Here is a 115,343-nt window from a genome sequence, read left to right as displayed (position 1 = left end):
CACTCCCGCGCACCACGCGAGCACCTCCGCGGCGGGCATCCACAGCGGGGCGGCCGCGAGCGCGGCGAAGCCGAGGACCGTAGCCGGACCTGCGGCCAGCTCGGCCAGCAGGTTGCACGGCACCGCCACGAGGCTGACCCGGGCGGCGAGGACGGCGACCACGGGCGCGCACACGGCCTGGGCGGCCGCCGCGGCCGCCAGCGCCTCGGCGAGCCCGGGCCTCATCCCGCGCCGCTGCAAGGCTTCGCTCCACCGGGGAGCGAGGGTGAGCAGCGCCCCGGTGGCCAGGACGGAGAGCAGGAAGCCGTAACTGCGGGCCAGCCACGGTTCGTAGAGCACGAGCAGCAGCACGGCGGCGCCCAGGGCCGGGATCAGGGACCTGCGCCGCCCGGTGGCGAGGGCCAGCAGGGTGACCGCCCCGCAGGCCGCCGCCCGCAGCACGCTCGGCTCCGGCCGGCACACCACCACGAACGCCAGCGTCAGGGCCGCTCCGCACAGGGCGGTCATCCGCAGTGAGAGCCCGAGCCGCGGCGCCAGCCCGCGGCGCTCGGCCTGCTGGGCGCGGGCCGGAGGACCAATGAGCAGGAACAGCACCACGGTCAGGTTCGACCCGGAGACGGCCAGCAGGTGCAGCAGGTCGGTGGCCCTGAAGGCCTCGTGCAGATCGGGCGGAACCCGGGAGGTGTCCCCGACGACCAGCCCCGGCAGCAGGGCCCGGGCATCCGGCGGCAGCCCCTCCGTGGCCTCGCGCAGCCCGGCCCGCAGCCGCCCCGCGAGCCGCTGCGCGGTGTCCGGGCCGGCGGTCACCCCGGGCGGGGTGTCACCGGCCGGCCGGAGCAGCGCCACGGCATGCTCCCCGCCCCGTGCCGGGGCCAGCCGGGCGACCACGACCACCCGGGTGGAGGGCTGGAGCCGGGTCCAGCCCGCATGTCCGGCCAGCACCCGGACCGGCGTCTTCACGCGGGTGCTCCTCCCGTCGGGCCCGGTCACCCGGGTCACCACCGCGTCCAGCATCACGACCGGCGGCCCGCTCCCGCTGCCGGCGGTCCTCGGGTCGGAGCCGACGGTGAGCTCCGCGAGGACACGGGCGTGCTCCCGCGCCAGCCCCGCGACCGGACCGGCCCGCGCCTCGGCCCGCTGGAGCCCCGCCACGCCGGCTCCGGCGGCCGCGCACAGCAGGGCTGCCGCGACGGCTGGGGCGACCCTCCACAGCGGCCCAGGGCGCCGCCCCCCGGCCAGCATCAGCGCCCCCGCGCAGGCCACCCCCAGCCCCACCCCGACCGCGGTCCGGCGGGCGGGCGCGTCCAGGGCGAGCGCGGCGGCCGCCCAGGCGGCCACGGCCGGTACCGCGAGGCGCAGATCCACCGGGCCCGGGCCCTCGGGGCGGTTCACGGCCGCACCAGCGTCCGCAGGTCGGCGAAGCGCCGCTCCCCGATGCCGTTGACCTGGCGGAGCTCGTCCACGGAACGAAACCCGCCGCGGGCGGTGCGGAAGTCGACGATGTGCTGCGCCAGCACGGGCCCGACCCCGGGAAGGCCGTCCAACTGCGCGACCGTGGCCGAGCCCAGACTGAGCGGGCCCGGACTCGGGCCTCCGGCGGCCCCGCCCGGTGGTGGCTGCGCCGGGGCGCCGACCAGCACCTGTTCTCCGTCCACCAGCACACGCGCCCGGTTGAGCCCGCTGGTGTCCGTGCCCGGGCGCACTCCCCCGGCGGCGGCCAGCGCGTCCTCCACCCGCGAGCCGGCGGGCAGCCGCCGCACGCCGGGATCCCGGACCTTGCCGCTGATGTCGACGACGATCCGCGGGGCGCCACCGGCGCCCCCTCCCGCGGCCGGCGCCGTGGCCGCGGCCGGCACGGCCCCCGGGGCGACCACTGCGGGGACGCTCACCGCCCGCGGCCGGGCCGACCAGTACTGCTGCCCGGCGAAGCCGACGGCGACGACCAGCACCACCCCGACGGCGACCACCGTCCGCGGCTCCACCCCACAGCGCGCCTGCAACCACACCGGCAGCCGCTCCCGCACGGCCAGCCTCCGCACGGCCCCGGAAGACAGCCCGGCGACCTCATCGCGCGGCGTCCGGACATCCGCCCCGGACAGACCCCGAGCCTCCGCCCCCTGGGGGATGCGGACATCCGCCTCGGGATCCCGCTCGGGCCGGGACCGGACCTCCCCGTCAGGCGGGGTCCGGGGATCCGCCTCAGCCGAGGGCCGAGGGTCCGGCTCAGCCAGGGTCCAGGGGTCCGGCTCCGGGCTCGGATCATCCTCCGGCCGAGCAGGATCCGGCCCTGCAGGATCCGGCCCTGCAGGATCCGATGGCGGGCTGCTGCCGCCCAGCAGGGCTTCGGCGCGGCGGCGGACCGCGCCCGGATCCGGATGGGCCGGTACGGCGGCCCGGCGGGCACGTCGGTGGCGGAGACGGCTGTCGGAAAGACGGCTGTCGGAGAGACGGGGGCGGCCCGGGCCGCTGGTGGCGCCCGACGGATGCGAAGTACGCGTGCGAAGAGTCATGTCACGACCGTAGGGGCCGATCCCGAACGCCGTTCGGAGCCTTCAATTCCGGTGGACAACAACCCCGTTGTGGATAACCGCGCCACTCGTTCCGGTGATCACCGGGGCGAGACGACCGCCGCCAGCAGTCCCGGCCCGGTGTGTGCGCCGATCACCGCGCCGACCTCGCTGACGTGCAGTTCGACCAGGCCGGGGATGCGCTCGCGAAGCCGCTGGGCGAGCTTCTCGGCCCGCTCCGGGGCCGCCAGGTGATGCACCGCCACGTCGACCGGCGCGGAACCGGCGCGCTCGACGGCCAGCTCCTCCAGGCGGGCGATGGCCTTGGAGGCCGTACGCACCTTCTCCAGCATCTCGATCCGCCCGCCGTCCAGCGTCAGGAGGGGCTTCACCGCCAGGGCCGAGCCGAGGAGGGCCTGCGCCGCCCCGATCCGGCCGCCGCGGCGGAGGTAGTCGAGGGTGTCGACGTAGAAGTACGCGGACATGTCCGCCGCCCGCTTCTCCGCGGCCGCCACCGCCTCGTCCACGGAACCGCCCGCCTCCGCCACCTCGGCGGCGGCGAGCGCGCAGAAGCCGAGGGCCATCGCCACCATTCCGGTGTCCACGACGCGGACGGGCACGGGCGCGGTCCTGGCGGCCACCACGGCGGCGTCGTAGGTGCCGGAGAACTCGGCGGACAGGTGCAGGCTCACGATGCCGGTCGCCCCGGCGTCCGCGGCCGCGCGGTAGGCCTGGACGAACTCCTCCGGGCTGGGGCGCGAGGTGGTGACCGAGCGACGCTTCTGCAGGGCCAGGGCCAGGCTGCGCGCCGAGATCTCGGTGCCTTCTTCGAGCGCCTCGCCTCCGAGCACCACGGTGAGCGGGACGGAGGTGATTCCGTGCCGCGCCATGGCCGGTTGGGGCAGGTAGGCCGTGGAATCGGTGACGATGGCGACATGGCGGGACATGAGCCGGAGGTTACCGCCAGTGGGGGCAGGACGGCAGCCTGGGCCCCGTCCTGCCGGTCGGCACGGCCCCGGACAGCGGCCAGAGCCTACGGCACGGGCGTGTCGGCCGCCCGCGCCGAAGCACCCGCCGACGGCCCCTCGCCTGCCCGAACCGCCTCGCCGCGCCGCGCAAGAAGCACCCAGGAGGCACACAGGCGGCTCTCAGGAGGCACGCAGAGGTACGCCCTGCCCGCGGGCCTCACTCGCCGTACCGCGCGCCCTCCCGCGCCCCGCTCTGCCTCGCCCGCCGCGCCGCACCTCGGGTCGCCCCGCCGCACCTCAGGTCGCCCCGCCGCACCTCAGGTCGTGCTCTCCGGCCGGCGCGTCTTCTGCCACGGGTACTGGGGCGCCGGGGCGGCCGGGTTCAGGGCCGGCTGCTGCTGTTCCGCGCCCCACCCGCCCGCGGCCGAAGACTGTCCGGAGGACTGCCCCTGAGCATTCCCCTCGGCATTCCCCTGAGCGTCCCCGGAGGCCTGTGCCCGAGCCTGCACCGCGTCCCATTCCGCGGCCGCCGCCGCCAGGTGGTCCACCGACTCCCGCGACCAGTCCCGCAGCGCGTCCGACTCAACCTCGATCTGGGCCGACAGGGTGGACAGGTCGTCCTCCGCGAAGCGCCGCGCGCGGTCGCGCGCGGCCCACCGCAGCGACTCGGAGGCCTGCGTGATCTTGGCCGTCCGCTCGCGCAGGTCGGGCAGGCTGTCCGCGATCCGCTGGCGGTCCGGATCCTGCTCCAGCCGCTTCAGCTCGTCGTCCAGCTCGTGTCCGTGCGCGCTCAGCCGCTCGAACAGTGCGATCGACTCCCTCAGCGAGGCGTCCACCCGGACGCCGTCGTGCAGCGCCTGCTGCGTGGACCGCATGGACGTCCGCAGGTCCAGCCGCAGCTGCGCCAGCGCGCCCGCGACCCCGACCTGCCCGAAGCTCTTGGCGCGCAGGGTGGTGTCCTCCACGGTCCGCCGAGCCTGCGTGATCGTGCGGTCCACCCCGCGCTTGGTCGCCTGCACCACCTTGACGGTCGCGTACGCGCCCAAGCCGAGGAAGGCGAAAAGAACCATCAGCGCGAAGATGATCAGCGCGGCCTCCATGAGTGTCCCTTCCCCAGTCCCCGCCAGCCGTTTTCCGTCCCCTCCACCGTAAACGCCCCGGGCAGGCCAGGGGTTCCATTCGAACCCCCAACCTGCCCGTACGGGATCTCCCCCATACGGGGGCGGGATCATCAGATGACGATGTTCACCAGCTTCGGCGCGCGCACGATCACCTTGCGGATCTCCGCGCCGCCCAGCGCCGCCACGACACCCTCGTCGGTCACGGCCAGCTGCTCCAGCTCCGCCTCCGTGATCGTCGGCGACACCTCCAGCCGCGCCTTGACCTTGCCCTTGACCTGCACCACGCACGTCACGCTCTCGTCCACGACGTACGCCGGGTCGGCGACCGGGAAGTCCTGGTGGACCACCGAGTCGCTGTGGCCCAGGCGGTGCCACAGCTCCTCCGCGATGTGCGGGGCCAGCGGGGCGACCAGCAGCACCAGGCGCTCGGCGACCGAGCGCTCCAGCGGCCGGCCCGCCTTCGTCAGGGCGTTGTTCAGCTCGGTGATCTTGGCGATGGCGGTGTTGAACCGCAGCCCCGCCAGGTCCGCGCCGGCCCCGTCGATCGCCTTGTGCAGCGCGCGCAGCGTGTCCTCGGCGGGCTCCCCGTCGACGACGGTGACGGCGCCCGTCTCCTCGTCGACGATGTTGCGCCACAGCCGCTGCAGCAGGCGGTACTGGCCCACCACGGCCCGCGTGTCCCACGGACGGGAGACGTCCAGCGGACCCATCGCCATCTCGTACAGGCGCAGCGTGTCCGCGCCGTACTCCTCGCAGATCTCGTCCGGCGTGACGGCGTTCTTCAGGGACTTGCCCATCTTGCCCAGCTCGCGCTTGACCGGCTCGCCCTCGAAGAAGAACTTGCCGTCCCGCTCCTCGACCTCCGTGGCCGAGACCGGGAAGCCGCGCTCGTCGCGGTAGACGTACGCCTGGATCATGCCCTGGTTGAACAGCTTGTGGAACGGCTCGACGGACGAGACGTGACCCAGGTCGAACAGCACCTTCGACCAGAAGCGCGCGTACAGCAGGTGCAGCACCGCGTGCTCCGCGCCGCCCACGTACAGGTCGACACCGCCGTGCGGCTGACCCTCGCGCGGGCCCATCCAGTACTGCTCGATCGCCGGGTCGACCAGCGCCTCGGAGTTGGTCGGGTCCAGGTAGCGCAGCTCGTACCAGCAGGAACCGGCCCAGTTCGGCATCGTGTTGGTCTCGCGCCGGTAGCGCTTGACGCCCTCGCCGCGGCCCAGGTCCAGCTCGACCTCGACCCAGTCCGCCTTGCGCGACAGCGGGGTCTCCGGCTTGGAGTTCGCGTCGTCCGGCTCGAAGGTGCGCGGCGAGTAGTCCTCGACCTCCGGCAGCTCCAGCGGCAGCATCGACGCGGGCAGCGAGTGTGCGACGCCGTCCTCGTCGTAGACGATCGGGAAGGGCTCGCCCCAGTAGCGCTGGCGGCTGAACAGCCAGTCGCGCAGCCGGAAGTTGACGGTCCCCTCGCCGATGCCGCGCTCGGCCAGCCAGTCGGTGATCGCGGCCTTCGCCTCGACGACGCCCAGGCCGTCCAGCGAGATGCCCTCACCGGTCGAGTTGACCAGCTTCGCGTCGTACGAGACGAAGGCGTCGTCCCACGTCGACGGGTCGGTGCCGCGCTCGTCCGACGGCTGCACGACGCAGCGCATCGGCAGCTCGAAGGCGCGCGCGAACTCGAAGTCGCGGCCGTCGTGCGCCGGAACGGCCATGATCGCGCCGGTGCCGTAGCCCATCAGCACGTAGTCGGCGATGAAGACCGGGACCTTGTCGCCGCTGACCGGGTTGACCGCGTACTCGCCGGTGAAGACACCGGTCTTGTCCTTGGCCTCGGCCTGGCGCTCGACGTCGGACTTCGAGGCGGCCTGCTTGCGGTAGGCGGTGACGGCCTCCGCCGGCGTGGCGTGCCCGCCGGTCCACACGTCGTGGGTGCCCTCGGGCCAGGCGGCCGGGATGAACTTCTCGACCAGCGGGTGCTCGGGCGCCAGCACCATGTAGGTGGCGCCGAACAGGGTGTCCGGACGGGTGGTGAAGACGGTGATCGCCTCGTCGCCCAGCGCGAAGTCGACGCGCGCGCCCTCGCTGCGGCCGATCCAGTTGCGCTGCTGCAGCTTGATGGCCTCGGGCCAGTCCAGCGCGTCCAGGTCGTCCAGCAGCCGGTCGGCGTACGCGGTGATCCGCATGTTCCACTGGCTCAGCTTGGACTTGAAGACGGGGAAGTTGCCGCGCTCGGACCGGCCGTCCGCGGTGACCTCCTCGTTGGCCAGTACGGTGCCCAGCCCGGGGCACCAGTTGACGGGCGCGTCCGAGGAGTACGCCAGCCGGTACTCGTTCAGGACGTCGGCCCGCTCGCCCGCGGTCAGCGCGGCCCAGTCACGGCCGCCGGGAACCTCACGGGAGCCGTCCTCGAAGGCGGCGACCAGCTCGGCGATCGGCCGGGCCTTCTGCGCGTCGGCGTCATACCAGGAGTTGTAGATCTGCAGGAAGATCCACTGGGTCCACTTGTAGTAGTCCGGGTCGATCGTGGCGAACGACCGCCGCTTGTCGTGGCCCAGACCCAGCCGGCGCAGCTGGACCTTCATGTTCTCGATGTTGGCCTCGGTCGACACGCGCGGGTGCGTGCCGGTCTGCACGGCGTACTGCTCGGCCGGCAGGCCGAAGGCGTCGAAGCCCAGGGTGTGCAGGACGTTGTGGCCGGTCATCCGCTGGTGGCGGGCGTAGACGTCGGTGGCGATGTACCCGAGCGGGTGGCCGACGTGCAGCCCCGCACCGGACGGGTACGGGAACATGTCCATGATGAACTTCTTGGGCCGTGCGACCACCGCGGCCGCTTGAACCGGATCGGTCCCGGCCAGGTCACCGGACGGGTTCGGGGCCTCGTACGTGCCCTGCGCGTCCCATACGTCCTGCCAGCGTGCCTCGATGTCGGCGGCCATGGCAGCCGTGTAACGGTGCGCCTCGGCCGCCTCGGGGGCCGGGGTGTTCGTCTCGCTCATGATTTCTGAAGCTCCATCGATCGTCTCTGCCGTCTCTGCCTGCCCAAACGAAAAAACCCCTCGCACAGGAGGGGGCGCCGCGCCGAGGCCGACCGTCTCGAAGGGGTCGGTACTGATCAGCGCGGCTCGGTAAGCAGAAGGCGTACGGCACGCATGGCGCCAGGGTACCGCAGCGGCCCCCGCCGACGCTCGGCCGTTCCACGCGCGCGGCCTCGGAAACCGGGCATAACGAGAAGCGGGCCACCCGATCCGGGTGGCCCGCTTCTTCACTGTGGAGCTAAGGAGAATTGAACTCCTGACCTCCTGCATGCCATGCAGGCGCTCTACCAACTGAGCTATAGCCCCTTGTTCTGCCTGTCGCTTCGGTTTCCCTTGCCGGTTCCCCTTGGCGACGTCCCAAACATTACACGGTCATGGCCCTGGTCCAAAAATCGGTTTCCACCGACCGCGGGCCATGTCCGATTTGGTCCAACTTGTCAGGCTCTAGCGAACTGATAGAACCGCTTGAGCGTGCAGTGCTCGTCGAGCAGCCGACCGTAGATCGGCTCCCCTTCCAGCTCCCGGTACGTCTCGATCGGGTCGCCTTTTATGATCAACGCCCGCGCGCATTCCTCACACCAGTACTGGTAGTCGGAGTTGACCGGGTCCATGTCCCGCACGATCGGCGTGCCGTTGTTGCACCAGTCGCACCGGCGCCGGTGTGCACCCATCCGTCAGCGACTCCCTCCCGCGTCGGGCCGTCGTGACCCCCTCCGGCGGTCCGATTCTGCCATGCCGGTGCGCGCCAGGTCAGCAAACGCAAAGGGTACAAAAACAAGGATCCCGCCCCCTGTTGGGGACGGGATCCTGATTGTGGAGCTAAGGAGAATTGAACTCCTGACCTCCTGCATGCCATGCAGGCGCTCTACCAACTGAGCTATAGCCCCGCTCTCCGCTGCGCTCCCCCCGTCTCCGGTGTTCCGCGCTGCGAACAAGAAGAACTCTAGCCTGTGACCAGCCGGAAAGTGAAATCCGGGTGGCAGCCCCGGCAAGGAGCGGCAGGGAGCTGCTCAGTCGTCGTCGCCGAGCACCGGTTCGGGCAGTGTGCCGGCGTTGTGCTCCATCAGACGCCAGCCGCGCGCGCCCTCACCGAGGACGGACCAGCAGCAGTTGGAGAGCCCGCCCAGGGCCTCCCAGGAGTACGCCTCCAGGCCCAGCAGGCGCCCGATCGTCGTACGGATGGTGCCGCCGTGGCTGACCACGACGAGGGTGCCGTTCTGCGGCAGTCGGCCGGTGTGTTCCAGCACCACCGGCGCGGCGCGGTCGGCGACCTCGGTCTCCAGCTCACCGCCGCCGCGGCGGACCGGTTCGCCGCGCTTCCACGCCGCGTACTGCTCGCCGTACTTCGCGAGGATCTCGTCGTGCGTGAGGCCCTGCCACTCGCCGGCGTACGTCTCGCGCAGCGCCGCGTCGTGCTCCACGGGCAGCCCGGTGACGGCGGCCAGCTCGGACGCCGTGTCGGCGGCGCGTCGGAGGTCGGAGGCCACGATGGCATCCGGCTTGAGCGAGGCGAGCAACCGCGCGGAGCGGCGCGCCTGCGCCACACCCGCCTCGGTCAGCTCGATGTCCGTGGAGCCCTGGAAGCGCCGCTCCAGGTTCCACGAGGTCTGGCCGTGCCGCCAGAGGACGATCTTCCTGCTGGACTTGCCCGGATTGCTCGCGCTCAGAACAGATCACCGTCCAACTCGTCGTCGCCCGCCGCCTCGCGCAGCTTGGCGTGCTCCTCGGCCTTGCCGATGGTGAGCTTGGCGTCCTCGGGAAGCTCGATCTCGGGGCAGTCCTTCCACAGGCGCTCCAGCGCGTAGAAGACCCGCTCCTCGCTGTGCTGGACGTGGACGACGATGTCGACGTAGTCGAGCAGGATCCAGCGGGCGTCGCGGTCGCCCTCGCGGCGCACCGGCTTGGCGCCGAGCTCCTTCAGCAGGCGCTCCTCGATCTCGTCGACGATCGACTTGACCTGGCGGTCGTTGGGCGCCGAGGCGAGCAGGAAGGCGTCGGTGATCGACAGCACGTCGCTGACGTCGTACGCGATGATGTCGTGCGCGAGCCGGTCGGCCGCGGCCTGGGCGGCGGCGGTGATGAGCTCGATGGAGCGGTCCGTGGCGGTCACTGGCCATGCTTTCGGGTTGGCGGGCAGATCCTTACAAGGGTCTCATGTACCGCCGACACCGCCCGCGCGGAACGTTCCGCGCGGGCGACGGCACGTCCCGGGGCCGTCCCGGGGCCGGGCCGCGACCGGGACGCGACCGGGACGAGGGCCCGGTCAGGACCCGGTCAGGACGCCTTGTAGTCCTTGCCCAGGATCACCACGACCTCCGCGTTCACGGCGTTCTCGCCCTTCTTCACGACCGTCTCGGGCAGCCCCAGCGTCTTCGCGACCTCGATCGCACGGTCCCGCTGGGCGTCGTCCTGGTAGGTGATCTGTGTGGCGGGCGCGGTCTTGTCGGCCTTGCCGCCGTCCACGAAGGTGTAGCCGCCGTTCATCAGCGCCGCCTTCGCCGCGATCTGCGACTTCTCGTCGCCGGTGGCGTTCTTGAGGCCGACGCGCGGAGCGGCGCCGGGCTGCGCCTCGGCGACGGAGCCGCCCAGCACCTCCTTGACGACCTTCTTGTTCGCGTCGTCCGTCAGCGTGCCGTCCGGCTTCACCGCGAGGACGTCGGTGCGGTACGCGCCCCCCTTGGCGTGCTGGCCGAGCCGGGACAGCAGGGCTCCGAGGGTCTGCGCGTTCAGGGCCGGGTCGAGGATCTGGCCGATGCTCTCGACGGTCACGGCCGCCGCCTTCGGGTCGCTCGGAACCTTGCGCAGGACCGCGTGGAGCACCTTGCCCATCCGCTCCAGCTGCTTGGCCTCCGGCTCGCCCTCGCCGCGGTGCGTGGCGAAGGCGACGGCCATCGGGCCGCTGAGGCTCTGCTTCTGGCCCTGGGCCACGGCCGGGGCCTTGGCCGCGTCGTCGGCGGGGACCGCGGTGTCGGTGTCGACCTCGATGCCGCCGACCAGCTCGACCAGGTTCTCCAGGAAGGGGGTGTCCAGGCGCCAGGTGCCGCCGATGTGGGTGCCGAGCACGGAGTCGAGGGCCTCGCGGGTGCCGAGGCTGCCCTCCTCGACCGCCTTGCCGAGCCCGGTCGCCGTGCCGTCCTGGTGGGTGACGCCGAGGGCGTTGGGCAGCAGGACGGTGGCGCCCTGCTTGGTGGTGACGTTGTCGACGAGCAGCGCCGAGGAGCTGCCGCCCTTCTTGGTGTTGTGCACGTGGACGACGATCATGTCCCGCTTCTGCGCCCCGGCGTCGACGGCCGCGGCGGCGTCCTTCTGCCCGGGGCCGTCCAGGAACGGCAGCTTGCCCGCGTACCAGAGGTAGCCGAGGCCGCCGACGGCGAACAGGGCGAGGACGACGATCAGCGCCACCACCCGGTTGCGGCCGCGGCGGCGGGCCTCCTCGCGGCGTTCGGTCCGGCTCTCGGTGAACTTGAGCCAGTCGATGACGTCCTCGGAGTCCTCGTCCGGCTGGTCGATGAAGGCGAACATCTCGGTGCGGTAGTCCCGCCCGGCCTCGGACTCGCCATCGGGCCGGCGCGGCTCGGGGACCTGCGCGGGCGGCCGCTCGGCGGGGGCCGGGGGCTCCGGAGCGGTCTGCTGCGGGATCCACTGCTGCTGGGTCTGCTGGACCTGCTGGGTCTGCTGCGTCTCGTACCCGTGGGCGGGCGCCTGCGGGTACTGCTGCTGCCCGTAGTCCTGGGCGGCCGGCTGCTGCGGGTAGTACTGCTGCTGCGGCTGCGGCTGCCGGGGCTGCTGGTCGTATCCCTGGTAGTCGTAGCCGTACTGCTGCTGCTCGTACTGCGGGGCGGGCGGAGCCGGCTGGGCGGGCTGCGCGGGCACTTGGCCGTACACCGGCCGCCCGTACGGGTCGTAGCCGATGAGCTGCTGCTCGTGGGCGGCATACGGGTCGTACGGATCCTGTCGGTCGTTCACCGCGGGGCCCCTCTCTCCGGAAGCTCAGGCTCCCCGGTACAGCTCACGCTTGTCGATGTAGCGCACCACGCCGTCCGGCACCAAGTACCAGACAGGATCGCCCTTGGCGACCCGCGCGCGGCAGTCCGTGGACGAGATCGCCAGCGCGGGTACCTCGACCAGGGAGACGCCCCCCTCGGGCAGCCCGTCGTCGGTGAGGACGTGGCCCGGCCGGGTGACTCCGATGAAATGCGCGAGCGAGAACAGCTCGTCGGCGTTTCGCCAGGTCAGGATCTGTGCGAGCGCATCGGCACCCGTGATGAAGAACAGGTCGGCGTCGTCGTTCAGCGCCTTCAGGTCACGCAGGGTGTCGATGGTGTACGTCGGCCCGCCGCGGTCGATGTCGATGCGGCTCACCGAGAACTGGGGGTTCGAGGCCGTGGCGATGACCGTCATCAGGTAGCGGTCCTCGGCGGGCGAGACGGCCCGCTGGGACTTCTGCCACGGCTCGCCCGTCGGCACGAACATCACCTCGTCGAGGTGGAAAAGGGCGGCCACCTCACTGGCGGCCACCAGGTGTCCGTGGTGGATCGGGTCGAATGTCCCGCCCATCACTCCGAGCCGGCGCTTGACCGGACCGGTAGGCATCTCCTGCTCTCCCATGAGCGCAGAGCCTACTGGCCCGGCGGACGCAGCGGTCTCGGCGGTCTGCGCGGACTCAGCGGTCGCGGTTCAGGCGGGTGGTGACCCAGAGCATCAGCATCAGGATGACGAACGCGGCGCCGCCGGTCAGGTAGGGGTTCAGGCTGTCGTGGTTGCCGCCGTGCTGCTCGGCCCCCTCCGAGGCGAGGACGACCAGGTTGTGGGCGGTGGAGGAGAGGCTCATCAGGCAGGTACCTATCGAGTCGGGGAGCGGGCGGAGACTTCGCTCACATCGTATGCGGGGGCCTGGGGCACGCTCACGCCGACTCAGGCGTTGGAGAGGATAGACGCACGGTCAAGAGGTCGATCCAGGGGAGGGCGCACATGACGGAAACAGGATTCGAGAAGGTACCGGCGCGGGACCGCAGGAGGTTCCCCGGTATCTCTTCGCGCGCGTACGAGCATCCGGCGGACCGCTCCGCCCTCGTGGCGCTGCGCAAGCTGAGCGGCTTCGACACGGTGTTCAAGGCCCTGAGCGGGCTGCTTCCGGAGCGGAGCCTTCGGCTGCTGTTCCTGTCGGACTCGGTGCGGGTGGGCGAGACCCAGTTCCCGCACCTGCACGCGATGCTCCGCGACGCCTGTTACATCCTGGACCTGGAGAAGGTCCCGCAGATGTACGTGCAGCAGGACCCGAGGCCCAATGCCATGTGCATCGGGCTGGACGAGCCGATCATCGTGGTGACCACGAGCCTCGTCGAGCTGCTCGACGAGGAGGAGATGCGGGCGGTGGTGGGCCACGAGGTGGGCCACGCGCTGTCGGGGCACTCCGTCTACCGCACGATCCTGCTCTTCCTGACAACCTTGGCGCTGAAGGTCGCGTGGATCCCGCTGGGCAATGTGGCGATCATGACGATCGTCGCCGCGTTGCGCGAGTGGTTCCGCAAGTCGGAGCTCTCGGCCGACCGGGCCGGACTGCTCGTGGGGCAGGACCTTCAGGCCTCGATGCGCGGTCTGATGAAGCTCGCCGGCGGCAACCACATCCACGAGATGAACGTGGACGCCTTCCTGGCCCAGGCCGAGGAGTACGAGTCGAGCGGCGACCTGCGCGACTCCGTCCTGAAGATCATGAACATGCTGCCCCGCACGCACCCCTTCACCACGGTCCGGGCGGCCGAGCTGAAGAAGTGGTCGGAGAGCCGGGACTACCAGCGGATCATGGACGGCCACTATCCGCGCCGCGAGGAGGACAAGGACACCTCGGTCACGGACTCCTTCCGGGAGTCGGCCGCGCACTACGCCGACTCGGTGCGCAGCAGCAAGGACCCGCTGTTCAAGCTGGTGGGCGACATCGCGGGCGGCGCGAGCGACCTGGGCGGCAAGCTCCGGGACAAGTTCACGGGCGCCGGCGCCGGCAGCGGATCCGCCGCGGGCTCCGCGGCGACCGACAAGGGCGGGGCTACGGAGCAGGGCTGACGGGAGCGGCCCGCGGGGTCGCGGGCGGCGCCATCACGCCGCACAGCCCGGCCGCGCGCCGCGGCTGGCCGCTGGCGTACGGGTCGCTCGCGGCCGGGCCCACCGTGGTGGGCCCGGCTCCGGCCGGCACCGGCCGGAAGCCTGCGGCCGGGTCGCTGGAGCAGTCCTGGGGCCCGGCCAGCACATAGGCCGCGGCCACCTCCAGCCGCCGCGCGCCCAGGTCGTCGCGGTCGAAGCGCAGCCGCAGCTCGCGCCGGACGGTGAAGAGCGAGGCGCCGTCGACCGCGGCCGGGGCTCCGGTGGCCGGCCGCACGGCGTACACGAAGGTGTGGTCGGTGAGCACCTCCAGCACGTCCGGGGCCACCTCCGCGAAGGCCAGGGTTCCGTTCACCCGGACGCGGGAGTCGGCCACGACCGCGGTGGCCGGGTCGAAGCGGACCAGCCAGCCGGTGGCCGCGTGCCGGCCGTCGCCGGAGGGCGAGGTCATGCTGCGGTCGAACTGCTCCAGCTGGTCGGGGTCGAGCAGGACCCGCACCGGCCGGGTGGCCGTTCCGGCCAGGACGTCGGGGTCCAGCGAGGACTGCACCAGGTAGTCCTTGGCGATGGACAGCGCGGTGACGACCTGGACGTCGGTGAAGTGGTGGGTGCGGCGCACCGCGGGCAGGGTGATCCCGGACGCGCCGACCCGGTAGTCGGCGGCGGGGCTCTGCGCGTACAGATCGGTGGGCCGCCCGCCGGGCACGGTGGTGGTCGGCGCGAGCGGGACGACGGTGGCGCTGAGCGCCTGGGCGGGGCCCCCGGGCGGGGGGACGTAGGGGTTGCGCAGCCCCATGTAGACGGCGACGGCGAAGGCCGTGGCGATGAGCAGCACCAGCAGCATGCCCTGCCGGGCGCCGCGCCCGGGGGTGCTGGTCCGGGACGTGGAGGCGCCGCTCGACCAGATGGAGCGGCTGCGCACGGCGGGGGCGTGCTCGCCCATGCGCTCCTGCGCGGAGAACTCCTGGAGCCGGGCAGCCCGGACGAAGTCCTCGTCGAACACCACCGATCGGTACTCGTCCGACCGGAACTCGTCGTCGCCCCCGCCGATGCCCTCGGGGGTGCCGTTGGGTGGGTCTCCAGGCACGGCCATCGCTTCTCCCCGCTGTCCCCGCTTCAGAGAAGCCCCCGACTCCAAGGTAGGCGAGTGGGGTCGTACCTTCAGGGTTGGCGAACGGAGGGGTACGTAAACGCGCCGACGCCGGTGACTTCACCCCTGGGGGTGCTGGCGGGCGCCGGGGCGGGGTCCGCCTCGCCCGCGGCGCTGCGGTAGACGGCGCTGAAGGCGAGCGCGACCATGCCGAGGCCCATCACGAAGGCGAGCACCCAGGCGACCGGGCGCAGCCAGGGTGCGCGGCCGCGGTAGGGGCGCAGGCTGCCGCCGTAGGCCCCGTACGGGCCGTCGGGGTGGTCGTGGCGGTCGTGGTCCCAGTCGTGTTCGTCGCCGTCGTACCCGTCGGAGCGGCCGTAGCCGTATCCGTCGTAGTCGTCGTCGCCCGTCCAGCCGCCGGCGACGGCGCGGGCGGCTTCCGCCTCCGCGCGCGCCCGGTCGGCCGCCCGCTGGCGCTCCGCGGCGCTCGGTTCATGGATCTCGGCGTTCCGGACGAAGTCCTCGTCGAACACCACGGAGGCGAAGTCCTGATCCGCGCCTCCGCGGTCGTCGTCGGGCTCCCCGTCGTCCGGGAACGGCTTGCCCCCCACGTCGTCCGGCACAGGGCCAGCCTAGACCTGGGGGACGCCTTTGGGCAGGGTGTCCGCCGAAATCCGGCCACACCGTGTTCAGAGGCCGATTACCGAACGTGACCGTCGCCGGTGACGATGTACTTGGTCGAGGTGAGCTCGGGAAGGCCCATGGGGCCCCTGGCGTGCAGCTTCTGGGTAGAGATGCCGATCTCGGCGCCGAAGCCGAACTGACCACCGTCCGTGAACCGTGTGGACGCATTCACGGCGACCGTGGTCGAGTCGACCAGCTGGGTGAAACGGCGCGCGGCGGCCTGCGAGGTGGTGACGATCGCCTCGGTGTGGCCGGAGGTCCAGCGGCGGATGTGGGCGACGGCGTCGTCGAGGGAGTCCACGACTCCGGCGGCGATGTCGTACGAGAGGTACTCGGCGGCCCAGTCCTCGTCGGTGGCGGGCAGGGCGGTGACCTTGGTGCCGTCGGCGGCGGCGGCGAGGACCCGGGCGTCGCCGTGCACGGTGACGCCGGCGTCGGCGAGCGCGTCGAGAGCGCGCGGCAGGAAGGCGTCGGCGATGTCCCGGTGGACGAGGAGGGTCTCGGCGGAGTTGCAGACGGAGGGCCGCTGCGCCTTGGAGTTGATCAGGATCTCCACGGCCATGTCCAGGTCGGCCTGGGCGTCGACGTAGACGTGGCAGTTGCCGGTACCGGTCTCGATGACCGGGACGATGGACTCCTCGACCACGGTCTTGATGAGGGAGGCGCCGCCGCGCGGGATGAGCACGTCGACGAGGCCGCGGGCGCGCATCAGCTCGCGGACGGAGTCGCGGGACTCGCCGGGGACGAGCTGGATCGCGTCGGCGGGCAGCCCGGCGCCCTCGACGGCGTCGCGCAGGATGGCGACGAGCGCGGAGTTGGAGGAGTAGGCGGAGGAGCTGCCGCGCAGCAGGACCGCGTTGCCGGACTTCAGGCAGAGGGCGGCGGCGTCGACGGTGACGTTGGGGCGGGCCTCGTAGATGATGCCGACGACGCCGAGCGGGACGCGGATCTGCCGGAGGTCGATGCCGTTGGGCAGGGTGCTGCCGCGGACGACCTCGCCGACGGGATCGGGCAGGGCGGCGACGTCGCGCACGTCGGAGGCGATGGCGGCGACCCGCTCCGGGGTCAGGGTGAGGCGGTCGATGACGGTCTCGCTGGTACCGGCGGCGCGGGCCTTGTCGGTGTCCACGGCGTTGGCCGCGATGATCTCGGCCGTACGGGCCTCCAGCGCGTCCGCGATCGCCAGCAGGGCCGTGTCCTTGGCGGACCGCGGGAGTGGGGCGAGGGTGGCGGCGGCGGTGCGGGCCGCTTGCGCGGTGGCGATGACGGGCGAGGTGGCGGTGGCGGCATCGAGCGAGGTCATGCCGCCAGGGTAATCCCCCGCCGGTGGCCCGCCGGTGGGGTTTCACCCCGCGAGACGGGGCCACGGCGTGGGGCGGGCGCTGCGGGAGGGCCGGGCGCTGCCCTGGCCCGGTCTTCAGGCGCCGGACGGGCTGGGGTGGCCCGCGGCTCAAAGACCTGGGGCTCCGCCCCAGACCCCGCGCCTCAAACGCCGGCGGGGCTGGACTAGTCCGGCGGGGCTGGACTAGTAGGGGTGCACGCCTACGGGATGGGCCGGGGGTGGGCCGTAGCCTTCTGCCACTCGTTGGTGGTAGGTGGCGCGGTCGATGACCTCCAGGCCGACGATCTCCCAGGGCGGGAGCTGGGCCGAGGAGCGGTGTTCGCCCCACAGGCGCAGGGCGACGGCCGCCGCGTCGTGGAGGTCGCGGGCCTCTTCCCAGTAGCGGATCTCCGCGTGGTCGTCGGCGTACCGGCTGGTCAGCAGGAAGGGGTGGTCGTGGGCCAGCTGCTCCAGCCCGCGCCGGACCTCGGACAACGGGGCCGGCTTGCCGGAGACGCTCAGGGTCACGTGCCAGAGGCGCGAGGCGTGATCCTGCTCGTCCCCGCCACCACCGCCGTCACCGTCCCCCGTACCGACGCTGGTCAGCGCTCGTCTCACCAGCCGCCTCCTGTCTCCGCTCCGCGTGTCCGCCCCTCACAGTTGACCAGTCCACGGGCCGCCGCGCTGCGGTTTTGCCGAACCTCAGCCCTGCAGCAGGACCAGATCGTCACGGTGGACGACCTCCCGCTCGTACGCGGGTCCGAGTTCCCGCGCGAGCTCGCGAGTGGAGCGGCCGAGGAGCTGCGGGAGCTCCTTGGCGTCGAAGTTGACGAGGCCCCGGGCGACGGCGCGGCCGTCCGCGGAACGCAGCTCCACCGGGTCACCCGCGACGAAGTCGCCCTCGACCGCCGCGATCCCGGCGGGCAGCAGCGAGCTGCCCCGCTCGGTGACCGCCCGGACGGCGCCGTCGTCGAGGACCAGGTGGCCCTGCGGGGTCGACGCGTGCTGGAGCCAGAGCAGCCGGTCCGCCGAGCGGCGCCCGGTGGCGTGGAACAGCGTGCCGGTCCCCCGTCCGGCCAGGGCGTCGGCGGCCTGGCTCGCGGAGGTCAGTACCACCGGGATGCCGGCGGCGGCCGCGATCCGGGCCGCCTCGACCTTGGTGACCATGCCGCCGGTGCCCACGCCCGCCTTGCCGGCGCTGCCGATGGAGACGTGCGCGATGTCCTCCGGCCCGTGGACCTCGTCGATGCGGGTGGTGCCGGGCTGGGAGGGGTCGCCGTCGTAGAGGCCGTCGACGTCCGACAGGAGGACGAGGAGGTCCGCGCGGACGAGGTGGGCGACCAGGGCCGCCAGCCGGTCGTTGTCGCCGAAGCGGATCTCGTCCGTGGCGACGGTGTCGTTCTCGTTGACGACCGGGAGGGCGCCCATGGCGAGCAGCTGGTCGAGGGTGCGGTAGGCGTTGCGGTAGTGCGCGCGGCGGCTGGTGTCGTCGGTGGTGAGCAGCACCTGGCCGACGCGGACGCCGTAGCGGGCGAAGGAGGCGGTGTAGCGGGCGACGAGCAGGCCCTGCCCGACGCTGGCGGCGGCCTGCTGCCGGGCCAGGTCCTTGGGGCGGCGGCGCAGTCCGAGCGGGGACAGGCCGGCGGCGATGGCTCCGCTGGAGACGAGGACGATCTCCTTCTCGCCTCCGCTGCGGGCCTTGGCCAGGACGTCGACCAGCGCGTCCACCCGGTCGGCGTCAAGTCCGCCGGCCGCGGTGGTCAGGGAGGAGGAACCGACCTTGACCACGATCCTGCGGGCGTCCACGACACCTTGCCTAGCCGCTGACACGTATGTCCCCTTGCCCCTTGCCGAAATGCCTGCCACCTCAATCTACGGGGTGGCCCGGAGGGGCCGCTCAGGGGTTTCAGACCGTGGACGAGGTCGTGGTCTGTCCCTGCTCCGCTTCCGCGGCGGCGGTCCGGGAGCCCGGAACGAGGATCTTGCGGGAGAGCAGGAAGGTGAACGGGATGGCCATGACCGCGGCGACCAGCGGAGCGATCCGGGTGTCCATGCCGGCCCAGGCCACCAGGGCGTACAGGCCGGCCGACTGGATGACGTAGTTGGTGACGTTCGTCAGCGGGAAGAGGAGGAACTTCTTCCAGGTCGGCCGGGTCCGGTAGGTGAAGTAGGTGTTCATGAAGAACGAGCCGACCATCGCCAGCGCGAAGGCGAGCGAGTAGGCGGCGAAGTACGGCATCCACGGGTGCAGGAGGAGGTAGAGGCCGAAGAACGTGGCGGTGTTGACACCTCCCACGAGGGCGAAGCGGAAGATCTGGCCGATCTGGTCCTTACGGGTCATCGTGCGCTGCGCTCCGCGATCGTGGGCTCCGCCGCCGGGGTGATCCGCCCCGTCCCCGGGAGCGGCTCGGCGCCGTGCGCCTCTTTGACCAGGAAATGCGGCCGGCGCTTGGTCTCATAGTAGATGCGGCCGATGTACTCGCCGATGAGACCCAGCATGATCATCTGAACACCGCCCAGGCCGGTGATGATCGCCACCAGGGTGACGTATCCCGGGGCGTCGATGCCGTTGGTGATCGCCATGATCGTGATCCACAGCGCGTACAGGCCGGTCAGGGCGACCAGCGACACACCGAACCAGATCCCGATGCGCAGCGGCCGGTTGTTGAAGGAGATCAGGCCGTCCATGCCGTAGTTCAGCAGGGAGCCGAACTTCCACTTCGTCTCGCCGGCCTCGCGCTGCGCGTTGCGGTAGTCGAAGTGGACGGTGTCGAAGCCGATCCAGGAGAACAGGCCCTTGGAGAAGCGGTTGTACTCCGGCAGCGACAGCAGGGCGTCCACGGCCGGGCGCGAGAGCATGCGGAAGTCGCCGACGCCGTCGGTGAGTTCCACGTCGACCCAGCGGTTGATGCCCCGGTAGTACAGGCGGCTGAGGACGGAGCGGACCTTCTTGTCGCCCTCGCGCGTACGGCGGGCGATGATCTGGTCGTGGCCCTGCCGGTAGTGCTCCAGCATGGTCGCGATGAGCTCCGGCGGGTGCTGGAGGTCCGCGTCCATGATCACGACGGCGTCTCCGGTGGCCTCGCGCAGGCCCGCGAGCATGCCGGCCTCCTTGCCGAAGTTGCGGCTGAAGGAGACGTAGCGGGTCTGCTCGTCGTGCTCGGCGGCGATCTTCCGGAGTTTGCCGAGCGTGCCGTCGCGACTGCCGTCGTCGACGTAGCAGACCTCATACTCGATGGGGAGGGCGTCCAGAACCTTGCGGATCTCGACGTCGAACCTGTCGATGACGGCTTCTTCGTTGTAGCAGGGGACAACTACGGACAGCTTCGTCATGAGCACTTCCTGCGGGTCCGAACGGGTGATTGTCGACGACCGGACCCCCGCTCACCCCTTCCTTAGAAGGAGGCACGGCGAGAGTGGGCCCGGACTCGAGCTGCCGGAGCCGGTGGCGGCACACGGTAGCTTTGACGAGATAAGCGGAATCAGCTGAACGAAACGCAACGAAACGAAGGGATCGAGGTGCACGTGCCCGACGTCTCCGTGGTCGTCATCGTCTACAACGACGCAGAGCGTCTGTCGACAGCAGTCCAGTCGGTTCTGGACCAGACCCTGCACGGTGTCGAAGTCGTGATCGTCGACGACTGCAGCAAGGACCGTTCCTACGCGGTCGCCCAGGAACTGGAGTCCGCGCATCCCGGGAGAGTGCGCGCCTTCCAGCTGCCGGAGAACAGTGGCGGCTGCGGCGCGCCGCGCAACCACGGCATCCGGCAGGCCACCGGTACGTACGTGATGTTCCTCGACAGCGACGACGTGCTGGAGCGCAACGCCTGCCGGAACATGCTGGAGGCCGCCGAGCGGACCGACTCCGACCTGGTCTCGGGCATGTGCGTACGCGTGCACCTCGACAACCGGTGGGGCAAGACCACCGAGTGGTACCCCTGGATCTACTCGCGCACGCGCACGCTGGAGTCGATCACCGAGTACCCCGACCTGCTGGTCTACGACACCCTCTCCACGAACAAGTGCTACCGGCGCGCGTTCCTGCTGGAGCAGGGCCTGGAGTTCCCGGTCGGCATCCACTACGAGGACCTGCTGTTCTCCGCGCAGGCGTACGTGGCGGCCCGCCGCATCACGCTGATCCCGAACCACGTCTACTTCTGGAACGTGGTCGAGAAGGCCGCGGCCAAGTCGATCAGCAACCGGCGCCACGAGATCGCGAACTTCGTCCACCGGATGGAGATCCACCGCCGCGTCGACGAGCTGCTGGCGGCCAAGGGCCACACGGACATCAAGTCGGCGAAGGACGCCAAGTTCGTCAAGCACGACCTGGTGCTGCACCTGCGCGACCTGCCGCTGCTGAGCGACGAGTACCGCCAGGAGTTCGCCCGCCTCGCCAACGGCTACCTCGCGGGGATCGACCCGGCCGCGTACGAGAACGTCACCTACCTCCAGGCGATCTGCGCGTACCTGCTGAGCAAGGAGGACTGGGACAACCTGCTCCCGGCCGCCGACGCCATGACCAACAAGGGCCGGCTCTCCTCCCCGCTCGCCGAGCGCGACGGCCGGGTCTACTGGTGTGCACGGCACATCGACAGCCCCGACCCCGTCGAGGCCGCCGAGGCCCGCCGGATACTGGACGTCACCGAGCAGGGCTTCCACACCACCCCGCTCTCCTCCCTCACGGTGGGCAACCGCCTCACCTCCTACGAGGACGACGGGCGCGGCACCGTCACGCTGTCCGGCACCGTCGTGAACCCGCTGGGCCGGATCCCGGCCGACGGGGACCTGAAGGCCACGCTCGAATTCCGGGCCCGCCGGCAGATCGGCGTGCGCTCGTTCAGCTTCCCGGTGGCCACCGTGCGCCACACGGGTGACACGATCGAGTGGACCGGCACCGCCGACATCGCGAGCACCGTGCGCCCCCTCGGCATCATCGACGCCGTCTGGGACGTCCGCCTGAAGCTGACGTCCGGCGGCGAGCGGGTCACCACCCGCGTCTCGGTCGGCGGGGTCGACCTGGAGTCGGCGGCCCGGCTGCGCGTGCGGCCGCGGCTGACGCGGCTGGTCTCCGACCGCTTCGGTCCCGAGATGACCAAGAAGGGCAACCTCAGCTACGTCCTGAGCGCCGAGGGCGCCGCCGCCGTCCGCACCCAGTCGCTGATCAACAACGCCATACAGGGCAAGGCGGCCGGCGTGGTCAAGCGGGGCCTGCGCAAGGCGCTGCGGGCCCGCCGCAACATGGGCTCCGGCGAGCAGAAGGTGAAGGTCTACCACGAGGTCTTCTCGAAGCTGCCGGTCAAGAAGGGCACGGTCGTCTTCGAGAGCCACATGGGCAAGCAGTACAGCGACAGCCCGAAGGCGATCTACGAGGAGATGGTGCGCCAGGGCGTGCCGTTCGAGGCGATCTGGTCGTACGCGGGCGCCAAGCCCCACGGCTTCCCCAAGGAGGCCACCCTGGTGCGGCGCTGGAGCTGGGCCTACCTGCGGGCACTGGCCCAGGCCGAGTTCTGGGTCGACAACCAGGGCTTCCCGCTGGCCCTGGCCAAGCGCCCGGGGACGACGTACATCCAGACCTGGCACGGCTCCGCGCTCAAGCGGATGGGCTTCCACGAGCCCCGCACCAAGGCGCAGGGCCGGGCCGGCCAGAAGCGCTTCCAGGAGGCCGTCGACCGCTTCGACCACTTCCTGATCCGCTCCGAGCACGACACCCGCACCCTCGCCAAGGGCTTCCGGCTGCGCGACGAGGTGCTGCTGCGCACGGGCTACCCGCGCAACGACGCCCTCGTCGAGGCGTACCGGACCGAGGCGGACAGCGGTGAGCGGGTCCGCGGGACCCTGGCGACCGAGCTCGGCATCGACCCGGACAAGAAGGTGCTGCTGTACGCGCCGACCTTCCGGGCGGGCGCGGACGGCGCGGTGGAGGGCTTCACCTTCCCCTTCGACGTGGAGGAGTTCGCGGACAAGCTCGGCGACCGCTTCACGCTGCTGGTGCGGACCCACTACCTGAACAGCGTCTCGCTGCCGCCGTCGGTCGCGGGCCGGGTCATCGACGTGTCCCGCCACCACGACATCACCCCGCTGCTGGCCCTCGCCGACGGACTGATCACCGACTACTCGTCCGTGATGTTCGACTACGCGGTCCTGGACCGGCCGATGCTGTTCTTCGCGTACGACTACGAGAAGTACGCCACGGACATCCGCGGCACGTACTTCGACCTGAAGGACAAGGCCCCGGGCCCGGTGGTGGCGACGGCGGACGAACTCCTGCAGGCGCTCGCCGCCTTCGAGGAGGCGGACGCCAAGTACGCCCAGGCGCGCCAGCGTTTCCTCACCGAGTTCGGCGAGTACGACCGCGGGGACGCGGCCCGCCAGATCGTCGAGAAGTTCTTCACCAGGAGCGGCAAGTGAGCCAGCAGACCGCCACCCCGGGCGGCCGTGACATCTTCCTCGTCTCCAACAACGTCGACGAGCTCGGCGGCGTGACCACCTGGTCGCACCAGATGGCCCGGCAGTTCACCGACCGCGGCCACCGAGTGCACATCGTCGGCATCGCCCCGGTCCCCGAGGAGATCCGGCAGAAGCTGCCGCAGGACCTGCCGTACGCGATGACCACGCTGTACGACGCGCACCCGGCGTCGCCGCGCCGGCTGCGCGGGATCAAGGGCCGGCTGAACGCGCCCGAGCGGCGCCGTCAGGCGGCCCGGCGGGCGAAGATGCGGGACAAGGCGGAGCAGCTGAGCGAGCTGCTGCGCGCGGCCCGCCCGGGCGGTGTCGTCATCGTCACCCAGGTCTGGGCGATGGAGTGGGTGGCGCTCGCCGACACCAAGGGGCACACCGTCATCGGGATGAGCCACGAGTCGTTCGAGGCCAGTCAGAAGTCCACCCGCGGCGAGCGGGTCCGCCGCTTCTACCCGGAGGTCGACCGGCTGCTGGTGCTGACCGCCGAGGACGCGGACCTCTGGATCCGGTCGGGCATGGAGAACGTCGGCAGCATGCCGAACCCGCTGCCCTTCATGCCGGACACGCCCGCTCCGCGCACGGAGAAGGTCGTGGCGTGCGTCGGCCGCCTCGCCTTCGAGAAGGGCGTCGACCTGCTGCTCGACGCCTGGGCGGACGCCGCGCCGCAGCACCCCGACTGGGTCCTGCGGGTCTACGGGGCGGGTGTGGAGGAGCAGGCGCTGAAGGCGCACTGCACCTCGCTGGGGCTGGACGATTCCGTGGAGTGGATGGGCAGCACCGACGACGTGCTGGGCGCGCTGCGCGGGGCCTCGGTCTTCGCGCAGGCCTCCCGGGCGGAGGGGTTCCCGATCACGCTGCTGGAGGCGATGGCGGCGGGCGTGCCCGCGGCCGCCTTCGACTGCGCGCCGGGCGTACGGGAGATCGTCGAGCACGGCGAGGACGGGCTGCTGGCCCGGCTCGGCAACACGATGGAGCTGGCCGGGCACCTGCGCGCGCTGATGTCCGACCGTGAGCTGCGCGACCGGCTCGGGGACACCGCCTTCCACTCGGTGAAGCGTTACTCCGGCGCCGAGATCACCGACCGGTGGGAGGAGCTGTTCTCCTTCCTGGAGCGCTGACCGCGCCCCCCGCGGGACACGACGAAGCCGCCCGCCCCGGACACGTTCCGGGGCGGGCGGCTTCGTACGTACCGACGGCTTCGGCCCTACCGACGGCTTCGTCCCTACCGGCCGGCGTCTTGCGTAGCGGCCGGGTTCGGCGGGTCAGGCCTTGTGGACGTCCCGGTGCGCGTCCTTGCGTGCCACCTTGTTGGCCTCCCAGCCCGCCCAGGCGGAGGTGACCATCTCGCGGACGTCGTGCCGCGCCTTCCAGCCCAGCTCGCTGGTGATCTTGTCGGCCGAGGCCACGACCTTCGCCGGGTCGCCGGCGCGGCGCGGGCTGATCTCCGGGGCGAAGTCGTGCCCGGTGTTCTTGTTCAGGAGCTCGACCATCTCGGCGACCGAGACGCCCTCGCCACGCCCGATGTTGACGGTGAGGTCCTTGTAGTCCCCGGCCGCGGCCCACTCGGCGAGCTTGCGGGCCGCCGCCACGTGGGCCTCCGCGAGGTCCTCGACGTGGATGTAGTCGCGGATGCAGGTGCCGTCCGGGGTCGGGTAGTCGTCACCGAAGATCCTGGCGCCCTGGCCGGCGTCGTAGCGCTCGAAGACCATCGGGACCAGGTTGAAGACGCCGGTGTCGGCGAGCTCGGGGGTCGCGGCGCCCGCCACGTTGAAGTAGCGCAGGCAGGCCGTGGAGATGCCGTGCGCCTTGCCGGCCGCGCGGACCAGCCACTCGCCGGCCAGCTTGGTCTCGCCGTAGGGGCTCAGCGGCGCGCACGGGGTGTCCTCGGTGACCAGGTCCACGTCGGGCATGCCGTAGACGGAGGCGGAGGAGGAGAAGAGGAAGTTGCGGACGCCCGCGTCGGCCACGGCCTGGAGCAGGACCGTCAGGCCCTGCACGTTCTCGTGGTAGTAGTGCAGCGGCTTCTCGACGGACTCGCCGACCTGCTTCTTGCCCGCGAGGTGCACCACACCGGTGATCTTGTGCGCGCGGATGGTCTTCTCCAGCACCAGCCGGTCCAGGACGGAGCCGACCACCAGCGGGACGCCCTCCGGGATGCGGTCCTCGTTGCCCGTCGAGAGGTCGTCGAGGACGACGACCTTCTCCCCCGCGAGCAGCATCGCGCGGACGACGTGCGACCCGATGTATCCGGCGCCACCGGTGATCAGAAACGTCATGTGTAACTCCTTGGTCCTGTCCGACTTCGGTATCGAAAGCGCAGCGGTGTGAGCGGTGGGCCGGGTGCCCTCAGCCCGCCCCGAGGCCTGCCCGGGCCCGCTGGAGGCGGTTGCGTACGAGGGTCAGCGCGCCCTCGGCGCCCGGCGCGAGGCGCAGCGCGAGGGCGCCCGCCCCCGTCCGGTAGGGCTGCGCCAGCAGAACACCGTACCGGCTGCTGGGCAGCGCCCGGCGGCGGAGCAGTCCGCCCCCGGGGCGCAGGGAGGTGAACACCGGGCTCCCGTCGGCGCACTGCACGCCCGCCGCGATGTTCCAGGCCTGCATCCTGCGCAGTCCCTGCCGGCGGCCCGTGACGGCCAGATCGGCCAGGCGGAACGGCAGCACGGCGGTCCAGCCGCCGCGGGGGTCGGGGCACAGGTCGACCGGCCGGGTGAGGACCGGCTCGCCTCCGGCGCGCGGTGTGAAACGCAGCTGGACCGTCCGGGGCCCGGCCTCGGCGAGGCGCCCGTACAGGTCGTGCACGCGGATCCGGACGGCGTCGCGGCCGGCCGGTTCGGCGTCGACGGTGAGGGGCAGCTCGGCGACCGGAAGCCCGGACAGGCCGTCCAGCTCGGCCGGGAGCTCCTCGCTCCACACCGGGGCGCCGGCCGGGCCGAGCGCGTACGGGGGCAGCAGCCGGGGCGGTTCGGCGGCGAGCCGGGTGAGCCGCTCGACGTCGGCGGGCGGGGTCGCGGTGGCGCGCAGCACCCGTACGATCCAGCGGGCGTGGGCCGAGGCGGCCTCGATGTCGGCCTCGGCGAAGGTGTCCAGGTACGCCCGGGTCAGGGTCCACCAGGCGGCCTGGTACTCGGGATCCTTGCCGAGCTCGCGCAGGTACATGCGCAGGTCGTACTCCAGGAACTTCACCTGGCAGGCACTGCCCAGCTCGGGGGAGGCGTCGGCGAGGATCCGGGCGGCCGCGCGGTGGGCCTCGACGCGGGCGCGCCAGTTGCCGACGTCCTTGCGGTCCAGGGAGATCGACTTCCGGGCGGCGCTGCGGCGCACGTGCCAGACGTAGACGAGGTCGCCGGTGACGGCGATGCGGGGGGCCGCGGCGAGCACGCGCGCGGTGAAGACGAAGTCCTCGTAGACGAACCGGCCGTCGGGAAAGCGCAGGCCGTGCTCCTCCAGGAAGGCACGGTCGTAGAGCTTGTTGACGCACAGGGTGTCGCGGACGAGCTCGGGCCGGTCCGCCGGCCGCTCGATCACCTCGCCGGGGGTGTGCAGACCCGGCATCCACGGCACGTCGTGGTGCTGGGGCAGCTCGCGCCGGACGGCCGCGCCGACGGTGACGGGGGCGCGGTGCTCCTCGGCGGTGCGCACCAGGGCGTCGGCCGCGCCCGGCGGCAGGACGTCGTCGCTGTCGAGGAAGAGGACGTAGCGGCCGGACGCGAGCGCGATGCCGTCGTTGCGCGGGGTGCCGCACCCCCCGCTGTTCTCCGTCCGGTGGACGGCCTTGAGGCGGGGGTGAACGGCGGCCAGCTCGTCCAGCACCCGCGCGGTGCCGTCGGACGAGGCGTCGTTCACCGCGATGACCTCGCAGACCACCGGGCCCTGGGCGAGGGCCGAGGATACGGCCTCGCCCACGAGCCCGGCGTCGTTGTACGCGATCACCACGACGGAAACGGTGGGGAGGTTGCTGCTGTTCACCCGGAGGATCCTAGGCGACCGACGTAAAGGCGCCTTCAAACCCTCCGGGGCGGATTCCCTCGGGAGGGGACTAGAACGGCCGGAACTCGTCGTATTCCTTCTGCACCGAGTCCCCGCGCTCGGCCTCCTTCTCCTTGCGGCGGGTGGTGGCCGGACGCGGGGCGTCCAGACGGTGGTCCTCGCCGCGGCGGCCCAGCATCTCGGCGCCGGCCATCACGGTCGGCTCCCAGTCGAAGACGACCGCGTTCTCGTCGGAGCCGATGGCCACGCCGTCACCGGCGCGGGCGCCGGCCTTCTTGAGCGCTTCCTCGACACCGAGGCGGTTGAGGCGGTCGGCGAGGTAGCCGACGGCCTCGTCGTTGTTGAAGTCGGTCTGGCGGACCCAGCGCTCCGGCTTCTCGCCGCGCACGTTGTAGACGTCCTCGACCTCGTCGTAGGTGACGGTGAAGCCGGCGTCGTCCACGGCCTTCGGGCGGATGACGATGCGGGTCGCCTCCTCCTTCGGCTTGCGGGCGCGGGCCTTGGCGATGACCTCGGCGAGGAAGAAGGAGAGCTCCTTCAGACCCGTGCGGGCCACCGCGGAGACCTCGAACACCTTGTAGCCGCGCGCCTCCAGGTCGGGGCGGACCATGTCGGCGAGCTCCTGGCCGTCCGGGATGTCGACCTTGTTCAGGACGACGAGGCGGGGGCGCTTCTCCAGGCCGCCGCCGTAGAGCCTGAGCTCCTCCTCGATGACGTCGAGGTCGGCGATCGGGTCGCGGTCGGACTCCAGCGTGGCGGTGTCCAGGACGTGCACGAGCACCGAGCAGCGCTCGACGTGGCGCAGGAACTCCAGGCCGAGGCCGCGGCCCTGGCTGGCGCCGGGGATCAGGCCCGGGACGTCGGCGATCGTGTAGACGGTCGAGCCGGCGGTGACGACGCCCAGGTTCGGGACGAGGGTGGTGAAGGGGTAGTCCGCGATCTTCGGCTTGGCCGAGGACAGCACCGAGATCAGCGAGGACTTGCCGGCGCTCGGGAAGCCGACCAGCGCCACGTCGGCGACGGTCTTGAGCTCCAGGACGACGTCGCCGGTGGTGCCGGGGACGCCGAGGAGCGCGAAGCCGGGCGCCTTGCGGCGGGCGGAGGAGAGCGCGGCGTTGCCGAGACCGCCGCGGCCGCCCTCGGCGGCCACGTAGGTGGTGCCCTGGCCGACGAGGTCGGCGATGACGTTGCCCTCCTTGTCGAGGACGACGGTGCCGTCCGGCACGGGCAGGATCAGGTCCTGGCCGTCCTTGCCGGAGCGGTTGCCGCCCTCGCCGGGCTTGCCGTTGGTGGCCTTGCGGTGGGGGCTGTGGTGGTAGTCCAGCAGGGTCGTGATCGCCTGCTCCACCACCAGGATGACGTCGCCGCCACGGCCGCCGTTGCCGCCGTCGGGGCCGCCGAGCGGCTTGAACTTCTCCCGGTGAACGGAGGCGCAGCCGTGGCCCCCGTTACCCGCGGCGACGTGCAGCTCGACGCGGTCCACGAAGGTGGTCATGGGTGTTCCTCCAGATACAGCGGGAATAGTCCGGAAAATCCGGTGGCAGGCCTTGCTGCCCATTAAACGTGTCTATGTGACAACGCGCCGAGGGCGGACCTCTCTTCCCGGCTCGCGCCGGGAAGAGCTGAGATCCGCCCTCGGGAAGTTACGAACGCTTGATCAGCCGGAGCTGGATCAGGCGGCCGGAACGATGTTGACGACCTTGCGGCCACGGTGCGTGCCGAACTCGACGGCACCCGCCTGCAGCGCGAACAGCGTGTCATCGCCACCACGACCGACACCCGAACCCGGGTGGAAGTGGGTGCCGCGCTGGCGGACGAGGATCTCACCAGCGGAAACGACCTGACCGCCGAAGCGCTTCACGCCGAGCCGCTGAGCATTGGAGTCGCGCCCGTTCCGGGTGGACGATGCGCCCTTCTTGTGTGCCATGTCTCAGTCCCTCTTACTTCGCAGCCGCGGGGATACCGGTGACCTTGATCGCCGTGTACTGCTGGCGGTGACCCTGGCGACGGCGGTAGCCGGTCTTGTTCTTGTAGCGCAGGATGTCGATCTTGGCGCCCTTGTGGTGGTCCACAATCTCGGCCGTGACCTTGATACCGGCCAGGACCCACGGGTCGCTGGTCACGGCGTCGCCATCGACAACGAGCAGGGTCGAGAGCTCGACCGTGTCGCCAACCTTGGCAGTGGAAATCTTGTCAACCTCAACGATGTCACCAACAGCAACCTTGTGCTGGCGACCACCGCTGCGCACGATGGCGTACACGCGGATCTCTCTCTCGCTCGATTCGGGAACCCCTGAAGCCAGCCGGCCCCGCGGGAACCGCAGGCCGGCCTCCCCCGCGCCGCGAGGCGGTACGGGAGGTGAGGTGCTCAGTGGATGGCGTGCACATAGACACGCCAGCGACCCAGGTTACGGGCCCCGGTCTGAGGGGTCAAACCGGGGGCTGGGAACGCAGCCGCGGGCCCCGCGATGAACTACTGCGACGCGGAGGCGAAAGTCACGATGGGGCCGTCTTCAGAATCATCGACTCCGACAACGAAATCCCGACCGGGGAATTCTACATACAGAGCGGCTCGCCACGCTCGCGCAATACGCTCAGCCGCAAATTTCAACGCCTGTGAATCCTCTTCCACATCACGCGACTCGACGAGTTGCCAAACTCGCAGACGATTGAGTGTCATCTCAATTTTTCGAGTATCACCAGAGCAGTTCTCGTACCAGTCAGCGAAATTCGACTTCTCGTACACTCGATCCCACAGCACACAGCCCTGCACTTCAACAAACCGGGGCCAGAAAACGAGAGAGAATGCCGCCAACAATGCCAGGTCGCCATTGCCCTTCACATAATCGACGTAGTCGAGATCCCCTCCCCACTCATCTACCCAGGTTTTAATTTTAGAGTACTCCGTAGGGTCGTCCATCGAAAACTCCTCAGGGAACACCTAAGTGCCCGCCACAGACTGGCGGGCACATAGGATCAACGTCGAATACTGCTAGATCTTTGACTCTCTGGAGTGACGGTCGTCAACTCCGGCTACTAGGGCCTGACCTACCTGCAGCCGCACAACTCTTCTTCCGGGCGAAGAGAACGCGGCATCTTCTCCCACTTGATGAACTTCTGTCCAGTCTTCGGGTTTCTATGCGTCACCGTTGAGAGGATATGCGGGGCCGGCACAGCATTGGGACCCTTGCCGTGTGTAGCCGACTCTTCCAACAAATCTGCGCGCTGGTACAGCTCCCCGTCGTCATCGTAACGCCCATATGCGGTCACCGTGCCGTCTTCCTTCTGACGGAAGAGCGTTTCACCGGGATTTCCCTGGTCGGGGAATCGTCCACTTATCTGCCGTGCACCCACGAGACTCAACCCGCCGGTGTCACAGTTATGCACGAGTACCGGCACGGCCGCGGCCAGAACGTAATAGGCGTGGATGCCCTCGATGGTCAGGTCGTGCGTTTGGCGCAGCTCATTGAAGAATCGCATCCCCGACAACTCGACCGTGCTGCCGTTCGGCGTCCGCAGTCGCATTCCCGGGCGCAAGTCACCAGCATCAATGAATCGGTGTTCGCTCTCGACCCAGAAGGGGTGGGTTACGGTCGAGACGAGCGACGCCACCCCGGACTCGGTGTCCATCGTCAGGTCGACGAAGTGCTTGTCGTCGCGCGTGACGATCGTGCCGACGACCTCCCGCGTCACCGTCTCACCGGTCGACGGATCGGTCGTGGTGATCCGGTCACCGACCTCGACATCCTCGATCTTCTTCGTCGATCCGTCGTCTAGAAGGACCTCCGTGCCGGGCAGGAAGCTGTGCGGGATGGGGCAGCTGCCCCCGGATCCCTTGATCCGCGCCTTGACTGCCGCCAGCGCACCCTTGGCCTTTTCGACCTTCTCCGAGGTCTTGAACCAGGCCTTGACCCCGGACACCAGGTCGAGCGCGAGCCCGCCCAGTTTCTTGATGAGGGCCCCGGCCTTCTCCCACTCGGTCGGCCACCCGTACTTCTTGAGGACCTTGCCTGCGATGCCGCCGGCGAAGCTGCTCGCGATGTTGAGCGCCGTTTCACCACACGCACCGAGGTCGCCGCTGGAGAAGCAGTCCAGGGCCGCCGTCACACCGAGCTCGTCCATGAGGATCTTGGTGATCTGCTTGACGGCGTTCTTGATCTTCGTCTTGGTGCGGTTGTGCTCGCCCTCCGCATTGCGCAGGTTGGTTTCCGCCTCCGTGGTCGGCGGGTCCTCCTTCTTGCGCTCCGGGGTCCACTTGCCGCCCGTGCAGTCGTCCCTGCCCCGGCAGAACTCCCGCTCGTCCGGGTCGTACAGACCGCTCGGGTCGCTCGCGGAGACCGGGCGGTTGTGCGCGTAGGCGTACGCGTTCAGCTGCTGGGCGTCGTTCGTGTCGACGACCGGGTCCGGGGTGATGAACTTGCCCAGGAACGGGTCGTACTCGCGGGCCCCGATGGTCGTGAGGCCCGTGGACGCGTCGATCGTGCCGCCGACGAAGCCCTTCTCGCCCTTCCAGGTGCCCTGGGGGGTGCCGCGGCTGTTGCCGTACGGGTCCATCCGCCGCTGGGTGACCGCACCCGTCGTGGCGTCGATCGACATCTCGGCCGTGCCGTGGTGGTCGGAGGCCAGGAACGACAGCTTCTTGTCCGGCGTGCGGATCGCGACGCTCTGTCCCGCGAAGGCGTAGTAGCGCGTCGCCTTGGCAGTGGTCGTCCCCGCGTCCAGGCGCAGTTCCATGCCCGGCAGGTACACGGTGGTACCGGTGGCGTCCTTGCGCTGGACCCGGCCGCCGTCGGGGCCGTAGAGGAACGTCGTCTCCGACGCCTCGTTCGTGCCCGGCGTGGTGACGTCGTCCGGCCGGCTGTTCTTCACCGGGTCGCCGAGGGCGTCGTACTCCAGGGTCTGGGTGTTGCCTCCGATCGTGCGGGTGGTCGTGTTGCCGGCCGTGTCGTAGCCGTACGTGTACTGACGGTCACCGGTCGGGGTGTTCTCCACGACCTTCTGGACCTGGTGGCTGCCCGCCTTGTAGGTGAAGGTGCGCTTGACGTCCTTCGTGGCGTTCAGGCCGGTGTCGTGCGCCGTCTCGGTGAGGCGGTTGCCGACCGAGTCGAACGTGTACGAGTTCCAGTACGGGGCCGGGCCGCCCAGTGCGGAGGCGCCGGGGGCCGTGTTGCAGGCCGCCGGACCCGAGCCCGAGACCGGAACCTGGCTGCCGACCGTGCCGGACGCACCGGCCGCGGCCTTGGTGGTCGCCGGGGTCCAGGACTCCGTCATGCGGGCCTGGTAGTCGTACGCGAAGCACTGCAGGTCGGGCGTACCGCTGCCGGCGACGTCGGCGATGGACCGGACGTTGCCGATCTGGTCGTAGGAGTAGTTCGACTCCTTCGCCGGACCCGTGGTGGAGCCGTAGACGTCCACCTTCGAGTTCAGGAGCCGGTCGGTACCGGTCTCGTACTGGAAGGTCTGCCAGACCTTCTTGCCGCCGTTGTTCAGCTCCAGCTGCTGCAGGAGGGTGCGGCCGGACCAGATGGCGTTGGTGACGTACGACGTCGTGCCCGTCATGCTCTTCAGGCGCTGGATGTCGTCGTAGCCGTAGGCGAGGGTCTCGGCATCGAGACCGCCCGCCGCCGGGAGTGAGTCGCTCTGCTTGGTGCCGTCACGGTTGTAGGCACTGCCGAAGACATAGGTTCCGGCCAGGCCCGTGCCAGAGGAGGCGGGGACCGTGTAGGCCGTCTTCATCGGCTGGTAGAACTCGTCCATCGCCTGCGTGACCGAGGCGAAGTACTCCGTCGCGTTGATGTAACGCAGCGACGCCCACTCTTTGCCCAGCCACCCCGCCTTGTCGTACCGCTGCTCGGTGAGCTTGGTGCCGGTGTTCGCGGGGCCGTCCCACGTCGTCAGGACGCGGTCGAGCTTGTCGTAGACCGTCGAGACCGTCTTGCCGCGGGCGTCCGTGGTGGACGTCGGCCGGTCGGCGTCATCGTAAGTGGTCGTGCGCTTGCCCGAGTCCGGGTCCACCGCCTCGATCTGCCGGTCGAGCTGGTCGAACTTGTACGACCACACGTTGTTCGCCGGGTCGGTGAGCTGCTTGAGCTTGCCCGTCGGCGTGTACGTGTACTTGGTGGTGTCGTAGCCGGAGGTCGGACCGTTCGGCACCGGGGAGGCGCTCTTGTAGTGGCGTACCTCGGTGGTCCGGCCCTGGCCGTCGGTCAGCGTCGTCTTGGGCGTACCGCCGACCGGCGGGTCGACGTGCGTGCGGTCGCCGCCGTGGACGATCGTGGTCCGCCACTGCTCGCCGCCGGCCACGGCGGAGATCTGCGCGGTGGTGCGGCCCAGGCCGTCGTACTCGTAGAGGGTCTGCGCGCCGACATCGCCGTTGCGGACGATCAGCAGCTCGTCGGAGGCCGCGCCCGCCGCGTTGTACGTGGCGTTGACCTTGGCGATCTTGCCGGTCGGAGTGTAGAAGGTATCCGCCACCATGCGGGTGCCGGAAGGGCCTTCCGTCTGCTTCTGGCGCGGACGCAGCAGGCTGTCGTAGAGCTCGTACTCGGCTCCGTAGGAGCCGTCGATCTCGATCTTCTCGGTCTTCACGGAGACCGGCTTGTCGAGACGGTAGTTGTAGCTGTACTTGACGCTCGGCGTCTGGCCCGCGCTCTTCGAGCGGTCCGGGAGCCAGACGGAGACCAGGCGGCCGAGCGGGTCGAACGCCAGGTCGCCGCGCTTGCCGTTCGGGTCGGTCTGCCCGGTGGACAGGCCGAAAGCGGGGTCGAAGTCCCTCGTGTTGATGTGGCCGAGGGCGTTGGTGACCTTGGTCTGGGAAATGAGGCCATTGACGTCGGTGTACGCCGTCTTGGTCTCCGCGCCCAGGGCATCGGTCTGTGAGGCCGGCCGGCCGAAGGCGTCGTACGTGGTCGTACCGGTGACCTTGTAGGTGGCCGCGGTCCCGTTGTGGGACGTCATGCGCTCGGTCTGCGTCGCGTTGCCCACGGTGGGCGCGGCGCCGAAGGCCAGGCCGTCGTACGCGGTGCGCTCGTCCGAGATCACCTGCGTCTTGCGGTCGGGGGTGGTGGCGCACTTGACCGAGACGGACTCGACCCGGGAGGCCGCGCCGAGGATGTTGGCCGCCGCGTTGTCCGCGTAAGACGTACGGGTGCAGGTGTCGTCGGCCGTGGTCGACAGGTCGCCCAGGTCCTCCGCCTCCAGGATCCGGCCGGTGCCGTTCGTGAGGTCGTACGTCGCGTTCGACTCGGACTCGCGGCGGCCGTCGCCGCCCTCGGTCACCGTGTAGCCGCGCGTCTTGACGGTCCTGGTGAACGAGGCGTGGCTGGTGCCCCAGGTGTTGGCGTCCGTCGCGGTGTAGTGCCGCATCGGGGTCTTGATGACCTTGGAGACGAGCTTGTCGCCGTCGTAGGTGGCGGACTCCAGCTCGTGGCCGCTGAACTCCTTGTGGTCCGTGTACGTACCGCCCTCGGAGTCGGCGACCGTCACCGAGCGGGCGGTGCCGTCCGGCTTCTTGTCGCCGTCCATGCCCTGGAGGTACGTGTAGTCGATGCGGGTCTTGGTGGCAGCGGTGCCGCCGGTGGTCACCTTGACCTTGCCGTAGCCCTGCCAGCCGCCCCAGGTGAGGTACTTGTCCTCGGTCATGCCGTCCGGCTCGGCCTTACGCCAGCCTGCGGGGCCCTGGTAGTCGTACTCGGTGACCTGTTCCGGGGCGCCGCCGGTCCGGTCGGTCTCGATGACCTGCGCGACGACGTACTTGTGGAACCAGTCGGTGATCGGGTCGAGGAACCCCGGCGGGGACCAGACGACCGGGTAGCAGCGCTTGGTGGACTCGCCCGGCTTGGGCAGGGCGTCCTTCGTGCACTCCGCCGGGGCGTAGTTGACGTCCAGCTGGGCACCGGTCTCGCTCAGGACCGTGGACAGGCGGAAGCGGTAGAAGGGATCGATGCTCTCGCTCAGGCCGTCGACCCGGTTCTTGAGCTGGGTGCCCATCAGTTCGACCGAGGGGACCTTGGCGGTGCCGCCCCTGCGCCCCTCGTGGTCGATCTTGGACAGCCACAGGGTCTTGGACTGGTCGCCGTTGTCGGTGAACTGGTGCGTGAACGTCCAGGCTTCGACGTCGTCGTAGGTCGTGGCGTCCTTGCGGATCTGCGTGGTGACGCCGGTCAGCCGCTGACGGGTCCAGTAGGAGGCCGCGACCTGGGTGGCGTTGCACTTGGTGCTCGGCGCGCAGTAGCGGTCCATCGGGACGTCCGGCCAGTGGGCGGCGTTCGCCGTCTTGAAGTCGGCCGGGAGGCACTTGAAGGTGTCAGTCTCCAGGCAGCGCTCCTTCGTGGTGAACACGACGCGGGCCGGGGCCTTGGCGGAGTAGACGGTGGCCTCGCGCTGGCCGTAGTCGATGCGCTTGAGGTAGCCGCCCGCCGTGTACGGGGTGCCGTTGACGTCGGTCTTGCCGTTCAGGGCGTAGTGGTTCGTCTCCTTGTTGAAGAAGTACGAGATGACGTTGCCCTGGCGGTCCTTGACGTAGTCCAGGTTCCAGCGCCAGGCCTGCTGGCAGGAGGCGTTCGCGAAGGTGGCGTTGTAGCAGGGCTCACCCGTGTTGTTGCCGAAGACCGGGGCGGTCCAGACCGAGTCGGTCTGCTCGTTGCCCGTGGCCCAGCCCGGCAGGCGGTTCTTGCCGAAGTAGTACTCGGTGCCGTCGGTCGTGGTGATCTTCCAGTGCTCGCCGTCGTTGTCGCCGTTCACGGCGCCGGTGAGCTGCTCGACCTTGGAACCGTCGTCGGAGGCGAGGCGCCACTTGCCGTCGGCGTCGCCCTTGATGATCTCGGTGGACGAGCCGTTGAGCATCACCGTGGCGTTGTCGAAGGCCCAGCACTGCTCGGCGGAGGACGACTGGCCGTCCTTCGCGCAGGACTTGTAGCGGCGCTCGACGTAGCCGGGCTCGTAGGAGAAGCCCTCACCGACCCAGGAGCCCTGGTTGTTGGTATCGGACGTACGGCCGTCCGCGGACTGCGAGGAGTAGCCGAGGCCGAGCGACGGCACCTGGCCACCGGGGACCGGCGGCGTGCGCAGCGGGTACGACCAGGAGAAGCCGCCCGAGGAGTTCGACACGCTCCACTTCGCCGACGGGGCGAGCGGAGTGGCCGCGTAGTTGCCCTGAGAGGAAGAACCGCCCGCGGCGAGGGCCACCATCGAGCCGCCACCGGCCAAGCCGGCCGCCATGGCGGACATGCCCGCCATGCGCGCCGGGGCGCTCACGTCGGCAGAGACCGTCTTCGTCTTCGGGTCGTTGACCGTCTTCAGCGGCTTGGGCAGGTCGGGACAGGCGGCGGTGCCCGGGTCGGCGACCGCGGCGCAGGCCGGGAGCTCGACGAGCTGCAGACGGGAGCCGTAGGCGCCGCCGAAGCCGTCGGCGAAGGCCGAGTAGTCGACCTTCAGGCGGACGTCGCCGCCCGCCGGTGCCGTGTCGGCCCGCTGGACGCGCAGCAGGGCCCCGGCGCCGAGCTGGGTGGCGCGCTTCGGGTCGACGACGTCGACCCGGACCTTGCCGGGGGCCTTTCCGCCGGAGACGGCGGCGGCCTTGAAGGACACCGCCGGGGCGGCGGCCTCCTTCGCGGGGGCGACGGCGACCGGCAGGCCGCCGACCTTCACTGGCGCCGGGGCGGTGCCCGCGGCTGCCGGTACGGCGACCTCGGCGCTGCCGCTGCCGGGCCAGACCGGCTTGTCCAGCTTCTTGACGGCCGCCTTGGCGGTGGCGTTCGCCGGGCGGCCCTTGGACTTGGCCTTGGTTCCCTTGACGGGGTCGCCGAAGTTCTGGACTCCGGGCCGCTTGGTGCCGCCGGGGGCCAGTTCCAGCGCCTGGACGGACGAGGCGGACAGGGCGAGGCTCAGGCCGATGACGACTGAGCCCAGCGTTCGCCGGTGTATGCGCCGATTGAGCAATCGGCCGCGTAGAGACATCAGTGCACTCCACAAAAAAAAGGGGCAGGAAGGTACTGCGGAAGCGGACAGGTGTGCCCGCCCTGCGAGGGGCGGGCACACCTGTCCGGGGAAAGGTCTAGCTCTGGGCCAGCTCGATCGTGCTGGCGAGCTGGACGACGGAGATCGGGTCGAGGGCGCCGTTGTAGGCGCGGACCTCGTCGATGGCTCCGGCGAAGTACTCGGCGTTGCCGCGGGCCGAACGGCCTACCTGGAGCCCGCCGGTGGCGGCCCAGGTCGTGTTGTCCACGCCCTGCGCCGCGGCCAGCTGGCCGTTGACGTACAGGCGGATCTGACCGGCGAACGCGTCGTAGACGACGGCCAGGTGCTGGCCGGCGGGGTTGGTGTCCGGCAGGACCTGGTTCTCGGAGAAGGCCGTCACCGAGGCTCCGGCCGTGTCGGTCGTGGCCACGGCCAGCTCCCAGCGCTTGGTGGCGCCCTGGTAGCGGACCTGGACCCGGTTGGCGTTCGTACCGGGCAGCGAGAACACCGTCTGCGAGGCCGTGGCGTCCTGCGAGGAGATCTGGACGCGCGCCGAGAGCGTGAAGCTCGTGGCTCCGGTGACCGGGGCGGCCGCCGTCGAGGCGTAGTCCCCGTTGCCGTCGAGGAGCATGTGGCCGGTTCCGACCATGGCGTCGACCGGCGGCGGATCGGCCAGCGGGTCGGGGTTCGGGACGTAGATGGCCGCGTTGCCGGCCATCGTCAGGCCCTGGCCGTTGCCCGCCTCGGGGGAGGTTCCGGACTGGGCCGTGTTGAGCTGCCAGTAGCCCTTGCGCTCCGGCCTGACCGTCTTGATGTCGGTGATCTGGGCGGGCAGGAGCGGCCGGCTGAAGACCCGGACCTCGGCGAGGTCGCCGACGAAGGCGTCCTCGTAGCCCGCCTTGTCGATGTGGCGGCCGATCTGCAGTGCGCCGTAGGACTTCCAGGTGGAACGGCGGACCGTCTCGCCCTTGAGGTCCTTGTCGACGTACAGCTGGATCTTGCCCGCGGTGCCGTCGTAGATACCGGTCAGCAGCACCCACTGGTCCTTGACCGGGGTGACGCCGGTGGACACGGCCTTCCATTCACCGAGGGTGTCGACGTCGTCGACCGGGACGGAGAACTTCCAGGTCTTGGCCATGGCGTCGTAGCCGAGGACGAAGCCCGGCTCGCCGGTGCCGTCCTGGCTGATGACCGTCATGTCGCGGCTCAGGTCCGTGGGCCGGACCCAGGCGCTGACGCTGAAGCCCTTGAGGGTGTCCAGCACCGTGCTGCCCGCGTCGACCCAGCTGCCGGCGGTGCCGTCGAAGCGGGCCGCGCGGTCGATGGTGCCGCCCGGGCCGGGGACACCGAAGGTGACACCCGGGCCGAAGCCGGCCGGGTACTTGCCCTGCTCCTCGTCGGCGGCGTTGCCGCCCGCCTCGTCGGCGAGGTTCCACTGCGCGGCCGCGGCTGCGCCTGCGGCGACGTAGAAGGAGTGACGGGCGATGGCACTCGGGTGCCCCGCCTTGTCGACCGCGACGACTTCGACCCAGTGCGGACCGGAGCGGGTGGGCGTCCAGGTCACCGAGGCCGGGCCGCCCGCCGTGGTGTTGGCGACCTCCTTGGCGGTCTCACCGGCGAAGGTGTAGCGGTACTTGACGATGTCCGTGTCGGGCACGGTGTCGTTCGGGTTGGGCGAGAAGGTGAACGTGCCGGGAGCCCCGACACCGTCGTGGTAGACGTTGGTGGCCGGGTACTGGGTGCTGAAGACGTTCGGCTTGCCCGGGAACGTCTTGTCGTACATGAACTCGCACTTGCCGCTCCACGGCCCCCATCCGTCGCCGTCATGGGCGGCGACGCTCCAGGAGATGGCCGTGTTCTCGGGAATCGTCGTGCGGGCGGTGTGCTCGAAGGGGGTGGAGCTGGTCGGCGCCTTGTAGTTCGTGTCCTCCTCGTAGGACTTGGCGGCGCCCGCCGCGTCCTTCCACTCCAGCTTGAAGCGGACCTTGACCTGCTCGCCCGCGTCGGCGTCGTTCGCTATGGCGCGCAGCGTCGGCGGCACGTCGCTGTAGGGCCGGCCGGTACCCGTGACGCAGGCGCCACCGGGGTTGGACGACATGGAGGTGGTGTTGATCAGGCCCGGCAGCGTGTTGTAGCTGATGCTCAGGTAAGCGTTGCCGCAGACCCGCTTCCAGCCGCCGAAGCTGCCCTCGTTCTGGGCCTTGAGGTTGAAGAGCATCGAGGGCCAGCCCTCGTTGGCCGCGGTGCGCACGCTGTTGGTCAGGCCGCCGGAGGCACCGGACTTGAAGTGCATGTTGGCCTGGGACGTGCAGCTCGTCGGCTGGATCTTCTCGTTGAGCGTCTCCAGCGTCGTCAGCGTCACGTTCTGGGTGTTGTTCCAGTTGCTGCCGCTGTCGATGTGGGCGCTGCTGCCGCCGATCCGCTGGAGCTGGATGGGTTCGGCCCGGGCGTCGGCCCAGTACACGTGCTGGACGCGCGCGCTGAAAGTGGCGCCGAGGATCTGCTTGCCGCTGTAGAAGGACAGCGGGATCTGGAAGGCCACACGGCGCGTGCCGACACCGGCGCAGGAGGCGGCGCTGTAGTCCGTCGGGCACTTGCCCACGCCCGCGCTGCCGGAGTACTGCCACTCGCCCACCGTGGGCTTGCCCGACATGACGCCGGTCCAGCCCGAGCGGTCGGCCGTCTTCTGGATCGGGTCGATGACCACGGGGAAGACCGTCGCGCCGTCACGCAGCAGCTTCTGGTCGGGGACCAGGGTCAGCTTGTCCTTGGACACCTCGATGCCGAGGGCCGCGGCCTTGCCGCCGCCGCCCGGGCCTTCGAGGGCCGGAGCCAGCTCCGCGGCGGCGGCCGGCCCGGTGGGGGCGTCGGCGCGGGCCGCGGACAGCGACTGGGCTACGGCCTTGGGGCCCTTGGTGCGGGCGGCGGCCTCCTGGGAGGCGGCCGAGTCCCACATGGACGGGGCACCGGACTGGAAGACCGTGCCGCCGACCGTGCTGTCCTCGGCGGTGACGGCGCCGTTCGCGTCCTTCTTGTACGTCAGGCCCTTGGCCTTGAGGCCGAGGTCCAGGCGCGTCAGGCGCGGGTCGGCGGCAGCCTGCGGGGTCTTGACGACCAGCAGGTGGCCGAAGCCGTTGGCCTCGGCGCGCACCTTGAGGTCGACGCCCGGCAGCGCGTCCGGGTACGTGGCGGTGTCGCCGTCGAGCACGGGCGCGGGGAGCTTGCCGTAGGGCCAGGTCAGCGCCATCTCATGGGTGTTGCGGGTCATCGTGACGAACGGCTTGCCGGCCGCGCCGTCGGAGAAGGCCAGACCGACGGTGGTCGCCTTCGGGACGACACTGCCGTCCGCGCGCTTGACCAGCGTCTTGTCGATGCCGACCCACTTGCCGTTCTTCACGGCGTGCACCGGTTCGGTGTACTCGCGGGCCGTGTACGAGCCGTCCGGTGCGGCGAAGATCTCCCGCTGCTCGGTGCGCAGGCCGAGGACCTCGACCTGCTTGCCGCTCTTGCGGGCGGCGACCCGCGCCTCGACCTCCGTCTGCACCGGGGTGCCGACGGCGACGGGCTCCGGGCCGGTGGCCGGCTTGTCGGCGCCGGTCCACAGGTCCAGGCCGAGGGTGGTGGCGACGAGGGCTCCGGCGGTGACGGCCGCGAGCGAGGCACGGCGCAGCACGGTACGGCGCAGTCCCCTGGGCTGGGTCGTCATCATCGGACCACCGTTCCGAAGGTGTTGGCGTCGGCGGGCAGACCGCCCTGGCCGGGCTTGAACGTCTCGATGGGCGCGCCGTCCGAGCCGCTGATCGTCCACGGGAACAGGTAGACCGCGCGCCCCTCGGCCGGGCCGTACGGCATGCCGACGTACAGACCGGCGGAACCGCCGCCGATGCTCATCCCCGCGTACAGGCGCTCGGCCGACGGGGTCTTGATCTCGGAGCCGGGCTCCAGGAGCTTGTCCGAGTCACCGGGCGGCCCGAGCATCCCGAACATGTGCACCATGCCCCGGTCGGCGAGACCGCTGACCGAGTCCTCGCCCGGAACGCCCACGGCAAGGCGGACGTTGGCCGCCGTGCTCGTGGCGTTCGGCTCGGTGTTGAAAGCCGCGACGCGCTGGCCGAAGCGGTCGCCCGACTCGGACTCACCGCCGACATTGGCCACGTTCTGGTGGATCCAGTTGAGCTCGGTGTAGGCACCGGCCGCGTCGAGCTTGAACACCTGGACGGCGCCCGCGTCGACGGTGGTGTCCAGGTCCTCGCCCGGGACACCCACGGCGAGGAGCGACTCGGTGGTGCTGGTGGCCCCGGCCGCGCGGTAGGGGACCGCCGCGATCGACGTGCCGAAGACGTCGCCGTTCTCGCAGCCCCCGTACACGTTCGGACTGTCCTGGTTGATCACGCCCAGCGGCTTGGGCGAGCCCGAGGTCAGGACGTGGCTGAAGATCGTCACCGAACCCGCGTCGGGGATGGTGCCCTGTGCCTCTCCCGGGGAGCCGACCACGAGGTGGTTCTCCGTGGCCGTGAGGGACGCGCCGAAGCGGTCGTACTCCTCCTTGGCGTCGGGCACCGCTCCCGCGGTGGCCGTGTCCTGGCTGACGAAGGCGGCCGTCATCGTGGTCGAGCCGGAGATGTAGAGGAAGGCGCCCGCGTCCACCGTGGTGCCGACGTCCTCGCCAGGCACGCCGGCGACGAGGAACGGCACACCGGCCGAGGTCTTGCCCGCGGCGAGGGAGTAGCCCGTCCAGTCGTACGACTCGGAGCCGATGGCGGAGATCAGGCCTGCGCCCTGGACGTACTCGACGCTCGCCTTGCCGGCGGCCAGGCCGGTGGGCGAGCCGTGGACGACGACGATCCGGCCGGCGTCGATGCCCGCGCCGGTGCCGACGTCCTCGTAGGGCGTTCCGATGGCGAGGTCGCTGCAGCCGTCGAGGTCGGCGTCGTACACGGCCATCGAGTAGCCGAAGAGGTCACCCGCCTCGGACCCCCCGGACTTGGCGGTTTCCTGGGTCAGTTCCAGGACTCCCTTGCCGCCGCCGTACACGATGTGCACGACCCCGGCCTTGGAGACGCCATTGGCGGTGGCCTCGGGGTCCGCGATCGCGGTGTCCCGGATGCCGTCCCCGTTGAAGTCCGATTCGGCCCCGGAGCAGCCCGCGGCCGCGGTGGCCGTGCTCACGAGGGGGGTCGGTCCTGCCGTCAGGGTCAGGGTGAGGGCCGTGGCCGCCAGGGCCCACGCTCCTCTGGCGGCACGCCGCCTGGCCGCGCCGTGTGGCGCGGTTGTCGCTCTGCTCACGTAGTGGTTCCGTTTTCGTCGATTTCGAAGCTGCTGAGCGGCAGCCGGAAACCAGGAAGGAGCAACGGAACGTGAAAGATGTGCATCAAAGAGCGACGCGGGCGCGGGTCAGTGCGCGTGCGTCGGCCCATCCCCCCGCTCGCCAGGGATCCCCCCCGTGACAAGCCGCTTGACAGCAAGCGTTGAGCCACTGTGGCGTGAACTTGCCTGCTGAACAAGAGTCAATGTCCGACATTAGGTGATCCAGACTCCTAACGGATTGATCACATCCGGAAAAGAAACGGCCCTGCCCGGCACCAACTGGTGCCGGGCAGGGCCGTTTTGAACCGTACGCCGCGAAATCAGCCCTCGGTCGGAGCCGAGACGGACGGCGGCGTCTGCTGCTCCGCCGCCGCGGTCTTCTTCGTCGTCCGCTTCGCCGCGGTCTTCTTGGTCGTGGCCGCCTTCTTGGCCACGGTCTTCTTGGCGGCCGCCGCCTTCTTGGCCGGGGCCTTCTTCGCCGTGGTCGCCTTCTTGGCCGGGGCCTTCCGGGCGGCCTTCTTGGCCGGTGCGGCCTCGACGGTCTCCTCGGCCGGTGCGGCTTCCTCCGCCGGCGTCGCCGGCTCGGTCACCGGGGCCTCGACGACCACCACGGCGGCCTCGGCCGCGCCTGCCGGGGAACCGGCGGGTGCGGTGGCCTTACGGGTGGCACGCCGGCGCGGACGGGCCGGTGCGGCCTCCGCCACGGGGGCCTCCTCGACCACGGCGACCGGCTCGGGCTCGACGACGGGCTCGGGCTCCACGACCGGCTCCGGCTCCGGCACGACGACCGGCTCCGGGGCCACCTCGGCCGCGGGGGCCGGGGCGCCCGCCGGGGCGGTGGCCTTACGGGTCGCGCGGCGACGGGTACGGCCCTTCGGCGCGGCCTCCTCGACGGGAGCGGCCGGGGCCGTCTCCACGACCTCCACCGCCTCCACGACCTCGGCGACGACCTCGGCGGCCGGCTCCAGGACGGTGTCGGCCGGCTCGGTCACCGGCTCGGCGACGACCTCGGCCACGGGGGCCGGAGCCTGCTCCGGGGTCACCGCACCGCGCGGGGCGCCCGCCGGAGCGGTCGCCTTGCGGGTGGCACGGCGCCGGTTGCGACGGCCGCTGATGCCCGCGGCGGCCTCGGCCTCGGCCGGGCTGCTGTAGAGCTCCTCGTCCGCGACGAACTCCGGCTCGGGCAGCGCCCGCGGCGCGGCGGCCTCGGCGGCCACCTCCGCCTCGGATTCAAAGCCCTCGGTCTCGACCGTCTCGACCTCGTGGTCGTGCTGGTCGAACTCACCGCGGCCACCGCGGCGCTTCGAGCGCTTGCCGTTGCCACCGCCGCCGATCGCGGTCGGCGTCTCCATGTGCACGATGACACCGCGGCCGTTGCAGTGGACGCAGGTCTCGGAGAAGGACTCCAGCAGACCCTGGCCCACCCGCTTGCGGGTCATCTGGACCAGGCCCAGCGAGGTGACCTCGGCCACCTGGTGCTTCGTACGGTCGCGGCCCAGGCACTCCAGCATGCGCCGCAGGACCAGGTCGCGGTTGGACTCCAGGACCATGTCGATGAAGTCGATGACGACGATGCCGCCCAGGTCGCGCAGCCGCAGCTGGCGCACGATCTCCTCGGCCGCCTCCAGGTTGTTCCTGGTGACGGTCTCCTCGAGGTTGCCGCCCTGACCGGTGAACTTGCCGGTGTTGACGTCGATGACGATCATCGCCTCGGTCTTGTCGATCACAAGCGAGCCGCCCGAGGGCAGCCACACCTTGCGGTCGAGCGCCTTGGCGAGCTGCTCGTCGATCCGGTACGTCGCGAAGACGTCGACCTCGGAGGTCCAGCGGGACAACCGGTCGGACAGGTCCGGGGCCACGTGGTTCACGTAGCCGTGGATGGTCTCCCAGGCGCCGTCACCGCTGACGATGACCTTCGAGAAGTCCTCGTTGAAGATGTCGCGCACGACGCGGACGGTCATGTCCGGCTCGCCGTACAGGAGGCTCGGCGAAGAGGTCGAGATCTGCTTCGACTTCTTCTGGATGTCCTCCCACTGGGCCTGCAGACGCTCGACGTCGCGGCGCAGCTCGTCCTCGCTCGCGCCCTCGGCGGCGGTGCGCACGATGACGCCCGCGTCCTCGGGGACGATCTTCTTGAGGATGGTCTTCAGGCGCGCGCGCTCGGTGTCGGGCAGCTTGCGGCTGATGCCGGTCATCGAGCCCTCGGGCACGTAGACCAGGTAGCGGCCCGGCAGCGAGACCTGGCTGGTCAGGCGGGCGCCCTTGTGGCCGATCGGGTCCTTGGTGACCTGCACCAGGACCGACTGGCCGGACTTGAGGGCGGACTCGATGCGGCGCGGCCCGTTGGCCATGCCGAGCGCCTCGAAGTTGACCTCACCGGCGTACAGGACCGCGTTGCGGCCCTTGCCGATGTCGATGAACGCGGCCTCCATCGACGGCAGCACGTTCTGGACCTTGCCCAGGTAGACGTTGCCGACGTACGAGGTGGCCTCTTCCTTGTTGACGTAGTGCTCGACGAGCACGTTGTCCTCGAGGACGCCGATCTGGGTGCGCTCGCCGGCCTGGCGGACGACCATCACGCGCTCGACGGCCTCACGGCGGGCCAGGAACTCGGCCTCCGTGATGATCGGGACGCGGCGGCGGCCCTGCTCGCGGCCCTCGCGGCGGCGCTGCTTCTTCGCCTCCAGGCGGGTCGAGCCCTTGATGGACTGGACCTCGTCGGACGGCTCGGCCTTCTCACGGGCCGGGCGCGGCTCGCGGACCTTGACGACGGTGCGCACGCCGTCCTCGTCAGCGGCCTCGGCGGCCTCGGCGGCGGTTTCGCCACTGCGGCGACGGCGACGGCGGCGACGGCGGCTGGAGCTGGAACCGAGGGCCTCCTCGGAGTCCTCGTCCTCTTCCTCGTCCGCCTCCTCGGCGGACTCGGCCTCGGCCTCGGCCTCGGCCTCCGTCTCGTCCTCGGCGGACTCGTCGAGGTCGGCGGCCTCACCACGGCGGCGGCGACGGCCACCGCGGCGGCGACGGCGCGACGGGCGCTCGCCCGACTCGTCGCCCTCCTCGAACTCCGCGGACTCGTCCTCGAACTCGGCGGCCTCGGCCTCTGCCTCCGGCTCCTCCTCCGCGAGCACCTCGGGGAGGGAGACCGGCGCGGACTCGGCTGCGCCGCGCCCACGGCGACGGCGGCGGCCCGCGGGCTGCGGGGCGGGCGTCTGAACTGCCTCGACCTCTGCCTCCGTCTCCTCCTCCTCGACCTCTTCGGCCGGGGCGGCGGCGCGTGCGGCCGCGGCGGCCATGGCCGCGGTCTCGGGGGTCTGGAACATCGGCTCGGCGAACACCGGGGCCTGGAAGACGGCCACGGCGGGACGCGCGGCGCGGCGGGCGCGGGCCGGGGCGACGGGCGCCTCGGTCTCCGCGGCGGGCTGCGCGGCCGGCTGCGGGGCGGCGGCGGCCGAACCGGTGGAGCGGGTGGCGCGGCGGCGGCCGCCGCGCTTCGGCGAGTCCAGGGCGTCGGCCACGGTGAAGGAACGGGCGGCCTTGGGAGCCTCCTCGGCCACGGCTTCGGCCTCGGCGGCCGGGGCCTCTACGACTGCGGCAGCCTCGGCGCCCGGAGCGGCGACGGCGCGAGTGGCACGGCGACGGGCACGCGGAGCGGGAGCGGCCGGAGCCTCCTCCTCGACCACGGGCGCGGCCTCGGCGACGGGCTCGGCGGCCGGAGCGGCCGGGGCCTCGACGACAGCGGCAGCCTCGGCGCCCGGAGCGGCGACGGCGCGAGTGGCACGGCGACGGGCACGCGGAGCCGGGGCGGCCGGAGCCTCCTCCTCGACCACGGGCGCGGCCTCGGCGGCCGGAGCCTCGACGACAGCGGCGGCCTCGGCAGCCGGGGCGGCGACGGCACGGGTGGCACGACGACGGGCACGCGGCGCGGGAGCGGCCGGAGCCTCCTCCTCGACCACGGGCGCGGCCTCGACCACGGGCGCGGCCTCGGCGACAGGGGCCTCCGGGGCGGCGACGGCGCGAGTGGCCCGGCGACGGGTACGCGGCGCGGGAGCGGCGGGCTCCTCGGCGACCGGGGCGGCGGCCGGAGCCTCGGCCACGGCCGGAGCGGCAACGGCCTCGGCGGCCGGAGTCTCGGGAGCGGCCACGGCGCGGGTCGCGCGGCGGCGGGTACGAGCGGGGGCGGCGGCCGGAGCGGCCTCCTCGGCGGGTGCGGCGGCGGCCTCGGCCACCGGGGCCGTCTCCGCGACGCCGCCGGGCGGGCCGGCGGGCCGGGAAGCGGCGCGGCGACGCCTGCGCGGGGGCAGGTTGTCGCTGGGGCTGCCGTTGTCGGCGCTACCTGCGGTGGTGGTGTCGTTTTCGTTGTTGGGCATTGCGGGCGGTTCTCCCGTCACGCTCCCGGGCGCCGCGGCTGACTTCCGGTCCGGCGCGGCTCCGCGTAATGAGCGCGGAACCGGCCTCCGGGGCGCGTTCGCCACACGGGAGCTGTAGTCCATGGCCGCCGGTTCCGTACGTGTTGTCCGTACGGCCTGGCGGAAGTCTTCAGGTCAGTGCGCTGCCCGACCCAGGTGGCTCCCGAGTACCAGGGCTGCGCGACGACGGCGTTCCTTACGCGGCGGGACCTTCCGGCGCCTTCGCGTCGGCTGCTACGGCGGCCGTGGGTGGGGCGGCCGTGTCAGCCTCGCGGTCGGGCGCGAGCGGGTCGGTCACCGTGCCGGACTCCTCGTCGAAGAGCCCCTGCGCCAGCCTGGTCACCGCTGAGGGGACCGGCGGCGCCAGGTCGGCCACAGCTCGGAGACCGGACAGGACGTCGTCGGGTCGCACGGCAGGTGTCAGATGCCGAACAACCAGCCGCAGTATCGCACAGGCATTGTCCAGGGGCCTATCAGCCGGGGCAGGAAGGGCTTCCAGACTGACGACCGCGCCGCGCGTGTCGAAGGTCCGCATGCCGTTCTTGGTCCGGCGCTGCACCTCCACGGTCTCTGCTGCGAGGAACGCCGTCACGGCCCGCTGCGCCTCGGCGGGCTCCACGCCGTCGAGGCGCAGCTCCCACACGGAGGCGGTCAGGCGGTCGGCGAGGCCCGAGGTGCGGGCCTCGACGGCGTCGATGATGTCGAGCCCGGTCGGCATCGACTCGTCGAGCAGCTCACGGAGCTTCTCGGGGTCGCGGGGCTCGGCGAGGGCGATCTCCAGGTACTCGGCCTCGCTGCCGGTCCCGGTCGGGGCGGCGTTCGCGTACGAGACGCGCGGGTGCGGGGTGAAGCCGGCCGAGTACGCCATCGGCACCTCGGCGCGGCGCAGGGCCCGCTCGAAGGCTCGCTGGAAGTCGCGGTGGCTGGTGAACCGGAGGCGGCCGCGCTTGGTGTAGCGCAGTCTGATGCGCTGCACCACCGGTGCGGGTGGCGGGCCTTCGGGCTGTCGCTTGCCCAGTGGTTCTTCTCCTTGTGCGGGGCTCCGCGGCTCGCGCGTCGCCCTGAGCGTCTGTGGGACCGGCCGGCCAGCCACGCCCCGCTCCGGTTCACCCCTGCCGTTCGCGGAGGGAGATCTCGGGAGCGGGCGTGTTGCCTGCGGCTGTCGTACTACCCAGAGTACGCGCCCGTGACCTCGCCGGTTCCACGGGAGGAGTACCGAACAGCGCCCGCCGCACCTCGGCGCGGACCTCGCGCACGGTGTCCCGGACCGGCCGCCACACCGCGCGCACGAGATGCCCGGCGGGGGTCAGGACGTACCGGTACACCAGCGCCGCGGGCCACCCGACGAGCACCCGGCCGACCCACTTGCACCCCCACCACAGCCCTCCGGTGATCAGCCCGGCCACGTACCAGGCCCATGCGAGGGCGCGGCCGAGGGGAACCAGCACGTACCGGTGGAGCGGCAGGAGCAGGTACCGGTGCACCGCGAGGGCCAGCCACACGAGGCCCCGCCCGACCGGAACCAGCAGGTAGCACCAGGTCAGCCTCACGAGCCGGGCGAAGGCGAGGCCCAGCGGCCGCAGCAGGTACGCGTAGAGCACACGCCCGGCCGGCCCGAGCAGGTACCGGTACAGCCAGGAGCCCAGCGGCCGCAGGACGTACCGCCACAGCGCGACCCAGGGCCGGACGAAGAGCCACTCGAACAGCGTGGCCACCAGCCGCCAGAGGGCGCGCAGCACGGGCTCGACGACGTGCACCACGAGCGGCCCGAGCACGTACCGGTACAGACCCCGCCCGAAGGCGACGACCAGGTCCCAGACCACCCGTACGGGCAGCACGACCAGCAGCGCCACGATCTTCACGGCACCCCGCACGACCCCGCCCAGACACCCGTCACCGCCATACGCAGCCTGCGGCTTCTTATTCTCCATGCCACCAAGGACACACGAACACCCCCCACCCGTTGCACCGGGGGGCCACCCACCTGCGGCTCAGTCGATGGAACCCGGCTCGGCCAGCCAGCGGGTGCGCAGGTCGATGTGCTTGGCGAGCGTCTCGAAGTCCCGGTCGTAGTGCAGCAGCGTCAGGCGGTGGCGCGCGGCGGTGACCGCCAGGACCAGGTCGACGACGCCCGCGGAGCGCACGCACCCGGCTTCGGCCAGGGTGCTCTGCGCGGCCCGGACCCTGAGCCACACGTCGTCCGGGATCTCATGCCACACGTACAGATCGGCGAACGCCTGCCGCATCTGCGCGTACTGGGCGGGCGACCGCGCGGAGTACAGGGCTTCGACCTCGGTCGCCGCACACATGCCGACGCGCCCGGCGGCCAGCGCGGGCCGCCAGGTGGAGAACGGACCGGGGAGGGTGATCCGGTTCGCGGCGGAGGTGTCGATCAGGAAGGCGCCCTCGGTCAGCTCCCCCACGGCCCCCGCACCTCCTCCTTGAACCCGGGCTCCCGACCCTTGTCGAAGGCGCCCTCCTCATCGAGCCTGATGAGGGCCTCCAGGGCTCGCTGCCTTCGGACTCGCGCTCCTATTTCCTCGAGCGCTGCGTTGACCGTGTCCTTCTTCGTGGTGGTCCCGAGGGCTTCCGCGGCGAGCGCGAGCGCTTCCTCGTTGATGTCGATGACGGTCTTGGCCATGCCGGCCACCTCCTGGCAGCGACGGCGGAGTATTCCTCCGCACACTCAATCAGGATATCCACTCGCACCAGATGCAGAAACCTTCAATCAGCAGTCGAATGAATATGCCCCCCACCGTTCCCGGTGAGGGGCACATCCGATGCGGGCTCAGCCCAGGGTCACTTCACGACCGACAGCGGCAGCAGCTTCTTGCCCGTCGGGCCGATCTGGATCTCCGTCTGCATCTGAGGACACACGCCGCAGTCAAAGCACGGCGTCCAGCGGCAGTCATCGACCTCGGTCTCGTCGAGGGCGTCCTGCCAGTCCTCCCAGAGCCAGTCCTTGTCGAGGCCGGAGTCCAGGTGGTCCCAGGGCAGTACTTCCTCGTACGTGCGCTCGCGGGTCGTGTACCAGGCCACGTCCACGCCGTACGCGGGCAGCGTCTTCTCCGCCGCCTGCATCCAGCGGTCGTACGAGAAGTGCTCGCGCCAGCCGTCGAAGCGGCCGCCCGACTCGTACACCGCGCGGATGACGTCGCCGATGCGGCGGTCGCCGCGCGAGAGGAGGCCCTCGACGATGCCCGGCTTGCCGTCGTGGTAGCGGAAGCCGATGGAGCGGCCGTACTTCTTGTCGCCGCGGAGCTTGTCGCGGAGCTTGCCCAGGCGGGCGTCCGTCTCCTCGGCCGACAGCTGCGGCGCCCACTGGAACGGGGTGTGCGGCTTCGGCACGAATCCGCCGATCGACACCGTGCAGCGGATGTCGTTCTGGCCGGAGACCTCGCGGCCCTTGGCGATGACGTTGACCGCCATGTCGCCGATCTGGAGCACGTCCTCGTCGGTCTCGGTCGGCAGGCCGACCATGAAGTACAGCTTCACCTGGCGCCAGCCGTTGCCGTACGCCGTGGCGACCGTCCGGATCAGGTCCTCTTCCGAGACCATCTTGTTGATGACCTTGCGCATGCGCTCGGAGCCGCCCTCGGGGGCGAAGGTCAGGCCCGAGCGGCGCCCGTTGCGGGTCAGCTCGTTGGCCAGGTCCACGTTGAACGCGTCCACGCGGGTCGACGGCAGGGACAGGCCCACCTTGTCGTCCGTGTAGCGGTCCGCGAGGCCCTTGGCGATGTCGGCGATCTCGGTGTGGTCCGCCGAGGAGAGGGACAGCAGGCCGACCTCTTCGAAGCCCGTCGCCTTGAGGCCCTTCTCCACCATTTCGCCGATGCCGGTGATGCTTCGCTCCCGCACGGGGCGCGTGATCATGCCGGCCTGGCAGAAACGGCAGCCGCGGGTGCAGCCGCGGAAGATCTCCACCGACATCCGCTCGTGGACGGTCTCGGCGAGCGGGACCAGCGGCTGCTTCGGGTAGGGCCACTCGTCGAGGTCCATGACCGTGTGCTTGGACACGCGCCACGGCACTCCGGAGCGGTTGGGCACGACACGGCCGATGCGGCCGTCCGGCAGGTACTCCACGTCGTAGAAGCCGGGGACGTAGACGTTGCCGGTCTTGGCGAGACGGAGGAGGACCTCTTCGCGCCCGCCCGGCCGGCCCTCGGCCTTCCAGGTGCGGATGATCTCGGTCATGTCGAGAACGGCCTGCTCGCCGTCGCCGATGACCGCGCAGTCGATGAACTCCGCGATCGGCTCGGGGTTGAAGGCCGCGTGGCCGCCCGCGAGGACGATCGGGTGGTCGACCGTGCGGTTCCTGGCCTCCAGCGGGATGCCCGCGAGGTCCAGGGCCGTGAGCATGTTGGTGTAGCCCAGCTCCGTGGAGAAGGACAGGCCGAACACGTCGAAGGCGGAGACGGGGCGGTGACTGTCCACGGTGAACTGCGGCACCTTGTGCTCGCGCATCAGTTCTTCGAGGTCGGGCCACACGCTGTAGGTGCGCTCGGCGAGGACGCCCTCGCGCTCGTTGAGCACCTCGTAGAGGATCATGACGCCCTGGTTGGGCAGCCCGACTTCGTACGCGTCCGGGTACATGAGCGCCCAGCGGACGTCGCAGCTCTCCCACTCCTTGACCGTGGAGTTGAGTTCACCGCCGACGTACTGGATGGGCTTCTGCACATGCGGAAGCAGGGCCTCAAGCTGAGGGAAGACCGACTCGGTCATCACGCGACTTTCGTGAAGCGGGCAGGGGGCAGCTCTCAAGCGTACCCCCAGGCTCAGCCGCCCCCACCCACATGATCATCCCAGTCCGGCCCGCAGCGACGGGGCGGAGGCCTTCGCCCAGATGTCCGGAAGCTCCCGTTCACGCTGCTCGGCCAGGGCCTCCTCGCGGCCGTAGAGCACGCCCCAGGTGAAGGCCGACTCCCCCGCGCCCGTCGCCTGGTCGGCGAGACCGCGCAGGGCCTCGCGGGCCACCACGCTGTCCTGGTGGTCGCCGAGCAGGTTCTGGACCTTCCTCGCGGCCTTGGCCAGGTGTTTCGCCGGCTTGCCGAGGACGGGCTCGGCCGACTCCGCCGCGTACCGGACGTGCTTGGCCGCTTTGCGGGCCTCGTGCAGGGCCAGGTCGCGCTCGCCGCCCTCGGTGAGGACGAGCGCGCTGTCGACCCGGGCGGCGAGGCGGGCGTAGTCGCGCAGCACCGCCTTCGGCAGGACCGCCTCCGGGGCCTTGGCGGCGCCCTTGAGCAGCGGCGGCTCGTCCAGCAGGGCGTCGAGGGAGTCCAGCAGGGCGAGGTGGCGCGGGCTGTCGAGCGCGGCCAGGGCCCGGCGCCGTGATCCGGAGCGCCTGGCGGAGTTCCACACGCGCAGCCGGCTGCGGACCGGTCCGGTCATCAGGGTGCGCGGCAGCTCGCCCAGGTGGCTCTGGATCCGCTCCATGAGGACTTCCTGGTCGCGGTCGACCCCCAGTTCGGCGGCCAGCCAGCGCAGCTCCTCGCCGATGGGGTCGGTGACCGCCCGGTCCAGCACCTTGCGGTACGTCTTGAAGGCGCTGCGCAGCCGGCGGCAGGCGACCCGCATCTGGTGGACGGAGTCCGGCAGGCTCCGCCGGACGGCCGGGTCCTGGGCGACCAGGGCGTCGCGCTGTTCGCGCAGGTACGCGAGCACGTGCGCGCCGGCCGTGCCCGCGGGGCCGCCTCCGGCGGGCCGGGGCGGGGGCGCGGTGTCGGTCTCGGCCAGGGCCCGGGCGAGCTTCGAGGGGGCGTCGGAGACGCGGAGGCCGGCCTTGCGGAAGGTCTTCTCGACGGCGTCGAGCAGTTCGGGGTCCACGCCGTCGGCGAGTTCCACCTCGACCTCGGTCCAGCCGGCGGTGGTTTCGCCGCGCTCGGCCAGGACCTCGTCGGTGCTCAGTTCCGCGAGCAGGGTGCCGTCGGCGTCGAGCAGGTGGCTGACGTGGCGCGAGGAGACCAGCCGGACCTGCGGCTGGAGCCCGGCGCCGCGCACGCGCGAGCGGACGAGGGCGGCGAGGGCGGGCGGGACGGTGTCGCTGAGCGCGGCACCGATCTCGTCGCGCACGCCGGGGGAGACGGGCAGTTTGAGGTGCCAGCCGGCGTCCGCGCCGCCCGTTCTGCGCCGCAGGGTGAGACCGTCGGCGGCGAGCCGCTGGTCGGGGGTGTCGTAGTAGACGGCGTCGAGGTCGACGGTGCCCTGGTCGGAGACGGCCGCGATCGCGGCCGTCCCGGTCAGGTCCGGCACCCCGCGCCGGGCAGCTGTGGCCTTGGAGAACTCGAATTTACGCTCGATCTCGCGCTTGGTGTCCGCCATAGACCGAACTTAGTCCTGAACGGATCACGTCGGCAGGGTGAACGGCACATCAGGCTGACAATGGCCGCTGCACCTTGATCGACTGCAGGAGGCCGATCGCCACCCACACGGCGAACATCGATGATCCTCCGTAGGAGACGAAGGGCAGCGGGAGGCCGGCGACCGGCATGATCCCGAGGGTCATGCCGATGTTCTCGAAGGACTGGAAGGCGAACCAGGCGATGATCCCGGCGCACACGATGGTCCCGTAGAGCTCGGTGGTCTCGCGGGCGATCATGCAGGCGCGCCACAGGACGATGCCGAGCAGCAGCAGGATCAGCCCGGCCCCGACGAAGCCCAGCTCCTCCCCCGCCACCGTGAAGACGAAGTCGGTCTGCTGTTCCGGCACGAACTGGCCGGTGGTCTGCGAGCCCTTGAAGAGTCCGGAGCCGGTGAGTCCGCCGGAGCCGATCGCGATGCGCGCCTGGTTGGTGTTGTATCCGACGCCCGCGGGGTCGAGTTCGGGGTTGGCGAAGGCGGCGAAGCGGTTGATCTGGTACTCGTCCAGGACGCCGAGTTGCCATATCAGGATGGCGCCGCCCGCGCCGGCGCCGATCAGGCCGAGCACCCAGCGGTTGGAGGCGCCCGATCCCAGCAGGACGCCGAGCACGATGACGACCATGACCATGACCGAGCCGAGGTCGGGCATCAGCATGACGATGCCCATCGGGGCGGCGGCCAGGCACAGTGCCTTGACGACCGTGCGGTGGTCGGGATGGGCGAGGTCGCCGGCGTCCACCCGGGTGGCCAGCAGCATCGCCATGACCAGGATGATCGTGATCTTCACGAACTCGGAGGGCTGGAGGGAGAATCCGCCGCCGATCACGATCCACGCGTGGGCGCCGTTGATGGTGGCGCCGAGCGGGGTGAGCACCGCGATGATGAGCAGCAGCGAGATCCCGTAGAGGAACGGGACCGCGCCGCGCAGGGTGCGGTGGCCGAGCCAGATGGTGCCGATCATCAGCACGAGGCCGATGCCGGTGTTCAGGGCGTGCCGGGCGAGGAAGTAGTACGGGTCGCCCTGGTTCAGCTGGGTGCGGTTGCGGGTCGCCGACCACACTAGCAGGGCGCCGATGAAGGACAGCGCCAGCGCGCTGAGGAGTATCGGCCAGTCGAGCCGGCGCACCATCGAGTCGCGGGCGGTGAGCTTGGCCATCGTCCCGCGCTCGGGTGCGTACCGGGAGACGGAGAACTTGTTGGCGGTCTGCATGTCGGTTTCGGTCCTCAGTCGTGCCGTGCGGGGCGCTGGGCGGGCGGGCCGGCGAGCGCGGGCGGCGCCAGCTCTTCCGGGGACGGCGGCACGTACGGCCGGATCTCGGGCGATTCGATGGAGCCGTCGGGGTAGATCTTGGGCAGTTTGTCCTCCGGGCCCAGCAGCAGGGCCTTCTTCGGGTCCTGCATCCCGTCCATGGTCAGACCGTAGATGGCGTTGTAGAGGTTGCGGACGGCGGGGCCGGAGGCTCCGGAGCCGGTGCCGCCCTGGGAGATCGTCATGACGATCGTGAAGTCCTTGGTGTAGGTCGCCAGCCAGGACGTGGTCTGCTTGCCGTAGACCTGGGCGGTGCCGGTCTTGGCGTGCATCGGGATCTTGTCCTGCGGCCAGCCGCCGAAGCGCCAGGCGGCGGTTCCGCCGGGCTCGACGACCGAGCGCAGGCCCCCGTCGAGGTCCTTGACGGTCTGTGCGTCGATGGGCAGCCTGCCGTGGGACTGCGGCTTGATCATCTCGATGCGCTTGCCGTCGGGGCTGATCACGGCCTTGCCGACGGTGGGGTTGTAGAGGGTGCCGCCGTTGCTGATGGCGGAGTAGGCGGTGGCCATCTGGATGGGGGTGACGAGAACGTCGCCCTGGCCGATGGCGAAGTTGATGCTGTCGAACGCCTTCAGCTGGTTGCCTTCGAGGCAGCTCTCGTAGGCGATCTGCTCGACGTAGGTGCCGCCCCGCTTGCCCTGCCGGCACCAGGAGTCCTTGTTGGCCGCCCAGAAGCTCTTCTTCCACTGGCGGTCGGGGATGCGTCCGGTGACCTCGTTCGGCAGGTCGATCCCGGTCTCGGAGCCGAGTCCGAATTCGCGGGCGGTCCGGTAGAACCAGTCGTGGGCGTCCTTCTTGGGCTTGAGGCCGCCGTCGCGCTGCCACTCCTTGTGCCCGAGGGCGTAGAAGACGGTGTTGCAGGAGAACTTGAGGGCGTCGCCGAGGCTGATGGGGCCGTGCCCCTTGGACTCGAAGTTCGCGAAGCTGCGGCCGCCGAGGCTGTAGGAGCTGCTGCAGTTGTACTTGCTGTCGAACGCGTAGCCGGCCCGTACGGCCGCGCTCGCCGACACCACCTTGAAGATGGAGCCTGCGGGGGCCTGGCCCTGGATGGCCCGGTTGAGCAGCGGGTAGTTGGAGTTCTTGCTGGTGAGCCGGGCGTAGTCCTTGCCGGAGATGCCGCCGACCCAGGCGTTGGGGTCGTAGTCGGGCTGGGAGGCCATCGCGACGATGCGGCCGGTCTTGGCCTCCATGACGACGACGGCGCCCGAGTCGGCCTCGTACTTGCGGCCCGTGATGTTGTCGGTCTCGTGGCGGACGACCTTCATCGCCTGCTGGAGCTCGTACTCGGCGACGGACTGGACCCGGGCGTCGATGCTGGTGATGAGGGTGGATCCGGCCACGCCGGGGTCGGACTTGGTCTGGCCCATGACCCGGCCGAGGTTGTCGACCTCGTACGAGGTGACCTCGGCCTTGCCGCGCAACTGCTTGTCGTAGGTGCGCTCGATTCCGGAGCGGCCGACCTGGTCGGAGCGCAGGTGCGGCGAGTCGGTGTCCTTGGCCTTCTGGATCTCGTCGTCGGTGACGGGCGAGAGGTAGCCGAGCACCTGTGACGTGCGGGCCCCGCCGGGGGCCGGGTAGCGGCGGACGGCGGTGGGCTCCGCGGTGATGCCGGGGAAGTCCTCGGGGCGTTCGCGCAGTTGCAGCGCCTGCTGCGTGGTGGCTTCGAGGGTGACCGGGATGGGCTGGTAGGGGGAGCCGTTCCAGCAGGGCGCGGGGGTCTGGGAGTCGCAGAGGCGGACCTTCTCCATGACCTCCTTGGGGGTCATGTCCAGGACGCCGGCGAGGCGGGTCATGACGGCCTTGCCCCGGTCCTTCATCTTCATCAGCGCGGTACGGCTGGCGGAGACGACCAGACGGGTCTCGTTGTCGGCGAGGGGGACGCCGCGGGCGTCGAGGATCGAGCCGCGCACGGCGGGCTGGACGACCCGCTGGACGTGGTTGCTCTTCGCCTCGTGGTAGTACTCGGCGCCGTTGCGGATCTGGAGGTACCAGAGCCGGCCGCCGAGGGTGACCAGCATCGAGAGGACGAGCACCTGCATGATGACGAGTCTGATCTGCACCCGGGAGGTGCGGCCGGTCTCCGGAACGTTGGTCACGTCGGCTCCTCCCTACAGCTTCTTGACGCTCTTCACACTCTTCACGGTCTTGATGGTCTTCACGGCCTTGACACCCTTTATGCGGCCCGCCTTGTTGGCCCGGGAACGCGCGGTCTTCAGGCGCAGGCCGCCGCGCTGGCTGCCGATGCGCAGGCCCGTGCCGCCGGCCAGCCAGCCGGCGGAGACGTCGGCGGCCTTGTTGGTGGGGCCGCCGCCGGCGTCGACGGCCATCGGGTCGTTCTCGGCGCGCCGGGCCAGGGCCATGATGAACGGCACGGTGAACGGCGCGAGCAGCAGGTCGTAGAGGGTCGCGGTAAACAGCAGCCCGGTCAGGCCCACGTGGCGGGCGGCGGTGTCGCCGACGAGGCTGCCGACGCCCGCGTAGAGGAGGGTGGAGCCGATCGCGGCGGCGACGACGGTGAGCATCGGGCCCCAGGCGGAGCGGAACCGGCCCCCGTCGGGGCGGACCAGGCCGCAGAGGTAGCCGATGACGCACAGGACGAGCGCGTACCGTCCGGCAGCGTGGTCGGCGGGCGGGGCCAGGTCGGCGAGGAGGCCGGCGCCGAAGCCGATGAGCGCGCCGCTGACGTGCCCGTACACGAGTGCGAGGGCGACGACGGTGAGGAGCAGCAGGTCGGGTACGGCTCCGGGCAGTTGGAGCCGGCCCAGGACGGTGACCTGGACGACGAGGGCGACCACGACGAGCGTGGCCGAGAGCAGGATCCGGTTGAAGCGCATGGTCGGTCTGCTCCTACTCGTCGGCCGGCTTGACGGGCGCGCCGGCGGACCCGGACGGGGTGACCGTGACGGTGACCGTCGGGGTGGGCTTGGGGGCCTCGGGCTTGGGCGGCAGGACGGCGTCGCGCGGGTCCTCGCGCGGCGGCATCACCACGACGCCGACGATGTCCAGGCGTGAGAAACCGACGAACGGACGCACCCAGACGGTGCGGGTCAGGTCGCCGCGCGAGGGGTCGACCTTGACCACCTCGCCGATCGGCACGCCGGGCACGAAGGGCTTGTTGCCGCGCGAGCCGAAGGTGACGAGGCGGTCGCCGGGGGCGATCTTGGCCTTGCCGTTGAGCATCTGGACGGACAGGGCGCGGTCGCCCTGGCCGGTGGCGAAGCCGAGTTCGCCGGTCTTCTCCAGGCGGGTGCCGACGGTGAAGTCGGGGTCGTTGGCGAGGACGACGGTGGCGGTGTCGGGGCCGACGGTGCTGACCCGGCCGACGAGTCCGTCCCCGTTGAGGACGGTCATGTCGCGTTCGATGCCGTCCTTGCTGCCCGCGTCGATGGTGACGGTCCAGGAGAAGCCCTGGGCCGCTCCTATCGCGATGACCTCGGCGCCCTTGATGCCGTACTGTCCGGCGCCGGCCCGCTTGAGCATCTCGTCGAGTTCGTGGATGCGGCTGCGGGTCTGTTCGTCGCTGCCCAGCTTGGCCTTCAGGGCCGCGTTCTCACGCTCCAGCGTGGCGATGCGGTTGTGGCGCTCACCGGAGTCCCGTACCGCCCCTATGGCGTGGGCGACCGGATCGACCGCGGTCGCCACACCCTTCTCGACCGGGCCGAAGACCGCTGCGGCGGCCTGCCGGGCACCGTCGACCGGCGACTCCTCGCCTGCCCTGATGTCCACCGTGATCAGTGCGAACGCGATGGCGATCAGAAGCACCAGGAGCAGCCGGCTTTCTCGTGTGTCCCTCACGTGCGGCGGCCGTGCCTTCCTCGTCGAAATTCTCTTTTGCCTGTATATCAACGATCCGCCGCACGGGCCCGGTAGCACCCGTACGGCGGATCCTTGTGTTCCGCATGGCCCCTCCGGCAGGGAGGGGTGGTTGTCAGCGACGGGGCTGGGCGTCCAGGACCTGCTGGAGGGCCTCGAACTCCTCGACGCACTTGCCGGAGCCGAGTGCGACGGAGTCGAGCGGGTCCTCTGCGATGTGGATCGGCATGCCGGTCTCACGGCGCAGACGTTCGTCCAGGCCCCGCAGCAGGGCGCCGCCGCCGGTCAGGACGATGCCGCGGTCCATGATGTCGCCGGAGAGTTCCGGCGGGCACTTGTCGAGCGTGGTCTTGACCGCGTCGACGATGGCGTTGACCGGCTCCTCGATGGCCTTGCGCACCTCGGCGGCCGAGATGACGACCGTCTTGGGCAGGCCGGAGACCAGGTCGCGACCGCGGATCTCGGTGTGCTCGTCCTTGTCGAGGTCGTACGCCGACCCGATGGTGATCTTGATCTGCTCGGCCGTTCGCTCACCGAGCAGGAGCGAGTACTCCTTCTTGATGTGCTGGATGATCGCGTTGTCGAGCTCGTCACCGGCCACCCGGATGGACTGTGCCGTGACGATTCCGCCGAGGGAGATGACGGCGACCTCGGTGGTGCCGCCGCCGATGTCCACGACCATGTTGCCGGTGGCCTCGTGGACGGGCAGGCCCGAGCCGATGGCGGCGGCCATGGGCTCCTCGATGATGTGCACCTGGCGGGCGCCTGCCTGCGTGGACGCCTCGATGACGGCACGGCGCTCGACTCCGGTGATGCCGGAGGGAACGCAGACCACGACGCGCGGACGGGCCAGGTAGCGGCGCTTGTGGATCTTGAGGATGAAGTACCGGAGCATACGCTCGGTGATCTCGAAGTCGGCGATGACGCCGTCCTTGAGGGGTCGTACGGCGACGATGTTGCCGGGCGTGCGCCCGATCATCTTCTTCGCCTCCGAGCCGACCGCCAGAATGCCGCCGGTGTTCGTGTTGATGGCGACCACGGACGGCTCGTTCAGGACGATCCCCCGGCCCCTCACGTACACCAGCGTGTTGGCGGTCCCGAGGTCGATCGCCATGTCACGGCCGATGAACGACATGTTGTTCCCCTTGTTCCCCATGAGGAGCGTCTGGCCTTCCAGTTGATAGCGGCTGCTGTCAGGTCGGCGAGTGGGTGTGTGGGTGGAGGCCCCATCGTAGTGCCGGGAGTACGGACACCGCGCGACGGGACTCCGGCAATCCCGCCGGAATGGATACCCGCCCCCTTAGTGGTGACGACGTGTCCTGCCCAGGCGTTCCCGCTCGGGCCCGGAAATACCGAAGGGCGACCGAAATTACTTCGGTCGCCCCAGGTCATGAGCGCTATTCGGCTGATGTTATGTCAGGGAAGAGTGCTCAGAGAGAGGGGAAGAACAGCTTCAGCTCGCGCTCGGCGGACTCCTCGGAGTCCGAGGCGTGGATCAGGTTCTCCCGGGTGACGGTGCCGAAATCACCCCGGATGGAGCCGGGCGCCGCGGCGATCGGGTCAGTCGGTCCGGCCAGCTGGCGGACACCCTCGATCACGCGTTCCCCTTCGACGACCAGGGCGACGACCGGGCCGCTGGCCATGAAGCCCATGAGGGGCTCGTAGAACGGCTTGCCCTTGTGCTCCCCGTAGTGCGTCTCCAGGGTCTCCTGGTCCAGCGTGCGCAGCTCCAGTGCGGGAATGGTCCAGCCGGCCTTCCGCTCGATCCGGCCGATGATCTCGCCGACCAGACCACGACGGACGGCGTCGGGCTTGAGCAGGACGAGGGTGCGCTGGGTCATGTTGCGGCTCCTTGCGGCATACGGGTGCGGTAGGACGAATCTACAGGGCCGTCGGGGTCGGACCGGCGGGCCGGCCCTGAGGGACCCGTCACGCAGCGTCAGGCGTCCCGGATGCCCCGGAAGCCTCCTGCTCGGCAGCCCAGCGCGCCTTGATCGTGTCGATCCTGCGGCCGTAGTGCACCGAGCACCACCACAGGCCGGCGAACACCGCGCCGAGGAAGAACATCGTCGGAACGACGAACCCGCTCGCGATCAGGCCGATCTGCAGGGCCCAGCCCAGCTGGACCGCCCCGGGACGCGACAGCATCCCGCAGAGCAGCACCGACAGCAGCATCGTGATCCCGCACACCGTCCAGACCGTGGCCTGGGTCAGGTCGGGGTCCTTCATCGCCACCAGCCCCGCGAAGCCGATCACGAAGAACTCGCCGATCAGCGTGCTCGCACACAGCGTGCGCATCCTCAGCCCCTCTTCAGCAGCAGGCGGGCCTCGCCCACCGTGATCACGGAACCGGTCACCAGGACCCCGGCCCCTCCGTACTCGGCCTCTTCCTCCGCCAGGGTGATCGCCGCCTCCAGGGCGTCGTCCAGCCGCGGCTCCACCTGCACCCGGTCCCCGCCGAAGACCTCGACCGCGACGGCCGCCAGCTCGTCCGCGCCCATCGAGCGGTGGCTGGAGTTCTCCGTCACCACCACCTCCGCGAAGATCGGCTCGAAGGCCTCCAGCACCCCGCGGACGTCCTTGCCCTCGCTCGCGGCGACGACCCCGATCAGCCGGCTGAAGCCGAACGACTCGGTGACCGCGTCCGCGGTGGCCGCCGCACCCGCCGGGTTGTGCGCCGCGTCCAGGACCACCGTCGGGCTGCGCCGCACGACCTCCATGCGGCCGGGCGAGGTCACCGAGGCGAAGGCCTTCCGCACGGTCTCCACGTCCAGGACCCGCGCATGCTCCTGGCCGATCCCGAAGAAGGCCTCGACGGCGGCCAGGGCGACCGCCGCGTTGTGCGCCATGTGGGCGCCGTACAGCGGCAGGAAGATGCCGTCGTACTCGCCGCCCACACCGCGCAGCGTCAGCTGCTGGCCGCCGACCGCGACCTCGCGGGAGACGACGCCGAACTCCATGCCCTCGCGGGCCACGGTCGCGTCGACCTCCACGGCCTTCTTCAGCAGCACCTGCGCCGCGTCCACCGGCTGCTGCGCCAGGATCACGGTCGCGTCCTGCTTGATGACGCCGCCCTTCTCCACGGCGATCTCACCGGGCGTGGAGCCGAGCCGGTCGGTGTGGTCCAGGCTGATCGGAGTGACCACCGCGACGGAGGCGTCGATGACGTTGGTCGCGTCCCAGCTGCCGCCCATGCCGACCTCGACCACGGCCACGTCCACCGGGGCGTCCGCGAAGGCCGCGTAGGCCATCCCGGTGAGCACCTCGAAGAACGACAGCCGGAACTCCTGGGAGGCGTCGACCATCTCCACGTACGGCTTGACGTCGTGGTAGGTCGCGACGAACCGCTCGGCGTCGATCGGCGCCCCGTCGAGGCTGATCCGCTCGGTGATCGACTGCACGTGGGGGCTGGTGTAGCGCCCGGTGCGCAGCTCGAAGGCGTTCAGCAGGCACTCGATCATGCGGGCCGTGCTGGTCTTGCCGTTGGTGCCGGTGACGTGGATGGAGGGGTACGCGCGCTGCGGCTCGCCCAGCACGTCCATCAGCGCCGCGATCCGCGACACCGACGGCTCCAGCTTGGTCTCGCCCCAGCGGGTGGCGAGCTCCTGCTCCACCTCCAGCAGCGCCTTCGCGACCTCCGGGTCGACGGGTCGGGCGGGTACCGGGTCCCCCTGGGGCGGACCGGCCTGGGCGCGCAGGGTGCGGCTGCCGGCCTCGATCACCGCCAGGTCGGGGTCGCGGTCGGACTCTTCCGCCACGATCTGGTCGAACTCGTCGAAGGTGCCGGCGAGGTCGTCGTTGTCGTCGCGGTCGTGGCTCTCGGGCTGCTGCTCACTCACAGGGCCAGTCTACGGACGGGGACCCCGAGGACTTTCGGCCCGGCCGTTTCGGGCCTTTCGGCGGCAAGTGCGACCGGATCGTTATGTAAACCTTGCGGGCAGGAGATTGGGGAAAAATACCGCAGGCCAGCACCAAAACGACAACCCGCTGGACTGCGTCGCGCTGGGTTCCGGCCGGTGCGTGGAGGACCTGGACGCGCTGGGCGGCCTGCCGGCCCCGGCGTAGGCGTAGGCCGGGGCGCGGGGGCGGGGCACCGGGGCGGGCCGGTGCCGCCTCAGCCGCGGGGCAGGGTCGCGACCACCTCGTACGAGTCCTCCGTACGCGTCGCCGTCAGGGTCCCGCCCAGGCTGCGCACGCGCTCGGACATGCTGGCCGTGCCCGAGCCGGCCGAGACGGGGGCCCGGCCCGGGGTGCGGACCGGCAGCGCGTTGCTCACGGCGATCCGCAGCTGCGGGCCGTCCGCCGCGATCGTCACGTCGATGGTCTCCCCGTGCGCGTGCTTGGCGGCGTTGGTCAGGCACTCCTGCACCACCCGGTAGACCGCCGCCTGCCGCAGCGGCGACAGCCCGTGCGCGTCCTCGTCCATGGCGAGCCGGACCGGTGAACCGGCCCGTCCGCTCTCCTCGGCGAGCGCCGGCAGCCCCTCCACACCCGGGGTCGAGGCCCGCTCGCCGCGCTGCACGATGATGTCGTTGAGCACCAGATGGGCCCGGCGGGCGGTGTCGGACAGCTCCTCGAAGTCCTTCGCGTACGCCGTCTCGCGCGCCCGCATCGACAGCACTTCGGAGCGCACCGTCAGCAGGGTCAGTTCCCGCCCCACGAAGTCGTGCACGTCGCGGGCGACGGAAGTCCGCTCCTGCTGGACGGCCTGCAGCACCGCGGACTCGGCCCGCCGGGCGGTGAGCTCCCCCACCAGGTCGTGCCGGTAGGCGGCGATGCCCACCACCGAGGCGAGCACCCCGATGGGCACGACCAGGCCGAGGAAGCCGCTGAGCGTCTGGCCCTGCGGCTCGGGCCAGCCCGGCACGGTGAACATGACGAGGGCGTAGCCGACGTAGCCGACGGTGGCGAGGATCCCGGCCCGGCGTCCGCGGTAGCGGCCGACGGAGTAGAGCGCGAACTGGACCAGGGTCAGCTCGTGCAGCCATCCGATGAAGAGCAGCGCGGCCAGGTACGAGATCCAGGGCAGCCGGCGGCGCACCAGCAGGCTCGCGCAGCCCAGGGCGAGCACGACGGCGGCGGCGGGCCCGCTCAGCGAGTTGTCCGCGGCGGCCAGGCCGGGCAGGTCGAGGGCCATCAGGCCGAGGCAGCCGAGCGCGATGAGCACGTCCAGCGCCCGCGGCGAACCGGCCCAGCTCTCGGTGAGCCGGCGGCCGGAGGCCACCCACCGGTGGAGGGCCGGGACGACGGGCTTGACGCGCATGCCCTCCATCATCCGTGGTCAGCGCGTCGGATCGGATCAGCCGGGACCGAAAAGGGAGTGATTTAGGGCACTTCGGACAGGCCAAAAGGCCCCCACATCGACCGACGGTGTGGGGGCCTTCTCTCGCCTACGGGCGCCTGCGTGCGCCTACGCGGCCGGCAGCGCTTCCAGCTGGGCCTGGAGCCGTGCGATGTCGGCCTCGGCCTTGGTCAGACGGCCCTTGATCTTGTCCACGACGTTGTCGGGGGCCTTGGCGATGAACGCCTCGTTCCCGAGCTTCGCCTCGGCCTGCTGCTTCTCCTTCTCGGCGGCGCCGAGGTCCTTCGTCAGGCGCTTGCGCTCGGCCTCGACGTCGATGGTGCCCGACAGGTCGAGCGCGACCGTGGCGCCGGCGACCGGGAGGGTCGCGGTGGCGCTGAACTCGTCGCCTTCCGGCTGGAGGCGCAGCACCTGCCGGATCGCGGCCTCGTGCGCGGCCAGCACGGTGCCGGCCAGGTCCAGGCGGGCCGGGACCTTCTGCTTGTCGTCGAGGCCCTGCTCCTTGCGGAACCGGCGGACCTCCTTGGTGAGGGTCTGGATGCTCTCGATCTCGGCCTCGGCGGCCTGGTCGCGGAAGCCGCTGTCCTTCGGCCAGTCGGCGATGACGAGGGATTCGCCGCCGGTCAGCGTGGTCCACAGGGTCTCGGTGACGAACGGGACCACCGGGTGCAGCAGGCGCAGCATGACGTCGAGGACCTCGCCGAGGACCCGGGCCGAGACCTTGGCCTGCTCGCCGCCCGCGAAGAAGGTCGTCTTCGACAGCTCGACGTACCAGTCGAAGACCTCGTCCCACGCGAAGTGGTAGAGCGTCTCACTGAGCTTCGAGAACTGGAAGTCGTCGTAGTACGCGTCGACCTGCGCGACCGTCGTGTTCAGACGGGACAGGATCCAGCGGTCGGTCGCCGACAGCTGCTCGACCGGCGGCAGCTCGCCCTCGATCGTGGCGCCGTTCATCAGCGCGAAGCGCGTGGCGTTCCAGATCTTGTTGGCGAACTTGCTGGAGGCCTGGACCCAGTCCTCGCCGATCGGGACGTCGGTGCCGGGGTTGGCGCCCTTGGCCAGGGTGAAGCGGACGGCGTCGGAGCCGTACTTGTCCATCCAGTCCAGCGGGTCGACGACGTTGCCGGCGGACTTCGACATCTTCTTGCCGCGCTCGTCGCGGACCAGGCCGGTCAGCGCGATCGTCTTGAAGGGCGCCTTGCCGTCCATGGCGTACAGGCCGAACATCATCATCCGGGCGACCCAGAAGAAGATGATGTCGTGGCCGGTGAGCAGGACGTCGGTGGAGTAGAACTTCTCCAGGTCCGGGGTCTCCTCGGGCCAGCCGAGCGTCGAGAACGGCCACAGGCCGGAGGAGAACCAGGTGTCGAGGACGTCGGTGTCCTGGACCCAGCCCTCGCCGGTCGGCACCTCGTCGTCGGGTCCGACACAGACGACCTCGCCTTCCGGGCCGTACCAGATCGGGATGCGGTGGCCCCACCACAGCTGGCGCGAGATGCACCAGTCGTTGAGGTTGTCGACCCAGTCGAAGTAGCGCTTCGACATCTCCTCGGGGTGGATCGAGACCCGGCCGTCGCGGACCGCGTCGCCGGCGGCCTTGGCCAGCGTGTCGACCTTGACCCACCACTGGAGGGACAGACGGGGCTCGACGGTGGTGGAGCAGCGCGAGCAGTGCCCGACGGAGTGCATGTACGGGCGCTTCTCGGCGACGATGCGACCCTGCCCGCGCAGGGCGCCGACGACCGCGGAACGGGCCTCGAAGCGGTCCAGGCCGAGGAAGGGGCCGTGGACGGTGATGACACCGTGCTCGTCCATGATCGTCAGGTTGGGCAGGCCGTGGCGCTGCCCGATGGCGAAGTCGTTCGGGTCGTGCGCCGGGGTCACCTTGACGCAGCCCGTGCCGAACTCCGGGTCGACGTGCGTGTCGGCGACGACCGGGATGGAGCGGTCGGTGAGCGGCAGCTTGATGAGCTTGCCGACCAGGTGCTTGTAGCGCTCGTCGTCCGGGTGGACGGCGACGGCCGTGTCACCGAGCATCGTCTCGGCGCGGGTCGTCGCGACGACGAGGGTGTCCTCGCCCTCCCCGTACATGATGGAGACGAGCTCGCCCGCGTCCTCCTGGTACTCCACCTCGATGTCGGAGATGGCCGTCAGGCAGCGGGGGCACCAGTTGATGATGCGCTCGGCGCGGTAGATCAGGCCGTCGTCGAAGAGCCGCTTGAAGATCGTCTGAACGGCCTTGGACAGGCCCTCGTCCATGGTGAAGCGCTCGCGCGACCAGTCGACGCCGTCGCCGAGGCGGCGCATCTGGCCGAGGATCTTGCCGCCGTACTCTTCCTTCCACTGCCAGACCCGCTCGACGAATTCCTCGCGGCCCAGGTCGTGGCGGGACTTGCCCTCCTCGGCGAGCTGCTGCTCGACCTTGTTCTGGGTGGCGATGCCGGCGTGGTCCATGCCGGGCAGCCACAGCGACTCGTAACCCTGCATCCGCTTGCGGCGGGTGAGGGCATCCATCAGTGTGTGCTGGAAGGCGTGGCCCAGGTGGAGCGAGCCCGTGACGTTCGGCGGCGGGATGACGATGGTGTACGGCGGCTTCTCGCTCTTCGCGTCGGCCTCGAAATACCCACGCTCTACCCAGCGCTCGTAGAGCTTCCCCTCTACCTCGGCCGGCGTGTACGCGGTCGGCAATTCGGAGTTGGGGCTGCTGGGTGTCTGCGTGTTCTCGGTCACGGGACACAGTTTAGGGCCGTAACAGTCCAGTCATGAAACCGGTAATGAGGGGGCCCGCCGCCCCGGGCGCCATCGGCTTCCGCCAGGATGTGTGGAACGTATAAGCAACCTCATTGGGGGACGCGGGATGAGCTACAACCAGCCAGGGCCCTACGGACAGCAGCCTCAGCAGCCCGGACCGTACGGCCAGCAGCCGGGTCCGTACGGCCAGCAGCCCCCGCCGCCGGGCCCCTACGGCCAGCCCGCCCCCCAGCCCGGTTACGGCTACCCGCAACAGCCGGGCGTCCCCCCGCAGGGCTACCCCCAGCAGCCGCCGCAGCAGCCGGGCTACGGCTACCAGCAGCAGCCCCCGTACGGTGCGGTGCCTCCGCAGCAGCCGAAGAAGTCCAAGGCCGGCGTCATCATCGGCGTGGTCGTCGCGGTCGCGGTCATCGCGGGCGGCGGCTGGTACCTCCTGGGCAGCGGCGCGGGCGGCGCCATCGCGGCCGACACCAAGGGGTACAAGCTGGTCGCCCCGGAGTCGGTGGACGACTTCAAGAAGGACCCGAAGTACGAGGACAAGCCCTTCACCGAGAAGGACAAGAAGGAAGCCGAGGCGGCGGGGATCAAGAACCCGACCAAGGCGGCCATGAACTACCTGGCCGGCGACCCCAAGAACCCGCTCACCGCCAAGGGCCTCAACTTCTCCGGCGTGTACGGCGAAATCGCCGACCCGGAGAAGACCGTGGACGGCTACTTCGCCATGGCCAAGCTGGAGAACTCCAAGGACGGCAAGTCGAACGTCGAACTCCTCGGCAGCCCCAAGACGGTGAAGCCGACGGGCTTCGAGGGTGCCGTCATGAAGTGCCAGGACGTCAAGTTCACCGCGAAGGACACGAGCACGAAGGGGCCCAAGGAGGCCACGCTCCCGATCTGCATCTGGGGCGACTTCAGCACGCTGGCCATGGTCAGCGCCACGGACGTGGCGTCCATCCTCGCCGGCAAGCCGGGCTACAACCAGGAGCAGACCGCGGAACTCGCGGCGAAGCTCTACAAGACCGCCCGCGTCAAGAAGTAACGGGGCGACGGGACATGCAGAAGGGGCGCTCCCGATCGGGAGCGCCCCTTCTGCTTGCGGCTGACGGCTACGCGGACTTCTCGTGCGGGCCCTGGTCCTTCGGGACGATGCGCGGGACCAGCGTCGGGTTCACGTTGGAGCGGACCACGTCCGAGGTGATGACCACGCGGGCCACGTCCTTGCGGGACGGGACCTCGTACATCACCGACATGAGGACCTCCTCCATGATGGCGCGCAGGCCGCGCGCGCCCGTCTGGCGGAGGATGGCCTGGTCGGCGATGGCTTCGAGGGCCTCGCGCTCGAAGTCCAGTTCCACACCGTCGAGTTCGAACAGGCGCTGGTACTGCTTCACCAGTGCGTTGCGCGGCTCGATGAGGATCTGGAGCAGGGCCTCGCGGTCCAGGTTGTGCACGGAGGTCAGCACGGGGAGGCGGCCGATGAACTCGGGGATCATCCCGAACTTCACCAGGTCCTCCGGCATGACCTCGTGGAACTGGTCGCTCGCCTCGATCTCGCGCTTCGAGCGGATCGTCGCCCCGAAGCCGATGCCCTTCGCACCCGCACGCGACTCGATGATCTTCTCCAGGCCGGCGAAGGCGCCGCCCACGATGAAGAGCACGTTCGTCGTGTCGATCTGGATGAACTCCTGGTGCGGGTGCTTCCGGCCGCCCTGCGGCGGGACGGAGGCGGTCGTGCCTTCCAGGATCTTCAGGAGGGCCTGCTGGACGCCTTCACCCGAGACATCGCGCGTGATCGACGGGTTCTCGCTCTTGCGGGCGACCTTGTCGATCTCGTCGATGTAGATGATCCCGGTTTCGGCCTTCTTGACGTCGTAGTCGGCGGCCTGGATCAGCTTCAGCAGGATGTTCTCGACGTCCTCGCCGACGTACCCGGCCTCCGTCAGCGCCGTCGCGTCGGCGATGGCGAACGGGACGTTGAGCATGCGGGCCAGGGTCTGGGCCAGCAGCGTCTTGCCCGAGCCCGTGGGGCCCAGCAGCAGGATGTTGGACTTCGCGAGCTCGATCGCGTCGTCCCGGCCCTGCGCGCCGCCGTTCTCGCCGGCCTGGACGCGCTTGTAGTGGTTGTAGACCGCTACCGAGAGCGCCTTCTTCGCCGGCTCCTGGCCGACGACGTAGCTCTCCAGGAACTCGTAGATCTCACGGGGCTTGGGGAGTTCCTCCCACCGGACCTCGGAGGTCTCCGCGAGCTCCTCTTCGATGATCTCGTTGCAGAGGTCGATGCACTCGTCGCAGATGTACACACCGGGTCCTGCGATGAGCTTCTTCACCTGCTTCTGGCTCTTTCCGCAGAACGAGCACTTGAGCAGGTCGCCGCCGTCACCGATGCGTGCCACGAGGTGAATCCCCTTCGCCTGGGAGACGCCTGGTTCAGCGCTCCTGGTGCCTCATATCCGACGGTACCTTGCCGGGGGCCCCGTGCGGGGCCCCCTTGACGTGGTTCACATCGCCGAATCCGGCGACGCGCCCCAGCCAATTGGCGGCAAGGATCAGTGCGAGCTCTTACGGGTGGAGATGATCTGGTCGATCAGGCCGTACGCGAGCGCGTCCTCGGCCGTGAGGATCTTGTCGCGCTCGATGTCGTCGCGGATCTTCTCGATCGGCGTCGTCGAGTGCTTGGCCAGCATGTTCTCCAGCTGGTCGCGCATGCGCAGGATCTCGTTGGCCGCGATCTCCAGGTCCGAGAGCTGCTCACGGCCGGTGCCACCGGAGGGCTGGTGGATCAGCACGCGGGCGTTCGGCAGGGCCATGCGCTTGCCGGGGGTGCCGGCGGCGAGCAGGACCGCGGCGGCGGAGGCAGCCTGGCCCATGCAGACCGTCTGGATGTCCGGCTTCACGAACTGCATCGTGTCGTAGATCGCCGTCAGCGCGGTGAAGGAGCCGCCGGGGCTGTTGATGTAGATCGAGATGTCGCGGTCCGGGTCCATCGACTCCAGGCACAGCAGCTGCGCCATGACGTCGTTGGCCGAGGCGTCGTCGATCTGCACGCCGAGGAAGATCACGCGCTCCTCGAAGAGCTTCGCGTACGGGTCGTACTCGCGCACGCCCTGCGAGGTGCGCTCGACGAAGCGCGGGATGACGTAGCGGTTGTCCACCTGCGGGCCGGAGTAGAGGCCGCTCGCGGGGGAGAGGTTGTTCATGTGCATCTGGGTGTTCACCGTCCTGGTGGCGTTCTGCGGGCTGTCGGCTGCTGGGTACTGACGGGCGGGAGCCGGGATCAGGCCCCGGTGCCGCCGCCGCCCGGCACGTTGGACGCGGCCGAGATGATCTCGTCGATGAGGCCGTAGTCCTTGGCCTCCTGAGAGGTGAACCAACGGTCGCGGTCACCGTCACGGATGATCGCCTCGACGGTCTGGCCCGAGTGGAACGCGGTGATCTCGGCCATCCGCTGCTTGGTGCGCAGCAGGTACTGGGCCTGGATCTTGATGTCCGACGCGGTGCCGCCGATGCCGGCGGAGCCCTGGTGCATCAGGATGTCGGTGTTCGGCAGGGCGAAGCGCTTGCCCTTGGCGCCACCGGTGAGCAGGAACTGGCCCATCGAGGCCGCCATGCCCATGCCGATGGTGACGACGTCGTTCGGGATGTACTGCATGGTGTCGTAGACGGCCATGCCGGCCGTCACCGAGCCACCGGGGCTGTTGATGTAGAGGTAGATGTCCTTCTCCGGCTCGGCGGCCAGGAGCAGGAGCTGCGCGGTGATCTTGTTGGCGATGTCGTCGTCGACCTGCTGGCCGAGGAAGATGATGCGCTCGCCGAGCAGCCGGTTGTAGACATGGTCGCCGAGGCCGCCACCGATGGACGGCTCACCCGCGGCGTAAGGCTTCAGATTCGTCACGTATCCACCTGCTCGTCTCCGACGGCCATGCGCCGTCTCAGCGTCTCGTTACTGGGGCCCGGTCCGGCCGGTGCGGACGGGTCCGCCAGCTTCCGGGTACTCACGTGCCCTCGTACTCATGGACCCTAACGCGCAGGTAGGACAACACGATCCCGCTTCCTGAACTGTTCGCTCGGAGCGCAAGCTCCGAGAGCCTTTCGGGCCCATGCCGAAGGGCCCGGACGCGGCTGCGTCCGGGCCCTTCGGGGCACTGCTGAGTACTGCGGGGTACTGCTCAGCGGGCTACGCCCGAGGTGTTACTTGGCCTCGTCGGCCTTGACCTCGTCGTCACCGTCGACGACGGCCTCGACCGTCTCGGTGGCCTGCTCCTCGTCCTCGTCGGACAGGTCGACGACCTCACCGTTGGTGTCGACGACCTTGGAGGCCTCGACGACGACCGCGAGGGCCTTGCCGCGGGCGACCTCGCCGACCAGCATCGGAACCTGGCCACCCTCGACCACGGCCTGGGCGAACTGGTCGGGGGACATGCCGGAGGACGCGGCGCGGCGCATGAGGTGCTCGGTGAGCTCCTCCTGGTCGACGCCCAGCTTCTCCTTGTTGACCAGCGCGTCGAGGACGAACTGGGTCTTGATGCCCTTGATCGCCTGCTCGGAGGTCTCGGCGTCGAACTCCTCGACCGTCTTGCCCTGGAACTCCAGGTACTTCTCGATGGTCAGACCCATCTGGCCGAGCTGGTGGTGCTCGAGGTTGTGCTTGCGGGTCTGGACCTCGTCCGCGAGGAGCTTCTCGGGGATCGGGACCTCGACGAGCTCCAGCAGCTTCTCCAGGACGCGCTCCTGGGCCTGCGTGGCCTGGTCGTACTGCTTCATGTTCTCGAGGCGCTTGCGGCTGTCGGCCTTGAGGTCCTCGAGGGTGTCGAACTCGCTCGCCATCTGCGCGAACTCGTCGTCCAGCTCCGGGAGCTCCTTGGCGGAGACCTTGGTGACCTTGACGGTGACCTCGGCGTCCTTGCCCTCGGCGGAGCCGCCCTTCAGCTGGGAGGTGAAGGTGGCCTCGCCACCGGCCTCCAGGCCCGTGACGGCCTCGTCGATGCCCTCGAGGAGCTCGCCCGAGCCGATGGTGTAGGCGACGTCGGAGGCGACGCCGTCGGGCAGCACCTCGCCGTCGACCTTGGCCTCGAGGTCGATGGTGACGACGTCACCCTCGGCGGCGGCGCGCTCGACGTCCTTGGTGGACGCGAAGCGGCCGCGCAGCTGCTCGACCGACTTCTCGACGTCCTCGTCGGAGACCTCGATGGCGTCGACCTCGACCTCGATGCCGGAGTAGTCCGGGATCTCGATCTCGGGACGGACGTCGACCTCGGCGGTGAAGGCCAGCAGCTCGCCGTCCTTCAGCTCCGTGATGTCCACCTCGGGCTGGCCCAGCGGGTTCAGGTCGGCCTCGTTGACCGCCTCGGTGTAGAACTTCGGGAGGGCGTCGTTGACGGCCTCCTCCAGCACCGCACCGCGGCCGAAGCGCTGGTCGATGACGCGGGCCGGGATCTTGCCCTTGCGGAAGCCCTTCACCGTGACCTGCTGGTTGATCTTCTTGTACGCCGCGTCGAGGCTGTCCTTGAGCTCCTCGAAGGGCACCTCAACAGTGAGCCGAACCCGAGTCGGGTTCAGGGTCTCCACGGCGCTCTTCACGGTTCGGTCTCCTTGTGGCTGACTGCTGGGGATTCTGCCGTCGCGCTGCGATTCAGCGGTTCAGCGGACTTCGGCCCGGTACATCAGACACACGGGCACGCAGCTTGCATAGTAACCGCAAGCGGCAATCAGCCCACAACGCGATCTTGTGGAAACCCCCGACAGATCTCGAAGGGGACACTGCTGGTTGGTCGGGGTGGCCGGATTCGAACCGACGACCTTCCGCTCCCAAAGCGGACGCGCTACCAAGCTGCGCCACACCCCGTCGGTGCGACACGTAGGGTACATGCATGGAGACCCTCTGATGCGCGGGGTTTCCCGACGTCTTTCCGGCAGGTCTCCGGCGCGGCCGCGAAACGCGGTGTGCACTCCCCGGGAGCGACCCGCTAGGATGCTGTCCGTGCCGCGGTCCCCGGACCTGCGGCGCGCGCGTTGCGGGTGTAGCTCAATGGTAGAGCACTAGTCTTCCAAACTAGCTACGCGGGTTCGATTCCCGTCACCCGCTCTGAAGTACAAAGGGCCAGGTCAGAGGACATCTCCTCGACCTGGCCCTTCGTCGTTCCCGGGGCCCCGATCGGCGCGTGCGGTGCTGTGGCCCATGCGCGTCATCAACTCCCGCGTGCCGGCGCCCGTTGCCCGCGCGTCCGGTCCCGTGGTCCGGCTGCCGGCCCGTCGGCTCCGTATGAGGGCGGCCAGATCTCCGCCAGGTTGACGCCGCCGAGGACGGGCTCCCAGCGGTGCTTGAGGAGCCAGCAGAGAGCTGCCGGGTGGTGACGGTGAGCGTGGGGGACAGTGGTGGGTACAGCCAGATGACCCGCAGCCGTTCCTGCCCAAACCCGCTCTGCCGACCTCAGATTGCGACTTTCCGCCCGAGGCTCTGATGCCTCCTGGTTGGATCGCCTCAAGCAGCAGTGCTTGAGAAGGGGGCGGTTCCATGGCCAAGCGGAAGATTCTCACAGTGACGCTTGAGTTTGAGATGGGGCAGCAGACGATCCACGGCAAGCGGATCAAGGAGGCCTACGACGCGCTCGTCATCGCGGCGGCCGAGGCGGCGGAGGGGCAACTTCCTTATGGCAGCGTGGAAGCGGTGAGGAGCCGCGCTACGTGGGATTACCGCTGGTACGAGGCCTCCAGTGATCTCGTGGAAGGCGACGAGTGGGATGTATCGGAGCCTGAGGACTGAAACCTCGGATGCCGACCTTTGGACGCGGAGCGCAAGGCTCGCATAGCCGACCTGGCCGTGACGGCAAGGCACCGCGACCGCAACAGCCGGCCGCGCCGGGCCCAGCCCGCCATTAGGGTCCGCAGCATAACCAGCGACGTGCCGGCCTGCCCGGAGTGCAGCCAGGCCATGAAGTTCGGCGGCTTCGTGCTGTGCCGGCGAGAGGACGACGAGCGGGTCTGCCGAGGCGTGTGGAAGTGCCCCACTCGGCATGTCTGGTGGCACTGGGCGGATCGTCCGCACGAAGCGTTGGAAGCGTGCCCGATGCCGGAGATGTTCCTCTGACATACGAGTCGGCCCGCGTGCCCTTCATGTGCCCGATCAGACGGCAAGAGGCGGGGACAAGCGGTGAATTGCGGTGGGCGCTCGACCGGGCTGCAGGTCAGAGCCGGTGTCCATGGAACAGTGGGCACCGGATCTCGCCGTTGCGGGGGCGGGGTGTGGCGCCGGCGGTCAGAGCTTGATGTTCGCGATCATCGTCGCGAGGGAGTTCAGGAAGCGGTTCACGTCGTCCGCGATCGAGCTGGACGCCAGGAAGAAACCGAAGAGGGCCGCGACGATGGCGGGGCCCGTCTTGATGTGGTTGCCGCGGATCAGCACCACCAGGATGACCGCCAACAGAACCACCACTGACAGCGAAATGGCCACTACTGATCACACCTTCGGTCGTCCCCTGGTCGGCCCGGGGCGCACGAGGCACACCCCCACATGGACCATCCTCCCACCAACGGGCCCCGGCTATACGCCCCGTGACGAATAGCCGTGGTTCCGTTTCCGCCAACCACATGTGCGCCGGGCATGTTTCGGGCGCGGCGCATGCGTCAAGGGGTGGTGAGGCCGAGGAGGGACCGGACATACGCGTACTTCGCGGACAGCCGCTCGCGGGTGGGGTCGTCCAGCACCGAGAGGCGTACGGGGTCGGCGTTGTGCGCCAGGTCGGCTTCCTTGACCAGCAGGGCGCCCGGGGTGTCCAGGATGCGGGCGGTGTACTGCTCGACCGGTTCGCCGGGGCGCTTGGTGACCGCGAGGACCATGTTCTTCACGGACTGCGGGAGCGCGGCGGAGTCCAGCCAGGTGAGGCTGAGTGCCTCGTCCTCGATCGCGTCGTGGAGCCAGGCCGCCGCCTGCTGTTCGGGGGTGCCGCCGCGCAGGCGGACGCCTTCGGCCACGGCCGCGAGGTGCTCCGCGTACGGCCGGCCGGCCTTGTCGGTCTGGCCCTCGTGCGCGCTGCGCGCCAGGGCCTCGACCTCCACGAGTGTCAGGGGACGGCTCGTCATGCGATCTCCCTCGCTGCCTTTCGGAGGGCCTCGGCGGCCCGGCGTACGTCCGCCTGTGTCGTACGCCAGTTGGAGAACGCGGCGCGCAGGGCGGGGGTTCCCCCGTACACGGTCGGGGTGACGAAGACCTCGGCGGCCGCCGCCTCGCGCAGGGCGGCCAGGCGGGCCGCGGTGGGGGCCTCGGAGAGGGTGAAGCAGACGACGTTGAGGCGGACCGGGGCGAGGAGGGTGAAGGCGGGGTCCTGCTCCAGGGCGGCGCCCAGGGCGCGGGCGCAGGCGATGTCGCGTTCGACGATCTCCCGGTGGCCCTGGCGGCCGTAGGCCCGCAGTGTGAACCAGGCGGCGAGGGCGCGCAGCCGGTGGGAGTTCTCCGGGGTCAGGTGGACGAGGTCGGGGGTGTCGCCGAGCGGGCCGAGGTAGGCGGCGGAGTTCTGGAAGACGCGGGCCTGCAGGTCGCGCCGGCGGGTGAACTGGACGGCGCTGTCGTAGGGGACGTTGAGCCACTTGTGCAGGTCGACGCAGAGGGAGTCGGAGGCGTCGAGGCCTTCGGCGAGGTGCGCGTGGTCCGGGGAGAGGGCGGCGAAGGCGCCGAACGCGGCGTCGGTGTGCAGCCAGAAGTCGTGGCGCGGGCGCAGGGCCGCGATCGCCGGGAGGTCGTCGAAGTCGACGGTGTTGACGGTGCCCGCGTTGGCGACGACCACGGCCGGTCCGGGCGTGTCGGCGAGGGCGCGGTCGAGGGCGGCGGGGTCGACGGCCTCGCGGCCGGGCAGGGTCGGGACCCGGACCAGGCTGTCGCGGCCCAGACCGAGGACCGAGAGGGCCTTGGCGATGGAGGAGTGCGGGGCGCCGGAGAGCACGCGGACCTTGCCGAGGGCCGCCACGCCGTGGTCGGCCGGGGAGACGCCGAGGCGTTCGCCGAGCCATTCGCGGGCGATGGCGAGGCCGGTGGTGTTGGACATGGTGGCGCCGCTGACGAAGGTGCCGGTGTGGGCGGGGGTGAGGCGGAAGAGCTCGCGCAGCCAGCCGACGGTCTCGCGTTCGAGGTCCTGACCGGCGCCGTCCAGCGCGGAGTTGGAGTTCTGGTCGTGGGCGGCGGTGAGCCAGTCGCCGGCGAGGGCCGCGGGGGTGGCTCCGCCGGTGACGAAGCCGAGGTAGCGGGGGCCCGCGGAGGCCGAGAGCCGCGGCTCCCAGCGGTCGCGGAAGGCGGCGAGGGCGGCGTCCGCGCCGGCGGCGTGCTCCGGGAGGGGCTCGGGGTCGTGCGGCCGGGTGGCGGGCGGTACGACGGCCCGCTCGTCCAGCGTGGCGAGCGCCTCGGCGGCGGCGCGGCGGGTGGCGTCGAGCAGGTCGGGGAGCCGGGCGAGGTCGGCGGCGAGCATGCGGTCCATGGGAGCACGGTAGGCGCGGCCGGGGGCGCGCGGGCGAGCCAATCCGGGCGCAGTGGCCCGCCTCGGTCCGAAGGCAGTGGCCCGCCACGGTCCGAGGGCAGTGCCCCGCCCGGTCCGAAGGCTGTGACCCGCCCGGTCCGAAGGCAGTAACCCGCCCCGGTCCGAAGGCAGTAACCCGCCCGGTCCGAGGGCAGTCGCCCGCCACGGTCTGGGGCCAGTGGCCCGCCTCGGTCCGAGGGCAGTGACCCGCCACGGTCTGGGGCCAGTGGCCCGCCTCGGTCCGAAGGCAGTGGCCCGCCACGGTCCGAGGGCAGTGGCCCGCTCCAGTCCGGGGACCGTGGCCCGCCCGGTCCGAAGGCAGTCACCCTCCCCGGTCTGGAGGCGGTAGCCCGCCACGGTGGTCCGAAGGCAGTAACCCGCCACGGTCCGAGGGCAGTGACCCGCCACGGTCCGAAGGCAGTGGCCCGCTCCAGTCCGGGGACCGTGGCCCGGCACGGTCGGGCCAGTGACCCGCCACGGTCCGAGGGCTGTCCCCCGCCCCGGTCCGGAGGCAGTGGCCGCCCCGGTCCCGGCGGCGGCCGTCGTAGGCTCGGCGGATGATCGTGAAGCGGTGGGTACGGGGCATGGGCGGGGTCGTTGTCGCGGGGGTGCTGGCCGGGGCGGCCGGGTGCGAAGCGCCGCCGGCGCCGCGGGCCGCCCCGGGGCCGACCGCGCCGACGAAGCCGGTCCGGACGGCGCAGCCCGGTACGGAGACCGGCCCGGCGTGCCCCGAGGGCGGGGTCCGGCTCCTGGAGACCGACGGGAACGCCGCGATGGGACTGCGGGTGGCGGGCTTCCAGCTGGTCAACTGCGGTGCGCAGCCTTACGCCCTGGAGGGCTACCCGCAGGTGTCGCTACGGGACGACCGCAACGCCCCGGTGGAGGTCACGGTCGAGCACGGCGCGGAAGGGATCACCACGGGAGTACCGCACATCGAGGCGGCGCCGCAGCCGGTGACGCTGGCGCCGGGGCAGGCGGCGTCGTTCTGGATGGTGTGGCGCAACCTCGTCACCGACGGGACGGTGACCGCCGCGACGGCGTCGGTCGTGGAGGTCGAGCCCCGCCCCGGCGCGCCCCGGCTGAGTCTGCGGACGGCCCATCCGGTCGATCTCGGGAACACCGGGAAGCTGGGGATCGGCCCGTGGACGGCGATCGACCGGTGACCGTCCGGCGATCGACCGGTGACCGTCCGGCCGTCGCCCGGCCGTCGCCCGGTGACCGTCCGGCTCGACGGGCCCTCCCCCGTTCAGGCGGAGCGGCGGATCAGCAGCAGCGCGCGGTCGTCGTTGACGTCCTTGGCGACCTTTTCGATCAGGTGCCAGGTCGCGCCCTCCCAGCCTGCGGCCACGTAGCGGTCGGCTTCGCCGGTGAGGCGGTCGATGCCCTCGCTGATGTCGCGGTCGGCCGTCTCGACGAGGCCGTCGGTGAAGAGCATCAGCACGTCGCCGGGGCGGAGGTTTCCGCGGGCGGGGGTGAACTCGGCGCCGTCGTAGACCCCGAGCAGCGGGCCCTCGCCGGACCTCTCCTGCCAGCGGCCGGTGCCCGCGGAGAGCTGGAGCGCGGGGAGGTGGCCGGCCGAGAGGAGTTCGTAGTCGCCGGTCTGCAGGTCCAGCACGAGGTGGATGGAGGTGGCGAAGCCCTCGTCCCAGTCCTGGCGCAGGAGGTAGCCGTTGGCGGCCGGCAGGAAGCCGTGCGGCGGCAGCGCGCCGAGCAGTCCGCCGAAGGCGCCGGACAGCAGCAGGGCCCGGGAGCCCGCCTCCATGCCCTTGCCGGAGACGTCGGTCAGGACGATCTCCAGGGTCCGGCCGCCGTTGGTGCGGGCCGCGACCACGAAGTCGCCGGAGAAGGACTGGCCGCCGGCCGGGCGCAGGGCCATCTCGCGGTGCCAGCCGCGCGGCAGGGCGGGCAGTTTGCTCTGTACCCGGATCCGTTCGCGCAGGTCGAAGAGCATGGTGCCGCCGCGTCTCCACGGCACGCCGACGCGGCTGCGGAACTGGGCGATGACCAGCCCGAAGAACCCGCAGGCGGCCACCACCAGGACGGTGCCGGGGGTGACGCGCGCCGGGCCCTGGGTATAGGGGCCGAGGACGAGGGCCTCCACGATCAGTGCGGCCGCTGAGGCGGCGTACAGGCCGAGGAGGCTCGCGGGGCGCAGCAGCAGGCCGCCGGCCACGATCGGCAGGACGAGCGCCGAGGGCGAGAACCAGACCGGCAGCATCAGTGTGCCGCAGGCGATCGCGGGAATGGTGAGCAGGAGCCCGCCGAAGGCGAGCCAGTCGGAGGCGTCGCCGCGGAAGTAGTCCACCGCGGATTTGCGCAGGGCGGTGCGGCCCCGGTGCGACAGCATGCGCATCCGGGCCATGAGGGTTTCCACGCGTGCTCCGGCCATTGATTCGGGACCCTATCCATCCTGGCTGTGGATGCGCAGGGGTACCCCCGGACCAGGGGCCACAGGGCGTCCGAAAACCCGTCGACTGGGACGGAATGCCCTGATAGGGATGGCCGTATGGCTCTTGAGATGCGCGTATTGCAGGCTGATGAGTGGGATGTCTGGTACGACCACCTGGAACTGGCGTTCGGTGGTGTGCCGGAGACCCCCCAGGAGCGCAAACTGTACAAGTCACTGACGGAGCCCGAGCGCTCGCTCGGTGTCTGGGACGGCGACACCTGCGTCGGCTCGGCGGGCTCCTTCGACTTCCGCCTCTCCGTGCCGGGCGGGGCGGTCGTCCCGGCGGCCGGCGTGACGATGGTGGGCGTCTCCCCCACCCACCGCCGGCGCGGGGTGCTCAGGTCCCTGATGCGGCGCCAGCTGGACGACATCCGGGCGGGTGGCGAACCGCTCGCCGTGCTGACGGCCTCGGACCCGGCGATCTACGGGCGCTTCGGCTACGGCATCGGGACGTACGCCCTGTCCCTGGACATGGACACCACTCGGATACGGCTCTCCGTGCCGCCGGGGACGGACGGGGTGCGGCTGCGCCTGGTCGACCCGCAGCAGGCGCTGGCCGACTGCGAGCGGGTGTACGCGGCGCTGCTCCCCGGGCGGCCGGGCATGCCGGCCCGCCGGCCCGGCTGGGAGCGGATGCCGCTGCTGGACGCGCCCGGGATGCGCAACGGCGGGTCGCCGCTGAAGTGCGTGGTCGCCGAGCGGGAGGACGGCGAGGTGGTCGGGTACGCCCGCTACCGCGTCAAGCCCGACTGGGACTTCACCGGGTCGGACGGCAAGGTCGAGGTGAACGACCTCGACGCGCTGGACCCGGCGGCGTGCGCGGCGTTGTGGCGCTACCTCTTCGAGATCGACCTGACCTGGACGGTACGGGCGTCCAGGCGCCCGGTGGACGATCCGGTGCTGCACCTGGTCAGCGACGTGCGCCGGTCGCGGCCGCGGACCCGGGACTCGCTGTACGTACGGCTCGTGGATCTGCCGGCGGCGCTGGAGGCCCGGACGTACGGGGCTCCGGCGGACGTGGTCCTGGAGGTCGAGGACGCGTTCTGCCCGTGGAACGCGGGGCGGTGGCGGCTGGTCGCCGACGGCAAGGGCGTCGCCCGCTGCACGCGGACCGGGGAGCCGGCGGACCTGGAACTGTCCGTCCGGGAGCTGGGGTCGGCGTACCTGGGCGGGATCACCCTCACCTCGCTGGCCGCGGCCGGCCTGGTGCGCGAGCTGCGCGCGGGCGCCCTGACGGAGGCCTCGCGCGCCTTCGCCGGGGACGTGGCCCCCTGGCTGCCCCACGGCTTCTAGCGCTGTGCCCGGCAAGGTTCACCGGGTCGCGTCCGGCGCGCACGGCGCACCGGGTGCACCCGGTGCACCCGGTGCACCCGCCCGGCTCCCGCGCTAGCGGGACTGGCAGGTCGGGCACCAGAAGAGGTTGCGGGCGGCGAGACCGGCGGTGCGGATCTCGCCCCCGCAGATGTGGCAGGGCATGTTCGCCCTCCGGTAGACGTACACCTCGCCGCCGTGGTCGTCGACCCTCGGCGGCCGTCCCATCGCCTCGGGCAGGTGCTCGTCGCGGACGGTGTCGATGCGGTTGTTGCGCACGCCCTCGCGCATCAGCGCGGCCAGGTCGGCCCACATCGCGTCCCACTCGGCGCGGGCGAGGTCCTTGCCCTGGCGGTACGGGTCGATGCCGTGCCGGAAGAGGACCTCGGCGCGGTAGACGTTGCCGACGCCCGCGACGACCTTCTGGTCCATCAGCAGGGCGGCGACGGTGGTGCGGGAGCGGGAGATCCGGGACCATGCGCGGTCGGGGTCGTCACCGCCCCGCAGGGGGTCCGGGCCGAGCCGCTCGCCTATCGCCCGCTTCTCCTCGTCCGTGACCCACGCGCAGGTGGTCGGGCCGCGCAGGTCGGAGAAGTAGTCGTCGGTGGCCAGGCGCAGCCGGACCGTGTCGGTGGCCGGCGGGGCCGGTGCGGGGCCGATCGCGTACTTGCCGAAGAGCCCGAGGTGGATGTGGATCCAGCCGCTCTCCCCGAACCCCAGGAAGAGGTGCTTGCCGTGGGCGTCGACACCGTCCAGGATCCGTCCGTCGAGCAGGGCCGCGCTCTCGGCGAACCGCCCCTGGGGGCTGCTGACGGCGACCTCCCACCCGGCGAACCGGTTCAGGTGGTCCTCGGCGAGCCGGTGGATCGTATGCCCCTCGGGCACGGCAATGCTCCTCGACATGGGAAAACGGCCGTGCCGCCCGCGTCACGGGCGGCACGGCCGGACGGAGGGGGGATCAGCCCTGCGGGTGGTGGGCCGGGATCGGGGGGAGCTCGCCGGTCTGCTCGTAGGCGGAGAGCATGTCGATGCGGCGGGTGTGGCGCTCCTCGCCGGAGTACGGGGTCGTCAGGAAGGCCTCGATGAAGCTGACGGCCTCGTCCTGCGTGTGCATCCGGCCGCCGACGGAGATGACGTTGGCGTTGTTGTGCTCACGGCCGAGCTGGGCGGTCTGGACGCTCCAGGCCAGGATGGCGCGGACGCCCTTGACCTTGTTCGCGGCGATCTGCTCGCCGTTGCCGGAGCCGCCGATCACGATGCCGACGCTGTCGGCGTCCGCTGCGGTCTTCTCCGCGGCGCGGAGGCAGAACGGCGGGTAGTCGTCCACCGCGTCGTAGATGTGGGGTCCACAGTCGACGGGCTCGTGGCCGTTGTTCTTGAGCCAGTCCACCAGGTGGTTCTTGAGCTCAAGGCCTGCATGGTCGGATCCGAGGTACACGCGCATGGGACGAGTGTGGCACGAGGAGGCCCGGCAGCCCGCAGCGGGTGTCGCGTAAGTCACTTCTAAAGCTCAAGTAAACCTAAAGAACGCAGATGGGACACGGCGGGGCTTTGGTCCGGGTCGTTCGTCCCGACGCAACGATCCGGATTGAGGTCTTCCGTCCTGCGTTCATCTCAGGTTTGAATGCCGGGGCTCGCAACCCGAGAACCTAAGGATCCGTCCATGAGCTCCACGACGACCCTCCAGAAGGAAGGCAACCCCACCGGTAACCCCGGTGAGGGCCAGCCCTCCGACGGTCTGAAGGCCGGTCTCAAGAACCGCCACCTGTCCATGATCGCCATCGGCGGCGTCATCGGCGCCGGCCTCTTCGTCGGCTCCGGTGGCGGTATCGCCAAGGCCGGTCCCGCCATCCTGATCTCCTACGCGCTGGTCGGCGCGATGGTCGTCTTCGTGATGCGGATGCTGGGCGAGATGGCGGCCGCCAGCCCGAACTCGGGCTCGTTCTCCGCCTACGCCGACCGGGCGCTCGGCCGCTGGGCCGGCTTCTCCATCGGCTGGCTCTACTGGTTCTTCTGGGTCGTCGTGCTCGCCGTGGAGGCCACCGCCGGTGCCGCCATCCTGGAGAACTGGATCCCGGCCGTCCCGCAGTGGGCCTGGGCGCTGATCGTGATGGCGGTGCTGACCGTCACCAACCTCGGCTCGGTCGCCTCCTACGGTGAGTTCGAGTTCTGGTTCGCGGGCATCAAGGTCGTCGCCATCGGCGCCTTCGTGATCGTCGGCATGCTGGCCGTCTTCGGCCTGCTGCCTGGCTCCGACAACCCGGGCGCGGGCTTCGCGCACCTGACCGACGCGGGGGGCTTCTTCCCCAACGGTTACGGCGCCGTCCTCACCGGTGTGCTGATGGTCGTCTTCTCCTTCATGGGCAGCGAGATCGTCACCCTGGCCGCCGGCGAGTCGGAGAACCCCCGCAAGGCGGTCACCCGGGCCACCAACTCCGTCATCTGGCGGATCGGCGTCTTCTACCTGGGCTCGATCTTCATCGTGCTGACCCTGCTCCCGTGGAACGACAAGTCGATCACCGAGAAGGGCTCGTACGTCGCCGCCCTGGACTCGATCGGCATCGCGCACGCCGGCACGATCATGGAGGTCATCGTCCTGACCGCCGTGCTGTCCTGCCTGAACTCGGGCCTCTACACCGCCTCCCGCATGGCCTTCTCGCTCGGTGAGCGCGGTGACGCCCCCAAGGCGTTCGCCAAGGTCAACAAGAACGGTGTGCCGGTGGCCGCGATCCTGGGCTCCACGGTCTTCGGCTTCGTCGCCGTCTACTTCAACTACGCCTTCAAGGACACGGTCTTCAACTTCCTGCTGAACTCCTCGGGTGCCATCGCGCTCTTCGTCTGGCTGGTGATCTGCTTCACCCAGCTGAGGATGCGCGGGATCCTGGTCCGCGAGGCCCCGGAGAAGCTGACCGTGAAGATGTGGCTGTTCCCGTGGCTGACCTGGGCCACCGCCGCACTGATCATGTTCGTGATCGGCTACATGTTCGTGGACGACGCCAACCGCGAGGTCGTCACCCTGTCCACCCTGGTCGCCGGCGTGGTCGTGCTCGTCGGTGTGGTCCTGGACTTCCGCCGCAAGCGGGCCCTGCAGGGCTGATCGCACGTGCACGTACGCCGGAGCCCGGCCCGCCTTCACCAGGCGGGCCGGGCTCCGGTGCGTATCGGGGGCCGCTCAGCCGCGACGGCCGACCAGCTTCCACGCGGCCGGCAGGACGCCCATGGCCAGTGCGGCCTTGAGGGCGTCGCCGATCAGGAACGGGGTCAGGCCCGTCGCGACGGCGACGCCCAGGGAGATCCCGGTGACGGCCATCAGGTACGGCACGCCCACCGCGTAGACCACGGCGGAGCCCAGCACCATCGCACCGGCGTTCCGCAGGACCGAGCGGTCGGCGCCGCGCCGCGCCAAGGCGCCGACGACGGTGGAGGCCAGCAGCATGCCGAGGACGTACCCGAAGGTCGCGCCGCCCGCGCCGGAGCCGCCGCCCGCGAACCACGGCACGCCGGCCATGCCGACCAGCGTGTAGAGGGCGAGCGAGAGGAAGCCGCGGCCGGCGCCGAGCGCGGTGCCGACGAGCAGCGCGGCGAAGGTCTGGCCGGTGATCGGCGCGGCCAGCCCGTCGACGGGGACGGAGATCTGGGCGGCCAGCCCGGTGAGCGCCGCGCCGCCGACGACGAGCGCAGTGTCGCGGACGCGGCTCGCGGGCAGCAGGTCGGCGAGGACGGTGCCGGGCCGGAGGGGGACGGAAGCAGTGCTCATCGGGAGGCTCCGAGGGGTGGTGGGGCAGGACGATCACCGACGCTAGTCCGCGGTCCGCCACCGACCCGCCGTTGCCCGGGACAAAGCCCCGCTCCCCGCTTTGGTGGAGATTTCACAAAGCCCGCACCACACACCCGGGTCGACGTGATCCTCGTCACGAGGAACATCAGACAACACGTCCGTTTTGCGCGGACGGCCGCCGCTCAGTGAGACTGTAGGGTCCCGCCAATCCACTTGCGGAGCCCGACCACCGCTGGGCCGAACGAGAGTACGAGCACCCCTCATGCGTGAGCGCCTGCCAGAAGCACCTCCCACGACCGAGCTGCCCGAGGAACCCCTCAGCCACAGTCTCAAGCAGCGCCACCTGACCATGCTGGGTCTGGGCGGCGTGATCGGCGCCGGGCTCTTCGTGGGCTCCGGCGCGGGCATCGGCATCGCCGGTCCCGCGATCATCTGCTCCTACCTGCTCGCGGGCGTCCTCGCGATGCTGGTGATGCGGGCGCTCGGGGAGATGTCGGCCGCGATGCCCGCGTCCGGCTCCTTCTCGGTGTACGCGGAGAAGGCCCTGGGCCGCTGGGCCGGCTTCTCGGCGGGCTGGCTGTACTGGTTCCTGCTGGTCGTGGTGCTGGCCGTGGAGGCCACCGGCGCGGCGAAGATCGCGAACGGCTGGCTGCCCTCGGTCGACCAGTGGGTCTGGGTGCTGCTCTTCATGGTGGTCTTCACCGTGTGCAACCTGGCCGCCGTACGGAACTTCGGCGAGTTCGAGTTCTGGTTCGCCGCCCTGAAGGTGGGCGCGATCGTGCTCTTCCTGATCCTGGGCACCCTCGCGGTCTTCGGCCTGCTCCCGGACACCGAGCCCGTCGGCCTCACCAACCTCACCGGGCAGGGCGGCTTCTTTCCGGCCGGCTTCGGCGGCGTGATCGCCGGCATGCTCGCCGTCATCTTCGCCTTCGGCGGCCTGGAGGTCGTCACCATCGCCGCCGCCGAGTCGGACGACCCGGCCCGGTCGGTGTCCCGCGCGGTGCGCAGCGCGGTGTGGCGCATCCTCTTCTTCTACGTCGGCTCGATGGTGGTCATCGTGACCCTGCTGCCGTGGGATTCGCTGGAGCCGGGCCAGAGCCCGTACGTCGCCGTCCTGGACTCCATCGGCATCCCGGGGGCCGGCCAGATCATGAACATCGTGGTGTTCGTGGCACTGCTCTCGGCGCTCAACGCGAACCTGTACGGGTCCTCGCGCATGGTCTTCTCGCTCGCCGAGCGCGGCGAGGCGCCGAAGTCGCTGCTGAAGGTCTCGGGCGGCGGGGTGCCGCGCCGGGCGGTGTTCGCCTCGGTGGCCTTCGGCTTCGTGTCGGTGGTGCTGAACCTGCTGTGGCCGCAGACGATCTTCCTCTACATGCTCAACGCGGTCGGCGCGGTGCTGCTGTTCGTGTGGGCCCTGATCGCGATCTCGCAGCTGAAGCTGCGCCGGATCATCGAGCGGGACATGCCGGAGCGGCTGACCCTGCCGATGTGGCTGTTTCCGTACCTGACCTGGACTGCGCTCATCGGGATGGCGGCGGTGCTGGTCCTGATGCTGTTCGACGACTCCGCGCGGCCGCAGCTGCTGTGGTCGACGGGTGCGGCCGCGCTGGTCCTCGCGGTGGCGGGGATCCGCGAGCTGAGGGCCCGCAAGGCCTGACGAGCGAGCCGGGAGAGCGGACCATCCGTGCCGCGGCACGGAGGGTCCGCTCTTCTCAGGTGCGCAGGTAGGAGGCCCCGTTGACGTCGAGGACCGTGCCCGAACTCCAGGCCGCCTCGGGGGAGGCCAGGTAGAGCACGGCGGAGGCGATCTCTTCCGGGTCCGCGACCCGGCCGAAGGGGCTCTGCGCCCGGATGCCGGCGCCCTCGGGCCCCTCCAGCCGGCCGGCGACCCGCTCGGTGGCGACGAAGCCGGGTGCGACGGAGGCGACGGCGATGCCGTGCGGGGCGAGGGACACGGCGAGGGACTGGCCCAGGGCATGGACCGCGGCCTTGGTCGCGCCGTAGGCGGGGTGGTCGGGCTCGCCCCGGAAGGCGCCGCGCGAGCCGATGTTGACGATGCGTCCCTCGCGTCCCGCTTCGATCATGCGGCGCGCGACGCAGTGGCTCAGGTTGGCGGCGCCGAAGAGGTTCACGTCGACGGTCCGCCGCCAGGCCTCCTGCCAGCCCTCGTACGAGGTGTCCGGCAGCGGGTGGGCGACCATGACGGCGGCGTTGTTGACCAGGACGTCCACGCCGCCGAGCGCCACCTCCGCCTCGGCCGCCAGGGCCTCGACGCGGGCCGGGTCACCGAGGTCCGCGGCGACCAGGACGTGACCCTCCCCCTCCAGGGAGGCGAGGGTCTCCTCCGCGTCCGCCCGCCGGGCGGAGCAGTGGACGACGACCCGGTCGCCCTGCCGGGCGAAGGCGGCCGCGATCGCCCGGCCGATCCCCCGGGAGGCGCCGGTGACGAGTACGCCCCGGCCGGTGCTGCGAAGTCCTGTCACGGTCCGGCCCATCGGCTGCCCCCCTCGATCCCGTACATCCGCCGCATCCGCCGCATCCGCCGCATCCGGTGGCTGCGATGTCGCCGCGAGCGTACGGGGATGATCACGAACCGTGAAGCCATCGTCCGGATAACGGACACGAAACGTCCGGCGATCGGACACTCGGCAGACTGGCGCAAATGAGCCAGAGCACCCTGACACCCCCCGAAGCACCGCAGACCGGCGCCGGATCACCCCTCGGCAACGGCCTCAAGCAGCGCCACCTCTCGATGATCGCCCTCGGCGGTGTCATCGGCGCCGGACTCTTCGTCGGCTCCGGCGCCGGCATCGCCGCCGCGGGTCCCTCGATCGTGCTCGCCTACGCCGCGTCCGGGCTGCTGGTGATGTTCGTGATGCGGATGCTCGGCGAGATGTCGGCGGCCAACCCCGCCTCCGGGTCGTTCTCGGTCCACGCGGAGCGGGCGATCGGCCCCTGGGCCGGATTCACCGCCGGCTGGATGTTCTGGACCCTGCTGTGCGTGGGCGTGGCCATCGAGGCCATCGGCGCGGCGCACATCATGACGGGCTGGTTCCCGGGCACCCCCTCCTGGATGTGGGTGCTGGTCTTCATGGCGCTGTTCTGCGGCTCCAACCTCGCCGCCGTCTCGAACTTCGGCGAGTTCGAGTTCTGGTTCGCCGCGCTCAAGATCGGCGCGATCGCCCTCTTCCTGGGCCTGGGCGTGCTCGCCGTACTCGGCCTGCTGCCCGGCACCGGCGCCCCCGGCACCGCCAACCTGCTCCACGACGGCGGCTTCCTGCCCCACGGCGTGGACGGCCTGCTGGTCGGACTGCTCGCCTCGGTCGTCGCGTACGGCGGGCTGGAGACGGTGACCATCGCGGCCGCCGAGTCCGAGGACCCCGTCGCCGGCGTGGCCAAGGCGGTGCGGACCACCATGTGGCGGATCGCGATCGTCTACGTCGGCTCCATGCTGGTCATCGTCACCCTGCTGCCCTGGAACGACCCGGCGGTCACGGCGGACGGCCCGTACGCGGCCACCCTGGACCACCTGGGCATCCCGGCCGCCGGCGAGATCATGAACGTGGTCATCCTGATCGCCCTGCTGTCCGCGATGAACGCCAACATCTACGGCTCCTCGCGCATGGCCTACTCCCTCGTCTCCCGCGGCCAGGGCCCCAAGGCGCTGGGCAAGGTCACCGGCCGGGTGCCGCGCCGGGCGGTGCTCGCCTCCTGCGGCTTCGGCTTCGTCACCGTGCTGCTGTCGCACTGGTATCCCGACACCCTGTTCGCCTGGCTGCTGAACATGGTCGGCGGGGTCATCCTCATCGTCTGGGGCTTCATCGCCGTCTCGCAGTTCGTGCTGCGCCGGCGCCTGGAGCGCGAGGCCCCCGAGAAGCTGGTCGTGCGGATGTGGGGCTTCCCGTACCTGACCTGGGTGGCGCTGGCCGGGGTCGCCGGGGTCCTGGTGCTGATGGCGCTGGGCGAGGACACCCGGGTCCAGGTGATCTTCACCGGCGGGCTCACCGTCGCCCTCGCGGTGACCGGATACGTGCTGCAGCGCCGGGCCGCCGCCAGGACCTGACGGCCCCGCAGAACGAGGCGGGCCCCGTGCGAAAGCACGGGGCCCGCCTTCGTTTTTACAGAGGCAACCCTTACGTGTGACCTGGAATAGATACTGCTAGCGTGCAGTTGCGCATTGATTGCAATAAGCAGTTGGCACGCCGAGGGGACCGGATAACGCATGGCCATCTACACGCTTCCTGAGCTTCCGTACGACTACGCGGCTCTCGAGCCGGTGATCAACCCGCAGATCATCGAGCTGCACCACGACAAGCACCACGCGGCCTACGTCACGGGCGCCAACAACACGCTGGAGCAACTGGCGGAGGCGCGCGACAAGGAGAACTGGGGCGCCCTCAACGGCCTTGAGAAGAACCTCGCGTTCCACCTCTCCGGCCACATCCTGCACAGCATCTACTGGCACAACATGGCCAGCCCGAAGACCGGCGAGGGCGGCGGCGAGCCCACCGCGGCCGACGGCCTGGGCGACCTGTCCGACGCGATCACCGAGTCCTTCGGCTCCTTCGCGAAGTTCAAGAAGCAGCTGACCTTCGCCTCCTCCGCGACGCAGGGCTCCGGCTGGGGCGTGCTCGCGTACGAGCCCGTCAGCGGCCGCCTGATCGTCGAGCAGGTCTACGACCACCAGGGCAACGTGGGCGTGGCCAGCACCCCGGTCCTGGTCTTCGACGCCTGGGAGCACGCCTTCTACCTTCAGTACAAGAACCAGAAGGTGGACTTCATCGAGGCGATGTGGAACGTCGTCAACTGGCAGGACGTGTCCAGGCGCTACGCCGACGCCAAGGCCAACACTCCGCTGCTGATCCCCGCCAAGGGCTGATCGCACCGCGAGCCCGTCCGCCTCGTGATCGTCTTCTCAACCTTCACCGGCGGACGTGTCCAGCGGAAGACCCCCGTGAGGACGTGACTCACGGGGGTCTTCTGTGTGCGCCGGCGGGGACTACTCGAAGGACGGGCCCTGGGTGCGGGTGCGCTTGATCTCGTAGAAGCCGGGGGTGGAGGCGACGAGCAGGGTGCCGTCCCACAGCCGGGCTGCGGCCTCGCCGCGCGGGGTCGGGGTGACGACGGGGCCGAAGAAGGCGACCTCGCCCTCGGCGCCCGGAACGGAGATCACCGGGGTGCCGACCTCCTGGCCGACCCGGTCGATGCCGTTGTTGTGGGAGGCCCGCAGCACCTCGTCGTACTCGTCCGAGTCGGCGTACGCGAGCAGCTCGGCCGGCAGGCCGACCTCGGCCAGCGCCTCGGCGATCACCTCGCGGGTCGGGCCCTTCTCGTCGTTGTGGATGCGGGTGCCTAGCGCGGTGTAGAGCTTGCCGGTGACCTCGTCGCCGTGCTTCTGCTGGGCCGCTATGACCACGCGCACCGGGGCCCAGCCCTTGGGGCCGAGCAGCTCGCGGTAGGTCTCGGGCAGCTCGTCGAGCTTGTTCTCGTTGAGGACGGCGAGGCTCATCACGTGCCAGCGGACCTCGATGTCGCGGACCTTCTCGACCTCGAGCATCCAACGGGACGTCATCCAGGCCCAAGGGCAGAGCGGGTCGAACCAGAAGTCGACCGGGGTCTTCTCGCGCACCTGGGTGTCGGTCATGTCTCTCCTCAGTCTGGGTGTCGGTCGAAAAAAGGCCATCGCTGGCCGACGTCCACCGTGCGCAACCAGGACCGGGGCGCGCGCATTCCCCTCGTGCGAGGATTCGACGCAAGAACGCGATCACGCACGAAGGAGTGCACGTGCCCGGAGAGAATCTGTCCCGCGACGAGGCCCGCGAGCGGGCCGAGCTGCTGTCCGTCGACGGGTACGAGGTGGTCCTCGACATCCGGTCCGCGGTCGACGAGGCCGAGCCGGCCGAGGGTCCCCGGACCTTCCGCTCGGTGACGACGGTCCGCTTCCGGGCCACCGCCCCCGGCACCTCCACCTTCGCGGACCTGATCGCCCCTTCGGTGAACACCGTGACCCTGAACGGGCGCGCGCTGGACGCGGCCGCCGTCTTCGACGGGTCCCGGATCGCCCTGGACGGGCTGGCCGCCGAGAACGTCCTGGTGGTGGACGCGAACTGCGCCTACAGCCGGACGGGCGAGGGCCTGCACCGGTTCGTGGACCCGGAGGACGGCGAGGTCTACCTCTACACCCAGTACGAGCCGGCCGACGCACGGCGGGTGTACGCGAACTTCGAACAGCCCGACCTGAAGGCGCCCTACCGCTTCGAGGTGGCCGCCCCCGAGGGCTGGCAGGTGTGGAGCAACGGCGCCGAGGAGTCCCGCGAGGCCGGGGTCTGGCGGTTCGCCGAGACCGCGCCGATCTCCACGTACATCACGTGCGTGGTGGCGGGTCCCTACCACTACGTGACGGACTCCTACACCCGCGGGGACCTGACCATCCCGCTGGGCGCGATGTGCCGCAAGGGGCTGGCGAAGCACTTCGACTCCGACGACGTCTTCCTCGTCACCAAGCAGGGCTTCGACCTCTTCCACGAGATCTTCGACTACCCGTACCCCTTCGGGAAGTACGACCAGGCCTTCGTGCCGGAGTACAACCTGGGCGCCATGGAGAACCCGGGGATGGTGACCTTCCGGGAGGAGTACATCTTCCGCGGCAAGGTCACGCAGGCCTCGTACGAGCGGCGCGCGAACGTCATCCTGCACGAGATGGCCCACATGTGGTTCGGCGACCTCGTCACCATGAAGTGGTGGGACGACCTGTGGCTCAAGGAGTCCTTCGCCGACTTCATGGGGTCCTTCGGACTCGTCGAGGCCACCCGCTTCGACCAGGCGTGGGTCACCTTCGCCAACAGCCGCAAGTCGTGGGCCTACCGCGCCGACCAGCTGCCGTCCACGCACCCGATCACGGCCGACATCCGTGACCTGGAGGACGCCAAGCTGAACTTCGACGGCATCACCTACGCCAAGGGCGCGGCGGTGCTCAAGCAGCTCGTCGCCTACGTGGGACGCGAGGCGTTCCTGGAGGGCGCGCGGCGCTACTTCAAGGCCAACGCGTACGGGAACACCACGCTGGACGACCTGCTGTCGGTGCTCGCGGAGGTCTCCGGCCGGGACATGGCCGAGTGGTCGCGGGCCTGGCTGCAGACCGCGGGCGTGAACGTGCTCACCCCCGTGATCACCTGCGACGCGGCCGGGCACGTGACGGAGCTGGCGGTCGTGCAGGAGGGCGAGGAGCTCCGGCCGCACCGGGTCGCGGTGGGCCTGTACCGGCTGGAGTCCGACGGCACCCTGGTGCGCTACGCGCGGGCCGACGCCGACGTGGCGGGCGCGCGGACCGTGGTCGCGGAGCTGGCGGGCACGGAGCGGCCCGACCTGGTCCTGGTCAACGACGAGGACCTCACCTACTGCAAGATCCGCTTCGACGAGGCCTCGCTGGCCACGCTGCGGGCGCACCTCGGCGACCTGACGGACCCCCTCGCGCGGGCGCTGAGCTGGTCGGCGCTGTGGAACCTGACGCGGGACGGCCTGATGCCGGCGCGCGACTTCGTCTCGCTGGTCCTGGCGCACGCGGGCCGCGAGAGCGACGTGGGCGTCCTGCAGATGCTGCACGGCCAGGCCCTGACCTCGGTCACCCACTACGCGGCGCCGGACTGGCGCGAGCAGGGCGGCCGGCAGCTGGCGGCGGGCGCGCTGCACGAACTGCGGCTGGCGGAGCCGGGGTCGGAGCACCAGCTGACGTGGGCCCGCTTCTTCGCGGCGAGCGCGGCGACGGAGGGCGACTTCCAGCTGCTGCTGGGGCTGCTGGAGGGGTCGGCGCGGATCGACGGGCTGGACGTGGACCAGGAGCTGCGCTGGGACTTCCTGCTGCCGCTGGCCGCGCACGGGGCGGTGGACGAGGGCGCGCTCGGCGCCGAACTGGCGCGCGACGACACGGCGTCGGGCAAGCGGCACCAGGTCCGGTGCCTGGCGGCGCGGCCGTCGCAGGCGGTGAAGGACCAGGCGTGGACGGCGGTCGTCGAGTCGGACGCCCTGTCCAACGCGCTGGTGGAGGCGACGATCGCGGGCATGCAGCAGTCTTCGCAGCGGGGCCTGCTGGCCGTCTACGCGGGGCGCTACTTCGAGGTGATCGAGCGGGTGTGGGCGGAGCGGTCGATCCAGATCGCGATGGACGTGGTGAAGGGGCTGTACCCGTCGCTCCAGGGCGACGCGGCCACGCTGGACGCCACCGACGCCTGGCTGTCGGCGCACGCTTCGGCTCCGCCGGCCCTGCGCCGCCTGGTGCTGGAGTCCCGCGACGACCTGGCCAGGGCCCTTGCCGCGCAGCGGTGCGACGCGACGGCCGGCAGCTAGCCTGCGGCTCGGCTTCCCGGGGCTCCGCCCCAGACCCCGCGCCTCAAACGCCGGCGAGGCTGGATCTTCCAGCCCGTCCGGCGTTTGAGGACCGGGTCCGGGCAGAGCCCGGCTGGGGGTCCTCCCGGACGGAGTCTGGGGGATGGAGAAAGGGCGGGGCGGGGACTGCTCCGCGCAGCGGCATCCCGCACCAGCGCCCGCAGCCGCGCCCGCGCCCCCCATCGGCCGTCGAACGCCCGTACTTTAGCCCCGGCTTGTCCGGATTTGTCGACGGGCGTGTAACAGGGGTTAGCAAGGCCATGGCCTGAGGGAATCACCGCGTCATGAACCAGAACGCACCCCTCCCCCTCGCCCACCTCAGCGCCAGCCGCCCCCGCGTACTGACCCTCGCCCAGCTGCGCGAGCACGGCGTCACCGCCTCCGACGCCGCCGGCCGGCCCTGGCAGCAGATCCTGCCCGGGGTATTCCTGCTCCACTCCGGGCCGGCGACCAGTGAGGAGCGGCTGCACGCCGCACTGCTGTACGCGGGGCGCCGCGGCGCGGGCGAGGCCATGATCACCGGGCTGGCGGCGCTGGCCCTGTACCGGTTCACCTCCGCGCCCGCACTGCTCGCCCTCTCGCACATCGACGTACTGGTGCCCGGCACCCGGCGGCTGCGGTCCACCGGGGACGTGCGGATCGTGCGCGCGCACACGCCGCCGCGGTCCCAGGAGGTGACCGGGCTGCCGGTGGCGCCCGTCGCGCGGGCCGTCGCCGACGCCGTCGCCCAGCTCTCCGACGCGGGCACCGTACGCCGCCTGCTGAGCGAGGCCGTCCGCGGCGGGCACTGCGAACCGGCCGCCGTGGTGCGGGAGCTGACGGTGGCCCGGCTGCTGAACCGGCCGCACGTGGTCGACGCGGTCGAGTCGCTCCTCGCGGAGGGCCGGGCCATCGCCGAGGACCGGCTGTACCAGGTCGTACGGGGCTACGAGCTTCCCGACCCGGTCTGGAACGTGGACCTGCGGCTGCCCGGCGGCCCGCACCTCGGCGGGGTCGACGCGTACTGGCCCGAGCACGCGGTGGCCGTCGAGATCGACACCCGCGCCCCGCGCCAGGGGGAGGACGAGCAGTGGTCCGAGTGCGTGCGCAAGCGCGAGACGCTGGAGCGGCTCGGGGTGACCGTCATCCACATCACCCCGCGCAAGCTCCGTGACTGGCCCGAACAGCAGGCCGCGGTCATCCGGACCGCGCTGACCGCGTCCGGCGACCGCGAGCCCGCCGCCTATCTGGTGGTGCTGCCCAGGTGAGGGGAGTACTCCGGGGTGCTCCACAGCAGCCGCCCCGGGTGCACGCCCTCCACCACCGACTCCACCAGGAAGCGGGTGCGGCGGCTCCCGTCGGCCCCGAACTCCGTCCGGGCCCGGCCGCTGAGCTGGAGGACCGCCCCGCTCTCCCAGTCCGGGAAGAGCAGTCCGGCCCGCGGATCGGCCGCCAGGTTCCCCAGGGTCAGGAACATGGCGTTGCCCGCGAAGTCCGGCCAGGCCAGCTCGGTCGGCGAGAGCACCTCCACGAAGCCCGGCAGCCCGCCCCGGTGACTGGCGTCGGCCCCGTCCGCCTCCGCCGTGGTGGCGACGAAGAAGGTGTCGGCGGCGCGGACGGCCCGCGCCTGGCCGGCCGTGAGCGCGCTGCCGCGCCGCACGACACCCGGTCCCTGCGCGGCGAGCTCCAGCGGCTGCCGCTTCTGCAGGTACTTCGGGCAGTTCCCGAAGACCTGCTCGGCCCCGACGGCGAAGCCCCCGGGCGTCACCGCGAGGGTTCCGTTCAGCCGCATCCGGCGCCGGGTGCGCGGGTCGAGCGCGATGGTCCCGACCCGTGTCCCGGCCGCGGCCAGCGCCTCGGCGAGCGGATCGCCCGCGGGTAGCCCGCCCGCGACCGCGATCCGGTCGGGCCCAGTGGCCCGTACGAACCCGGGCGGGCCGGTGAGCAGCGAGGCCCACATCCGCCCCGCGCCGTCGGCCGCCCCGACGACCAGGTGCGGCTGCAGCCCGAGGAAGGCCGCGGCGACGTCCCGGATGCCGGTGCCGATCGAACGGCCGACGTGCTCGGCGAGTTCGCGTACGCCGGCCCGCTCCTGCACGGCCAGCGGCCCCGCGTGGTACGCGCTGATGGCAGTCGTCATGGCGATACCTTCCCCAGAACGATTCTAACCTTCTACATCGAGATTAAAGGTTAGAACGAGGGTCGTCAACCGGCCACGTACTCTTGAGGGGTTAGCCAGAGCGCCAGGAGGCCGGAGTGATGACGACCGCGGACCCGCGCCCCCTGACCGGGGAGCCGGTCGCCCTCGACCTGCTGAACACGCGGTGGATCCGGGAGGGCGAGCCCGTCGACCTCTTCGCCGGGGCCTTCGGGCTGACCCGGGTCGAAGGACTCGCGCTCTGGCTGGAGAGCGCCGGCCTGGCCGGCCGCTTCCGCGCGGACGCGCCGACCCTGATCCACCTGCTGACCGCCCGCGAGGCCCTGGCCCGCGCGGTGGCGGACCCGGCGGACGAGAGCGCGCGGGCCCTGGTCGACGCGGTGCTGGAGCACGGCCGGATCCGGCTGACCCTGAGCGCCGAAGGACCGGGCGAGCGGGCCGAGTTCGACGACCCCACCTGGGGTCCGGCCTGGACGGCTGCCCGCAACTACCTGGAGCTGCTGGGCTCGACGCCCGAGCGGATCCGCAAGTGCTCCTCCGAAGCGTGCGTCCTGCACTTCCACGACACCTCGCGCAACGGCACGCGGCGCTGGTGCTCGATGGCCGCCTGCGGAAACCGGGCGAAGGCTTCACGCCATTACGCGCGCACGCGCGAGCGCTGAACGACCGAAATCTGTCACACCCGCCCCGGGACGCGACCGCGTCCCGGGGCTGACGCATGGCCACCAAATCGATAAATCGACTCCTCAGCCCCTCTGGTTCGCACCACTGTGCCCCGGTACGGCCGTGCTGGCGCATACCGCGCACTGGCGAGTGTCCGCCATGACAGGTCTCGGTCAATGACAACCGTTCCCAAACAGCTGTCACTTACGACAGGCTGACCGGTCATCCGGCACCGAAATGCGGACCGTTTCTTTCACTTACCAGGGATGCTGATGACCCTCGAATCCCCCAGCTCGATACCCGGGGCCAGACGCGTCGCGCGCGTCGCGGCAGCGGCCGGTCTCGTCGCCGCCCTCGCGGCCACTGGCGCCGCTCCCGTCTTCGCGGCGACCGCCGCCGACGGCCCGGGCGCCAACCCGGCGGTCAAGTCCGCCGACCAGAAGCTCGGTTCGGCTGACGCCGAGCTGCTTCAGGAGGCCAAGGCCAAGGGTGACGCCAACGTCACCGTCATGGTCGCGACTGCCCCCGGCCAGACCAAGCAGGTGGCGGACCAGCTCGGCGCCGTCAAGGGCGCCTCCGTGGGCCAGACGTACGACAACCTCGGTTACGTGCGCGCCAACCTGCCCACCGCCCAGGCCGAGGCCGCCCTGAAGGCGGCCGCCAAGCTGTCCTCCGTGCACGGCATCGACCTGCGGCACGAGATCCAGCTGCCGGACCCGCGCCCCGACGCGGGCCGGGAGGCCGGCGCGGCCAAGAAGACCGCCGCCGAGACCTACGCGGCGCCGGACAAGAACACCCCGGCGAAGAACCCGTACAACCCGTCCTTCGAGACCGGCGCGGTGGACTTCGTCGAGAAGAACCCGCAGGCCGACGGCCGCGGCGTGACCATCGGCATCATGGACTCGGGTGTCGACCTCGGCCACCCGGCCCTGCAGAAGACCACCACCGGCGAGCGCAAGATCGTCGACTGGGTGACGGCGACCGACCCGATCGCCGACGGCGACGCCACCTGGCGCGCCCAGATCACCCCGGTCACCTCCACCGGCGGCGCCTTCACCGCGGGCGGCCAGAGCTGGAAGGCCCCGGAGGGCAACTTCCAGTGGAGCCGCTTCAGCGAGTCGATCACCGCCACCGGTGACATGCAGGGCGACGTCAACCGCGACGGTGACACCACCGACCGGTTCGGCCTGCTCTACGACGTGGCCGCCGGCACCGTCCGCGTCGACACCGACCAGGACGGCGACTTCACGAACAACGAGCCGATGAAGCCGTACAAGGACGGCTACCAGATCGGCTACTTCGGCACGGACAACCCGGCGACCGAGATCGCCGAGCACATCCCGTTCGTGATCGAGATCCGCAAGGACGTCCCGATGGACCCGCTGGGCGGTGACTGGGTCGGCAAGAAGGCCGACTTCGTCAACGTCGGCATCATCGAGTCCGAGCACGGCACGCACGTCGCCGGCATCACCGCCGCCAACAGCCTCTTCGGCGGCAAGATGAACGGCGAGGCGCCCGGCGCCAAGCTCGTCTCCTCGCGCGCCTGCTCCTGGTCCGGCGGCTGCACCAACATCGCGCTGACCGAGGGCATGATCGACCTCGTCGTCAACCGCGGCGTGGACATCGTCAACATGTCCATCGGCGGTCTCCCGGCGCTGAACGACGGCAACAACGCGCGCGCCGAGCTCTACAAGAACCTCATCGACACCTACGGCGTCCAGCTGGTCATCTCGGCCGGCAACTCGGGCCCGGGCGTCAACACCATCGGCGACCCGGCCCTCGCGGACAAGGTCATCTCCGTGGGCGCGTCGGTCTCCAAGGAGACCTGGGCCGCCAACTACGGCTCCGGCGTGGCCACGAAGTACAACATGTTCCCCTTCTCCTCGCGCGGTCCGCGTGAGGACGGCGGCTTCACGCCGACCATCACCGCCCCCGGCGCGTCCATCAACACCATCCAGACCTGGATGCCCGGCGCCCCGGTGAAGGAGGCCGGCTACAACCTGCCGGCCGGTTACGGCATGCTCCAGGGCACCTCGATGTCCTCGCCGCAGGCGGCGGGCGCCAGCGCCCTGCTGCTCTCGGCCGCGAAGCAGCACGGCATCAAGCTGACGCCGTCCTCCCTGCGGGTCGCGCTCACCAGCAGCGCGAAGAAGATCGCGGACGTCCCGGCGCACGCCCAGGGTTCGGGTCTCATCGACGTCCTCGGCGCGTGGGAGTCCATCCAGGGCGACGCGAAGGCCAACGAGTTCACCGTCAAGGCGCCGGTCGACACCGCGATCGACCAGTTCCTCAAGACCCCGGGCTTCGGCGCCGGCCTGTACGACCGCGAGGGCGGCCTCAAGGTCGGCCAGAAGAAGGTCTACAACGTCGTCGTCACCCGCACCACCGGCGTCAAATACGGCACCCGGCACAACCTGAGCTGGCGCAACGACGACGGCACCTTCAAGGTCATCGGCGGCTACGACTACGTCACCCTGCCGCTGAACAAGCCCGTCACCATCAAGGTCGAGGCCAATGCCAAGACGGCCGGCGTGCACAGCGGCATCCTGCAGCTGGACGACGAGACCACCGAGGGCATCGACAAGCAGATCCTGACGACCGTGGTCGCGGCGGCCCCGCTGGCCAAGCCGTCCTTCGCCCTGTCGGAGAAGTCCTCCGTGCAGCGCAACAGCCACAAGTCGTACTTCGTGACGGTCCCGCCGGGCACCAAGACCCTCGAGGTCGCCCTCGGCGGTCTCGCGGCAGGCAGCCAGACGCGCTTCATCGCGATCCACCCGTACGGCACGCCGGTCGACCCGACCTCCACGGTCAACTGCTACCCGAACTACGACAACCCGGCGAACACCTGCCGCCCCGACGTGCGCTCGTACCCCGAGCCGACGCCGGGCGTCTGGGAGATCGAGGTCGAGTCGCGCCGTACGTCGCCGCTGCTCGACAACCCGTTCAAGCTGGACGTGTCCGTGCTCGGCGCGGCCTTCGACCCCGCGGTCAAGGTCCTGCCCGAGGTGAAGCAGGGCACCCCGGCTCCGGTCCAGTGGAACGTCAGGAACGATGCCGCGGCCATCACCGGCGGCAAGCTCCAGGGCGGACCGCTCGGCTCCGCGAAGGTCGCCAAGCCGACCATCGCGAACGGTGAGACCCACACCACCGAGATCGCGGTGCCCGCGGGCACCTCGCGCCTCGACGTCGCGATCGGCAAGGTCTCCGACACCGCCGCCGACCTCGACCTCGAGGTCTACAAGGACGGCGTCAAGGTCGGCTCCGCCGCCGACGGCGACTCCGAGGAGGCCGTGAGCCTGGTGAACCCGGCCGCGGGCACCTACACCGTCAAGGTGATCGGCTACGCGGTCCCGGCCGGCTCCACCACGTACGACTACCGCGACGTGTTCTTCTCGGCCGCCCTGGGCTCCGTCCAGGTCGACGAGGCCGCCGCGGTGAACCTCGCCACCGGCGCCACCGCGCAGGTCTCGGCGAACGTCCTGGTCACCAGCGCGGCCCCCGAGGGCCGGCAGTTCTTCGGCCAGGTCCAGCTGCTCAACGCCCGCGGCACCGCCGCCGGCACCGGCAGCGTGCAGATCGAGAAGGTCCTCCCGTAGCACCCTGCGGCAGGAAACCGAGGGGGCGGCGCTCTGACGAGCACCGCCCCCTCGGGCTTTCCCCCTCGGCCCGCTCCCCTTCGGGCCTCCCCCTCGGACCGTTCCGTTCCCCCCTCGGACCGTTCCCCGGGTCCCTACGGCCTGCCGAGCGAGCGCAGCGACTCGGCGTAGGTGCCGACCGCGTGCGCGATCACGTCCAGGTTGGTGTCGAAGACCTTGAGGTCGACGTTCTTCAGGTCGTCCCCCGCCCTGTGGTAGTTCGGGTCGTACGGGGCCCCCGCCGTGCCGCCGTACCGCGCGGCCTGCTCGGCGGTCTTGACGCCCTCGGCCCCGGTGAAGGTGCCGCCGGCCGGGATGCCGTTCGCGATGAACGGGCCGTAGTCGGAGCGGCCGTCGAAGTCGCTGCCCTCGTGCGGCTTGCGCTTCTTGTCGAGGAAGCCGTTGATCAGGGCCTCGATCTGCGCCGAGCCCGCCGGGCCCGCGCCCGCGCCCGTCTTGTCCGAGTCGTCGCCGTCGTAGACGAACTGCACCGGGTTCGGCGAGGCGATCATGTCGAAGTTCAGGTAAAGCGCGATGTCCTTCTTCTGCTTCTCGGACAGCTGCGCGACGTAGTGCTCCGAGCCCAGCAGGCCCAGCTCCTCCGCCGACCACCAGCCGAAGCGGACCTTGTTGGCGGGCTGCTTGCCCTTGCCCTTCTTGTTGGCGCCCTCCTCCGCGAGCTTGAGCGCCACCTCCAGCAGACCGGCCGAGCCGGACCCGTTGTCGTTGATGCCGGGACCCTCGGGGACCGAGTCCAGGTGGGCGCCGACGGTCACCACGCAGTCGGAGCGGCCGCCCTTCGTCTCGGCGATCACATTGCGGGTGGTCTTCTTCACGTGCTCCTGGTCGAGCTCCAGGCGTACGGACACCTCGCCCCCGGCCGCGGCCGCGGCCAGCGCCTCGCCGTCGGCCAGCGTGATGCCGGCGCTCGGGATGATCCCCTCCGCGGGCGAGGAGAACCCGCCGCGCACCGGGGTGGTGCCGCTGTGGTTGTAGACGATGACGCCGATCGCGCCCGCGGCCGCGGCGGCCCGCTGCTTCTCCACGAAGGTGCAGGCACCCCGCTTGACCAGGGCGATCTTCCCGGCGAAGGCGCCCGCCGGGTAATCGTCCGCCGTGCAGCCGGGGGTCTCGTCGACCCGGGCGGGCGCGAGCGGCGCGGCCAGGCCGCCGGCCGGGGTGGACCGGGTGAAGGTGAAGGCGGCGGTGGCCAGCTCACGGGTGCCCTGGCCGAGGACGGTGGTCTTCTCCGTCCTGGTGTGCGCCTCGTAGATGTCGAAGTCCTGGTACGAGACGTCGTACCCGGCCTTCTTCAGCGTGTCGTGCACGTACGCGGCGGAGGCCGCGTGGCCGGGCGTGCCGGCGGCGCGGTTGCCGCCGTTGGCGTCGGCGATCTGCTGGAACTTCGCCAGGTGGCGGTAGGCGCCGCGGACGCCGACCTCCTCGACCAGCTCCTTGGCCAGCCTGCCCTCGCGCGGGTGGGCGGCCGCCGGAGCGGCGGACAGCAGGACGGGTGCGGCGACGGCGGCGGCCGCGAGGGCGGCGAGCGCCGGTATGGACCGGCGGCGGTGGCGGATGGCGCGCACGGTGGATCTCCCCGAGTCGGAATGTTGGGCCGGTACGGTCGGTACGGCCAGTACGGCCTGTTCGGTCTGTGGTCCGCCATGTCCGGATACCGGTCATGGCAGATCGGACGCTAACCGGCTCCGACCTGGCAAAACGGCGGTTCAGGGGCCCTGCAACACGCCCGCCACACACTCGTCACGCCGGTTCACATTCAGGACACCGTCCGTTCCTCGGACAATGGATTGGACAAGGCTCGTGGGGTCGAACGCATGATGGCTTCACGCGCGCCCGCGTCGTACGTACCAAAAGGAGTCACCGTGAGGGTCGGAATCGTCGGAGCCACCGGACAGGTCGGCGGAGTCATGCGCGGCATCCTCGCCGAGCGGAAGTTCCCGGTGGACGAGCTGCGGCTGTTCGCCTCGGCCCGTTCCGCGGGCTCCACCCTGGAGTGGGAGGGCCGGGAGATCACCATCGAGGACGCCTCCACGGCCGACTACTCGGGCCTGGACATCGTGCTCTTCTCCGCGGGCGGCGCCACTTCCAGGGCCCTCGCCGAGAAGGTCGCCTCGCAGGGCGCCGTCGTGATCGACAACTCCTCCGCCTGGCGCAAGGACCCCGAGGTCCCCCTGGTGGTCTCCGAGGTCAACCCGCACGCGATCGCCCACCGCCCCAAGGGCATCATCGCGAACCCGAACTGCACCACCATGGCCGCGATGCCGGTGCTGCGCCCGCTGCACGACGAGGCCGGCCTGTCCGCGCTGATCGCCACCACCTACCAGGCCGTGTCCGGCTCGGGCCTGGCCGGCGTCGCCGAGCTGCGCACCCAGGCCTGCGCGGTCTCCGAGGCCGCCGACCAGCTGACCTTCGACGGCGGCGCGGTGGACTTCCCGGAGCCGGCCGTCTACAAGCGCCCCATCGCCTTCAACGTGGTCCCGCTCGCGGGCTCGATCGTCGACGACGGCTCCTTCGAGACCGACGAGGAGCAGAAGCTCCGCAACGAGTCCCGCAAGATCCTGGAGATCCCGGAGCTCAAGGTCTCGGGCACCTGCGTGCGCGTGCCGGTCTTCTCCGGACACTCCCTCCAGATCAACGCCCGCTTCGACCGCCCGATCAGCGTCGAGCGCGCCTACGAGCTCCTGAAGGACGCCCCGGGCGTCGAGCTGTCGGAGATCCCGACCCCGCTCCAGGCCGCCGGCAAGGACGCCTCGTACGTCGGCCGCATCCGCGCCGACGAGACGGTCGACAACGGCCTCGCGCTGTTCCTCTCGAACGACAACCTCCGCAAGGGCGCGGCCCTGAACGCGATCCAGATCGCGGAGCTCGTCGCCGAGGAGCTGCGCGGCTGACGCAGCCGCCGTGCGCAGAAGGGGAGGGAGCCCGCCCGGCTCCCTCCCCTTCTGCGTGTCACGGCTTGCGCACCTCGAAGAGGAAGCAGCCGAACTCGACGGCCCGCACGTGCACGAGGGCGACCTCCGGATCGGCGAAGGCCTCGTCCAGGGCCTGCCCGATCACGGCCCCGGGTTCCTCACCGAGGGTGAGGAACCGCCCGCCGAGGATGTGCCCGCGGGCGCTGTAGCGCCGGGCGGTGCGCTGCACGCCCGGCCGGGCGAAGGGGTATCCCCCGCCCCCGGACGGCGGCCCGCCGCAGTCCTCGGCGTGCACGAAGACGGGCCCCTGCTCGTCGTACGCACCGGGCTGCGCGCCGGTGGCCGCGGCCCAGCGCCGCAGCGGTGCGTACGAGACGAGCGCGATCGCCTCGCCCGCCTCGCTCGGGCGCAGGCAGCACCTCAGCGGAGCGCCGCCCTCCTCGTCGGTGTACGGGACGCACCCGCGCCCCGCGTCGTCACGTACCCGGAGCTCCTGGAGCACCGCTCCCTCGATGGGCCTCGCCCAGTACCTGCTGCTCATGCCCACCAGCGTGCCGCCGCCGCCCGGCGCTGTCCGGCGGGAATCCGACCTCGCGTTCGCCCGTGGATTACTCCGAGGCGGTGACCCGCGCCCCGTGGAAAGATGGCCGGGCAACGTCACCATCAAAGGAGATGACCGCGTGCCAGGCACGAATCTCACCCGTGAAGAGGCTCAGCAGCGGGCCAAGCTGCTCACCGTCGACTCCTACGAGATCGAACTCGATCTCAGCGGTGCGCAGGCAGGTGGGACCTACCCGTCCGTGACCACCGTGCGCTTCCAGTCGGCCGAGGCCGGGGCCGGGACCTTCATCGACCTCGTCGCCCCGGCGGTCCACGAGGTCGTCCTCAACGGCAAGTCCCTGGACGTCGCCGAGGTCTTCCGGGACTCCCGCATCGCCCTGGAGAACCTGACGGCCGGGGCCAACGAGCTCCGGGTCGTCGCGGACTGCGCCTACACCAACACCGGTGAGGGCCTCCACCGCTTCGTGGACCCGGTCGACCAGCAGGCGTACCTCTACACCCAGTTCGAGGTGCCGGACGCGCGGCGGGTCTTCGCCAGCTTCGAGCAGCCCGACCTGAAGGCCACGTTCCAGTTCACCGTGACGGCCCCCGAGGGCTGGACGGTCATCTCGAACTCCCCGACGCCGGAGGCCGCCGACGTCAAGGACAACGTCTGGCGCTTCGAGCCGACCCCGCGCATCTCCTCGTACATCACGGCGCTGATCGTCGGCCCGTACCACGCGGTGCACAGCTCCTACGAGGGCCCGAACGGCCAGTCCGTGCCGCTCGGCATCTACTGCCGGCCCTCGCTCGCCGAGTTCCTCGACGCGGACGCGATCTTCGAGGTGACCCGGCAGGGCTTCGACTGGTTCCAGGAGAAGTTCGCCTACGACTACCCCTTCGCCAAGTACGACCAGCTCTTCGTCCCGGAGTTCAACGCGGGCGCCATGGAGAACGCGGGCGCGGTCACCATCCGTGACCAGTACGTCTTCCGCTCGAAGGTGACGGACGCGGCGTACGAGGGCCGCGCGGAGACGATCCTCCACGAGCTCGCGCACATGTGGTTCGGCGACCTGGTCACCATGGAGTGGTGGAACGACCTGTGGCTGAACGAGTCCTTCGCGACGTACACGTCGATCGCCTGCCAGGCGTACGCGGAGGGCACGAAGTGGCCGCACGCGTGGACCACCTTCGCCAACTCCATGAAGACGTGGGCGTACCGGCAGGACCAGCTGCCGTCCACGCACCCGATCATGGCGGACATCCGTGACCTCGACGACGTCATGGTCAACTTCGACGGCATCACGTACGCCAAGGGCGCCTCGGTGCTCAAGCAGCTCGTCGCCTACGTCGGCACGGATGCCTTCTTCAAGGGCGTGCAGGCGTACTTCAAGGCGCACGCCTTCGGGAACACGCGCCTGTCCGACCTGCTGGGCGCCCTGGAGGAGACCTCGGGCCGCGACCTGACCGCCTGGTCGAAGGCGTGGCTGGAGACGGCCGGCATCAACGTCCTGCGCCCGGAGATCACCACCGGCCCGGACGGTGCGATCACCGCCTTCGGCATCCGCCAGGAGGCGCCCGCGCTGCCCGCCGGCGCCAAGGGCGAGTCCACCCTGCGCCCGCACCGGATCGCGCTCGGCCTCTACGAGCTCCAGGACGGCGCGCTCGTGCGCACCGACCGGATCGAGCTGGACATCGACGGCGCGCTGACCACGGTGCCGGAGCTCGTGGGCCGTGCCCGCCCGGCGGTCGTGCTGCTGAACGACGACGACCTGTCATACGCGAAGGTCCGCCTGGACGAGGAGTCCCTCGCCACGGTCACCGCGCACATCGGCGACTTCTCGGAGTCCCTGCCGCGCGCCCTGTGCTGGGCCTCGGCCTGGGACATGACGCGTGACGGCGAGCTCGCCACCCGCGACTACCTCGCGCTGGTCCTCTCGGGCATCGGCAAGGAGTCCGACATCGGCGTGGTCCAGTCGCTGCACCGGCAGGTGAAGCTGGCCATCGACCTGTACGCCGACCCGGCGTGGCGGGAGCAGGGCCTGGCGGCCTGGACCGAGGCCACCCTGGAGCACCTGCGCGGGGCGGAGCCTGCGAGCGACCACCAGCTGGCGTGGGCGCGGGCGTTCGCGGCCACGGCCCGCACCGAGGGGCAGCTGACCTACCTGTCGGCGCTGCTGGACGGCTCGGCGGAGATCGAGGGCCTGGCCGTCGACACCGAGCTGCGGTGGGCGTTCCTGGAGCGGCTCGCCGCGACGGGTGTCGCCGACGAGCCGGCCATCGCGGCGGAGCTGAAGCGCGACGCCACGGCGGCCGGCGAGCGCCACGCGGCGACCGCGCGGGCGGCGCGGCCGACGGCGGAGGCCAAGGCCGCGGCGTGGGCCTCGGTGGTGGAGTCCGGCGACCTGCCCAACGCGGTGCAGGAGGCGGTGATCGGCGGCTTCGTCCAGACCGACCAGCGCGAGCTGCTGGCCCCGTACACCGCGCGGTACTTCGCGGCGGTCAAGGAGGTCTGGGACAGCCGCAGCCACGAGATCGCCCAGCAGATCGCGGTGGGGCTGTACCCGTCCCTCCAGGTCTCGCAGGAGACGCTGGACGCGACGGACGCGTGGCTGGCCTCGGCCGAGCCGAACGCGGCCCTGCGGCGGTTGGTCTCGGAGTCGCGTGCGGGGGTCGAGCGTGCGCTGAAGGCGCAGGCCGCCGACGCTGCCGCTCGGGGCTAGCGGGATCTGCCCGCACCCGCGGGGAGCGACGTCTCCCCGCGGGTGCGGCACCGCTCCTGGGGCTCCGCCCCGGACCCCGCGCCTCAAACGCCGGCGAGGCTCAAAGATCGGGGCTCCGCCCCGGACCCCGCGCCTCAAACGCCGGCGGGGCTGGAGGGTGCGGCGAGGCTGGAGGGTGCGGCGGGGCTGGATTGTTCAGGGGGCGATGTCGAACTCGGGTGGCTGCAGGGTGTTCAGGCATGCGGTCTTCGGGGCGGCCGGGTTGTCGAAGAACGAGGCGGTGATCTCCTGGGCACACTTCGACGTGGCGAACACGACATGCGGCTCGTAGGGGATCGTGACGACCTTGGCCTTGCTCAGCGTGCGGGCGACGTACGGCCCGTTGTCCGCCCCGGTCTGGGCGTCGAACGCGCCCGACAGGGCGAGCGTGGGGATGTCGCTGCGCGTGACGTCCCGGGTCGAGGGCGCGGCCGCGGGGACGTTCCAGACGGCACAGTCCGGATGGAGGAAGGTGAGCAGCGGAGCCTGGGCCTGCACCGAGCGGGGGAACGACGGGAACTCTTCCCGTCCGCCCTGGAGTGCCGCGTCCTTGCTCTCGTACGGGGTCCACTGGCTGCAGAAGACGCCGTAGGCAAGACCGTGTGAAGTCAGTCCGATGCCCTTGGGGTTGGTCCTCCAGCCCGCCCACTGCTGCGCGATCCGCTGCGGGTTGCCTTTCGCCAGCTCGTCGATGGAGCGGGGTACGGCCTCCGCCGTGTGGGTGGCGGAGGTCAGCCAGTTCACCAGGGTTCCGCCGTCGATCACGACCTTCACCGGCTTGTCGCTGCCGGGGACCGTGACGGTGGTGGTGACCGGCTTGGCTTCGAGGTCGTTGACGAGCTTCTCGAAGGTGGCCGACAGGTTCGGATAGCGCTTGTTGCAGGCGGGCTGGTCCGCGCAGGCCTTGAACAGGCCGTCGACGCCCTGCCGGAAGCTGCTCCAGGTCGCGGCCGAGCCGGACGTGGACGGCGGCAGTATGCCGTCGATGCCCACCGAGCGGAGCCCCTCGGGGTGCAGGCGCATGTAGGCCAGCGCCAGGTGGGTGCCGTAGGAGATGCCGTACAGGTTCCACTGCCCGACGCCCAGCGCGGCGCGCAGGTCCTCGTAGTCGGCGGCGCTCTGGGTGTCGTTGTAGGCGCTGAGGTCCACCCCACGGCCCGCCAGCTGGTCGCGGCAGGCCTTCGTGGCCTCGACGTGCAGGCGTTCGGTGGACGGAGCGCCGTAGACGAGGCCGACCACGCGTGCGTTGAACTCGTCGACGTTGGGGCAGAGGAGCGCCGGGTCGGCCGAGTACGTACCGCGCTGGGACATGAAGATCACGTCACGGTCGCGGTTCAGGCCGCCGTCGATCGCCATCTTCGCCTCGCCGACCGCGTCGTCTCCCGGTCCGCCCGCGAGCCAGACGATGGGGTCGGCCTTCGGTGTGGCGGTCGCGGCGGGCACGATCGCGACACCGAGCTTGATCGTTTTGCTGTTCGGTCCGGCGCGGTTCTCGGGCACGGTGAGCGTTCCGCAGCGGGCTCCTTTCAGCTCCTCGACCGGTTCCGGCGTCTTCGGGCAGGGGCCCGGTTCGAAGCGGGCGTCGCCCACCGTCCGGGCGGTCGTGCCGATCGGCGCCCCGGGGCTGGGACTGGGGCTGGTGCCGGTACGGGACTGCGCCCGGGCGGGCCCGGCGAGCAGGCCGGTGACGAGGAGGCCGGTCACCATGCCGGCCGAGGTGGCCCGGAGCCGTCGTGCGGTGCGGCGACGACGGGGCGCTGGGTGGCGTGTCATCTGCCCTCCCGGTCATTTCGGGATGATGGTGAACGGTCCGGGCTTCACGTCGTCCACGCAACGGGTGTCGGGCGTGGTCGGGCGGGCGAAGAACGAGGCCAGCACGCTCTGTGCGCAAGGCGACTGCGGGACCACCCAGTGGCCGATTCCGGGGACCAGCACGGAGGTCGAGCGGGTCAGGTTGCGGGCCACGTCCCGCGCCCAGCTCGCCCCCGTCTTCACGTCGAACGTGCCGGATATGACGAGCGCCGGTACCGAACTGACCGTGGCCACCCGCTGGACGGCCGCGCGGTCCGGAACGTTCCAGATCCGGCACGCCGGGTACTGGAAGGGGAGTTGCGGCACCTGGGCCAGGACCGTGTCCGGCCATCCGGGGAAGGCCTTGCGCCCGGCGTTCAGCACGTCGGGTTCCGAGTACCCCGGTGCCCACTCGCCGCACACCACCGACTCCGTCAGGCCGTGCGCGAACGCGCCGACGTTCTGGACCGAGCCGGCCGCGCGGGCCTTCGCGAAGCGCTCCGGGTTTCCTTCGGCGAGCTCGTCGAGCGCCGCCGGAAGGTCCTTGGGCCGGGGGTTGAAGGCGACGATCAGGTCCAGCAGCGCGCCCCCGTCGAGGACGACCTTGACCGGCTTTCCTCCGCTCGGCGGCACGACGTCCAGCATCAGGGGCTGTGCCTCCAGCTTGCGGACCTGTTCCGTGAGCGTACGGGGGAGGTCCGGGTAGCGGTCCTTGCAGGCGGGCTCCGCCGCGCACGCCTCGAAGATGTTGCGGATCCCCTCGGCGGTGCTGCCCCAGGTCCACGGCAGGGTCACGTCCCGGGGAGGCGTGATCGAGTCGATCGCGAACGCGCGGATTCCCTCGGGGTGCAGGCGCAGGTACGTGAGGGCCAGGTTGCTGCCGTAGGAGTACCCGTAGACGTTCCACTGGCGGAGCTTCAGCGCCTTGCGCAGGTCGGCGAAGTCGGCGGCGTTCTCCGTGGTGTTGTAGGCGCTCAGGTCGATGCCCTCGGCCACCAGGCGGTCCCGGCACTCCTTCACCGCCTTCAGCATGAGCTGCTGCGCCGGCTGTGCGCCGTAGCGCAGGCCCACGGCCTGCGCGTTGAACCGGTCGATCTCGGGGCAGGCCAGGTTCGGCCGGCTGTAGAGGTTGCCACGCTGGGCCATGATGATCAGCTCGCGGTCCTTGTTCAGGCCGGAGTCGACGAGGAACGGAATGTCGTCGTACGTGTCGGCACCGGGGCCGCCCGCCATGAACACCACGGGGTCCTGCGGGGGTTTCGCCGGGTTGACGGCCGGAATGACGGCCACGGCCAGCTTGATGGTCCGGCCGCCCGGGCGGGAGCGGTTCTCGGGGACCTCGAGGAAGCCGCATCGTGCGTCGCTCAGCGCTTCGATGGGCTCGGGCGGCTTCGGACAGGGGCCGGGCACGAACCGGGACGGGGCTGCCGGTGTGGGCTGCCCGGGCAACGGGGCAGGCGACGAGGCGGGTGATGCGACGGGCGACGAGGCGGGGGACGAGGCGGCGCTGCCGGGTGTGGTGCCGAATGCCGTCAGGCAGAGCGCTGCGGCCGCGGCGGTCATCGCATGGATGCTGTGCTGTGGCATGTGATCTCGTTCCCCTGCCTACACAGGCGGCGGTCCTGCCGGGCCACGCCGCGGCGGTTGGGGCGGAACGCGCGTCTTCGACGCTACCGGGTGGCAGGTGGGCGCGCACGCGGAGTGGTCGCAACCCGTGTCCCGGGCCGTCCCCGGCCGCCCCTGCGCCGTGTGCACGACGCCGCGGGTCAGTGCACCTGCCGTTCGGCGGCGACGTCCCTCAGGGCCGAGAGGACGTGGGCCAGCGCGGGGGCGGACTCGGCGCCGCGGCGCACCGCCGCGATCACGTGCCGGGTCGGCCGGTCGTGGGCGAGGACCCGCACCGCCACTCCCGAGGCCCGGCGCGACACCATCCGCGGGACCAGGGCCACGCCCATCCCCGCCTCGACCATCGCCAGGATCGCCGTCCAGCCGGATGCCGAGTGCGCCTGCTCCGGTACGAAGCCCGCCGCCTCGCACGCGCCCCGGGCGATCTCCGACCAGGGCCCGCTGCCCCCGTAGATCCACGGGTCGCCGGACAGGTCCGCCAGCCGCAGGTCCGCCGCGGCCGCCAGCGGATGGTCCGGCGGGAGCGCCACATCCAGCGGGTCCTCCAGGAGCGTCACCCGGGTGAAGCGGGCATCCCGCGCGGTCGGCGCGTGGGCCGCCAGGGACAGCGCCAGGTCCACGCCCCCGGCCGACAGGAGCGCGTACGACTCCGCGGCCTCCGTCTCCCGGACCCGGACCTCCACGCCCGGGTGGGTGGTGCGCAGCGCCGCCACCGCGGGGACCACGAGCGCCGGCACGGCGGTGGAGAAGGCGCCGACCCGTACCTCCCCCGCGTCCCCGGCGAGGTATCCGGCCAGCTCCGCGTCGGCCCGCTCCAGCTGCGCGAACACCGCCTCCGCGTGCCGCAGGACGAGGTGGGCCGCGTCGGTGAGGCGCACCCGCCGGCCCTGTGCCTCCAGCAGCGCCACCCCCAGTTGCCGGGCGAGGTTCGTCAGTTGCTGCGACACGGCCGAGGGCGTCATGTGCAGCGCCTCGGCCGCCCGGGTCACGGTCCCCTGTTCGGCGAGGGTCCGCAGGATCCGCAGCTTCTTGATGTCCCACTCGGTCATGGGCCCGAACCTACCGCCGGGCACTTCCCAGCCCGACTCCGCCGAGGATCAGCGCCATGCAGAGCAGCTGCGCCGGGCCGGTGTGTTCGCCCAGCAGCAGGAAGCCGAGCCCCGCCACGCACACCGGCTGGAGGTAGTAGACGATTCCCGCGCGGGCCGCCCCGATGACCGAGATCGCCTTGTTCCAGGCGAAGAAGGCGACGGCCGAGGAGAACACGCCGACGTACAGCAGCGGTCCGACGGTTCCGGCGGTGACCTCGAAGCCGCCCTGGACGGAGACGGAGACGGCGTAGACGGGCGCCAGCATCAGCGCGCCGAGCACGAAGGTGGTGATCAGGAAGGCCAGTCCGCCGAGTTCGGCGGGCTTGCGCCGCAGCAGGGCGCTGTACGTGGCGAAGGACAGGGCGGCCGCAAACATCCACAGGTCGCCGGCGCCGAAGTCGAAGCCGATCGAGCCGTCCCCGACGAGCAGCAGCACGCCGAGGGCGGCGAGCAGCATCCCGATGGTCCGCCGGGCGCCGAGCCGTTCGCCGCCGAGGCGGGCGTAGAGCGCCATGATGACGGGCGAGGCGGCCATGATCATGCCCATGTTGGAGGCGGAGGTGGTCAGTCCGGCCTGGTGCACGAGCGTGTTGTAGAGGGCGACGCCGAACAGCGAGGCGACGGCGATGAAGCCGAGGTGCCGCCGGATCAGGGCCCGCTGCTGCCAGGCCTGGCGGGCGGCGAAGGGGGCGACGGCGAGCAGCGCGATGATCCAGCGCCAGAAGACCGCCTGAACGGGCGGGACGGTTTCGGCCATGCCCCGGGTGGCGACGAAGCTGCCGGACCAGACGACCGTCGCGAGCAGTGCGAGGAGCACGCCGAGCCCGGCGGCACCCTTCTTCGCGGTGCTGCCGGGCTCGGTGTGCGAAACGGTGCGGGCGCGGTCCGTGACGGCCACTGTGCGTCTCCCCCTCGGGGTCGGTCGGTCTGTCGTCGTCGGACTACCGTCGCACTCGCCCATCGGTCAGGTCCATCGAAATGTTTTGATTGATCTGTTCAGTTGAACTGAACGTTTTCGGGGTGCGGGCGACTGCCAGCTGACCGGCGACGGTGGCCCCGAAGGCGATCGCCATGCCCACGAGCTGTACGGGCGACAGCGCCTGCCCGAGGGCGGCCCAGCCGATGACGGCGGCCGTGAGCGGGGAGAGCGGGCCGAGCAGGGTGACCGAGGTGGCGGTGAGCTGTCCGATGCCGCGGAACCAGAGCCAGTACGCGATGCCGGTGTTGATCAGCATCATGTAGCCGTAGCCGAGGAGGGCCTTGCCGTCGAGCGCGGGCGGAGCGCCCTCGACGAGGGCGGCGACGGGGATGATGAACAGCCCGCCCGCGGTGAGCTGCCAGCCGGTCATCGCCAGCGGGCCGACGCCTTCGGGGCGGCCCCAGCGCTTGGTCATCACGGTGCCGGCGCCCATGGAGGCGGAGGAGACCACACCGGCGACGACGCCGACCAGGTCGAGCCGGGCCTCGGCGGTGAGCACGACCATGCTCACGCCGAACGCGCCGACGACGGCGGCCAGCACGGTGCGCAGACTGGCCCGCTCGCCCAGGAGGAGCGCGGCGAGTCCCACGACGAACAGCGGACCGGCGGCGCCCAGCACGGCCGCGACGCCGCCGGGCAGCCGGTAGGCGGAGAGGAACAGCAGCGGGAAGAAGGCGCCGATGTTGAGGGTGCCGAGGACGGCGGACTTCCACCACCACGCGCCCTTGGGGAGGGTGCGGGCCAGGGCGGTCAGCAGCAGCCCGGCGGGCAGGGCGCGCATGACCCCGGTGAACAGCGGCCGGTCGGGCGGCAGCAGCTCGGTGGCCACGGCGTAGGTCGAACCCCAGGAAATGGGGGCGAGGGCGGTCAGGGCGACGGTGGCCAAGCGCTTCATGACGGGCTGCTCCTCGATTCGGTTGCTGTTAAGTAGCTTACCGCTAAGCTACTTATCGTCAAGCAACTTTCTTGCGAACGATCTGCGGAGGGACGGATACTGCACCCATGAGTGAGGACAAGGACGCGGTCGACGCGATCACGGCCCAGTGGTTCGCCGTGCGCCCCGACCTGGACACGGCGCCGATGGCGGTCTTCGGCCGCATCTACCGGATCTCCAAGGCCATGGGCGACGCGGTGGAGGAGCGCTACGCGCGCTTCGGCATCTCGCGCGGGGAGTTCGACGTCGTCGCCACCCTGCGCCGCTCGGGCGACCCGTACACGCTCTCGCCCCGCCAGCTCTCGGCCACGCTCATGCTCACCACGGGCGGCATGACCGGGCGGCTGGACAAGCTGGAGAAGGCCGGGCTGCTCTGCCGCAAGCCCGATCCGCACGACCGGCGGGGGCTGCAGGTGACGATCACCGACCGCGGCCTCGCGCTCGTCGACGAGGCCGTCAGCGCCGGCCTGGAAGTCCAGCGCGCCGCGCTCACCGGGTTCACCGGCGAAGAGGTCGACGCCCTCACCGGCCTGCTCCGCAAGCTACTGGCCGGCGTCTGAGGACACAACAAGGCGCCGGGGGTCGCCACACGACCGAAACACATCGGTGGTGCGGACCCCCGGCGCCCCGGAAGTTCTGCGGTCCGACCCCGCGGGGTCGGACCGGATCAGGCCTGCTTCTGCGGCTTGTCGGACTTGTCGAGGACCATCACGAGGCCCGCGATGGCCAGGAACAGCGCGATCGGCAGGAACACGTACAGGCCGAGCGTCTCGCCGATGCTCAGGCCCGGACCCGGGTCGTCACCGTCGTCGCGGGTCAGCGCGAGGGCGGGAGACGTCATCAGCAGCATCATCAGCGTCGTTCCGGCCGTGACGGCGCCGGCGCGCAGAGCGTTCTTCTTGTCCACGGTGCAAACGTAGCGAACACCTAAACGGGGCGCGCGCCCGGGGGTGCCGTACGAGGTCGCACGCCCTCCCCCACCGCGCTCAGCAGGGCGTTCGCCCGGGGCGAGGCGACCAGCTCCTCCAGCGTCAGCGGCCGCCCGCCCGCATCGGCCAGCGGCAGCCGCCAATTGGGGTACTGGTCCCAGGTGCCCGGCAGGTTCTGCGGCCGCCGGTCCCCCACCGCGTCCGGCAGCCATACCCCCACCAGCCGCGCGGGGGTGCGCAGCAGGAACGCGTACAGGGCCCGTACGGCGGCCTCCTCGCCCTTGGTGTCCAGGCCCAGCCCGTCCAGCAGCTCCAGCCACTCGGCGGTGTCGGCGGCGTCCTCGGCCCGCTCCTGCTCGGCCGGACGGGTCAGCAGGCCGAGCCGGTCGCGCAGTTCCACATGGGACCCGGCGAGTTTGGCGGCCGTGGGCGGCAGGTCGTGGGTGGTGACGGTGGCCAGGCAGTCGGCCCGCCACGCCTGCGGGGCGAGCGGGCTCCCGCTGCCGGCCCAGTCCCGCTCGAACCACAGCACCGAGGTGCCGAGCACTCCGCGCCGGGCCAGTTCCCGGCGGACCCGCGGCTCCACCGTCCCGAGGTCCTCGCCGATGACCAGGGCGCCGGCCCGGTGGGCCTCCAGCACCAGGACCGCCAGCATGGCCTCGCCGTCGTAGCCGACGTAGGTGCCCTCGGCGGGCGGGGCCCCCTCCGGGATCCACCAGAGCCGGAACAGGCCCATGACGTGGTCGATGCGCAGCGCGCCCGCGTAGCGGAACACCGCGCGCAGCAGCGACCGGAAGGGGGCGTAGGCGGTGGCGGCCAGCCGGTCCGGACGCCACGGCGGCAGCCCCCAGTCCTGGCCGCGCGCGTTGAAGGCGTCCGGCGGGGCGCCGACCGAGATGTGCCCGGCGTAGCAGGGCGACCCGAAGACGTCGGAGCCCTTCGGGTGCACCCCGACGGCGAGGTCGTGCACGATGCCGACCGCCATGCCCGCCTCCCGGGCGGTCCGCTGCGCGGCGGCGAGCTGGCCGTCCGTCAGCCAGACCAGCCAGCGGTGGAAGTCGCCGCGCTCCTTCGGGTCCTCCCCCGCGTGCCCGGCGCACCAGACGGCGTGCACGTCCAGCGGAGGGCCCTGCTCCGCGCAGAAGGCCCGGTAGGCGGCCTCCCGTTCGGGCGAGCGCGGGACGGCGTACAGCAGCTCCAGGGCCTGCCGCTTGAGGTCCCAGACGGCGTCCCGGTCGATCAGGGCGCCCTTCTCCAGCACCTGGCGGCGCAGCTGCGCGCCCCGCCCGGCGAGTTCGTCGAGGGCCTCGCGGTCGGGGCAGTCGGCGTACTCGGGGACGTCCTCGATCCGCAGGTACACCGGGTCGGGGAAGCGGCGCGAGGACGGCCGGTACGGGGAGGGGTCGGTCGGGGTGCCGGGCACGGCCGCGTGCAGCGGGTTGACCTGGATGAAGCCGGCGCCGTGGGTGCGGCCGGCCCAGCGGGCGAGTTCGGCGAGGTCGCCGAGGTCGCCCATGCCCCAGGAGCGCTCGGAGAGCAGGGAGTAGAGCTGGACGAGCAGCCCGTGGGCCCGCTCCGGCGCGGCGGGGGCCCGCTCCGGGGCCACGACCAGGGTGGCCCCGGCGGTCCGCCCGTCGGGGGCCTGGGCGGTGAGCCGGTGGACGCCCAGGGGCAGTCCGGGGCCCCACGCGAGCTCCTCCCCCGTCTCCTCGGCCACCACGCGCACGCGGGTGCCCGGCGGGAGGGCTGCGGGCTCCGGCGGCACGGGTTCCCCCTGCCAGAGCACCACCGTCGGCGGCAGGAGCCGCCCGGCCGCCTCCTGCGACTCCACCTCGGCGGACACGCGGATGCTCTCGGCGTCGTCCGTGACCACCCCGAGCAGGCCGAGCACGGCCCTGACGGTGTCCTCCGGGACCTGGACGGTGACGTTCGCGGCGGGCTGGTAGGCGGTGGCGATGCCGTTCAGGGCAGCGAGCCGGGCCAGGTCGTCCATCAACAGTCGCTCCTTCGTGCGTGCGGGCATGAGGGCATGAGGGTGAGTCAGAAGCGTGGTGCAGAAGGGCGGGACGCCGCGGGGGAACACGCCAGCCATACCCACTCGGAGGGATCGCATTCCTGGCACAACCGGGCCAGATCACCCTCCCGCATTGACACTCGAGCCGCACGAGTGGTGGGCTCGGGCTCATTCGTACGAGTGGGGGACGTCTCGCGACGAGGAGGCTCTGTGCAGCTCAGGGGCAGGAAGCGGTCGACCGCCGCCGCCGTGGCGGTGATCGGGTCACTGCTGGGCGGCGCCGTGTCCGCAGCGCCACCGGGTACCCTCGCGGCACCCTCCGCCCCGGACGCGCCGACCCGCGCGCCGGCCGGCGGCGGCGCCGTCGCGACCGGTGCCAACGCGGCCGGCGCCAACGGCACCGTCGGCCCCGTGCTCGACCCCGGCGCCGACACCCCCCGGACGGCTGCCGACGGGCCCGCCGTGTGGCCCCGGCCGCAGGCGATGACCGCCGATCCGGCGCGCGAGGTGCCGCTGGGCACGGAGGCCGTGCTGGTCGCTCCGGCCGACGCCGACCCGTACGCCGTCCAGGTGGTGCGCGAGGCCCTGCGCAAGGCGGGCGTGAAGACCCTGCACGAGCCGGCCCCCGGGGCACCGCTGCCCAAGCGGGGCACCCTCGTACGGCTCCAGGACGCGGGCGCGCAGGAGGCCCTGCTGGCGCTGGGCGCGACCGCGGCCACGGACCTGCCGAACGGCGGCTACCGGCTGGCCGTGGGACGGCCCGGCGGGCGGGACACGGTCGCCCTGGCCGGCGTCGGCGAAGAGGGGCTCTTCCACGCGGCGCAGACGCTGCGCCAGCTGCTCTCCGCGGGCGGCGGGAAGGTGCCCGGGGTCCTGGTGCGGGACTGGCCGGCCGCTCCGGTGCGCGGGATCACCGAGGGCTTCTACGGGCAGCCGTGGACGGGCGAACAGCGCCTCGCCCAGGTCGACTTCATGGGCCGCACCAAGCAGAACCGGCTGCTGATCGCGCCCGGCGACGACCCGTACCGCACGACGGGCTGGCGCGAGGACTATCCGCAGGAGCGGCAGCAGGAGTTCCGCGAGCTGGCCGAGCGGGCCCGCGCCAACCGGGTCGTCCTGGCCTGGGCGGTCACCCCCGGGCAGTCGATGTGCCTGTCGTCGGCGGCCGACCGGGCGGCGCTCGGGCGCAAGGTGGACGCGATGTGGGACCTGGGCTTCCGCGCCTTCCAGGTGCAGTTCCAGGACGTCAGCTACACCGAGTGGGGCTGCCGGGCGGACCGGGAGCGGTACGGGAAGGGCCCGGCGGCGGCCGCGAAGGCGCACGCCGAGGTCGCGAACGAGCTGGCCGCGCACCTGGCCGCCCGGTACCCGGGGGCGCCCGCGCTGTCGCTGCTGCCGACCGAGTACTACCAGGAGGGCGCCACC

At 71.0% G+C, this 115,343-nt stretch carries 85 protein-coding genes, 4 tRNA genes and 1 pseudogene (2 of these 90 only partly in view); 20 read left to right on the top strand and 70 right to left on the bottom strand.

Annotated features, from left to right (window positions below):
* The 13 genes and pseudogenes from OG534_RS24810 to OG534_RS24750 all read right to left on the bottom strand — a co-directional run.
* Positions 1-1,242: pseudogene (locus OG534_RS24810) on the bottom strand (ComEC/Rec2 family competence protein) (its annotated part extends 981 nt beyond the left edge of the window); the annotation flags it as partial.
* Positions 1,243-1,388: 146 nt separating this feature from the next.
* Entirely contained in the window at positions 1,389-1,982 is a 594-nt protein-coding gene (locus OG534_RS24805; protein ID WP_326590825.1) for a ComEA family DNA-binding protein, read from the bottom strand.
* 626 nt (positions 1,983-2,608) lie between these two features.
* A complete protein-coding gene (locus OG534_RS24800; RefSeq protein WP_326590824.1) occupies positions 2,609-3,454 on the bottom strand; it encodes a DegV family protein in 846 nt (281 codons plus the stop codon).
* A gap of 338 nt (positions 3,455-3,792) precedes the next feature.
* Positions 3,793-4,575, bottom strand: coding sequence for a hypothetical protein (locus OG534_RS24795; RefSeq protein WP_326590823.1), 783 nt, complete (start codon positions 4,573-4,575; stop codon positions 3,793-3,795).
* A 131-nt stretch (positions 4,576-4,706) separates the two neighbouring features.
* Positions 4,707-7,592: a leucine--tRNA ligase gene (gene leuS / locus OG534_RS24790; RefSeq protein WP_326590822.1), complete on the bottom strand. Its 2,886-nt coding sequence runs from the start codon at positions 7,590-7,592 to the stop codon at positions 4,707-4,709.
* Positions 7,593-7,864: 272 nt separating this feature from the next.
* Positions 7,865-7,937 (bottom strand) — tRNA-Ala (locus OG534_RS24785).
* A 131-nt stretch (positions 7,938-8,068) separates the two neighbouring features.
* On the bottom strand, positions 8,069-8,302 hold the full coding sequence (locus OG534_RS24780) for a hypothetical protein (RefSeq protein WP_267718557.1): 234 nt from the start codon (positions 8,300-8,302) through the stop codon (positions 8,069-8,071).
* Positions 8,303-8,445: 143 nt separating this feature from the next.
* A tRNA-Ala gene (locus tag OG534_RS24775) sits at positions 8,446-8,518 on the bottom strand.
* A 123-nt stretch (positions 8,519-8,641) separates the two neighbouring features.
* Positions 8,642-9,298: a histidine phosphatase family protein gene (locus tag OG534_RS24770; RefSeq protein ID WP_326593813.1), complete on the bottom strand. Its 657-nt coding sequence runs from the start codon at positions 9,296-9,298 to the stop codon at positions 8,642-8,644.
* Complete coding sequence (gene rsfS, locus OG534_RS24765) at positions 9,295-9,741, bottom strand: ribosome silencing factor (RefSeq protein ID WP_030008628.1); 447 nt, start codon at positions 9,739-9,741, stop codon at positions 9,295-9,297. Before rsfS ends, OG534_RS24770 begins: the two co-directional genes overlap by 4 nt.
* A 164-nt stretch (positions 9,742-9,905) precedes the next feature.
* Positions 9,906-11,597 (bottom strand): LCP family protein, encoded by a 1,692-nt coding sequence (locus OG534_RS24760; protein WP_326590817.1) that lies wholly within the window; start codon positions 11,595-11,597, stop codon positions 9,906-9,908.
* A gap of 24 nt (positions 11,598-11,621) precedes the next feature.
* Positions 11,622-12,239, bottom strand: a complete 618-nt coding sequence (gene nadD, locus OG534_RS24755) for a nicotinate-nucleotide adenylyltransferase (RefSeq protein ID WP_326590815.1) — start codon at positions 12,237-12,239, stop codon at positions 11,622-11,624.
* 55 nt (positions 12,240-12,294) lie between these two features.
* A complete protein-coding gene (locus OG534_RS24750) occupies positions 12,295-12,462 on the bottom strand; it encodes a hypothetical protein (protein WP_037631388.1) in 168 nt (55 codons plus the stop codon).
* A gap of 140 nt (positions 12,463-12,602) precedes the next feature.
* On the opposite strand from OG534_RS24750, the gene OG534_RS24745 reads away from it, so the two are divergent.
* On the top strand, positions 12,603-13,691 hold the full coding sequence (locus OG534_RS24745) for a M48 family metallopeptidase (RefSeq protein WP_326590808.1): 1,089 nt from the start codon (positions 12,603-12,605) through the stop codon (positions 13,689-13,691).
* On the opposite strand, the gene OG534_RS24740 is transcribed toward OG534_RS24745, so the two are convergent.
* From OG534_RS24740 to OG534_RS24710, 7 genes are all read right to left on the bottom strand, one after another.
* Positions 13,675-14,820 (bottom strand): SCO2583 family membrane protein, encoded by a 1,146-nt coding sequence (locus OG534_RS24740; protein WP_326590806.1) that lies wholly within the window; start codon positions 14,818-14,820, stop codon positions 13,675-13,677. The two genes, OG534_RS24745 and OG534_RS24740, sit on opposite strands and share 17 nt — an antisense overlap.
* Before the next feature lie 68 nt (positions 14,821-14,888).
* A complete protein-coding gene (locus OG534_RS24735; protein WP_326590804.1) occupies positions 14,889-15,440 on the bottom strand; it encodes an SCO2584 family spore wall biosynthesis protein in 552 nt (183 codons plus the stop codon).
* A gap of 77 nt (positions 15,441-15,517) precedes the next feature.
* The gene (locus OG534_RS24730; protein WP_326590803.1) at positions 15,518-16,804 is read right to left on the bottom strand and encodes a glutamate-5-semialdehyde dehydrogenase; all 1,287 of its coding nucleotides are present in this window, start codon (positions 16,802-16,804) and stop codon (positions 15,518-15,520) included.
* Positions 16,805-17,026: 222 nt separating this feature from the next.
* Complete coding sequence (locus OG534_RS24725; RefSeq protein ID WP_374773933.1) at positions 17,027-17,440, bottom strand: hypothetical protein; 414 nt, start codon at positions 17,438-17,440, stop codon at positions 17,027-17,029.
* A gap of 84 nt (positions 17,441-17,524) precedes the next feature.
* Positions 17,525-18,652: a glutamate 5-kinase gene (gene proB / locus OG534_RS24720; protein WP_326590801.1), complete on the bottom strand. Its 1,128-nt coding sequence runs from the start codon at positions 18,650-18,652 to the stop codon at positions 17,525-17,527.
* 76 nt (positions 18,653-18,728) lie between these two features.
* Positions 18,729-19,163, bottom strand: a complete 435-nt coding sequence (locus OG534_RS24715) for a GtrA family protein (protein ID WP_326590799.1) — start codon at positions 19,161-19,163, stop codon at positions 18,729-18,731.
* Positions 19,160-20,155: a glycosyltransferase family 2 protein gene (locus OG534_RS24710; protein ID WP_326590798.1), complete on the bottom strand. Its 996-nt coding sequence runs from the start codon at positions 20,153-20,155 to the stop codon at positions 19,160-19,162. The genes OG534_RS24715 and OG534_RS24710 overlap by 4 nt, the downstream gene beginning before the upstream one ends.
* Positions 20,156-20,341: 186 nt before the next feature.
* Between OG534_RS24710 and OG534_RS24705 the strand changes: the two genes are divergently transcribed.
* Together OG534_RS24705 and OG534_RS24700 are read left to right on the top strand one after the other, a co-directional pair.
* On the top strand, positions 20,342-23,230 hold the full coding sequence (locus tag OG534_RS24705) for a bifunctional glycosyltransferase/CDP-glycerol:glycerophosphate glycerophosphotransferase (protein WP_326590796.1): 2,889 nt from the start codon (positions 20,342-20,344) through the stop codon (positions 23,228-23,230).
* Positions 23,227-24,399 (top strand): glycosyltransferase, encoded by a 1,173-nt coding sequence (locus tag OG534_RS24700; RefSeq protein WP_326590794.1) that lies wholly within the window; start codon positions 23,227-23,229, stop codon positions 24,397-24,399. The genes OG534_RS24705 and OG534_RS24700 overlap by 4 nt, the downstream gene beginning before the upstream one ends.
* A 144-nt stretch (positions 24,400-24,543) precedes the next feature.
* Here the strand turns inward: OG534_RS24700 and galE are convergent, their stop codons facing one another.
* The 26 genes from galE to OG534_RS24570 all read right to left on the bottom strand — a co-directional run bounded on the left by galE (position 24,544) and on the right by OG534_RS24570 (position 66,446).
* Positions 24,544-25,557 (bottom strand): UDP-glucose 4-epimerase GalE, encoded by a 1,014-nt coding sequence (galE, locus tag OG534_RS24695; protein WP_326590793.1) that lies wholly within the window; start codon positions 25,555-25,557, stop codon positions 24,544-24,546.
* Between the two features lie 70 nt (positions 25,558-25,627).
* Positions 25,628-27,244: a glycosyltransferase family 2 protein gene (locus OG534_RS24690; RefSeq protein ID WP_326590792.1), complete on the bottom strand. Its 1,617-nt coding sequence runs from the start codon at positions 27,242-27,244 to the stop codon at positions 25,628-25,630.
* Positions 27,245-27,314: 70 nt separating this feature from the next.
* On the bottom strand, positions 27,315-28,760 hold the full coding sequence (obgE, locus tag OG534_RS24685; RefSeq protein WP_326590791.1) for a GTPase ObgE: 1,446 nt from the start codon (positions 28,758-28,760) through the stop codon (positions 27,315-27,317).
* A gap of 177 nt (positions 28,761-28,937) precedes the next feature.
* Positions 28,938-29,192 carry a 50S ribosomal protein L27 gene (rpmA, locus tag OG534_RS24680; RefSeq protein ID WP_048480572.1) on the bottom strand — a complete coding sequence of 85 codons (255 nt, stop codon included), beginning with the start codon at positions 29,190-29,192 and terminating at the stop codon, positions 28,938-28,940.
* 13 nt (positions 29,193-29,205) lie between these two features.
* A complete protein-coding gene (rplU, locus tag OG534_RS24675; RefSeq protein WP_030715748.1) occupies positions 29,206-29,526 on the bottom strand; it encodes a 50S ribosomal protein L21 in 321 nt (106 codons plus the stop codon).
* A gap of 212 nt (positions 29,527-29,738) precedes the next feature.
* Complete coding sequence (locus tag OG534_RS24670) at positions 29,739-30,185, bottom strand: hypothetical protein (RefSeq protein WP_326590782.1); 447 nt, start codon at positions 30,183-30,185, stop codon at positions 29,739-29,741.
* Between the two features lie 128 nt (positions 30,186-30,313).
* The gene (locus tag OG534_RS24665; protein WP_326590780.1) at positions 30,314-37,222 is read right to left on the bottom strand and encodes an RHS repeat-associated core domain-containing protein; all 6,909 of its coding nucleotides are present in this window, start codon (positions 37,220-37,222) and stop codon (positions 30,314-30,316) included.
* 97 nt (positions 37,223-37,319) lie between these two features.
* Positions 37,320-40,931 (bottom strand): LamG domain-containing protein, encoded by a 3,612-nt coding sequence (locus OG534_RS24660; protein ID WP_326590779.1) that lies wholly within the window; start codon positions 40,929-40,931, stop codon positions 37,320-37,322.
* On the bottom strand, positions 40,928-42,391 hold the full coding sequence (locus OG534_RS24655; RefSeq protein WP_326590778.1) for an FG-GAP repeat protein: 1,464 nt from the start codon (positions 42,389-42,391) through the stop codon (positions 40,928-40,930). Before OG534_RS24655 ends, OG534_RS24660 begins: the two co-directional genes overlap by 4 nt.
* 458 nt (positions 42,392-42,849) lie before the next feature.
* Positions 42,850-46,896: an Rne/Rng family ribonuclease gene (locus OG534_RS24650; protein WP_326590776.1), complete on the bottom strand. Its 4,047-nt coding sequence runs from the start codon at positions 46,894-46,896 to the stop codon at positions 42,850-42,852.
* 235 nt (positions 46,897-47,131) lie between these two features.
* Positions 47,132-47,911: a TIGR03936 family radical SAM-associated protein gene (locus OG534_RS24645; RefSeq protein ID WP_326590775.1), complete on the bottom strand. Its 780-nt coding sequence runs from the start codon at positions 47,909-47,911 to the stop codon at positions 47,132-47,134.
* Between the two features lie 130 nt (positions 47,912-48,041).
* On the bottom strand, positions 48,042-48,866 hold the full coding sequence (locus tag OG534_RS24640; protein ID WP_326590774.1) for a hypothetical protein: 825 nt from the start codon (positions 48,864-48,866) through the stop codon (positions 48,042-48,044).
* A 60-nt stretch (positions 48,867-48,926) separates the two neighbouring features.
* Positions 48,927-49,358 (bottom strand): PIN domain nuclease, encoded by a 432-nt coding sequence (locus OG534_RS24635; protein ID WP_326590773.1) that lies wholly within the window; start codon positions 49,356-49,358, stop codon positions 48,927-48,929.
* A complete protein-coding gene (locus OG534_RS24630) occupies positions 49,346-49,576 on the bottom strand; it encodes a type II toxin-antitoxin system VapB family antitoxin (RefSeq protein WP_326590771.1) in 231 nt (76 codons plus the stop codon). The genes OG534_RS24635 and OG534_RS24630 overlap by 13 nt, the downstream gene beginning before the upstream one ends.
* Before the next feature lie 158 nt (positions 49,577-49,734).
* A complete protein-coding gene (locus tag OG534_RS24625) occupies positions 49,735-51,660 on the bottom strand; it encodes a TIGR03960 family B12-binding radical SAM protein (protein ID WP_326590770.1) in 1,926 nt (641 codons plus the stop codon).
* Between the two features lie 72 nt (positions 51,661-51,732).
* Positions 51,733-53,253, bottom strand: a complete 1,521-nt coding sequence (locus OG534_RS24620) for a CYTH and CHAD domain-containing protein (protein ID WP_326590769.1) — start codon at positions 53,251-53,253, stop codon at positions 51,733-51,735.
* Between the two features lie 49 nt (positions 53,254-53,302).
* On the bottom strand, positions 53,303-54,502 hold the full coding sequence (gene rodA / locus OG534_RS24615; RefSeq protein WP_326590768.1) for a rod shape-determining protein RodA: 1,200 nt from the start codon (positions 54,500-54,502) through the stop codon (positions 53,303-53,305).
* A gap of 14 nt (positions 54,503-54,516) precedes the next feature.
* The gene (gene mrdA / locus OG534_RS24610) at positions 54,517-56,697 is read right to left on the bottom strand and encodes a penicillin-binding protein 2 (RefSeq protein ID WP_326590766.1); all 2,181 of its coding nucleotides are present in this window, start codon (positions 56,695-56,697) and stop codon (positions 54,517-54,519) included.
* Positions 56,698-56,709: 12 nt separating this feature from the next.
* Positions 56,710-57,435: a rod shape-determining protein MreD gene (gene mreD, locus OG534_RS24605; RefSeq protein ID WP_326590764.1), complete on the bottom strand. Its 726-nt coding sequence runs from the start codon at positions 57,433-57,435 to the stop codon at positions 56,710-56,712.
* A gap of 13 nt (positions 57,436-57,448) precedes the next feature.
* On the bottom strand, positions 57,449-58,396 hold the full coding sequence (gene mreC / locus OG534_RS24600) for a rod shape-determining protein MreC (protein WP_326590762.1): 948 nt from the start codon (positions 58,394-58,396) through the stop codon (positions 57,449-57,451).
* A gap of 133 nt (positions 58,397-58,529) precedes the next feature.
* Positions 58,530-59,549: a rod shape-determining protein gene (locus OG534_RS24595; protein WP_008738981.1), complete on the bottom strand. Its 1,020-nt coding sequence runs from the start codon at positions 59,547-59,549 to the stop codon at positions 58,530-58,532.
* Between the two features lie 295 nt (positions 59,550-59,844).
* Complete coding sequence (ndk, locus tag OG534_RS24590; protein ID WP_326590761.1) at positions 59,845-60,255, bottom strand: nucleoside-diphosphate kinase; 411 nt, start codon at positions 60,253-60,255, stop codon at positions 59,845-59,847.
* Positions 60,256-60,343: 88 nt separating this feature from the next.
* Complete coding sequence (locus OG534_RS24585; protein WP_326590759.1) at positions 60,344-60,712, bottom strand: DUF4233 domain-containing protein; 369 nt, start codon at positions 60,710-60,712, stop codon at positions 60,344-60,346.
* 2 nt (positions 60,713-60,714) lie between these two features.
* A complete protein-coding gene (folC, locus tag OG534_RS24580) occupies positions 60,715-62,253 on the bottom strand; it encodes a bifunctional tetrahydrofolate synthase/dihydrofolate synthase (protein ID WP_326590757.1) in 1,539 nt (512 codons plus the stop codon).
* Positions 62,254-62,528: 275 nt separating this feature from the next.
* Positions 62,529-63,677: a sensor histidine kinase gene (locus tag OG534_RS24575; RefSeq protein ID WP_326590756.1), complete on the bottom strand. Its 1,149-nt coding sequence runs from the start codon at positions 63,675-63,677 to the stop codon at positions 62,529-62,531.
* Between the two features lie 147 nt (positions 63,678-63,824).
* A complete protein-coding gene (locus OG534_RS24570; RefSeq protein ID WP_326590754.1) occupies positions 63,825-66,446 on the bottom strand; it encodes a valine--tRNA ligase in 2,622 nt (873 codons plus the stop codon).
* Positions 66,447-66,573: 127 nt separating this feature from the next.
* Here OG534_RS24570 and OG534_RS24565 point away from each other — a divergent pair, with 127 nt between their 5' ends.
* Complete coding sequence (locus OG534_RS24565) at positions 66,574-67,503, top strand: hypothetical protein (protein WP_326590752.1); 930 nt, start codon at positions 66,574-66,576, stop codon at positions 67,501-67,503.
* A gap of 67 nt (positions 67,504-67,570) precedes the next feature.
* On the opposite strand, the gene clpX is transcribed toward OG534_RS24565, so the two are convergent.
* The 5 genes from clpX to OG534_RS24540 form a co-directional block, all read right to left on the bottom strand.
* Positions 67,571-68,857: an ATP-dependent Clp protease ATP-binding subunit ClpX gene (gene clpX / locus OG534_RS24560; RefSeq protein WP_326590751.1), complete on the bottom strand. Its 1,287-nt coding sequence runs from the start codon at positions 68,855-68,857 to the stop codon at positions 67,571-67,573.
* Between the two features lie 153 nt (positions 68,858-69,010).
* The gene (locus OG534_RS24555; RefSeq protein WP_326590748.1) at positions 69,011-69,661 is read right to left on the bottom strand and encodes an ATP-dependent Clp protease proteolytic subunit; all 651 of its coding nucleotides are present in this window, start codon (positions 69,659-69,661) and stop codon (positions 69,011-69,013) included.
* Between the two features lie 77 nt (positions 69,662-69,738).
* The gene (locus OG534_RS24550) at positions 69,739-70,356 is read right to left on the bottom strand and encodes an ATP-dependent Clp protease proteolytic subunit (protein WP_326590747.1); all 618 of its coding nucleotides are present in this window, start codon (positions 70,354-70,356) and stop codon (positions 69,739-69,741) included.
* A 296-nt stretch (positions 70,357-70,652) separates the two neighbouring features.
* Positions 70,653-72,041 carry a trigger factor gene (gene tig, locus OG534_RS24545; protein ID WP_326590745.1) on the bottom strand — a complete coding sequence of 463 codons (1,389 nt, stop codon included), beginning with the start codon at positions 72,039-72,041 and terminating at the stop codon, positions 70,653-70,655.
* A gap of 188 nt (positions 72,042-72,229) precedes the next feature.
* A tRNA-Pro gene (locus OG534_RS24540) sits at positions 72,230-72,306 on the bottom strand.
* Positions 72,307-72,475: 169 nt separating this feature from the next.
* On the opposite strand from OG534_RS24540, the gene OG534_RS24535 reads away from it, so the two are divergent.
* Together OG534_RS24535 and OG534_RS24530 are read left to right on the top strand one after the other, a co-directional pair.
* A tRNA-Gly gene (locus OG534_RS24535) sits at positions 72,476-72,546 on the top strand.
* Between the two features lie 429 nt (positions 72,547-72,975).
* Positions 72,976-73,224 carry a hypothetical protein gene (locus OG534_RS24530; RefSeq protein ID WP_326590743.1) on the top strand — a complete coding sequence of 83 codons (249 nt, stop codon included), beginning with the start codon at positions 72,976-72,978 and terminating at the stop codon, positions 73,222-73,224.
* A 492-nt stretch (positions 73,225-73,716) separates the two neighbouring features.
* Here the strand turns inward: OG534_RS24530 and OG534_RS24525 are convergent, their stop codons facing one another.
* The 3 genes from OG534_RS24525 to OG534_RS24515 form a co-directional block, all read right to left on the bottom strand.
* The gene (locus OG534_RS24525) at positions 73,717-73,911 is read right to left on the bottom strand and encodes a membrane protein (protein ID WP_030008564.1); all 195 of its coding nucleotides are present in this window, start codon (positions 73,909-73,911) and stop codon (positions 73,717-73,719) included.
* A gap of 173 nt (positions 73,912-74,084) precedes the next feature.
* The gene (locus OG534_RS24520; RefSeq protein ID WP_326590736.1) at positions 74,085-74,540 is read right to left on the bottom strand and encodes an HD domain-containing protein; all 456 of its coding nucleotides are present in this window, start codon (positions 74,538-74,540) and stop codon (positions 74,085-74,087) included.
* Positions 74,537-75,925 (bottom strand): pyridoxal phosphate-dependent decarboxylase family protein, encoded by a 1,389-nt coding sequence (locus OG534_RS24515; RefSeq protein ID WP_326590735.1) that lies wholly within the window; start codon positions 75,923-75,925, stop codon positions 74,537-74,539. Before OG534_RS24515 ends, OG534_RS24520 begins: the two co-directional genes overlap by 4 nt.
* A 596-nt stretch (positions 75,926-76,521) precedes the next feature.
* Here OG534_RS24515 and OG534_RS24510 point away from each other — a divergent pair.
* The gene (locus OG534_RS24510; protein WP_326590734.1) at positions 76,522-77,127 is read left to right on the top strand and encodes a DUF4232 domain-containing protein; all 606 of its coding nucleotides are present in this window, start codon (positions 76,522-76,524) and stop codon (positions 77,125-77,127) included.
* An 83-nt stretch (positions 77,128-77,210) separates the two neighbouring features.
* On the opposite strand, the gene OG534_RS24505 is transcribed toward OG534_RS24510, so the two are convergent.
* Positions 77,211-78,353 (bottom strand): PP2C family protein-serine/threonine phosphatase, encoded by a 1,143-nt coding sequence (locus OG534_RS24505; RefSeq protein WP_326590733.1) that lies wholly within the window; start codon positions 78,351-78,353, stop codon positions 77,211-77,213.
* A 117-nt stretch (positions 78,354-78,470) separates the two neighbouring features.
* Here OG534_RS24505 and OG534_RS24500 point away from each other — a divergent pair, with 117 nt between their 5' ends.
* Complete coding sequence (locus OG534_RS24500; protein ID WP_326590732.1) at positions 78,471-79,706, top strand: GNAT family N-acetyltransferase; 1,236 nt, start codon at positions 78,471-78,473, stop codon at positions 79,704-79,706.
* Positions 79,707-79,799: 93 nt separating this feature from the next.
* Here OG534_RS24500 and OG534_RS24495 read toward each other — a convergent pair whose 3' ends face one another.
* Together OG534_RS24495 and OG534_RS24490 are read right to left on the bottom strand one after the other, a co-directional pair.
* The gene (locus tag OG534_RS24495) at positions 79,800-80,609 is read right to left on the bottom strand and encodes an Fpg/Nei family DNA glycosylase (RefSeq protein ID WP_326590730.1); all 810 of its coding nucleotides are present in this window, start codon (positions 80,607-80,609) and stop codon (positions 79,800-79,802) included.
* A 73-nt stretch (positions 80,610-80,682) separates the two neighbouring features.
* Positions 80,683-81,168 (bottom strand): ribose-5-phosphate isomerase, encoded by a 486-nt coding sequence (locus OG534_RS24490; RefSeq protein WP_326590729.1) that lies wholly within the window; start codon positions 81,166-81,168, stop codon positions 80,683-80,685.
* A 219-nt stretch (positions 81,169-81,387) separates the two neighbouring features.
* Here OG534_RS24490 and OG534_RS24485 point away from each other — a divergent pair, with 219 nt between their 5' ends.
* The gene (locus tag OG534_RS24485; RefSeq protein ID WP_326590728.1) at positions 81,388-82,821 is read left to right on the top strand and encodes an amino acid permease; all 1,434 of its coding nucleotides are present in this window, start codon (positions 81,388-81,390) and stop codon (positions 82,819-82,821) included.
* 75 nt (positions 82,822-82,896) lie between these two features.
* Here the strand turns inward: OG534_RS24485 and OG534_RS24480 are convergent, their stop codons facing one another.
* Complete coding sequence (locus OG534_RS24480; RefSeq protein ID WP_326590727.1) at positions 82,897-83,481, bottom strand: biotin transporter BioY; 585 nt, start codon at positions 83,479-83,481, stop codon at positions 82,897-82,899.
* Between the two features lie 283 nt (positions 83,482-83,764).
* Between OG534_RS24480 and OG534_RS24475 the strand changes: the two genes are divergently transcribed.
* Complete coding sequence (locus OG534_RS24475; RefSeq protein ID WP_326590725.1) at positions 83,765-85,159, top strand: amino acid permease; 1,395 nt, start codon at positions 83,765-83,767, stop codon at positions 85,157-85,159.
* Positions 85,160-85,214: 55 nt separating this feature from the next.
* Here OG534_RS24475 and OG534_RS24470 read toward each other — a convergent pair whose 3' ends face one another.
* The gene (locus OG534_RS24470; protein ID WP_442807144.1) at positions 85,215-85,997 is read right to left on the bottom strand and encodes an SDR family NAD(P)-dependent oxidoreductase; all 783 of its coding nucleotides are present in this window, start codon (positions 85,995-85,997) and stop codon (positions 85,215-85,217) included.
* Positions 85,998-86,164: 167 nt separating this feature from the next.
* Between OG534_RS24470 and OG534_RS24465 the strand changes: the two genes are divergently transcribed.
* Both OG534_RS24465 and OG534_RS24460 read left to right on the top strand, forming a co-directional pair.
* Positions 86,165-87,565 carry an amino acid permease gene (locus tag OG534_RS24465; RefSeq protein WP_326590722.1) on the top strand — a complete coding sequence of 467 codons (1,401 nt, stop codon included), beginning with the start codon at positions 86,165-86,167 and terminating at the stop codon, positions 87,563-87,565.
* Between the two features lie 159 nt (positions 87,566-87,724).
* Complete coding sequence (locus tag OG534_RS24460) at positions 87,725-88,381, top strand: superoxide dismutase (RefSeq protein WP_326590720.1); 657 nt, start codon at positions 87,725-87,727, stop codon at positions 88,379-88,381.
* Between the two features lie 120 nt (positions 88,382-88,501).
* Here the strand turns inward: OG534_RS24460 and OG534_RS24455 are convergent, their stop codons facing one another.
* On the bottom strand, positions 88,502-89,146 hold the full coding sequence (locus OG534_RS24455; RefSeq protein WP_326590718.1) for a mycothiol-dependent nitroreductase Rv2466c family protein: 645 nt from the start codon (positions 89,144-89,146) through the stop codon (positions 88,502-88,504).
* 140 nt (positions 89,147-89,286) lie between these two features.
* On the opposite strand from OG534_RS24455, the gene pepN (OG534_RS24450) reads away from it, so the two are divergent.
* Both pepN (OG534_RS24450) and OG534_RS24445 read left to right on the top strand, forming a co-directional pair.
* On the top strand, positions 89,287-91,845 hold the full coding sequence (gene pepN / locus OG534_RS24450; RefSeq protein ID WP_326590717.1) for an aminopeptidase N: 2,559 nt from the start codon (positions 89,287-89,289) through the stop codon (positions 91,843-91,845).
* 323 nt (positions 91,846-92,168) lie between these two features.
* Positions 92,169-93,131 (top strand): hypothetical protein, encoded by a 963-nt coding sequence (locus tag OG534_RS24445; RefSeq protein WP_326590715.1) that lies wholly within the window; start codon positions 92,169-92,171, stop codon positions 93,129-93,131.
* On the opposite strand, the gene OG534_RS24440 is transcribed toward OG534_RS24445, so the two are convergent.
* Positions 93,107-94,003, bottom strand: a complete 897-nt coding sequence (locus tag OG534_RS24440; RefSeq protein WP_326590713.1) for a pyridoxamine 5'-phosphate oxidase family protein — start codon at positions 94,001-94,003, stop codon at positions 93,107-93,109. The genes OG534_RS24445 and OG534_RS24440 overlap by 25 nt on opposite strands.
* A 119-nt stretch (positions 94,004-94,122) precedes the next feature.
* On the opposite strand from OG534_RS24440, the gene OG534_RS24435 reads away from it, so the two are divergent.
* Positions 94,123-94,683 (top strand): CGNR zinc finger domain-containing protein, encoded by a 561-nt coding sequence (locus OG534_RS24435; RefSeq protein WP_326590711.1) that lies wholly within the window; start codon positions 94,123-94,125, stop codon positions 94,681-94,683.
* Positions 94,684-94,956: 273 nt separating this feature from the next.
* Complete coding sequence (locus tag OG534_RS24430; RefSeq protein ID WP_326590709.1) at positions 94,957-98,280, top strand: S8 family serine peptidase; 3,324 nt, start codon at positions 94,957-94,959, stop codon at positions 98,278-98,280.
* 134 nt (positions 98,281-98,414) lie between these two features.
* Here the strand turns inward: OG534_RS24430 and OG534_RS24425 are convergent, their stop codons facing one another.
* The gene (locus OG534_RS24425) at positions 98,415-99,905 is read right to left on the bottom strand and encodes a M28 family metallopeptidase (protein ID WP_326590708.1); all 1,491 of its coding nucleotides are present in this window, start codon (positions 99,903-99,905) and stop codon (positions 98,415-98,417) included.
* 297 nt (positions 99,906-100,202) lie between these two features.
* Here OG534_RS24425 and OG534_RS24420 point away from each other — a divergent pair, with 297 nt between their 5' ends.
* Positions 100,203-101,231: an aspartate-semialdehyde dehydrogenase gene (locus OG534_RS24420; protein WP_326590706.1), complete on the top strand. Its 1,029-nt coding sequence runs from the start codon at positions 100,203-100,205 to the stop codon at positions 101,229-101,231.
* A gap of 58 nt (positions 101,232-101,289) precedes the next feature.
* On the opposite strand, the gene OG534_RS24415 is transcribed toward OG534_RS24420, so the two are convergent.
* The gene (locus OG534_RS24415) at positions 101,290-101,793 is read right to left on the bottom strand and encodes a DUF1203 domain-containing protein (protein WP_326590704.1); all 504 of its coding nucleotides are present in this window, start codon (positions 101,791-101,793) and stop codon (positions 101,290-101,292) included.
* Between the two features lie 139 nt (positions 101,794-101,932).
* Here OG534_RS24415 and pepN (OG534_RS24410) point away from each other — a divergent pair, with 139 nt between their 5' ends.
* The gene (gene pepN / locus OG534_RS24410; RefSeq protein WP_326590702.1) at positions 101,933-104,515 is read left to right on the top strand and encodes an aminopeptidase N; all 2,583 of its coding nucleotides are present in this window, start codon (positions 101,933-101,935) and stop codon (positions 104,513-104,515) included.
* 195 nt (positions 104,516-104,710) lie between these two features.
* On the opposite strand, the gene OG534_RS24405 is transcribed toward pepN (OG534_RS24410), so the two are convergent.
* The 5 genes from OG534_RS24405 to OG534_RS24385 all read right to left on the bottom strand — a co-directional run bounded on the left by OG534_RS24405 (position 104,711) and on the right by OG534_RS24385 (position 110,936).
* Positions 104,711-106,327 (bottom strand): alpha/beta hydrolase, encoded by a 1,617-nt coding sequence (locus OG534_RS24405; protein WP_326590700.1) that lies wholly within the window; start codon positions 106,325-106,327, stop codon positions 104,711-104,713.
* A 12-nt stretch (positions 106,328-106,339) separates the two neighbouring features.
* A complete protein-coding gene (locus tag OG534_RS24400) occupies positions 106,340-107,932 on the bottom strand; it encodes an alpha/beta fold hydrolase (protein ID WP_326590698.1) in 1,593 nt (530 codons plus the stop codon).
* Between the two features lie 179 nt (positions 107,933-108,111).
* Positions 108,112-109,020, bottom strand: a complete 909-nt coding sequence (locus OG534_RS24395) for a LysR family transcriptional regulator (RefSeq protein WP_326590696.1) — start codon at positions 109,018-109,020, stop codon at positions 108,112-108,114.
* Positions 109,021-109,030: 10 nt separating this feature from the next.
* On the bottom strand, positions 109,031-109,960 hold the full coding sequence (locus OG534_RS24390; protein WP_326590693.1) for a DMT family transporter: 930 nt from the start codon (positions 109,958-109,960) through the stop codon (positions 109,031-109,033).
* Between the two features lie 43 nt (positions 109,961-110,003).
* Positions 110,004-110,936: an EamA family transporter gene (locus OG534_RS24385; protein ID WP_326590691.1), complete on the bottom strand. Its 933-nt coding sequence runs from the start codon at positions 110,934-110,936 to the stop codon at positions 110,004-110,006.
* Between the two features lie 107 nt (positions 110,937-111,043).
* Between OG534_RS24385 and OG534_RS24380 the strand changes: the two genes are divergently transcribed.
* Entirely contained in the window at positions 111,044-111,535 is a 492-nt protein-coding gene (locus OG534_RS24380) for a MarR family winged helix-turn-helix transcriptional regulator (protein WP_326590689.1), read from the top strand.
* A 107-nt stretch (positions 111,536-111,642) separates the two neighbouring features.
* On the opposite strand, the gene OG534_RS24375 is transcribed toward OG534_RS24380, so the two are convergent.
* Together OG534_RS24375 and OG534_RS24370 are read right to left on the bottom strand one after the other, a co-directional pair.
* Positions 111,643-111,882 (bottom strand): hypothetical protein, encoded by a 240-nt coding sequence (locus tag OG534_RS24375; protein WP_326590687.1) that lies wholly within the window; start codon positions 111,880-111,882, stop codon positions 111,643-111,645.
* Between the two features lie 20 nt (positions 111,883-111,902).
* The gene (locus OG534_RS24370; protein WP_326590685.1) at positions 111,903-113,927 is read right to left on the bottom strand and encodes a 4-alpha-glucanotransferase; all 2,025 of its coding nucleotides are present in this window, start codon (positions 113,925-113,927) and stop codon (positions 111,903-111,905) included.
* Positions 113,928-114,128: 201 nt separating this feature from the next.
* Here OG534_RS24370 and OG534_RS24365 point away from each other — a divergent pair, with 201 nt between their 5' ends.
* Positions 114,129-115,343 carry the 5' portion of a beta-N-acetylglucosaminidase domain-containing protein gene (locus tag OG534_RS24365; protein WP_326590684.1) on the top strand. 1,809 nt of this gene lie beyond the right edge of the window, so only the first 1,215 of its 3,024 coding nucleotides appear in the window; the start codon lies at positions 114,129-114,131; its stop codon lies beyond the right edge, outside the window.

The sequence above is a fragment of the Streptomyces sp. NBC_01294 genome, from assembly GCF_035917235.1.
GTDB classification, from domain to species: Bacteria; Actinomycetota; Actinomycetes; order Streptomycetales; family Streptomycetaceae; genus Streptomyces; species Streptomyces caledonius.
Note: the sequence above shows the minus strand (reverse complement) of the source record. Positions and strands in the feature narration are given on the sequence as shown.

Coding starts and splice junctions, on each gene's coding strand:
- OG534_RS24520 (WP_326590736.1), bottom strand. CDS start 74,540: ATGACGAGCCGTCCCCTGACACTCGTGGAGGTCGAGGCCCTGGCGCGC.
- OG534_RS24650 (WP_326590776.1), bottom strand. CDS start 46,896: ATGCCCAACAACGAAAACGACACCACCACCGCAGGTAGCGCCGACAAC.
- rodA (WP_326590768.1), bottom strand. CDS start 54,502: ATGCAGACCGCCAACAAGTTCTCCGTCTCCCGGTACGCACCCGAGCGC.
- OG534_RS24395 (WP_326590696.1), bottom strand. CDS start 109,020: ATGACCGAGTGGGACATCAAGAAGCTGCGGATCCTGCGGACCCTCGCC.
- OG534_RS24500 (WP_326590732.1), top strand. CDS start 78,471: ATGGCTCTTGAGATGCGCGTATTGCAGGCTGATGAGTGGGATGTCTGG.
- OG534_RS24455 (WP_326590718.1), bottom strand. CDS start 89,146: ATGACCGACACCCAGGTGCGCGAGAAGACCCCGGTCGACTTCTGGTTC.
- rpmA (WP_048480572.1), bottom strand. CDS start 29,192: ATGGCACACAAGAAGGGCGCATCGTCCACCCGGAACGGGCGCGACTCC.
- mreD (WP_326590764.1), bottom strand. CDS start 57,435: ATGCGCTTCAACCGGATCCTGCTCTCGGCCACGCTCGTCGTGGTCGCC.
- OG534_RS24440 (WP_326590713.1), bottom strand. CDS start 94,003: ATGACGACTGCCATCAGCGCGTACCACGCGGGGCCGCTGGCCGTGCAG.
- OG534_RS24480 (WP_326590727.1), bottom strand. CDS start 83,481: ATGAGCACTGCTTCCGTCCCCCTCCGGCCCGGCACCGTCCTCGCCGAC.
- OG534_RS24670 (WP_326590782.1), bottom strand. CDS start 30,185: ATGGACGACCCTACGGAGTACTCTAAAATTAAAACCTGGGTAGATGAG.
- OG534_RS24460 (WP_326590720.1), top strand. CDS start 87,725: ATGGCCATCTACACGCTTCCTGAGCTTCCGTACGACTACGCGGCTCTC.
- nadD (WP_326590815.1), bottom strand. CDS start 12,239: ATGGGAGAGCAGGAGATGCCTACCGGTCCGGTCAAGCGCCGGCTCGGA.
- OG534_RS24800 (WP_326590824.1), bottom strand. CDS start 3,454: ATGTCCCGCCATGTCGCCATCGTCACCGATTCCACGGCCTACCTGCCC.
- OG534_RS24740 (WP_326590806.1), bottom strand. CDS start 14,820: ATGGCCGTGCCTGGAGACCCACCCAACGGCACCCCCGAGGGCATCGGC.
- OG534_RS24640 (WP_326590774.1), bottom strand. CDS start 48,866: ATGGAGAATAAGAAGCCGCAGGCTGCGTATGGCGGTGACGGGTGTCTG.
- OG534_RS24515 (WP_326590735.1), bottom strand. CDS start 75,925: ATGGACCGCATGCTCGCCGCCGACCTCGCCCGGCTCCCCGACCTGCTC.
- OG534_RS24490 (WP_326590729.1), bottom strand. CDS start 81,168: ATGCGCGTGTACCTCGGATCCGACCATGCAGGCCTTGAGCTCAAGAAC.
- OG534_RS24575 (WP_326590756.1), bottom strand. CDS start 63,677: ATGCGCGTCAAGCCCGTCGTCCCGGCCCTCCACCGGTGGGTGGCCTCC.
- obgE (WP_326590791.1), bottom strand. CDS start 28,760: ATGACCACCTTCGTGGACCGCGTCGAGCTGCACGTCGCCGCGGGTAAC.
- galE (WP_326590793.1), bottom strand. CDS start 25,557: ATGACGTTTCTGATCACCGGTGGCGCCGGATACATCGGGTCGCACGTC.
- ndk (WP_326590761.1), bottom strand. CDS start 60,255: ATGACCCAGCGCACCCTCGTCCTGCTCAAGCCCGACGCCGTCCGTCGT.
- OG534_RS24780 (WP_267718557.1), bottom strand. CDS start 8,302: ATGGGTGCACACCGGCGCCGGTGCGACTGGTGCAACAACGGCACGCCG.
- OG534_RS24380 (WP_326590689.1), top strand. CDS start 111,044: ATGAGTGAGGACAAGGACGCGGTCGACGCGATCACGGCCCAGTGGTTC.
- OG534_RS24530 (WP_326590743.1), top strand. CDS start 72,976: ATGGCCAAGCGGAAGATTCTCACAGTGACGCTTGAGTTTGAGATGGGG.
- OG534_RS24795 (WP_326590823.1), bottom strand. CDS start 4,575: ATGGAGGCCGCGCTGATCATCTTCGCGCTGATGGTTCTTTTCGCCTTC.
- OG534_RS24385 (WP_326590691.1), bottom strand. CDS start 110,936: ATGAAGCGCTTGGCCACCGTCGCCCTGACCGCCCTCGCCCCCATTTCC.
- OG534_RS24510 (WP_326590734.1), top strand. CDS start 76,522: ATGATCGTGAAGCGGTGGGTACGGGGCATGGGCGGGGTCGTTGTCGCG.
- OG534_RS24730 (WP_326590803.1), bottom strand. CDS start 16,804: ATGACCTCGCTCGATGCCGCCACCGCCACCTCGCCCGTCATCGCCACC.
- OG534_RS24555 (WP_326590748.1), bottom strand. CDS start 69,661: ATGAACAACCTCTCCCCCGCGAGCGGCCTCTACTCCGGCCCGCAGGTG.
- OG534_RS24595 (WP_008738981.1), bottom strand. CDS start 59,549: ATGTCGTTCATCGGCCGTGACATGGCGATCGACCTCGGGACCGCCAAC.
- OG534_RS24445 (WP_326590715.1), top strand. CDS start 92,169: ATGAACCAGAACGCACCCCTCCCCCTCGCCCACCTCAGCGCCAGCCGC.
- OG534_RS24465 (WP_326590722.1), top strand. CDS start 86,165: ATGAGCCAGAGCACCCTGACACCCCCCGAAGCACCGCAGACCGGCGCC.
- OG534_RS24745 (WP_326590808.1), top strand. CDS start 12,603: ATGACGGAAACAGGATTCGAGAAGGTACCGGCGCGGGACCGCAGGAGG.
- OG534_RS24485 (WP_326590728.1), top strand. CDS start 81,388: ATGAGCTCCACGACGACCCTCCAGAAGGAAGGCAACCCCACCGGTAAC.
- OG534_RS24405 (WP_326590700.1), bottom strand. CDS start 106,327: ATGACACGCCACCCAGCGCCCCGTCGTCGCCGCACCGCACGACGGCTC.
- OG534_RS24505 (WP_326590733.1), bottom strand. CDS start 78,353: ATGGCCGGAGCACGCGTGGAAACCCTCATGGCCCGGATGCGCATGCTG.
- OG534_RS24435 (WP_326590711.1), top strand. CDS start 94,123: ATGACGACCGCGGACCCGCGCCCCCTGACCGGGGAGCCGGTCGCCCTC.
- OG534_RS24630 (WP_326590771.1), bottom strand. CDS start 49,576: ATGGCCAAGACCGTCATCGACATCAACGAGGAAGCGCTCGCGCTCGCC.
- OG534_RS24665 (WP_326590780.1), bottom strand. CDS start 37,222: ATGTCTCTACGCGGCCGATTGCTCAATCGGCGCATACACCGGCGAACG.
- OG534_RS24660 (WP_326590779.1), bottom strand. CDS start 40,931: ATGATGACGACCCAGCCCAGGGGACTGCGCCGTACCGTGCTGCGCCGT.
- OG534_RS24430 (WP_326590709.1), top strand. CDS start 94,957: ATGACCCTCGAATCCCCCAGCTCGATACCCGGGGCCAGACGCGTCGCG.
- OG534_RS24400 (WP_326590698.1), bottom strand. CDS start 107,932: ATGCCACAGCACAGCATCCATGCGATGACCGCCGCGGCCGCAGCGCTC.
- OG534_RS24565 (WP_326590752.1), top strand. CDS start 66,574: ATGAGCTACAACCAGCCAGGGCCCTACGGACAGCAGCCTCAGCAGCCC.
- OG534_RS24715 (WP_326590799.1), bottom strand. CDS start 19,163: ATGACCCGTAAGGACCAGATCGGCCAGATCTTCCGCTTCGCCCTCGTG.
- OG534_RS24750 (WP_037631388.1), bottom strand. CDS start 12,462: ATGAGCCTCTCCTCCACCGCCCACAACCTGGTCGTCCTCGCCTCGGAG.
- OG534_RS24475 (WP_326590725.1), top strand. CDS start 83,765: ATGCGTGAGCGCCTGCCAGAAGCACCTCCCACGACCGAGCTGCCCGAG.
- OG534_RS24370 (WP_326590685.1), bottom strand. CDS start 113,927: ATGCCCGCACGCACGAAGGAGCGACTGTTGATGGACGACCTGGCCCGG.
- OG534_RS24710 (WP_326590798.1), bottom strand. CDS start 20,155: ATGACGAAGCTGTCCGTAGTTGTCCCCTGCTACAACGAAGAAGCCGTC.
- OG534_RS24585 (WP_326590759.1), bottom strand. CDS start 60,712: ATGCGCACGCTGTGTGCGAGCACGCTGATCGGCGAGTTCTTCGTGATC.
- OG534_RS24470 (WP_442807144.1), bottom strand. CDS start 85,997: ATGGGCCGGACCGTGACAGGACTTCGCAGCACCGGCCGGGGCGTACTC.
- leuS (WP_326590822.1), bottom strand. CDS start 7,592: ATGAGCGAGACGAACACCCCGGCCCCCGAGGCGGCCGAGGCGCACCGT.
- OG534_RS24415 (WP_326590704.1), bottom strand. CDS start 101,793: ATGAGCAGCAGGTACTGGGCGAGGCCCATCGAGGGAGCGGTGCTCCAG.
- OG534_RS24620 (WP_326590769.1), bottom strand. CDS start 53,253: ATGGCGGACACCAAGCGCGAGATCGAGCGTAAATTCGAGTTCTCCAAG.